100 protein-coding genes and 2 tRNA genes (1 of these 102 cut by a window edge) are annotated in these 114,303 nt (G+C 59.7%); 43 read left to right on the forward strand and 59 right to left on the reverse strand.

Annotated features, from left to right (window positions below):
- Positions 1-91: 91 nt before the first annotated feature.
- Positions 92-1,534 carry an NADP-dependent succinate-semialdehyde dehydrogenase gene (gene gabD, locus ACP7A2_RS05965; protein ID WP_375070439.1) on the forward strand — a complete coding sequence of 481 codons (1,443 nt, stop codon included), beginning with the start codon at positions 92-94 and terminating at the stop codon, positions 1,532-1,534.
- Positions 1,535-1,732: 198 nt separating this feature from the next.
- Positions 1,733-3,010, forward strand: a complete 1,278-nt coding sequence (gabT, locus tag ACP7A2_RS05970) for a 4-aminobutyrate--2-oxoglutarate transaminase (protein WP_110622919.1) — start codon at positions 1,733-1,735, stop codon at positions 3,008-3,010.
- Positions 3,011-3,407: 397 nt separating this feature from the next.
- On the opposite strand, the gene ACP7A2_RS05975 is transcribed toward gabT, so the two are convergent.
- Together ACP7A2_RS05975 and desA are read right to left on the reverse strand one after the other, a co-directional pair.
- On the reverse strand, positions 3,408-4,409 hold the full coding sequence (locus tag ACP7A2_RS05975) for a sensor domain-containing diguanylate cyclase (RefSeq protein ID WP_426133477.1): 1,002 nt from the start codon (positions 4,407-4,409) through the stop codon (positions 3,408-3,410).
- 312 nt (positions 4,410-4,721) lie between these two features.
- Positions 4,722-5,906 (reverse strand): delta-9 fatty acid desaturase DesA, encoded by a 1,185-nt coding sequence (gene desA, locus ACP7A2_RS05980; protein ID WP_426133478.1) that lies wholly within the window; start codon positions 5,904-5,906, stop codon positions 4,722-4,724.
- Positions 5,907-6,072: 166 nt separating this feature from the next.
- Here desA and dibA point away from each other — a divergent pair, with 166 nt between their 5' ends.
- The 6 genes from dibA (at position 6,073) to ACP7A2_RS06010 (ending at position 12,445) form a co-directional block, all read left to right on the forward strand.
- Complete coding sequence (dibA, locus tag ACP7A2_RS05985; protein ID WP_426133479.1) at positions 6,073-7,986, forward strand: phosphodiesterase DibA; 1,914 nt, start codon at positions 6,073-6,075, stop codon at positions 7,984-7,986.
- 302 nt (positions 7,987-8,288) lie between these two features.
- Positions 8,289-8,471, forward strand: a complete 183-nt coding sequence (oscA, locus tag ACP7A2_RS05990; protein WP_010565387.1) for a sulfur starvation response protein OscA — start codon at positions 8,289-8,291, stop codon at positions 8,469-8,471.
- Positions 8,472-8,547: 76 nt separating this feature from the next.
- Positions 8,548-9,558 carry a sulfate ABC transporter substrate-binding protein gene (locus tag ACP7A2_RS05995; protein WP_426133480.1) on the forward strand — a complete coding sequence of 337 codons (1,011 nt, stop codon included), beginning with the start codon at positions 8,548-8,550 and terminating at the stop codon, positions 9,556-9,558.
- A 198-nt stretch (positions 9,559-9,756) separates the two neighbouring features.
- On the forward strand, positions 9,757-10,575 hold the full coding sequence (gene cysT / locus ACP7A2_RS06000; protein ID WP_426133481.1) for a sulfate ABC transporter permease subunit CysT: 819 nt from the start codon (positions 9,757-9,759) through the stop codon (positions 10,573-10,575).
- A 13-nt stretch (positions 10,576-10,588) separates the two neighbouring features.
- Positions 10,589-11,461, forward strand: a complete 873-nt coding sequence (cysW, locus tag ACP7A2_RS06005; RefSeq protein ID WP_426133482.1) for a sulfate ABC transporter permease subunit CysW — start codon at positions 10,589-10,591, stop codon at positions 11,459-11,461.
- Between the two features lie 3 nt (positions 11,462-11,464).
- Positions 11,465-12,445: a sulfate/molybdate ABC transporter ATP-binding protein gene (locus ACP7A2_RS06010; RefSeq protein ID WP_426133483.1), complete on the forward strand. Its 981-nt coding sequence runs from the start codon at positions 11,465-11,467 to the stop codon at positions 12,443-12,445.
- 121 nt (positions 12,446-12,566) lie between these two features.
- Here ACP7A2_RS06010 and ACP7A2_RS06015 read toward each other — a convergent pair whose 3' ends face one another.
- The gene (locus ACP7A2_RS06015; RefSeq protein WP_426133484.1) at positions 12,567-13,094 is read right to left on the reverse strand and encodes a DUF962 domain-containing protein; all 528 of its coding nucleotides are present in this window, start codon (positions 13,092-13,094) and stop codon (positions 12,567-12,569) included.
- 83 nt (positions 13,095-13,177) lie between these two features.
- Here ACP7A2_RS06015 and ACP7A2_RS06020 point away from each other — a divergent pair, with 83 nt between their 5' ends.
- From ACP7A2_RS06020 to ACP7A2_RS06040, 5 genes are all read left to right on the forward strand, one after another.
- Positions 13,178-13,864 carry a Crp/Fnr family transcriptional regulator gene (locus ACP7A2_RS06020; protein ID WP_426133485.1) on the forward strand — a complete coding sequence of 229 codons (687 nt, stop codon included), beginning with the start codon at positions 13,178-13,180 and terminating at the stop codon, positions 13,862-13,864.
- 38 nt (positions 13,865-13,902) lie between these two features.
- A complete protein-coding gene (locus ACP7A2_RS06025) occupies positions 13,903-14,268 on the forward strand; it encodes a response regulator (protein WP_375070423.1) in 366 nt (121 codons plus the stop codon).
- A 157-nt stretch (positions 14,269-14,425) separates the two neighbouring features.
- Positions 14,426-15,007 (forward strand): alpha/beta hydrolase, encoded by a 582-nt coding sequence (locus ACP7A2_RS06030; protein ID WP_348056281.1) that lies wholly within the window; start codon positions 14,426-14,428, stop codon positions 15,005-15,007.
- Positions 15,008-15,057: 50 nt separating this feature from the next.
- Positions 15,058-15,984 (forward strand): sigma 54-interacting transcriptional regulator, encoded by a 927-nt coding sequence (locus tag ACP7A2_RS06035; protein WP_426133486.1) that lies wholly within the window; start codon positions 15,058-15,060, stop codon positions 15,982-15,984.
- A 126-nt stretch (positions 15,985-16,110) separates the two neighbouring features.
- Positions 16,111-16,893, forward strand: coding sequence for a MetQ/NlpA family ABC transporter substrate-binding protein (locus ACP7A2_RS06040; protein WP_426133487.1), 783 nt, complete (start codon positions 16,111-16,113; stop codon positions 16,891-16,893).
- Positions 16,894-17,033: 140 nt separating this feature from the next.
- Here the strand turns inward: ACP7A2_RS06040 and ACP7A2_RS06045 are convergent, their stop codons facing one another.
- Positions 17,034-17,159: a hypothetical protein gene (locus tag ACP7A2_RS06045; protein WP_426133488.1), complete on the reverse strand. Its 126-nt coding sequence runs from the start codon at positions 17,157-17,159 to the stop codon at positions 17,034-17,036.
- A 209-nt stretch (positions 17,160-17,368) separates the two neighbouring features.
- Here ACP7A2_RS06045 and ACP7A2_RS06050 point away from each other — a divergent pair, with 209 nt between their 5' ends.
- The 4 genes from ACP7A2_RS06050 to ACP7A2_RS06065 are packed head-to-tail and all read left to right on the forward strand — an operon-like array spanning position 17,369 to position 20,298.
- Positions 17,369-18,034 (forward strand): amino acid ABC transporter permease, encoded by a 666-nt coding sequence (locus ACP7A2_RS06050; RefSeq protein WP_426133489.1) that lies wholly within the window; start codon positions 17,369-17,371, stop codon positions 18,032-18,034.
- Entirely contained in the window at positions 18,015-18,674 is a 660-nt protein-coding gene (locus tag ACP7A2_RS06055) for an amino acid ABC transporter permease (RefSeq protein WP_426133490.1), read from the forward strand. Before ACP7A2_RS06050 ends, ACP7A2_RS06055 begins: the two co-directional genes overlap by 20 nt.
- Complete coding sequence (locus tag ACP7A2_RS06060; protein ID WP_348056271.1) at positions 18,671-19,447, forward strand: amino acid ABC transporter ATP-binding protein; 777 nt, start codon at positions 18,671-18,673, stop codon at positions 19,445-19,447. Before ACP7A2_RS06055 ends, ACP7A2_RS06060 begins: the two co-directional genes overlap by 4 nt.
- Positions 19,444-20,298: a transporter substrate-binding domain-containing protein gene (locus ACP7A2_RS06065; protein ID WP_426133491.1), complete on the forward strand. Its 855-nt coding sequence runs from the start codon at positions 19,444-19,446 to the stop codon at positions 20,296-20,298. Before ACP7A2_RS06060 ends, ACP7A2_RS06065 begins: the two co-directional genes overlap by 4 nt.
- A gap of 99 nt (positions 20,299-20,397) precedes the next feature.
- On the opposite strand, the gene ACP7A2_RS06070 is transcribed toward ACP7A2_RS06065, so the two are convergent.
- Positions 20,398-21,558 (reverse strand): AAA family ATPase, encoded by a 1,161-nt coding sequence (locus tag ACP7A2_RS06070; RefSeq protein ID WP_426133492.1) that lies wholly within the window; start codon positions 21,556-21,558, stop codon positions 20,398-20,400.
- A gap of 119 nt (positions 21,559-21,677) precedes the next feature.
- Between ACP7A2_RS06070 and ACP7A2_RS06075 the strand changes: the two genes are divergently transcribed.
- The 4 genes from ACP7A2_RS06075 to ACP7A2_RS06090 all read left to right on the forward strand — a co-directional run bounded on the left by ACP7A2_RS06075 (position 21,678) and on the right by ACP7A2_RS06090 (position 29,285).
- On the forward strand, positions 21,678-22,760 hold the full coding sequence (locus ACP7A2_RS06075) for an efflux RND transporter periplasmic adaptor subunit (protein ID WP_426133493.1): 1,083 nt from the start codon (positions 21,678-21,680) through the stop codon (positions 22,758-22,760).
- On the forward strand, positions 22,757-23,827 hold the full coding sequence (locus ACP7A2_RS06080; protein WP_426133494.1) for an efflux RND transporter periplasmic adaptor subunit: 1,071 nt from the start codon (positions 22,757-22,759) through the stop codon (positions 23,825-23,827). Before ACP7A2_RS06075 ends, ACP7A2_RS06080 begins: the two co-directional genes overlap by 4 nt.
- Positions 23,824-26,889 (forward strand): efflux RND transporter permease subunit, encoded by a 3,066-nt coding sequence (locus ACP7A2_RS06085; RefSeq protein ID WP_426133495.1) that lies wholly within the window; start codon positions 23,824-23,826, stop codon positions 26,887-26,889. The genes ACP7A2_RS06080 and ACP7A2_RS06085 overlap by 4 nt, the downstream gene beginning before the upstream one ends.
- 209 nt (positions 26,890-27,098) lie before the next feature.
- On the forward strand, positions 27,099-29,285 hold the full coding sequence (locus ACP7A2_RS06090; RefSeq protein WP_426133496.1) for a glycoside hydrolase: 2,187 nt from the start codon (positions 27,099-27,101) through the stop codon (positions 29,283-29,285).
- Between the two features lie 91 nt (positions 29,286-29,376).
- On the opposite strand, the gene ACP7A2_RS06095 is transcribed toward ACP7A2_RS06090, so the two are convergent.
- The 13 genes from ACP7A2_RS06095 to ACP7A2_RS06155 form a co-directional block, all read right to left on the reverse strand.
- On the reverse strand, positions 29,377-30,003 hold the full coding sequence (locus ACP7A2_RS06095) for a class I SAM-dependent methyltransferase (protein ID WP_426133497.1): 627 nt from the start codon (positions 30,001-30,003) through the stop codon (positions 29,377-29,379).
- A 203-nt stretch (positions 30,004-30,206) separates the two neighbouring features.
- Complete coding sequence (locus ACP7A2_RS06100; RefSeq protein WP_426133498.1) at positions 30,207-34,118, reverse strand: Ig-like domain-containing protein; 3,912 nt, start codon at positions 34,116-34,118, stop codon at positions 30,207-30,209.
- Between the two features lie 145 nt (positions 34,119-34,263).
- Entirely contained in the window at positions 34,264-34,908 is a 645-nt protein-coding gene (locus ACP7A2_RS06105; protein WP_348056256.1) for a methionine ABC transporter permease, read from the reverse strand.
- Entirely contained in the window at positions 34,898-36,013 is a 1,116-nt protein-coding gene (locus tag ACP7A2_RS06110) for a methionine ABC transporter ATP-binding protein (RefSeq protein ID WP_426133499.1), read from the reverse strand. Before ACP7A2_RS06110 ends, ACP7A2_RS06105 begins: the two co-directional genes overlap by 11 nt.
- Positions 36,010-36,825: a MetQ/NlpA family ABC transporter substrate-binding protein gene (locus tag ACP7A2_RS06115; RefSeq protein WP_426133500.1), complete on the reverse strand. Its 816-nt coding sequence runs from the start codon at positions 36,823-36,825 to the stop codon at positions 36,010-36,012. Before ACP7A2_RS06115 ends, ACP7A2_RS06110 begins: the two co-directional genes overlap by 4 nt.
- 141 nt (positions 36,826-36,966) lie before the next feature.
- Positions 36,967-38,319: an LLM class flavin-dependent oxidoreductase gene (locus ACP7A2_RS06120; protein WP_426133501.1), complete on the reverse strand. Its 1,353-nt coding sequence runs from the start codon at positions 38,317-38,319 to the stop codon at positions 36,967-36,969.
- On the reverse strand, positions 38,319-39,512 hold the full coding sequence (locus tag ACP7A2_RS06125; protein WP_426133502.1) for an SfnB family sulfur acquisition oxidoreductase: 1,194 nt from the start codon (positions 39,510-39,512) through the stop codon (positions 38,319-38,321). Before ACP7A2_RS06125 ends, ACP7A2_RS06120 begins: the two co-directional genes overlap by 1 nt.
- A 39-nt stretch (positions 39,513-39,551) precedes the next feature.
- A complete protein-coding gene (locus ACP7A2_RS06130; protein WP_426133503.1) occupies positions 39,552-40,793 on the reverse strand; it encodes an SfnB family sulfur acquisition oxidoreductase in 1,242 nt (413 codons plus the stop codon).
- 186 nt (positions 40,794-40,979) lie between these two features.
- Entirely contained in the window at positions 40,980-41,750 is a 771-nt protein-coding gene (locus tag ACP7A2_RS06135) for a hypothetical protein (protein WP_426133504.1), read from the reverse strand.
- A 392-nt stretch (positions 41,751-42,142) separates the two neighbouring features.
- Positions 42,143-42,889, reverse strand: a complete 747-nt coding sequence (gene tcyN, locus ACP7A2_RS06140; protein WP_426133505.1) for an L-cystine ABC transporter ATP-binding protein TcyN — start codon at positions 42,887-42,889, stop codon at positions 42,143-42,145.
- A gap of 3 nt (positions 42,890-42,892) precedes the next feature.
- A complete protein-coding gene (gene tcyL, locus ACP7A2_RS06145; protein WP_016972173.1) occupies positions 42,893-43,558 on the reverse strand; it encodes a cystine ABC transporter permease in 666 nt (221 codons plus the stop codon).
- On the reverse strand, positions 43,558-44,352 hold the full coding sequence (tcyJ, locus tag ACP7A2_RS06150; RefSeq protein WP_426133506.1) for a cystine ABC transporter substrate-binding protein: 795 nt from the start codon (positions 44,350-44,352) through the stop codon (positions 43,558-43,560). The genes tcyL and tcyJ overlap by 1 nt, the downstream gene beginning before the upstream one ends.
- Positions 44,353-44,632: 280 nt before the next feature.
- Entirely contained in the window at positions 44,633-45,628 is a 996-nt protein-coding gene (locus ACP7A2_RS06155) for a D-cysteine desulfhydrase (protein WP_426133507.1), read from the reverse strand.
- A gap of 166 nt (positions 45,629-45,794) precedes the next feature.
- Here ACP7A2_RS06155 and epsC point away from each other — a divergent pair, with 166 nt between their 5' ends.
- From epsC to mgrA, 4 genes are all read left to right on the forward strand, one after another.
- Positions 45,795-46,721, forward strand: coding sequence for a serine O-acetyltransferase EpsC (epsC, locus tag ACP7A2_RS06160; protein WP_426133508.1), 927 nt, complete (start codon positions 45,795-45,797; stop codon positions 46,719-46,721).
- A 392-nt stretch (positions 46,722-47,113) separates the two neighbouring features.
- Complete coding sequence (betT, locus tag ACP7A2_RS06165; protein ID WP_375070559.1) at positions 47,114-49,075, forward strand: choline transporter BetT; 1,962 nt, start codon at positions 47,114-47,116, stop codon at positions 49,073-49,075.
- A gap of 254 nt (positions 49,076-49,329) precedes the next feature.
- On the forward strand, positions 49,330-50,658 hold the full coding sequence (locus tag ACP7A2_RS06170) for an OprD family outer membrane porin (RefSeq protein ID WP_426133563.1): 1,329 nt from the start codon (positions 49,330-49,332) through the stop codon (positions 50,656-50,658).
- A 108-nt stretch (positions 50,659-50,766) separates the two neighbouring features.
- Positions 50,767-51,804, forward strand: coding sequence for an L-glyceraldehyde 3-phosphate reductase (mgrA, locus tag ACP7A2_RS06175; RefSeq protein WP_426133509.1), 1,038 nt, complete (start codon positions 50,767-50,769; stop codon positions 51,802-51,804).
- Between the two features lie 284 nt (positions 51,805-52,088).
- Here mgrA and tauD read toward each other — a convergent pair whose 3' ends face one another.
- The 7 genes from tauD to ACP7A2_RS06210 form a co-directional block, all read right to left on the reverse strand.
- Positions 52,089-52,925 (reverse strand): taurine dioxygenase, encoded by an 837-nt coding sequence (tauD, locus tag ACP7A2_RS06180; protein WP_426133510.1) that lies wholly within the window; start codon positions 52,923-52,925, stop codon positions 52,089-52,091.
- Between the two features lie 11 nt (positions 52,926-52,936).
- Positions 52,937-53,773, reverse strand: a complete 837-nt coding sequence (gene tauC / locus ACP7A2_RS06185; RefSeq protein WP_426133511.1) for a taurine ABC transporter permease TauC — start codon at positions 53,771-53,773, stop codon at positions 52,937-52,939.
- Positions 53,770-54,549: a taurine ABC transporter ATP-binding subunit gene (tauB, locus tag ACP7A2_RS06190; RefSeq protein WP_426133512.1), complete on the reverse strand. Its 780-nt coding sequence runs from the start codon at positions 54,547-54,549 to the stop codon at positions 53,770-53,772. The genes tauC and tauB overlap by 4 nt, the downstream gene beginning before the upstream one ends.
- Before the next feature lie 17 nt (positions 54,550-54,566).
- Entirely contained in the window at positions 54,567-55,544 is a 978-nt protein-coding gene (tauA, locus tag ACP7A2_RS06195; protein WP_426133513.1) for a taurine ABC transporter substrate-binding protein, read from the reverse strand.
- Positions 55,545-55,800: 256 nt separating this feature from the next.
- Positions 55,801-57,384 (reverse strand): glutamate--cysteine ligase, encoded by a 1,584-nt coding sequence (gene gshA / locus ACP7A2_RS06200; RefSeq protein ID WP_426133514.1) that lies wholly within the window; start codon positions 57,382-57,384, stop codon positions 55,801-55,803.
- Positions 57,385-57,599: 215 nt separating this feature from the next.
- Positions 57,600-57,983: a PaaI family thioesterase gene (locus ACP7A2_RS06205; RefSeq protein ID WP_426133515.1), complete on the reverse strand. Its 384-nt coding sequence runs from the start codon at positions 57,981-57,983 to the stop codon at positions 57,600-57,602.
- Positions 57,983-60,307, reverse strand: coding sequence for a Tex family protein (locus tag ACP7A2_RS06210; RefSeq protein ID WP_426133516.1), 2,325 nt, complete (start codon positions 60,305-60,307; stop codon positions 57,983-57,985). Before ACP7A2_RS06210 ends, ACP7A2_RS06205 begins: the two co-directional genes overlap by 1 nt.
- Positions 60,308-60,661: 354 nt before the next feature.
- Here ACP7A2_RS06210 and ompR point away from each other — a divergent pair, with 354 nt between their 5' ends.
- The gene (gene ompR / locus ACP7A2_RS06215; RefSeq protein ID WP_053255745.1) at positions 60,662-61,402 is read left to right on the forward strand and encodes a two-component system response regulator OmpR; all 741 of its coding nucleotides are present in this window, start codon (positions 60,662-60,664) and stop codon (positions 61,400-61,402) included.
- A 117-nt stretch (positions 61,403-61,519) separates the two neighbouring features.
- A complete protein-coding gene (locus ACP7A2_RS06220) occupies positions 61,520-62,833 on the forward strand; it encodes an ATP-binding protein (protein WP_348054915.1) in 1,314 nt (437 codons plus the stop codon).
- Between the two features lie 170 nt (positions 62,834-63,003).
- Here the strand turns inward: ACP7A2_RS06220 and rimK are convergent, their stop codons facing one another.
- From rimK to ACP7A2_RS06235, 3 genes are read right to left on the reverse strand one after another with little or no spacing between them, the layout of a single operon-like run.
- Positions 63,004-63,909: a 30S ribosomal protein S6--L-glutamate ligase gene (rimK, locus tag ACP7A2_RS06225; RefSeq protein ID WP_426133517.1), complete on the reverse strand. Its 906-nt coding sequence runs from the start codon at positions 63,907-63,909 to the stop codon at positions 63,004-63,006.
- Entirely contained in the window at positions 63,906-64,355 is a 450-nt protein-coding gene (locus ACP7A2_RS06230) for an ATP-dependent zinc protease (RefSeq protein WP_426133564.1), read from the reverse strand. Before ACP7A2_RS06230 ends, rimK begins: the two co-directional genes overlap by 4 nt.
- Positions 64,356-64,401: 46 nt before the next feature.
- Positions 64,402-65,181 (reverse strand): EAL domain-containing protein, encoded by a 780-nt coding sequence (locus tag ACP7A2_RS06235; protein WP_426133518.1) that lies wholly within the window; start codon positions 65,179-65,181, stop codon positions 64,402-64,404.
- Between the two features lie 116 nt (positions 65,182-65,297).
- Between ACP7A2_RS06235 and ACP7A2_RS06240 the strand changes: the two genes are divergently transcribed.
- Entirely contained in the window at positions 65,298-65,705 is a 408-nt protein-coding gene (locus ACP7A2_RS06240; RefSeq protein ID WP_426133519.1) for an RNA-binding S4 domain-containing protein, read from the forward strand.
- A gap of 141 nt (positions 65,706-65,846) precedes the next feature.
- Here the strand turns inward: ACP7A2_RS06240 and ACP7A2_RS06245 are convergent, their stop codons facing one another.
- Positions 65,847-66,650, reverse strand: coding sequence for a phosphatase PAP2 family protein (locus ACP7A2_RS06245; protein ID WP_426133520.1), 804 nt, complete (start codon positions 66,648-66,650; stop codon positions 65,847-65,849).
- Between the two features lie 104 nt (positions 66,651-66,754).
- Between ACP7A2_RS06245 and hslO the strand changes: the two genes are divergently transcribed.
- Together hslO and ACP7A2_RS06255 are read left to right on the forward strand one after the other, a co-directional pair.
- The gene (gene hslO, locus ACP7A2_RS06250; protein WP_426133521.1) at positions 66,755-67,657 is read left to right on the forward strand and encodes an Hsp33 family molecular chaperone HslO; all 903 of its coding nucleotides are present in this window, start codon (positions 66,755-66,757) and stop codon (positions 67,655-67,657) included.
- A gap of 179 nt (positions 67,658-67,836) precedes the next feature.
- A complete protein-coding gene (locus tag ACP7A2_RS06255; RefSeq protein WP_426133522.1) occupies positions 67,837-69,378 on the forward strand; it encodes a phosphoenolpyruvate carboxykinase in 1,542 nt (513 codons plus the stop codon).
- Between the two features lie 57 nt (positions 69,379-69,435).
- Here the strand turns inward: ACP7A2_RS06255 and ACP7A2_RS06260 are convergent, their stop codons facing one another.
- The 5 genes from ACP7A2_RS06260 to ACP7A2_RS06280 form a co-directional block, all read right to left on the reverse strand.
- Complete coding sequence (locus ACP7A2_RS06260) at positions 69,436-70,023, reverse strand: SLATT domain-containing protein (protein WP_426133523.1); 588 nt, start codon at positions 70,021-70,023, stop codon at positions 69,436-69,438.
- Positions 70,024-70,162: 139 nt separating this feature from the next.
- Entirely contained in the window at positions 70,163-71,533 is a 1,371-nt protein-coding gene (locus tag ACP7A2_RS06265) for a reverse transcriptase domain-containing protein (protein ID WP_426133524.1), read from the reverse strand.
- Positions 71,534-71,647: 114 nt separating this feature from the next.
- Entirely contained in the window at positions 71,648-72,505 is an 858-nt protein-coding gene (locus tag ACP7A2_RS06270; RefSeq protein WP_426133525.1) for an EamA family transporter, read from the reverse strand.
- A gap of 162 nt (positions 72,506-72,667) precedes the next feature.
- Positions 72,668-73,024 carry a DUF1493 family protein gene (locus ACP7A2_RS06275; protein ID WP_375070563.1) on the reverse strand — a complete coding sequence of 119 codons (357 nt, stop codon included), beginning with the start codon at positions 73,022-73,024 and terminating at the stop codon, positions 72,668-72,670.
- Between the two features lie 552 nt (positions 73,025-73,576).
- The gene (locus ACP7A2_RS06280) at positions 73,577-73,900 is read right to left on the reverse strand and encodes a hypothetical protein (RefSeq protein ID WP_426133526.1); all 324 of its coding nucleotides are present in this window, start codon (positions 73,898-73,900) and stop codon (positions 73,577-73,579) included.
- 401 nt (positions 73,901-74,301) lie between these two features.
- Between ACP7A2_RS06280 and ACP7A2_RS06285 the strand changes: the two genes are divergently transcribed.
- Together ACP7A2_RS06285 and ACP7A2_RS06290 are read left to right on the forward strand one after the other, a co-directional pair.
- Positions 74,302-76,239: a RecQ family ATP-dependent DNA helicase gene (locus ACP7A2_RS06285; protein ID WP_426133527.1), complete on the forward strand. Its 1,938-nt coding sequence runs from the start codon at positions 74,302-74,304 to the stop codon at positions 76,237-76,239.
- 23 nt (positions 76,240-76,262) lie between these two features.
- On the forward strand, positions 76,263-76,694 hold the full coding sequence (locus tag ACP7A2_RS06290) for an acyl-CoA thioesterase (RefSeq protein ID WP_426133528.1): 432 nt from the start codon (positions 76,263-76,265) through the stop codon (positions 76,692-76,694).
- Between the two features lie 147 nt (positions 76,695-76,841).
- Here the strand turns inward: ACP7A2_RS06290 and ACP7A2_RS06295 are convergent, their stop codons facing one another.
- The 4 genes from ACP7A2_RS06295 to ACP7A2_RS06310 form a co-directional block, all read right to left on the reverse strand.
- Positions 76,842-77,321, reverse strand: a complete 480-nt coding sequence (locus ACP7A2_RS06295; protein WP_348054903.1) for a YMGG-like glycine zipper-containing protein — start codon at positions 77,319-77,321, stop codon at positions 76,842-76,844.
- A 474-nt stretch (positions 77,322-77,795) separates the two neighbouring features.
- Positions 77,796-80,144 (reverse strand): FdhF/YdeP family oxidoreductase, encoded by a 2,349-nt coding sequence (locus ACP7A2_RS06300; protein WP_348054902.1) that lies wholly within the window; start codon positions 80,142-80,144, stop codon positions 77,796-77,798.
- Positions 80,141-80,980 carry a formate dehydrogenase accessory sulfurtransferase FdhD gene (fdhD, locus tag ACP7A2_RS06305; RefSeq protein ID WP_426133529.1) on the reverse strand — a complete coding sequence of 280 codons (840 nt, stop codon included), beginning with the start codon at positions 80,978-80,980 and terminating at the stop codon, positions 80,141-80,143. Before fdhD ends, ACP7A2_RS06300 begins: the two co-directional genes overlap by 4 nt.
- Positions 80,981-81,077: 97 nt before the next feature.
- Positions 81,078-81,965: a LysR family transcriptional regulator gene (locus ACP7A2_RS06310; RefSeq protein WP_348054900.1), complete on the reverse strand. Its 888-nt coding sequence runs from the start codon at positions 81,963-81,965 to the stop codon at positions 81,078-81,080.
- Between the two features lie 130 nt (positions 81,966-82,095).
- Here ACP7A2_RS06310 and lysM point away from each other — a divergent pair, with 130 nt between their 5' ends.
- On the forward strand, positions 82,096-82,536 hold the full coding sequence (lysM, locus tag ACP7A2_RS06315; RefSeq protein ID WP_426133530.1) for a peptidoglycan-binding protein LysM: 441 nt from the start codon (positions 82,096-82,098) through the stop codon (positions 82,534-82,536).
- A gap of 139 nt (positions 82,537-82,675) precedes the next feature.
- Here the strand turns inward: lysM and yrfG are convergent, their stop codons facing one another.
- A complete protein-coding gene (yrfG, locus tag ACP7A2_RS06320; protein WP_426133531.1) occupies positions 82,676-83,338 on the reverse strand; it encodes a GMP/IMP nucleotidase in 663 nt (220 codons plus the stop codon).
- 87 nt (positions 83,339-83,425) lie between these two features.
- On the opposite strand from yrfG, the gene nudE reads away from it, so the two are divergent.
- Positions 83,426-83,992 carry an ADP compounds hydrolase NudE gene (nudE, locus tag ACP7A2_RS06325; protein ID WP_426133532.1) on the forward strand — a complete coding sequence of 189 codons (567 nt, stop codon included), beginning with the start codon at positions 83,426-83,428 and terminating at the stop codon, positions 83,990-83,992.
- The gene (gene cysQ, locus ACP7A2_RS06330; protein WP_348054896.1) at positions 83,989-84,825 is read left to right on the forward strand and encodes a 3'(2'),5'-bisphosphate nucleotidase CysQ; all 837 of its coding nucleotides are present in this window, start codon (positions 83,989-83,991) and stop codon (positions 84,823-84,825) included. Before nudE ends, cysQ begins: the two co-directional genes overlap by 4 nt.
- Before the next feature lie 65 nt (positions 84,826-84,890).
- Here the strand turns inward: cysQ and ACP7A2_RS06335 are convergent, their stop codons facing one another.
- From ACP7A2_RS06335 to rfbB, 4 genes are all read right to left on the reverse strand, one after another.
- Positions 84,891-85,346, reverse strand: a complete 456-nt coding sequence (locus ACP7A2_RS06335) for a YiiD C-terminal domain-containing protein (RefSeq protein ID WP_426133533.1) — start codon at positions 85,344-85,346, stop codon at positions 84,891-84,893.
- A gap of 26 nt (positions 85,347-85,372) precedes the next feature.
- Positions 85,373-86,758 (reverse strand): sigma-54-dependent transcriptional regulator, encoded by a 1,386-nt coding sequence (locus tag ACP7A2_RS06340; protein WP_348054894.1) that lies wholly within the window; start codon positions 86,756-86,758, stop codon positions 85,373-85,375.
- Entirely contained in the window at positions 86,755-88,563 is a 1,809-nt protein-coding gene (locus ACP7A2_RS06345; RefSeq protein ID WP_348054893.1) for a sensor histidine kinase, read from the reverse strand. Before ACP7A2_RS06345 ends, ACP7A2_RS06340 begins: the two co-directional genes overlap by 4 nt.
- Positions 88,564-88,624: 61 nt before the next feature.
- A complete protein-coding gene (gene rfbB / locus ACP7A2_RS06350; protein ID WP_348054892.1) occupies positions 88,625-89,707 on the reverse strand; it encodes a dTDP-glucose 4,6-dehydratase in 1,083 nt (360 codons plus the stop codon).
- A gap of 152 nt (positions 89,708-89,859) precedes the next feature.
- On the opposite strand from rfbB, the gene ACP7A2_RS06355 reads away from it, so the two are divergent.
- The 3 genes from ACP7A2_RS06355 to ACP7A2_RS06365 all read left to right on the forward strand — a co-directional run bounded on the left by ACP7A2_RS06355 (position 89,860) and on the right by ACP7A2_RS06365 (position 94,439).
- Complete coding sequence (locus tag ACP7A2_RS06355) at positions 89,860-92,763, forward strand: aminotransferase (RefSeq protein WP_426133534.1); 2,904 nt, start codon at positions 89,860-89,862, stop codon at positions 92,761-92,763.
- Between the two features lie 121 nt (positions 92,764-92,884).
- Positions 92,885-93,991, forward strand: a complete 1,107-nt coding sequence (aguA, locus tag ACP7A2_RS06360) for an agmatine deiminase (RefSeq protein WP_426133535.1) — start codon at positions 92,885-92,887, stop codon at positions 93,989-93,991.
- 235 nt (positions 93,992-94,226) lie between these two features.
- Positions 94,227-94,439 (forward strand): hypothetical protein, encoded by a 213-nt coding sequence (locus ACP7A2_RS06365; RefSeq protein ID WP_426133536.1) that lies wholly within the window; start codon positions 94,227-94,229, stop codon positions 94,437-94,439.
- Between the two features lie 127 nt (positions 94,440-94,566).
- Here the strand turns inward: ACP7A2_RS06365 and ACP7A2_RS06370 are convergent, their stop codons facing one another.
- Positions 94,567-96,654: a TonB-dependent receptor gene (locus ACP7A2_RS06370; protein WP_426133537.1), complete on the reverse strand. Its 2,088-nt coding sequence runs from the start codon at positions 96,652-96,654 to the stop codon at positions 94,567-94,569.
- Positions 96,655-97,065: 411 nt separating this feature from the next.
- Between ACP7A2_RS06370 and ACP7A2_RS06375 the strand changes: the two genes are divergently transcribed.
- Entirely contained in the window at positions 97,066-98,352 is a 1,287-nt protein-coding gene (locus ACP7A2_RS06375; RefSeq protein ID WP_426133538.1) for an OprD family porin, read from the forward strand.
- A 100-nt stretch (positions 98,353-98,452) separates the two neighbouring features.
- Here the strand turns inward: ACP7A2_RS06375 and ACP7A2_RS06380 are convergent, their stop codons facing one another.
- From ACP7A2_RS06380 to ACP7A2_RS06390, 3 genes are all read right to left on the reverse strand, one after another.
- Positions 98,453-98,734: a DUF3077 domain-containing protein gene (locus ACP7A2_RS06380; RefSeq protein WP_426133539.1), complete on the reverse strand. Its 282-nt coding sequence runs from the start codon at positions 98,732-98,734 to the stop codon at positions 98,453-98,455.
- Between the two features lie 388 nt (positions 98,735-99,122).
- Positions 99,123-99,198, reverse strand: a tRNA-Thr gene (locus ACP7A2_RS06385).
- A gap of 138 nt (positions 99,199-99,336) precedes the next feature.
- Complete coding sequence (locus tag ACP7A2_RS06390; RefSeq protein ID WP_426133540.1) at positions 99,337-99,489, reverse strand: hypothetical protein; 153 nt, start codon at positions 99,487-99,489, stop codon at positions 99,337-99,339.
- A gap of 374 nt (positions 99,490-99,863) precedes the next feature.
- Between ACP7A2_RS06390 and bcsQ the strand changes: the two genes are divergently transcribed.
- The gene (bcsQ, locus tag ACP7A2_RS06395) at positions 99,864-100,745 is read left to right on the forward strand and encodes a cellulose biosynthesis protein BcsQ (protein WP_426133541.1); all 882 of its coding nucleotides are present in this window, start codon (positions 99,864-99,866) and stop codon (positions 100,743-100,745) included.
- Positions 100,746-101,214: 469 nt separating this feature from the next.
- Here bcsQ and ACP7A2_RS06400 read toward each other — a convergent pair whose 3' ends face one another.
- From ACP7A2_RS06400 to ACP7A2_RS06420, 5 genes are all read right to left on the reverse strand, one after another.
- Positions 101,215-102,402: a methyltransferase gene (locus tag ACP7A2_RS06400; protein ID WP_426133542.1), complete on the reverse strand. Its 1,188-nt coding sequence runs from the start codon at positions 102,400-102,402 to the stop codon at positions 101,215-101,217.
- Positions 102,383-103,072 (reverse strand): ABC transporter permease, encoded by a 690-nt coding sequence (locus ACP7A2_RS06405; RefSeq protein WP_348054919.1) that lies wholly within the window; start codon positions 103,070-103,072, stop codon positions 102,383-102,385. Before ACP7A2_RS06405 ends, ACP7A2_RS06400 begins: the two co-directional genes overlap by 20 nt.
- A gap of 38 nt (positions 103,073-103,110) precedes the next feature.
- Positions 103,111-103,806 (reverse strand): ABC transporter permease, encoded by a 696-nt coding sequence (locus ACP7A2_RS06410; RefSeq protein ID WP_426133543.1) that lies wholly within the window; start codon positions 103,804-103,806, stop codon positions 103,111-103,113.
- Between the two features lie 74 nt (positions 103,807-103,880).
- The gene (locus ACP7A2_RS06415) at positions 103,881-104,633 is read right to left on the reverse strand and encodes an ABC transporter substrate-binding protein (RefSeq protein WP_375066819.1); all 753 of its coding nucleotides are present in this window, start codon (positions 104,631-104,633) and stop codon (positions 103,881-103,883) included.
- Positions 104,634-104,646: 13 nt separating this feature from the next.
- Entirely contained in the window at positions 104,647-105,420 is a 774-nt protein-coding gene (locus tag ACP7A2_RS06420) for an ABC transporter ATP-binding protein (protein ID WP_058413126.1), read from the reverse strand.
- A 554-nt stretch (positions 105,421-105,974) separates the two neighbouring features.
- Between ACP7A2_RS06420 and gabP the strand changes: the two genes are divergently transcribed.
- Positions 105,975-107,366, forward strand: coding sequence for a GABA permease (gene gabP, locus ACP7A2_RS06425; RefSeq protein ID WP_426133544.1), 1,392 nt, complete (start codon positions 105,975-105,977; stop codon positions 107,364-107,366).
- 117 nt (positions 107,367-107,483) lie between these two features.
- Here gabP and ACP7A2_RS06430 read toward each other — a convergent pair whose 3' ends face one another.
- Positions 107,484-107,897, reverse strand: a complete 414-nt coding sequence (locus ACP7A2_RS06430; protein ID WP_426133545.1) for a hypothetical protein — start codon at positions 107,895-107,897, stop codon at positions 107,484-107,486.
- Positions 107,898-108,132: 235 nt separating this feature from the next.
- Between ACP7A2_RS06430 and ACP7A2_RS06435 the strand changes: the two genes are divergently transcribed.
- A complete protein-coding gene (locus ACP7A2_RS06435) occupies positions 108,133-109,098 on the forward strand; it encodes an arsenic resistance protein (protein ID WP_426133546.1) in 966 nt (321 codons plus the stop codon).
- An 88-nt stretch (positions 109,099-109,186) separates the two neighbouring features.
- On the forward strand, positions 109,187-110,794 hold the full coding sequence (locus tag ACP7A2_RS06440) for an ArnT family glycosyltransferase (RefSeq protein ID WP_426133547.1): 1,608 nt from the start codon (positions 109,187-109,189) through the stop codon (positions 110,792-110,794).
- A gap of 230 nt (positions 110,795-111,024) precedes the next feature.
- On the opposite strand, the gene ACP7A2_RS06445 is transcribed toward ACP7A2_RS06440, so the two are convergent.
- The 6 genes from ACP7A2_RS06445 to ACP7A2_RS06470 all read right to left on the reverse strand — a co-directional run.
- Complete coding sequence (locus ACP7A2_RS06445; RefSeq protein WP_348054868.1) at positions 111,025-111,324, reverse strand: hypothetical protein; 300 nt, start codon at positions 111,322-111,324, stop codon at positions 111,025-111,027.
- Between the two features lie 53 nt (positions 111,325-111,377).
- Entirely contained in the window at positions 111,378-111,839 is a 462-nt protein-coding gene (locus ACP7A2_RS06450) for a hypothetical protein (protein WP_375066826.1), read from the reverse strand.
- Positions 111,840-112,165: 326 nt separating this feature from the next.
- Positions 112,166-112,241 (reverse strand) — tRNA-Phe (locus ACP7A2_RS06455).
- A gap of 103 nt (positions 112,242-112,344) precedes the next feature.
- Positions 112,345-112,617, reverse strand: coding sequence for an oxidative damage protection protein (locus ACP7A2_RS06460; RefSeq protein WP_426133548.1), 273 nt, complete (start codon positions 112,615-112,617; stop codon positions 112,345-112,347).
- Complete coding sequence (gene mutY / locus ACP7A2_RS06465) at positions 112,614-113,681, reverse strand: A/G-specific adenine glycosylase (protein WP_426133549.1); 1,068 nt, start codon at positions 113,679-113,681, stop codon at positions 112,614-112,616. Before mutY ends, ACP7A2_RS06460 begins: the two co-directional genes overlap by 4 nt.
- Positions 113,678-114,303 carry the 3' portion of an AsmA family protein gene (locus ACP7A2_RS06470; RefSeq protein ID WP_426133550.1) on the reverse strand. The gene runs 1,591 nt beyond the window's last position, so only the last 626 of its 2,217 coding nucleotides appear in the window; the start codon falls outside the window, past its right edge; its stop codon occupies positions 113,678-113,680. Before ACP7A2_RS06470 ends, mutY begins: the two co-directional genes overlap by 4 nt.

Here is a 114,303-nt window from a genome sequence, read left to right on the forward strand (position 1 = left end):
GAGGCTGATTTCCCTGACGGCAGCCCACAAGGCGCCTTTCAACAACTCTAATTCGCTCCGCGTGCGCGCGGTGCTGTTAAGGAAAGCCGACATGCAGCTTAAAGATGCCCAGTTGTTCCGCCAGCAAGCCTTTATCGATGGCGCTTGGGTGGATGCGGACAACGGTCAAACCATCAAGGTCAACAACCCTGCCACGGGCGAAATTCTCGGCACCGTGCCGAAGATGGGCGCCGCTGAAACTCGCCGCGCCATTGAAGCCGCCGACAAAGCCCTGCCGGCCTGGCGTGCACTGACCGCCAAGGACCGCGCGAACAAGCTGCGTCGCTGGTTCGAACTGATCATCGAGAACCAGGATGACCTGGCCCGCCTGATGACCCTGGAGCAAGGCAAGCCTCTGGCTGAAGCCAAGGGCGAAATCGTCTACGCGGCTTCGTTTATCGAGTGGTTCGCCGAAGAAGCCAAGCGTGTTTACGGTGATGTGATTCCTGGCCACCAGCCGGACAAGCGCCTGATCGTGATCAAGCAACCGATTGGCGTGACCGCAGCGATCACCCCGTGGAACTTCCCAGCCGCGATGATCACCCGTAAAGCCGGCCCTGCGTTGGCCGCCGGTTGCACCATGGTCTTGAAGCCTGCGTCGCAAACGCCGTTTTCCGCTTTCGCCCTGGCTGAGCTGGCGCAGCGTGCCGGTATTCCAAACGGTGTGTTCAGCGTGGTGTCCGGCAGTGCCGGCGACATCGGCAGCGAGCTGACAGGCAACCCGATCGTGCGCAAATTGTCCTTCACCGGTTCGACCGAAATCGGTCGCCAGTTGATGGCCGAATGCGCCAAGGACATCAAGAAAGTCTCCCTGGAGCTGGGCGGCAACGCGCCGTTTATCGTGTTTGACGACGCCGACCTGGATAAGGCCGTCGAAGGCGCCATCATTTCCAAGTACCGCAACAACGGCCAGACCTGCGTTTGCGCCAACCGTCTGTACATTCAGGATTCGGTGTACGACGCGTTTGCCGAAAAACTTAAGGTGGCCGTGGCCAAACTCAAGATCGGCAACGGTCTGGAGGACGGCACCACCACCGGCCCGCTGATCGACGAAAAAGCCGTGGCCAAGGTTCAGGAGCACATTGCTGATGCCTTGAGCAAAGGCGCCAAGCTGTTGGCCGGCGGCAAGGTCATTGACGGTAACTTCTTCGAGCCGACCATCCTGGTCGACGTGCCGAAAGACGCTGCAGTCGCCAAGGAAGAAACCTTCGGCCCGTTGGCGCCGTTGTTCCGCTTCAAAGACGAAGCCGAAGTGATCGCGATGTCCAACGACACCGAGTTCGGCCTGGCTTCCTACTTCTACGCCCGCGACCTGGGCCGTGTGTTCCGTGTGGCTGAAGCGCTGGAATACGGCATGGTTGGCGTGAACACCGGGTTGATCTCCAACGAAGTGGCGCCGTTCGGCGGCATCAAGGCCTCGGGCCTGGGCCGTGAAGGCTCCAAGTACGGGATCGAGGATTACCTGGAAATCAAATACCTCTGCCTGGGCATCTAAGCTCTGTAAGGGGTAAGTCCGGGAAGAGATTGCAGCAGACGCAGAGGGCACGAGAGCGCTGACCCTTTGCGTGTTTCAAGACGTTATTCGTAGTGGCCGGGAAAGCTGTGGCAGTCGATCATCGCATGCTGCCGCAGTTTCCTCCCCGCCACGTATTCCTTGGACCCCGCCACCCGATGAGTGGCGAATGAGGACTTTATGAGCAAAACCAACGCTTCCCTGATGAAACGCCGCGAAGCCGCTGTACCGCGCGGTGTTGGCCAGATTCACCCAATCTTCGCCGAATCCGCGAAGAACGCCACCGTGACCGACGTTGAAGGTCGCGAGTTCATCGACTTCGCCGGCGGTATCGCCGTGCTGAACACCGGCCACGTGCACCCGAAGATCATCGCGGCCGTGACCGAGCAGCTGAACAAGTTGACCCACACTTGCTTCCAGGTGCTGGCGTACGAGCCTTACGTGGAACTGTGCGAAAAAGTTAACGCCAAGGTCCCGGGTGATTTCGCCAAGAAAACCCTGCTGGTCACCACCGGTTCCGAAGCTGTCGAAAACGCCGTGAAAATCGCCCGCGCCGCCACTGGCCGTGCTGGCGTGATCGCGTTCACCGGCGCCTACCACGGCCGCACCATGATGACCCTGGGCCTGACCGGTAAAGTCGTGCCTTATTCGGCCGGCATGGGCCTGATGCCAGGCGGCGTGTTCCGTGCATTGTTCCCGAACGAACTGCACGGTGTGAGCGATGACGATTCCATCGCCAGCATCGAACGCATTTTCAAGAATGATGCCGAGCCGCGTGACATCGCTGCCATCATCATCGAGCCGGTGCAGGGCGAGGGCGGTTTCTACGTCGCGCCTAAATCCTTCATGAAGCGCCTGCGCGAACTGTGCGACAAGCACGGCATCCTGCTGATCGCCGACGAAGTGCAAACCGGCGCCGGCCGTACCGGTACCTTCTTCGCCATGGAACAGATGGGCGTTGCCGCCGACCTGACCACCTTCGCCAAATCCATCGCAGGCGGCTTCCCGCTGGCCGGTGTGTGCGGCAAGGCCGAATACATGGACGCCATCGCCCCAGGCGGCCTAGGCGGCACTTACGCCGGTAGCCCGATCGCCTGCGCCGCGGCGTTGGCCGTGATGGAAGTGTTTGAAGAAGAGCACCTGCTGGATCGCTGCAAAGCGGTTGGCGAGCGTCTGGTGACCGGCCTCAAGGCTATCCAGGCCAAGTACCCGGTGATCGGCGAAGTGCGTGCCCTGGGCGCGATGATCGCGGTCGAGCTGTTCGAAGGTGGCGACAAGCACAAGCCTAACGCTGCTGCCGTCGCTTCCGTGGTGGCCAAGGCGCGTGACAAGGGCCTGATCCTCTTGAGCTGCGGCACCTACGGCAACGTGTTGCGCGTACTGGTCCCGCTGACCTCGCCGGACGAGCAGTTGGACAAAGGCTTGGCGATCATCGAAGAGTGCTTCTCCGAGCTGTAAGCGGCGCTGAACCTATCGAGAGAAAAAAACCCGCTTCGGCGGGTTTTTTTGTGCCCGATGCAACACATTCAGTCTCCTGGTGTGCAACGAGAATTGAATGTGGGAGCTGGCTTTGAGTGCTTAAAGTTCGCCCTCTCAAGGTCTTTAGGCAGAACAGGCGATAAGTACTCTGTGGCGAGCGGGCTCGTCCCGCGTTGGGTTGCGAAGCAGCCCCAAAAACAGCAGCCGAAGAGTGCCTGGCTCACCGCATTCCTCCTTTTAGGGTCGCTTCGCAACCCAACGCGGGACAAGCCCGCTCGCCACAGGGATAGTGTTTGGCCTCATCGGGCGGGTATCGGCCAGGAATGGCCGGTTTCCAAAGACCTTGAAAGGGCTGGTGCTTAAAAGGGGGTTGGCTTCAGGCTGCTATCACGCGGTTCTTGCCCAGGCGTTTGGCCTCATACATGGCCGCATCGGCCCGTGCGAAGAGGCTGTCCAGGGTCGAGTCTTCTTCGCGCAGGCTGGCCAGACCCTGGCTGACGGTCACGGTGAACTCCCGGCCTTCGTAGCTGAAATTCAGCGCCTGGATTTCCTTGCCGAGGCGTTCGGCCACTTGCAATGCCATCTCCGGCGCGCAACCGGGCAGTACGGCGGCGAACTCTTCGCCGCCAATGCGCCCGAACAGGTCGCCACGGCGCAGTACGCTGCGGCCGCTCTCGGCGATACGCCGTAACACCTGATCGCCCTCCAGGTGGCCGTAGGTGTCGTTGACTTCCTTGAAGTCATCGATGTCCAGCAACAGGAACGCCAGCGGCCCGCCTTGCACGCATGCGCTGTCGAACGCCTGGTTGGCGCATTCGAAAAAGTGTCGGCGGTTGCTGCTTTGGGTCAGCACGTCGGTGGTCGCCAATCGATGCAGTTCAAGCTCCATCTGCTTCTTGTCGGTGATGTCTTCGGCCATGCCGACCACGATCACCGGCTCACCGGGTTCAACTTGCTGGCTGATGTAGCACTTGTCGCTCAGCCAGCGTATCTGCCCATCGGCGGTGATAATGCGGTATTCACGGTCTTCCACGGCGCCTTTTTCCAGCACGCGGGCCAGGCTGTGCTCGGCGTAGTCGAGGTCTTCGGGGTGAATGCTGTTGCGCCATTCACGGTGGTCGGCCAGCAATAAACCCGCCGAACGGCCAAACACACGTTCATAGGCAGGGCTGACGTACAGCACGCGACGCGTTTCCCAATCGATGGCCCACATCACGGCATTCACGCTGATCAGCAACGAACTCAGCAGTTGCTCGCGCTCACTCAGCCGCTCGACTTCACCCTGGGCGTGCATCAGCGCCAGCAGGGTCGCCGCCGCTGCCGGGCGGGGATGCTCGGCAGTGGGAACGTCGGATAAGCAGGGCTTTTCGTGAACCATCGGCACAACTCTCTCTGGGCGCGCCGCAGGATGGAACAGCGGTCACTACAAGGGCCACCATGATGGCGAAGTGTTCATTGAGAGAGGGGAATTGCGGTGAAGTTCCGTGATTGGGCTGACTAAGAAATGACGTCAGAAACCAGTGGCGCGCCAAATACTGTGGTGAGCGGGCTTGCCCCGCGTTGGGCTGCGAAGCCGCCCCAAACGTCTCACCCTGGGTGGTCAGACAGCTCTGGGGCGCAGGTATTGGGGCTGCTCCGCAGCCCTACGCGGGCCAAGCCCGCTCACCACATGAGGGCTGTAATCAGCCGCTCAAACCGTCGCAGGACGCAGCGAATAGGTCTTCAATTGATGGGCAAAATCGCGCAGTGACTGAATGCCGCTGGCCTCTGCCTCGTGTACCCACTCCTTGATCGCAGCCAGCATGTCGTGACCATTGGAGCTGGTCTTGAGCCAGATTTGTTGCAAGGCCAGGCGCTTCTCGTAAATCACCTTCAGAGCGTGGCTGTGCTCCAGCATGCTCTGGATGCGCACGTGGTGGCGGTCATCCAGCAGGCTGGTTTCACGCGACAGCAGGCGCTTGGCGCGGTGGAACTGGTGGCGCACCGAATGATCGACCTTTTCCAGCTCTTGCTTGACCAGTGGGCCGATGACCAACTTGCGGTACTGGGCCATGATCTGGAAGCGGTTGTTGAGGATCGCCATCGCAGTGTCCATGTCCAGATGGCCCTTGCCTTCAACGCGATGCGCGATGGGAGCGACGCGCTGCACCTTGGCCAGGCGCAAGAAGCTGAACACTTTGATCCATGCCCACCCGAGGTCGAATTCCCATTTCTTCACCGACAATTTGGCGGAGTTGGGGTAGGTGTGGTGGTTGTTGTGCAGCTCTTCGCCGCCAACAATGATGCCCCACGGCACCAGGTTGGTCGCCGCGTCACGGCATTCGAAGTTGCGATAGCCGACCGCGTGGCCCAGGCCGTTGATCACGCCCGCGGCCCAGAACGGAATCCACATCATCTGGATCGCCCAGATGGTGATGCCGATGGTGCCGAACAGCATCAGGTCGATGACGCCCATGATCGCCACGCCCAGCAACGGGTAGGGCGTGTAGATGTTGCGTTCGATCCAGTCGTCCGGGCAGTTTTTGCCGTAGATGCGCAGGGTCTCGGGGTTTTCGGCTTCGGCGCGGTACAGCTCGGCGCCTTTGCGCAGCACGGTGGAAAGGCCTTTGACGACCGGGCTGTGCGGGTCATCGACGGTTTCGCACTTGGCGTGATGCTTGCGGTGGATGGCAGTCCACTCGCGGGTGTTCTGCGCCGTGGTCAGCCACAGCCAGAAGCGGAAGAAGTGTTTCAGGCCGGCATTGAGCTCCAGGGAGCGATGGGCTGAATAACGGTGCAGATAGACGGTGACCCCAACAATGGTCACGTGGGTCATCAACAGCGTGACTGCAACCAGTTGCCAGGCTGACAGGTCAAGAAAACCGTTGTACCACATAGGCTGTATGGCCCTCAGATAAAGAAAAAGACAGCTCACGCATTATCACTAAGCCAACAGAGAAAACCAGCCGCTCTTTCAGATAGGAGTGACTGGATGTTTCTTATTCTATAATCCGCAGCCTTTGTAGGGCGATTTTGTTTTTTGGGTAAGGATTACTGACCATATGCTGTTTTCGTACCGAGGTGCCCTGCGTGCAGGGCTGGTCTACCTGCTGGTGTCCATTGTGTGGCTTCAACTCAGCCACCATTTATTAATCAACTTTCTTGATGACCCGAAGGAGTTGAGCCGCTGGCTGCAGGTGCGCGGCTATGTGTGGGTCACCTTGAGCGCGTTGGCGATTTACCTGATCTGCGCCCGTTTTGCCCGTGCTCACCCATTGCAACAACCTCTGAAAGAAAACCGCGAGCGCCTGCAGCAGGCGGCCGCCGTGTTCGACAGCACCCGCGAAGGCGTGCTCGTCACCGACGCCCAGGGGCTGATCGTGCACGTTAACCGTGCGTTCATGGCCATCACGGGCTACAGCTGCGAAGACGTCATGGGCGAGCGCCCCAGCCTGTTCAAATCAGGGCGCCATTCGTCGAGTTTCTATCAACAGATGTTCCAGACGCTGGATAAAACCGGCGAATGGAGCGGCGAAATCTGGAACCGGCGTAAAAGCGGCGAAATTTATCCACAGTGGCAAACCCTGCGCGTGATCCACGACGAGGCGGGCACCATCAGCCATTACGTCGCCGTGTTCTCTGACATCAGCGCCATCAAGGATTCCGAGCACGAACTGGCGCACCTCGCCCATCACGACCCGCTGACCGACCTGCCCAATCGCCTGTTGTTCACCGACCGCGCCAAGCAGGCGCTGGCCTCGGCGCAAGTGCACAAGCGCGGCTGTGCCTTGCTGTTACTCGACCTGGACCACTTCAAAATCATCAACGACAGCCTGGGCCACAACGTTGGCGACCAGTTGCTCAAGGTGGTGGGCGAGCGTTTGAAAGGCCTGTTTGGCCCCGGCGTCACCCTGGCGCGCCTGGGCGGTGACGAATTCGCGGTGCTGGCAGAAAGTTGTCCACAGGTGGTGCAGGCCGCCGCCCTGGCGCAACGTGTACTCGAGGCAATGAAATTGCCGTTTATCTTTGAAGGCCACCAACTGTTTATCAGCGCCAGCATCGGCATCAGCCTGTTTCCCAGTGATGCACTGAGCGCCGAACAGCTGCTGCGTAACGCCGACTCAGCGTTGTTCAAGGCCAAGAGTGTTGGCCGCGAAGGCTACGCGCTGTACACCGAAGAGCTGACCGCCCACGCCCAGCACCGTGTGGAAATCGCCGGTGAATTGCGCCGCGCCCTCGACCAGAGAGAGCTGCGCGTTTACTACCAGCCGGTGCACGACCTCAAAGGCAGCCGGCTGATCGGCGTCGAAGCGCTGGTGCGCTGGCAGCACCCGGAGCGCGGGCTGGTGCCACCGGGGGAATTTATTCCCATCGCCGAACGCACCGGGCTGATCGCCGACATCGACGCCTGGGTGATGGACCAGGCCTGTCGCCAGATGTGCCAATGGCTGGCCGACGGCGCGCCGCTAAGTTTTATTGCGGTGAATGTGTCCAGCCGCCTGTTTGCTCGTCGCGAGCTGTATGAGCAAGTCGCCCAAGTGTTGCACGCCAGCGGCCTTGACCCGGCATTCCTTGAGCTGGAAGTCACCGAAAGCGCAGTGATGGAGGACCCGGAAGTCGCCCTGGAGCAACTGTATCGTTTGCGTGAGCTGGGCTTGCGCCTGGCCATCGACGACTTTGGCACCGGCTATTCCTCGCTGCTGCGCCTCAAGCGTTTGCCGGTGCAGAAGCTCAAGATCGATCAGGGTTTTGTCGCCGGGCTGCCGTGGGATGAAGATGACGCGGCGATTGTGCGCGTGGTCATCGCCCTGGCGAAAAGCATGGGCATGCAGGTACACGCCGAGGGGATCGAGCAAGTGGAGCAGGCGCAGTTCTTGTCTGATCAGGAATGCGACATGGGGCAGGGGTATTGGTTTGGCAGGCCGGTGCCGGCCACGGAGATCGACTGGGAACGAGCCCCTCTAATCCAGAATTGAAATGCACTCAAAATGTGGGAGCTGGCTTGCCTGCGATAGCGGTAGCTCAGTGATGGATGTACTAGCTGACACACTGCTATCGCAGGCAAGCCAGCTCCCACATTTGGATGTTCTCAAGGCTTTATTTCGGTGTTAGCACACAACATCCCGCTCGCAACCCCACGCCCTGCCAGAAAATTCTTTCTGGTTATATAAACATTCTTAAATAGTATTTTTAAGAATATCCGCGCTTATCTACTATCGCCCTCACGCCGCAAGCAGTGCCGCCACTGCGAGGCACTATTCATTTCAGGAGCGAGACCATGAGCGCATCTCTACGGAGCGTCGACGGCCAGGACGAAGCAGCCATTTTGCGTGAGATCCAGAGCGCCCTGCGCGATCTGCGGTTTGGCGCGGTGGAAATTACTGTGCACAACGCCCAAGTGGTACAGATCGAACGCAAAGAAAAATTTCGTTTGCAGAACCCCGGCAACAAACCGGCTTAAGCACCACCGGCGATTCGCATGCTGGACCCGCAACTATAAGAAAAAGCCAACACCCCAGAATTCTCAGGAGCCTTCTATGTCGTCGATTCGCCGTTACGCCCTGGCCGCACTGGCCAGTGCCGTGTTTGCCGGTTCCGCCGTTGCCAAGGACTACGAGTTGCTCAACGTCTCGTACGACCCTACCCGTGAGCTGTACCAGGACTACAACGCTGAGTTCACCAGCTTCTGGAAACAGTCCCACCCGGGCGACAACGTCAAGATCCAGCAATCCCACGGTGGTTCGGGCAAGCAAGGTCGTGCGGTCATCGACGGCCTGCGCGCCGACGTGGTGACCCTGGCCCTGGCCGGCGACATCGACGAAATTGCCAAATTGGGCAAGACCCTGCCGGAAAACTGGCAAGCCCGCCTGCCGGATGCCAGCACTCCATACACCTCGACCATCGTGTTCCTGGTGCGCAAGGGCAACCCCAAAGGCATCAAGGATTGGGGCGACCTGATCAAGAAAGACGTGTCCGTGATCACCCCGAACCCGAAAACCTCCGGCGGTGCGCGCTGGAATTTCCTCGCCGCCTGGGCCTACGGCCTCAAAGCCGGTGGCAGCGAAGCCAAGGCTCAGGAATACGTAAAAGAGTTGTTCAAGCACGTGCCGATCCTCGACACCGGCGCGCGTGGTTCGACCATTACCTTCGTCAACAACGGTCAGGGTGACGTGTTGCTGGCCTGGGAAAACGAAGCCTTCCTGGCCGTGAAAGAAGACGGCGGTGCCGACAAGTTCGACATCGTCGTGCCTTCCCTGTCGATCCTCGCGGAGCCGCCGGTGGCCGTGGTCGACAAAAACGCCGAGAAAAAGGGCAACACCGAAATCGCCACCGAATACCTGAAACACCTGTACAGCCCGGCTGGCCAGGAGATTGCGGCGAAAAACTTCTACCGCCCACGCGATGCAGCGGTCGCCGCCAAATACGCCCAACAGTTCCCGAAACTGGACCTGGTGACTATCGACAAAGACTTCGGCGGCTGGAAAACTGCCCAACCGAAATTCTTTAACGACGGCGGCGTGTTCGACCAGATTTACACCGCGCAGTAAGCCAAAGTACCTGTAGGAGCCTGATTTTCTGCAGGCGCCGGGCATGTGTGGGAGCTGGCTTGCCTGCGATAGCATCACCTCGGTATGACTGACACACCGAGGTGTCTGCATCGCAGGCAAGCCAGCTCCCACAGAAAAGCCAGGTCCCACAGAAAGCGCGCTTCTACAGTGGTTTCTACCCTTTAACCAAGGACTCTTATGTCGCGTCGTATCTCCCCCGTCATACCCGGCTTCGGGCTGACGCTGGGCTACACCGTGGTGTACCTCAGCCTGATCGTACTCATCCCGCTGGCGGCGATGTTTGTACACGCCGCTCAACTCACCTGGGATCAGTTCTGGGCCATCATCTCCGCACCGCGTGTGCTGGCGGCGTTGAAACTGAGCTTCAGCACCGCGCTGTACGCCGCCTTGATCAACGGCGTGATCGGTACGCTGTTGGCCTGGGTGCTGGTGCGCTACACCTTCCCCGGCCGCAAGATCATCGACGCGATGATCGACCTGCCGTTTGCCCTGCCCACCGCCGTTGCCGGTATCGCGCTGACCGCGCTGTACACGCCTAACGGGCTGGTCGGCCAGTTCGCCGCAGACCTGGGCTTCAAAATCGCCTACACCCCGTTGGGCATCACTCTGGCGCTGACCTTCGTCACGCTGCCATTCGTGGTGCGCACGGTGCAGCCGGTGCTGGCCGACATCCCTCGGGAAGTTGAAGAAGCCGCCGCATGCCTGGGCGCCAAGCCGTTGCAGGTGTTCCGCTACATCCTCGTGCCCGCATTGCTGCCCGCCTGGTTGACCGGTTTCGCCCTGGCGTTTGCCCGTGGCGTCGGTGAGTACGGCTCGGTGATTTTCATCGCCGGCAACATGCCGATGAAAACCGAGATCCTGCCGCTGCTGATCATGGTCAAGCTCGACCAATACGACTACCGCGGCGCCACGTCCATCGGCGTGCTGATGCTGGTGGTTTCCTTTGTTTTGCTGCTGCTGATCAACTTGTTGCAGCGGCGCATCGAACGTCCATAAGGAGGCGCGGAACATGTCCCAATCGTCTATTTCCGCCGCGTCCTCGGCCAACGCTGCCCGTCGTGGCAGCGCAGTGTCGCGACGCATCCTGATCGGCCTTGGCTGGCTGGTGTTCGCGCTGTTCCTGTTGCTGCCGCTGTTTATCGTGGTGTCTCAGGGCTTGAAGAACGGCCTCGGCGCATTCTTCACCGCGATCCTCGAGCCGGACGCGCTGTCGGCGCTGAAACTCACGGTGATCGCCGTGGCGATTTCGGTGCCGCTCAACGTGGTGTTCGGCGTCAGCGCCGCCTGGTGCGTGAGCAAGTACTCGTTCCGTGGCAAAAGCATTTTGGTCACGCTGATCGACCTGCCATTCTCGGTATCGCCGGTGATCGCAGGTTTGGTCTATGTGCTGATGTTCGGCGCCCAGGGCTTCTTCGGCCCGTGGTTGCAGGAACATGACATCCAGATCGTGTTTGCCTTGCCCGGCATCGTGCTGGCGACCATCTTCGTGACGGTGCCCTTTGTCGCCCGTGAACTGATCCCGCTGATGCAGGAGCAGGGCACCCAGGAAGAGGAGGCCGCGCGCCTGCTCGGCGCCAATGGCTGGCAGATGTTCTGGTACGTGACCGTGCCGAATATCAAATGGGGCCTGATCTACGGCGTGGTGCTGTGTACTGCGCGGGCCATGGGTGAGTTCGGTGCGGTGTCGGTGGTGTCTGGCCACATTCGCGGCGTCACCAACACGCTGCCGCTGCACGTCGAGATTCTCTACAACGAATACAACCACGTTGCCGCGTTTGCGGTGGCGAGCCTGTTGCTGATCCTGGCGCTCTTCATCCTGCTGCTCAAGCAGTGGAGCGAGAACCGTATCAACCGCCTGCGCAAAAGTGCCGGTGAGGAATAAGTCATGTCGATTGAAGTCCGTAATGTCAGCAAGAATTTCAACGCCTTCAAGGCCCTGAACAGCATCAATCTGGACATCCAGAGTGGCGAGCTGGTGGCGTTGCTCGGCCCGTCCGGCTGCGGCAAGACCACCTTGCTGCGCATTATTGCCGGCCTGGAAACCCCGGATGACGGCAGCATCGTGTTCCACGGTGAAGACGTCTCCGGGCACGATGTACGGGATCGCAACGTCGGTTTTGTGTTCCAGCACTACGCTCTGTTTCGCCACATGACGGTGTTCGATAACGTCGCTTTTGGCCTGCGCATGAAGCCGAAAAACCAGCGCCCGACTGAAACCCAGATCGCGGGCAAGGTTCACGAACTGCTGAACATGGTGCAACTCGATTGGCTATCGGATCGCTACCCGGAACAACTCTCCGGTGGCCAGCGCCAACGCATTGCCCTGGCCCGCGCATTGGCGGTCGAGCCCAAAGTGCTGTTGCTCGATGAGCCGTTCGGCGCCCTCGACGCCAAGGTGCGTAAAGAACTGCGCCGCTGGCTGGCGCGCCTGCACGAAGACATCAACCTGACCTCGGTGTTCGTGACCCACGACCAGGAAGAAGCCATGGAAGTCGCCGACCGGATCGTGGTGATGAACAAGGGCGTGATCGAGCAGATCGGTTCACCGGGCGACGTCTACGAAAACCCGGCGAGCGATTTTGTTTACCACTTCCTTGGTGATTCAAACCGCCTGCACTTGGGGGAGGACAAGCACCTGCTGTTCCGGCCTCATGAAGTGTCGTTGTCGCGCCATGAACTGGAAGACCACCACGCGGCAGAAGTGCGCGATATTCGCCCGCTGGGCGCTACTACCCGCGTGACCCTGAAAGTGGAAGGCCAAAGCGAGCTGATCGAAGCTGAAGTGGTAAAAGACCACGACAGCCTGACCGGCCTGGCCCGTGGCGAGACCCTGTTTTTCAAACCCAAGGTCTGGCAAAAAGCCTAAACCCACCGCAATACCCTGTGAGAGCCAGGCTTGTGTGGGAGCTGGCTTGCCTGCGATGCAAACACCTCGGTATGTCAGTCACACCGCAGTGAGGCTATCGCAGGCAAGCCCGCTCCCACATTCAGACCTTTCTCGGCTGCAGATCACGGCGCATTACAGGCCCAGACCGTTCCTCGATCTGCTGCTTGAGGTCACCCCGCAACCCCACCAGAAACGCCAACTCGGCCACTACAAACAACGGCCCCACGATCAGCCCCGACACGTCATCCACGAACGCCGGCTTTTTACCTTCGTAGTAATGCCCGACAAACTGAATCACCCAGCCCACCACAAACATTCCAATGCCGCCGCTGAGCCACACCATAGTGCTCTGCGCCGCCAGCACGTGCCCCGCCCACACCGACAAACCCATCAGCACCGTCATCAGCACGCCCAACGCCCGTTCCAGGCGCAGGTAAAACCACACGGCAAACAGCGCGACAATCACCGCCGGTGAAATCCACAGGCCGCCCACCGCCCATTCAGGGCGCGAGAGCAGTACGGCCACGGCAACCACGATCAAGGGGATCCCGATAAAATGGCTGGCGATGTTGCGCGGGTCGCGGTGGTAGGCAGCGTATTGGCTGAGGTGATCGACGAGGCTTTTCATTGTTGTTCCTCCTGTAGGATGGGAGATCATGCCCTGTCAGCCTGCGCCTGACTGTCAGCTGGGCGACAATCTTCGGAGTTCTCATGGATGCAGAGCAATGGCGATCGCGGCTCGCCACCGGTCACTGGTTCAGCCATTTGCCAGGTCCGTTTCAGCATAGCTTGCTGGCCCACGCCCGGCCGCGGCAGCTGACGGCGGGGCAGTACCTGTTCAGGCGCGGCGACCCGCCGTGCGGCCTGTATGCGGTGCTCGACGGCACGCTGCGCATCAGCGCGGTGAATGAGCACGGCAAGGAAGCCGTGCTGAGCCTGGTGGAATTGCCGTATTGGTTCGGCGAAATCTGCCTGTTCGATGGCCTGCCACGCACCCACGACGCCTGCGCCGTGGGGCCGTGCACGGTGTTGCAGGTGCCGCAGCAGGCGCTGCTGAACATCCTCGATCAAACCCCGCAATACTGGCGCGACCTGGCTTTGTTGATGAGCCACAAGCTGCGCTTGAGCTTTATCAACCTCGAACAACTGAGCCTGATGCCCGCCTCGGTTCGGTTGGCCCATCGTTTGTTGATGATGGTGGAAGGTTACGGCGACACCGAACACGCAAAAAGCATCCTGCAACTGCCCCAGGAAGACCTGGCGGCGATGCTGAGCCTGTCGCGCCAGACCACCAACGCGCTGCTCAAAGACCTGCAAGCCCAAGGCGTCGTGCGCCTGGGCTATGGCGAGATCGAGATTCTCGACGTTCAGCGTCTGCGTGAGGCGACGCACACCTGAGGGTGGTAGCCTGCGCGTCTGATTAATCGAGGTGTGTTATGCGCGTCCTGTTAGTGGAACATGAATCCGACGAGGCACAGCGGATGGCCCGTGGCTTGAACGAGGCCAGCTACACCGTGGAAGTCGCGGCCAATGGCATGGCGGCGCTGCGTTTTGTGGAGAGCACCGAGTACGACCTGGTGATTCTCGATGTGATGCTGCCGGGCCTGAATGCCTGGAAGTTGCAGCAAGCAATCCGGCTGAAAGGCAAGACGCCGATGCTGTTCCTGACCACGCCGGGCGGGATTGAAGACCGGTTGCGCGGGCTGGAGCTGCATGAAGATGACTATTTGCTCAAGCCGTTTGAGGCCAAGGCATTGGTGGCGCGGGTGAAGAAATTGCTGCGGCGTGATCGTGGGCGTTGACTGCTCTGGCGCCATCGCAGGCAAGCCAGCTCCCACCTTTTGATCTTTACCGGGCTTGAGTTTTTGGTTATTAATAAATAGCTTCTTATTCCTTAACGAATATACAACCCCTCCCTATACTGGTCAGCAACGTTAAACGCTGCAGGAGGGCACACCCATGCACAGCGAGTCGATTCGTTATCTGATCGTGCCGGGCTGGCAAGGATCGCCAGAAGATCATTGGCAAAGCCACTGGCAGAACAGCCTGCCCAACAGTGCGCGCGTGGAGCAGGCCGACTGGCTCACCCCGCGTCGCGAAGACTGGGTGGCGGCGCTGGCCGAGGCCATTGCGGCCGACAGTACGCCGGTCATTCTCATCGCCCACAGCCTGGGCTGCATCACCGTCGCCCATTGGGCCGCGACGGCGCCGCTGCACTTTTTGCGTCAGGTACGCGGTGCGTTGCTGGTGGCCCCGGCCGATGTCGAACGCCCTGCGTGCTCACCTGCCTTGCGTAATTTCGCGCCTATTCCGACCGACCTGCTGCCGTTTCCAAGCCAGGTGGTCAGTTCCGACAACGACAGCGCCGTCAGTGCCCCTCGGGCGCTGGAGCTGGCGCGCAACTGGGGCGCCGAAGCGGGCATTTTGTCGGGTGCAGGCCATATCAATGTGAAGTCCGGCCACCAGCGCTGGGAGCAGGGTTTTGCCTACCTCTATCGCCTGCAACACCGCCTTGAGCACCACGCCCGGCGTAGTGCCTGATATTTTTTCAACGCCCCGTCCCTTGAGTGGATTGGGGGCGGGAGCCTGACATGAGCCTGCATGAAACCTACGGCCAGCCGCTGCTGACCTTTCCCGACGCCGACAAAAGCCCGCTGAGCATCCGCGCCAAGGCCCTGGTGTTCGTCGACCCACGCTCGCGCCAATTGCGCGAAGAGCTGGAAAGCCTTGCGCCGCGTGCCTTGCCTGTGTTGATTCGCGGCGAGACCGGCAGCGGTAAAGAGCTGCTGGCGCGCCACATTCACCGTGGCAGCGACCGCACCGGCTTGTTTGTGTCGGTCAATTGCGGCGCCATCAGCCCAACCTACGCCGACGCAGAATTGTTCGGCTACGCCTCCGGTGCCCACAGTGGCGCGGCGAGCAGCCGGGCCGGATGGTTTGGGTCGGCCAATGGCGGCACCTTGTACCTGGACGAGATTGGCGACTTGCCGTTGCCGATCCAGGTCAAATTGCTCGCCGCGCTTGAGAATCACGAAGTCACCCGCGTTGGCGCCCATCAGCCAAGCCCGGTGGACGTGCGCCTCGTGGCAGCCACCAGCATTGACCTGGCGCAGGCCGTGGCGGCGGGCAAATTCAACGAGCGTCTGTTCCATTACCTGAGCGAAGGCCGACTGGACCTGCCGGCGCTGCGCGAGCGCATCGGCGACATCCTGTCCCTGGCCGAATACTTCCTCGGCATCTACAGCCAGCGCCTGGATTTACCGGTGCCGCTGATCAGCGATGCCGCCCAGCGCGTGCTGGAAGACTACAGCTGGCCGGGCAATACCCGGGAGTTGGAAAACGTCATTCACTTTGCTTTGCTGGTGAGCAATGGCGATGAGATTTTGCCCGAGCATCTGAATTTGCCGGCGCAGGGCTCGCCGCTTGAGCAGGTGCGCCGGATCTTCGAGAGTGCCAGCCCGGCTGAGCAGGAAACCTTGCGCAAATTCCTGCATGAACAAAATGGAATATCAACGTGAATAAAAGATATTGTTCGGGAATAAAAAATCTAGGTATCTTCCCTACCACGCCGCGATAGCACTTCGCTGGCACACCATAAAAAATCGGCCGTCAGAGACGACCCGGAATTTCGATAAGGACACTGCATGAAAAAGGTTCTGTTGTTTACCGCGCTGGCAGCTGCCCTGACTGCAAGCTTCGCCCAGGCCAATGAGAAACTGGTGGTGGCCGCCACGCCGATCCCGCACGCCGAGATCCTTGAGCTGGTCAAACCGACCCTGGCCAAAGAAGGCGTGGACCTGGAAATCAAAGTGTTCACCGACTACGTGCAGCCGAACACGCAGGTTGCCGAGAAGCGCCTGGATGCCAACTACTTCCAGACCCTGCCGTACCTGGAAAACTTCAACAAGGGCAAGGGCACCAACCTGGTCACCGTGATCGGTGTGCACGTTGAACCCATCGGTGGTTACTCGAAAAAGATCAAAAATATTTCCGAGCTTAAAGCTGGCGCCACCGTGGCGATCCCGAACGAAGGCTCCAACGGCGGCCGTGCATTGTTGCTGCTGCAGAAGAACGGCCTGATCACGCTGAAAGACCCGACCAACCCGTTGTCCACGCTAAAAGACATCGCCAGCAACCCGAAAAACCTGAAATTCAAAGAGCTGGAATCCGCGCTGCTGCCACGGGTTCTGGACCAGGTTGACCTGGACGTGATCAACACCAACTACGCGCTGGAAGCTGGCCTCAACCCGGCCAAAGACGCGCTGATCATCGAAGACTCGAAGTCGCCGTACGTGAACTTCCTGGTCGCCCGCCCAGACAACAAGGACAGCGACGCTATCCAGAAACTGGCCAAGGCGCTGACCAGCCCGGAAGTCAAAGCCTTCATCGAGAAGAAGTACAACGGCGCAGTCGTGCCGGCGTTCTGATGTAACCCAAAACCCCCTTCAAGGTTTGAACGCCGACGGCTACTACAGCGTCGGCGTTTTTTTATGCCCGCTTGGAACACAATCGAAAACCTGTGGGAGCTGGCTTGCCTGCGATAGCGGACTGTCAGCCAGCCCATCTGTCACTGAAAGACCGCAATCGCAGGCAAGCCAGCTCCCACATTGGAAGGTGGCGTATTGATAGCCCGGCTCAACGCCACCAACCACTTCACCAGCTCTTGCGGATCAATCGGTTTCGCTTCGTTCATCATTCGTTCCCTCGAATCATAAACCCCCAACCATAGCCGCCACCTGTCAAACCCGCGAATCTGGAGGTTATCTTTTTGGGTGATATCAATATGCTTTTTGGGTATTTAAATTTTGCTTTTTATACCTTTAAAGTTCGCGCTACCCGGCGTTACCCACGTCGGATTGAACTGCGCTCGCCGCATTACCCTTGCGGCGCCATGGACTGCAAATGACCTTCGATTTCGCGTTTATCCTCAGCACCCTGCCGGCGTTTTTGAAGGCCGTGGGGGTGACGCTGCAAGTGGGCTTGATCGCCATTGCTACCTCGCTGTTGGTGGCGCTGATCAACGCCGCGCTGCTGGTGTTTCGAACGCCCTACCTGTCGCGCCTGGTAGCGGTGTATGTGGAGCTGGCGCGGAACACGCCGCTGCTGATCCAGCTGTTTTTCGTCTACTTTGCCTTACCGGCCCTGGGTTTCAATATCTCCGGGTTCTGGGCGGCGATTATCACCATGACCTTCCTTGGCGGGGCCTACCTCACCGAAGTGCTGCGCGCCGGTGTGGAAGCGGTGCCGCTGGCGCAAATCGAGTCGGGCAAGTCTATCGGCCTGTCCAACTGGCAACTGCTGCGCCACGTGATCCTGCCCCAGGCGGGCATCCTCAGCCTGCCGGCGCTGTTCGCCAATTTCATCTTCCTGCTCAAGGAGACCACCGTGGTCTCTGCTGTGGCCGTGCCCGAGATTCTCTACACCACCAAGAGCTACATCGCGCTCTACTACAAAACTTACGAAATGCTCGCCGTGCTGACGCTGATTTGCGTGCTGCTGTTTTTGCCACTGTCGCTGCTGCTCAGCCGCCTGGAAAGGAGGCTCCAGCATGGCCAGTTCGGGTCTTGAATTGTTGTGGGTGTCGTTGCCGCAACTGGGCAAGGGCGCTGCGCAAACTTTGTCGATTTCGTTTTTGAGCATTGCGTTCAGCACCGTTGGCGGTGTGTTGTACGGCGTACTGCGGACTTTGAACAACAGGCTGATCAACGGCGTGCTGCGGATTTATCTGGAGCTGTTCCGGGCCATCCCGGTGCTGGTGTGGCTATACCTGCTGTTTTTCGGCCTGCCGATTTTCTTTGGCCTGAGCATTCCGAGCTTCTGGTGCGCGGTGCTGGTGCTGTCGCTTTGGGGCGCCAGTGAAGTGGGCGAGGTGGTGCGCGGCGCATTGCATTCACTGCCGCGCGGCCAGCGCGAGGCGGGGTTGTCGATTGGCCTGTCGGCGCCGCAACTCTACGGCTACGTGCTGCTGCCCCAGGCGCTGAAACGCATGACGCCGCCATCCATCAACGTCTACACGCGCATCATCAAGACCAGCTCACTCGCGGTGCTGATCGGCGTGGTGGACGTGATCAAGGTCGGCCAGCAAATCATCGAGCGCACCTACGAGTCGGTATTGATCTACGGCGCGCTGTTCTTGTTTTTCTTCTTTATTTGCTACCCGTTGTCGGCCGCCTCCAAGGTGCTGGAACGGCGCTGGGCCCAAGCATGAGCGCATTGATCGAGTTTCAGGGTTTCAACAAATTCTTCGGCGAGGCGCAGGTACTCAAGGGCATCGACCTGAGTGTGCAACGCGGCGAAGTGGTGGTGATCCTCGGCCCCAGCGGCTGCGGCAAAAGCACCTTGCTGCGTTGCCTCAACGGGCTGGAAGTCGCCCACAGCGGCAGCCTGCGTTTTGCCGGCAAGGAGCTGCTGGATAACACCACCGACTGGCGCCAGGTGCGTCAGGACGTCGGCATGGTGTTCCAGAGCTACCACCTGTTCCCGCACATGAGCGTGCTCGACAACATTCTGCTCGGCCCGCTGAAAGTGCAAAAACGCGAGCCGCGCGAAGCCCGCGCCCAGGCCGAGAAACTGCTGGAGCGCGTGGGCCTGGCCGACAAGCGCGATGCCTTCCCGCGCCAGCTGTCCGGCGGCCAACAGCAACGCATCGCCATCGTTCGCTCGCTGTGCATGAACCCGCAAGTAATGCTGTTTGATGAAGTCACTGCCGCCCTCGACCCGGAAATGGTCAAAGAGGTGCTGGAGGTGATTCAGGGCCTGGCCCGCGACGGCATGACCTTGCTGATCGTCACCCACGAAATGGCCTTCGCCCGCGCCGTCGCCGACCGCGTGGTGTTTATGGAGGCCGGACGCATCCTCGAACAAAACACCCCCGAGGCATTCTTTACGAACCCGCAAACCGCACGCGCGCAGCAGTTTCTGGAGAAGTTCTCCTTTGTTTCAACACTGCCCAAAAAGACCAAGGAATTGGAGCTGCCATGAAAAAATTACTGCTGCCACTGCTTGCCGTCGCACTGCTCGCCGGTTGCGATAAAAAGGCCGAAGAACCTGCAAAACCTGCTGCCGCTGCCGTGAGCGCCATCGACAAAATCAAGGCACGCGACAAGCTGATCGTCGGCGTGTTCACCGACAAACCGCCGTTCGGCTTTGTGGACGAAGCCGGTCGCTACGTCGGCTTTGATACCGACATTGGCCGCCAATTCGCCAAGGACTTGCTGGGCGATGAAAACAAAGTCGAGTTCGTCGCGGTTGAACCGGCCAGCCGCATTCCGTTCCTGCAAAGCGACAAGGTTGACCTGATCCTGGCCAACATGACCGTGACGCCCGAGCGCAAGGAAGCGGTGGATTTCACCAACCCCAACCTGAAAGTCGCGGTGCAGGCGCTGGTGCCGCAGGGCAGCTCGGTGAAAACCCTGGATGACCTGGCCACCCGCACCACCATCGTGACTACCGGCACCACTGCCGATATCTGGCTGACCAAAAACCACCCGGACTGGAAACTGCTCAAGTTCGAGAAAAACTCCGAGTCGCTGCAAGCGTTGTCGGCAGGCCGTGGTGATGCCTACGCCCAGGATAATCTGGTGCTGTTCAGCTGGGCCAAGCAGAACCCTGGCTACCGCGTGCTGGAAGAGAAGCTCGGTGAAGAAGCGCCGATTGCGCCTGCGGTGAAGAAGGGCAACATTGAACTGCGCGACTGGGTGAATGCCGAGTTGGCGAAGTTGGGTGAAGAGAAATTCCTGCTCAAGTTGTATGACCAGTACGTGCGTAAAGAGCTGAGCGATGACACCAAGCCCGAGAGTGTGATTGCTGAAGGCGGCAAGTGGCAGGGCTGAAATAGCTATCGCGGGCAAGCCAGCTCCCACATGTTGATTTGTGAATACCTTCAACTGTGGGAGCGGGCTTGCCCGCGATGAGGCCGGCTCAGGCACCGCCTATTCCGGCCAATGCCACGCCGGCGCATCCAGAATCCCTTGCCCGACGATTCGGGTCTCCCCCAACACTTTCTCCAGCACAATCGAATTACACCCCTCATCCTGCTCCAGCGCCGCAATCAACCGGCTCGCATGCGACACCACCCACACCTGGCACTGCATGGACGCCTGAATAATCAACCGTGCCAACGCCGGTAACAGGTCCGGGTGCAAGCTGGTTTCCGGCTCGTTCAGCACCATCATGGTCGGCGGTCTCGGCGTCAGGAGCGCCGCGACCAACAACAAATAGCGCAACGTCCCGTCCGACAGCTCCGCCGCCGACAACGGCCGCAGCAACCCTTCCTGATAAAACTCAATGGCGAAGCGCCCGCCCTGCAATGGCTGGATGTTCAGGCGTGCGCCGGGAAATGCATCGCTTATCGCGCGCTGCAACGCCTCCGGGTCGCCGATTTCGCGAATGGTCTGCAACGCCGCCGCCAGGTCTCGCCCATCGTGGTGCAGCACCGGCGTGCGTGTGCCCAACTGCGGTTGGCGTACCGGCGCGTCCACATCGCTGCGAAAGTGATCATAAAAGCGCCAGCCACGAATGCTTTCGCGCAGCAACAGCACCTCCGGCGAGCCGCGCAGGCTGCCGACCTGATCGAACAGGCTGTGGTAGTTCGGCGTGTGCTGGGCGAGTACATCCCAGGCGCGGCCTTCGCGGGCGCGCACCATCGGCCCGGAGCGCTGCACCAGCAGGCTGGCCGGGCGATAGATAGGCCCGGCCCAGATGCATTCCTTTTTTACTTCCGGGTCCAGGGAGAAAAACGACAGGCTGGGTTCGGGCAGCCCCAGCGAAATGGCATAGCTGAAATCTTCCCCGGCAAAGCCCAGGCGCAAACGCTTTACGCCCTGGCGCACGGTGGACTCAATCGGCACCTCGCCCGAACGCATGCGCCGGGTGATGGTTTCCGGCCCGGCCCAGAACGTCGAATCCAGCCCACCTTCGCGGGCCAGCGCGTTGATCACCCCGCCCTGGGCGGTTTCTGCGAGCAAACGCAGGGCGCGGTACAAGTTGGATTTGCCGCTGCCGTTGGGGCCGGTGATCAGGTTCAACCGGTCAAGCGGCACCACCAATTTGTTGATGGAGCGGTAATTGGCGACCGCGAGAGTTTTCAGCATGTGTATTCAGTCGGTGTGGGAACCCTCGGAGTATGGGATCCTCCCTGCAGATAAGGAACCCTGAACTAAGCTCAGAGTCGCATACACACTGGCACATCGCGTCACGCAAAGGAGCCTGCATGGGCGGTCGAACTATCACATTTATCGTCGGACTTGGCCTGGTGACGCTATTGAGCGGCTGTGGCGAGAAAAAGGCCGAACCCAAGGAACATTCACGGGTGTTTGTGCAGACCGTGAAGTCGGCTGATTTTGCCGCAGCGGTCACGCTGACAGGCGATATCCAGGCCCGTGTGCAAACCGATTTATCGTTCCGCGTCGGCGGCAAGATCATCCAGCGCATGGTCGACGTGGGCGACCGCGTCAGCGCCAGGCAAGTGCTGGCCAAGCTCGACCCCAAGGATTTGCAAACCAACGTCGATTCCGCCCAGGCCCAGGTCGTGGCCGAACAGGCGCGGGTCAAACAGACCGCCGCCGCCTTCGTGCGCCAGGAAAAGCTCTTGCCCAAGGGCTACACCAGCCGCAGCGAATACGATTCCGCCCAGGCCGCGCTGCGCAGTAGCCAAAGTGCGCTGGCCGCCGCCCAGGCGCAATTGGCCAACGCCCGTGAGCAACTGGGCTACACCGCGCTGATTGCCGATGCGCCGGGGATTATTACCGCGCGTCAGGCCGAAGTGGGCCAGGTGGTGCAGGCCACGGTGCCGATTTTCAGCCTGGCCCGCGATGGCGAGCGCGATGCGGTGTTCAACGTGTACGAATCGTTGCTGGTCGAGCCGCCACCGGATGCGCCGATCACCGTGAGCCTGTTGGATAACCCGAGCATCAAGGCAGTGGGCAAGGTGCGCGAAGTCACGCCCGCCGTGGCCGCCAATACCGGCACCGTCCAAGTCAAAATTGCCCTGCAAAGCCTGCCTAAAGGCATGGAGCTGGGCTCGGTGGTGAGCGCCACCGCCAATGGCCCGGCCAAGGCCAGTATCGAGCTGCCGTGGGCGGCGTTGACCAAAGACCTCAACGAACCCGCCGTGTGGCTGATCGACGGCGACGGCAAGGCGCAGCTGCACAAGGTCACCGTGGCGCGCTACCTCACCGGCAAAGTGATCATTGGCGACGGCCTCAAGGGCGGCGAAAAAGTCGTGGTGGCCGGGGGGCAATTGTTGCATCCGGGGATGATCGTCGAGATCGCCGACCAGGGAGTTCAGCCATGAAGCGCCTGACGGTATTACTCGCCGCCAGCCTGTTGCTCGCGGCGTGCTCCAAGGAAGAACCGCCACCGGAGCCGGTGCGCCCGGTGCTGTCGATGGAGGTGAAAGCCGAAGACCAGGAAAACCTTGGCCGTTTCGCCGGTACGATTCAGGCCCGCTATGAAAGCAACCTGGGTTTCCGCGTGCCCGGCCGCATTGCGCGCCGCGCGGTGGACGTGGGCGCGGAAGTGGAGAAGGGCGCATTGCTCGCGGTCCTCGACCCCACCGACCAACAAAACCAGCTGCGCTCGGCTCAGGGTGACCTCGCCCGCGTGCAGGCGCAGTTCATCAATGCCCAAGCCAACGCCCGCCGTCAGCAAGAGCTGTTCAACCGTGGCGTCGGCGCCCAGGCTCAATTGGATATTGCCCAGACCGACCTGAAAACCACCCAGGCCACCCTTGACCAAGCCAAAGCGTCGGTCAACCAGGCGAAAGACCAACTCAACTACGCCGAATTGCGCACCGACCACGCTGGCATCGTCACCGCCTGGAATGCCGAGGCGGGCCAGGTGGTCAGCGCCGGCCAGCAAGTCGTGACCCTGGCGCGCCCGGACATCAAGGAAGCGGTGATCGACCTGCCCGCCGGCCTCGCCGAGCGCCTGCCAACGGACGTGGTGTTTGTGGTGGCCGGGCAACTCGACCCGAGCGTTAACACCACCGCCATCGTGCGCGAGATCGAGCCCCAGGCCCAAAGTGCCACGCGCACCCGTCGCGCCCGACTGACTCTTACCGAGACGCCTGCTGCATTTCGCCTCGGCACGGCGATCAGCGTGACCTTGAGCACCGCTATCGCGCCGCGCATCGAAGTGCCGGTCAGCGCCTTGCAGGAGGTCGATGGCAAAACCCGCATCTGGCTCCTCGACACTCACAACCAGACCGTGCAACCGCGTGACGTCAGCGTCATCAGCCGTGACGCCAACAGCGCACTGCTCAATGGCGGCGTCAAATCCGGCGAACGCATCGTGACCGCTGGCGTGAACAGCCTGAAACCCGGACAAAAAGTCAAAATCGACGAGGACAGCCCGCGATGAAAGGGAGCTTCAACTTATCCGACTGGGCCCTCAAGCATCAGTCCTTCGTCTGGTACCTGATGTTCGTCGCGCTGCTGATGGGCGTGTTCTCGTACATGAACCTGGGCCGCGAGGAAGACCCTTCGTTCACCATCAAAACCATGGTGATCCAAACCCGCTGGCCGGGTGCGACCCAGGAAGAAACCCTCAAGCAGGTCACCGACCGCATCGAGAAAAAACTCGAAGAGCTCGACGCCCTCGACTATGTAAAAAGCTACACGCGGCCGGGTGAGTCCACGGTGTTTGTGTTCCTCAAGGACACCACCAGCGCCAAAGACATTCCGGGGATCTGGTACCAGGTCCGCAAGAAAATCGACGACATTCGCGGCACCTTCCCCCAAGGGCTGCAGGGGCCGTCGTTCAACGATGAGTTCGGTGACGTGTTCGGTTCGGTGTACGCGTTTACCGGCGACGGCCTGTCGATGCGCCAGCTGCGCGACTACGTGGAACAGGTGCGCGCCGAGATCCGTTCGGTGCCGGGCCTGGGCAAGGTCGAGATGATCGGCCAGCAGGATGAAGTGATTTACCTGAATTTCTCCACGCGCAAACTGGCGGCGTTGGGGATTGATCAACGGCAGGTCGTGCAAAGCCTGCAATCGCAAAACGCTGTGACCCCCGCGGGTGTGATCGAGGCCGGGCCGGAGCGGATTTCAGTGCGCACCTCGGGGCAGTTCGCCTCCGAGAAGGACCTGGCCAACGTCAACCTGCGGCTCAATGACCGCTTCTATCGCCTGGCCGATATTGCCGACATCAGCCGTGGCTACGTCGACCCGGCGCGGCCCATGTTCCGCTTCGACGGCAAACCGGCGATTGGTTTGGCGATTGCCATGCAGAAGGGCGGCAATATCCAGTCGTTCGGCAAGGCCTTGCACACACGCATGGACGAGCTGACCGCCGACCTGCCGGTGGGCGTTGGCGTGCACAAGGTGTCCGATCAGGCGGAAGTGGTGGAAGAGGCCGTCGGCGGCTTTACCAGCGCGCTGTTTGAGGCGGTGATTATCGTGCTGGTGGTGAGCTTTATCAGCCTCGGCATGCGCGCCGGGCTGGTGGTGGCGTGCTCGATTCCGTTGGTGCTGGCGCTGGTGTTTGTGTTCATGGAATACAGCGGCATTACCATGCAGCGGGTGTCGCTGGGCGCGTTGATCATCGCCCTCGGGTTGTTGGTGGACGACGCGATGATCACCGTGGAGATGATGATCACGCGCCTGGAAAAAGGCGAAACCAAGGAGCAGGCGGCCACCTACGCCTACACCTCAACGGCCTTTCCGATGCTCACCGGTACGCTGGTGACCGTGGCCGGCTTTGTGCCGATTGGCCTCAACGCCAGCTCGGCGGGCGAGTACACCTTCACCCTGTTTGCGGTGATTGCCGTGGCGATGCTGGTGTCGTGGGTGGTGGCCGTGCTGTTTGCGCCGGTGATTGGCGTGCATATCCTCAGTGCCAACGTGAAGCCGCATAACGACGAACCGGGGCGCGTAGGGCGTGCGTTCAACGGCGGCATGCTGTGGGCCATGCGTAACCGCTGGTGGGCGATCGGCATCACCGTCGGGCTGTTTGTGGCGTCGGTGTTCTCGATGCAGTTTGTGCAGAACCAGTTCTTCCCGTCGTCGGACCGCCCGGAAATTCTGGTGGACCTGAACCTGCCGCAAAACGCCTCGATCAACGAGACCCGCAAAGCCGTCGACCGCCTCGAGGCGATCATCAAGGATGACCCGGACATCGCGCGCTGGAGCACCTATATCGGCCAGGGCGCGATTCGTTTCTACCTGCCCCTCGACCAGCAATTGGAAAACCCCTACTACGCACAGTTGGTTATTGTGAGTAAGGGCCTGGAAGAGCGGGGCGCCTTGATCGCGCGCTTGCAAAAGCGCCTGCGCGATGACTTTGTGGGCATCGGCAGCTATGTGCAGCCGCTGGAAATGGGCCCGCCGGTGGGCCGTCCGATTCAGTATCGGGTGTCCGGCAAAGACACCGACCAGGTGCGAAAACACGCCATCGAACTGGCCACCTTGCTCGATCAAAACACCCACTTGGGCGAGATCATCTACGACTGGAACGAGCCAGGCAAAGTGCTGCGCGTGGACATCGCCCAGGACAAGGCGCGGCAGTTGGGGCTGTCGTCGGAAGACGTGGCGCAGTTGATGAACAGCGTGGTCAGCGGTGCGTCGGTGACCCAGGTGCACGACGATATCTACCTGATCAACGTGGTCGGTCGCGCCGAAGACGCCGAGCGTGGTACGCCGGAAACCCTGCAAAACCTGCAGATCGTCACGCCCAACGGCACCTCGATTCCGCTGCTGGCTTTCGCCACCGTGCGCTATGAACTGGAACAGCCGCTGGTGTGGCGTCGCGACCGCAAGCCGACGATCACCGTCAAGGCCTCGGTGCGCGATGAGATGCAGCCTACGGATTTGGTGAAACAGCTGGCGCCGACCATCGACAAATTCAACGCCGAGCTGCCGGTGGGTTACAAGGTGGCCACCGGCGGCACCGTCGAAGAAAGCGGCAAGGCTCAAGGCCCGATCGCCAGTGTGGTGCCGTTGATGCTGTTCCTGATGGCGACCTTCCTGATGATCCAGCTGCACAGCGTGCAGAAGATGTTCCTGGTGGCGAGTGTGGCGCCGCTGGGCTTGATTGGCGTGGTGCTGGCGCTGATACCCACGGGCACGCCCATGGGCTTTGTGGCGATCCTCGGCATCCTGGCGCTGATCGGCATTATCATCCGCAACTCGGTGATCCTGGTGACACAGATCGACGCCTACGAACGCGACGGCTACACGCCGTGGGATGCGGTGGTTGAAGCCACTGAGCATCGGCGCCGGCCCATTCTGCTGACGGCGGCGGCGGCCAGTTTGGGCATGATCCCGATTGCCCGCGAAGTGTTCTGGGGGCCGATGGCCTACGCGATGATTGGCGGGATTATCATTGCGACCTTGCTGACGTTGCTGTTCCTGCCAGCGCTGTACGTGGCCTGGTACAAAATTCGCGAGCCCAAGCAGGAACATCCGGAAAAACGCGGTTAAACCTGTGGGAGCGGGCTTGCCCGCGATAGCGGTGTATCAGTGATAAATGTATTCGCTGACATACCGCTATCGCGGGCAAGCCCGCTCCCACATGTGGATCTCCACCCAGCCTCGGGGTATGTACGAAACGTCCTGAAATAGCTTGTGCCCCTCCGGCACGCCATCGAATGTTTTACCCTCGACCTCTTTTGCACACAGGTCTACCCCCAATGAACTGCCTGCGTCACGTTGTACTGGTCTGCGGTTTATTCCTTTCTCCGATCACTTCAGCAGCCGTGCTGGAAAACCCCCAATGGCGCGTCGAACTCGACCCCGCCACGCTTGCCCTGCGCGTCACGCCTGCCGGTAAAACCCCGGTGCAAGCCTCCAGCGGCGTTGCCGCGCACGCCGTCAGCGAGCTGCAAACCGGCGCTGAACAGGCCGCCTGGCAATGGGACAACGGCGCCTACCACCTGACCGCTCGCCTTGAGCGCCGCGACCTTTCCCTGACCATCAGCGCGCGCGAGCCGGGCCAGTTGCCGCTGCTGCGCCAACCCGCCGAGGCCATGGGCAAAGGCTTGATCTGGCCTTTGGCCGAGGGCCATTACGTGCCCGCCGGCAACCCGATCTGGAAGGCGTTTTTACTGGAGCAGGGCGAACTCAACACCACGCAAGACCTCAGCCTGCCGCTGTGGGGCATGGACCACGGCAGCTTCACACTGAACTGGTTGCTGACCAACCCCTACAACAACCACGTGCGATGGCAGGCCGACGGCCAGGGCCTGGCCCTGTCGGTGGCTCACGAATTTACCCGTCTTGACCCCACGGCGCCGATGACCTTGCGCCTGCACTTGGGCGACGCCGACCCATTGGCCGGCGCCAAGCGTTATCGCCAATGGCTGGTGGAGCAAGGCCGCTATGAGCCGCTGGCCGACAAGCTGCGGCAAACGTCGGAGGCCGAAAAACTGCTTGGCGCCAGCCATATCTACCTATGGGGCAACAGCCTGCTGGCACCCACCGACGTGCGTGACTGGCCGCTGCTGGTTAAACGCTTGCGCGATCATCCACTCAAGGGGCTGTTGGACAAAGAGGCGACTCAGGTTTTGGCGCAGGCCAGGGTCTTGAACCGTTATGAGCAAGGCGTGTTGTTGCGCGGCCTCAATGCGGCGATCAATCAGCAAGCGCGGCAGGCCTGGCAAGTCGAAGAGCCGGACATGGCCCGACTCGCCGCCCGCTATGGTGAGCTGCGCAGCGAGCTGGCCAGGGAGTTTGCCGGGGCCTTGACCGACACCCCTGAGACCTGGGGCAACCAGACGATTCAATCCCTGCGCGCCGCCGGGCTGCCGCGTCTGTTGCTGACCCTGGGCGAAGGCTGGGAAGGTGGCTTGTGGCACCCTGAAGCGATACGCGCCGGTGTCGAGGCGGGTTACCTGATGGCGCCCTACGACTCCTATGAAACCGCCTTGTCCGCCACTGAAAACCCGGACTGGACCACTGCGCACCTGGGCGCCAGGGCCTACCGCGACTGCGCGATTGTGCTCAGGGACGGCAAGCTGAAAACCGGCTTTCAGCAATCGGGCCACTACATCGACCCGCGCTGTATACGACCTTTGCTGGAAGCGCGGGTGAGGGCAGTGCAGGCTAAAGCCGGTTTCAACGCCTGGTTCCTTGATGCCTACGCCACCGGCATGGTTTTCGACAGCTACCGTGAAAGTGCGCCCATGACGCAGGCGCAGAACGCTGAAGGCAATATCGACGCCTCCCGCTGGATCAACACGGTACTCAAGCTGCCGGCGGGCTCTGAGGATGGCAATGCCACCACTGCCCAGGGCGCCCTGTTCGCCCACGGCATGCAGACGCCGGTGATCGGCTGGGGTGACCGGCAGATGACCCAGGACAAGCAGTCGCCCTATTACGTCGGCAACTGGTACCCGCCGGAACAGCCGGCGGTGTTCTTCAAGCCCGTGCCGTTGAAAGAGCCGTTTCGCACACTGTACTTCGACCCGACGATGCGCCTGCCGCTGTACCAGGCGGTGTTTCACGGCTCGGTGATTACCACCCATCATTGGTTATTCGACAGCCTGAAGCTGAGCAATGTGCGGGCTGAGAACGAGCTGACCCAACTGCTCTACAACGTGCCGCCGCTGTATCACCTCACGGATGCGACCCTTGAGCAGCGGTTGCCGATGATTCAGCGTCAGGATCGGTTTTTCAGGCCGTTGCATCAGCGTTTGGCGGCCCAGACGATGACCGATTTTCGTTGGCTGACGGCGGACAAACAGGTGCAGGAGACCACGTTCGCCGATGGCACGCGGTTGGTGGCAAATTTCTCAGCCGGGGAAAAAGAAGGGTATGCCGGGCACAGTGTGACGGCGCTGATGGTGGGTGAGAAACCTGAGGTGTATCAGGTGAAATAGCTATCGCAGGCAAGCCAGCTCCCACAAGGGAATGCATTCCAAATGTGGGAGCTGGCTTGCCTGCGATGAGGCCGGTTTAGGCGATGAAGCTCTACAGTTTGCGCCACACACTCGCCAACCAAGGCTGCTGCTCGATTGGCAACCCGGCCGGTCGGTAGTAATGCTCCAACTCCACAAACCCCGCCTCGGTCAGCAACGCCTGCCACGCCTCCAGGTCGTGATACGACCCATACCGTGGCCCATTCCAGCCTTCGCTATTTTCACCCCGCGGGTTGGAACTGAACAACACGCCTCCAGGCTTCAGCGCCCCGTGCAACTGCTTCAGCACACGCGGTAATTCCTGTTTGGGAATATGAAACAGCACCGCATTGGCAAATACCCCATCAAAGCGTGCGGCGGGTAAATCCAGCTTCAGGAAGTCCTGCTGCAACACCTCACAACCGCTGTCCTCGCGCGCCATCTGCGCGAAACGCTCCGAGCCATCCAGCCCGACCGCGACGTGCCCCATGCGCGTAAACGTTCGCAAATCCCGCCCAGGCCCGCAGCCGAAATCCAGCACGGTAAACGGCGCCGGGCCGTGGATATGCCGTAGCAACGCGTCGATATTCTGGCTCACGTCGTGGTCGCGGGTGCCTTCGCGGAAGTCTTCGGCAACTGTGTTGTAGTGGCCGAGGGTGGCGGTGGTGATCTGGTTGAGGTCGTCGGGGGCGAGTTTCATGGCGCAGGCTTCGAGCGGTTTGAAGGGAGGTTGACTATACGCGATGACGTGTCGCGCGAGTGTGCGCAGAAAGGGCGGGGAATGCGGATGCGTACGCCAGACGATGAGCAGGAGGTCGAGTCATCGACAGATTTAATAGAAGTTGGAAAGTGGCAGCCTACGGTTGAGTAGAGCTGCCACTTTTTTATGTTTTACTGCGGTTATTAAACTGCCTTCAAACACATTACACGGTGCTTTTCACTATGAGGCCTGCAATAAATTCCGTACACATCATCGTAGTAAGTTACAAAATAAGGCTGGCATCCCGCTGACGCGTAAGCCCATCGCCCCACTAGATGCTTTTGCGCATCGGAATAGTTCAGACCGAGATCATAGATGGCCGCGTCAAATATATGCGTCCCCCCGACTGAGGCAGCCCAAGCCCACGCGTCTGTATAGTTCAACTCCCTATCATCAAACACGAAGCGAAACACGTTGCTTACATACACAGTGTATGAGATTTTTGTTAAGTTTTTGTCCGAAATGGTTATCTCAGCAGAGCCATTTGCATTTCCGGTCACCTTACCGTACTTATCTACTGATGCGACCCTTGGGTTAGTGGAGCTGTATGTGTAGTCACCTGCCCCACCGGTGGCCACGCGGGTCTCCACATTGCGATAGGAATCGGCGTTCTTTTTGGTTGCGGGAAAATCTTTAATAGAGACCCCGTTCAAAATCATCGCCTGTTGATTAACTTTTAGTTGTCCCTTGATTGAATATAAGGTGACCCCGAACGCAACAGCATTTTCTATATCGATGCTGCCGTCCAGCGTGCCCACAGTCTGTACACTAAATTCGTGGGTCAAGCGTTCGATCCAGGGCCTCGATACCGGAATATTTACCAGCCCCTTGTCTAAGTCGGCGGGGGTTACCTCATAGGCTGTCAGTACATAAAGTTGCGCTGCTCCAACACTTCTGCATGTAATCCAGATTTTTTGGCCTGCGGATATAAAAGGCCATTTGGCCAGCGTTAACGTGGCATTGTTGGCAAACGTCGCAAGGTCGTGTTGGCCGTTGTGCGCAACGCCATTGATCCGTGCCATCGGTAATTGGTCTGCGGGGATAGTGCCGACAATCAGTATTTGGGGGCTTGACCAGACATGCTTGGTATCGGTTCTCACGGTGCCGGTCGTCACCTTGTATCGTAATGTGACGGTTTTTCTCACCATCTTGGCAATGACTTGCGAGTTGATCGGCACGTCCACACGTCCGGCGGCTACCACTGTGTGCGGAGCAAAGTCGGTGACAGTCCCGTCCGGGTACAGCAATTGGCAAGTTATAATTTGGTCCTTGGCCATGCCAGGGTAATTCACGCTTATGACGGACCCTCCCAGGTAGTTCAACGGCGAAACAAAGAGCGTGGTCCCAGGTTTATTGTCGAAAGCCGGAGCAGGATTGCTCGCCTGCACGGCCTGCACGCGGTACGCACGCGTGACGAACGGCACGGCGGTGTTCTTTTCGTTGCGTTGCGCAAAGCTTACGCCACACTTAACGTACAGAGGCGAGTTCTCCTTGAGTGTGTGAAACTTATCTGCCGGCATGGTGAACGCGACCCCGTGTTCAACTTCTTGGTCGGTGACGTTGTCAGCGGTATAGATGGTTTCCAGGAACTCAGTGCCATCAGCTTGGGTACCCTCGATGGTCAAAAACTTGCGTTGGTTTCTCTGAATCATGATCCACGGATCAACCGTGATCTTCACCTCGTCACCCAAGGCTAGCAAATAGAACAGCGAGTCCTTGATACCGTTGATCGTCGGCGCGGGCAGTTCCGTCACGAGCTTGAGGCGGAAGGCCAGAGGTTCGGACGTTTGAGTGGTGCCCCCCCGACTGAAACTATACTGCACGGTGATGTTGTTGCCGTGCTCCCGGATACCCAAGGCGATGATATGAGGCGGGATGCGCACATCAACGCTATTGGTCTTAGAGTTGCCCCTTGCTTCAACTTTTGTGACGCTGATACCAAATTCACCTGCCCAACTGACAAAAATGATATCGGTGTCGCGCATTGGGGTGTAGTTAACCCGCACTGTGGCCCCGCTCAAGACGTCTTTGGGATGAACTTCATCCTGCAAGAGCTTATCGGCCTCAACGACAATGGGTGTTTGCATCACTACTTTGGCGCCGACGGTGAGTTTGAGCACTTCAGAGCGCGAATAGATTTTAGGCTTGTTGGCTGTGCCGGGCCGCTGCACGCTGTAGCTGAACGAGATTTCGCCATTGATATTCTCGAGTAGTACTTGAGGTTTCAACTCAACCAACAGCTCTGGTAAAAGGTGACCTTCGGTCGATGGATCGATGAGAATGCTGCCGCTGTCGGAGCTATCGTGGTCGTCCCCGACTGCATTCCAAACCAGTTCGTAGCCAGGGACCGCGCCGACAAAGGGAAACCACATCAGCAAAATGGAGCGTTTCACATTTTTAGGATCGATGTTGCCGTCTTCGGCATATTTAACCACCGGCGCAGGTAGTTCGACGGGGCGAACCCCCAGCTCAGCTTGCCGCTTTTCTGAATGGCGGATGGAAGATGGAAGATTCCTCCCATTGTTGGCGATGTAGTGAACGTGGAAAGGACCTTTGTTTTCAAATATCTTCAGATTTTCCTTGAGCACGTCACGTATGCCGCCCTGCTCTCCCGCTTGCCGGGTGTCGGTATAGAGCAAGCCACCTTCACCGAGCTTTCCCTGTGAGAACACCACCGTTTCCCTTCCTGTTTTATAGAAGGGGTAATACTCGGGAATCTTGACGATAGCATCCGTGTCGAGGGGTAAGAGCGTACCTTCGATCGGGCTAAGTTCAGGCGCTGGCATTTGTGTTGCTGTACCCACAACTCTGACTGGGGTGATGGCCGATGTCTTAGTCCCGGCGGCGTTGGAAACTGTATAAAATGCCAATAAAAGACGTCCCGCAGCTTTCGCAACGTGCTCATAGGAAAGAGTGAACGTTTCAAGCTGCCCGTTCGTATCAGGAAGTTCCCCCACGTTAATGATCTCAATTAATACACCGTCTTCACTGAGAATTTTTAAGTAGGCCTTGACCTTGTTGGGTGGCACGGGTTTTTTTCCGATCCGGGGTGGGAAGGTCCGCAACTGAAACAGCGGCTTTTCCGATTGATCAAGATCGGCTACAGGCTCATCCACGTCGTTCACTCTGAAACTCGGAGCGTCAAGCAGTTTGGAGTTCAAATTCGACTGCAACGCATAGCCCTTGGAATAGTGATGCTTGCTCCCAGACGTGTTCCCTACTACATCCATGACCATGAAACTGACTACGAACTGCCCAGACTGCGGACCTTTGTTGATTACATTTGGTATGTTTGGGTCGGGCTTACCTTTTTCGTCTTTGCCATCTGGCACCCTGATTCTTATCGCTGCAGTCCCGCTCGCTTCTTTAGCGCTCAAAATATAGGTGAAGGTTTCGCCGCCCCAATCTATGGTGATGACATCGTTCCGGCGACGGTTTTCATAGTGTTCGATCAGGCAATAAATACCCCCACTAACAGTATCGGCGGTAATGATCGAGTACTCGTCCAAGTCTTCTACCGACATTTTCAACTCGCTGTGCCACGGATCCCCGCCTTCTCGGTCCTCACCGCCCGGCCGTGTTTTCTTGACCAATACCCACTGTATTTTAGAGCTACTCTCATTCAAGCTGGCACGCACGACATGCCAAAACATCGGAGAGAAGCCGGCCGGCACTTTCGTTTCGTCGATCAACAGTTCGTAGCGGGCTTTAAGCTCTCTGACGTAGTCTGAGGCTACAGGAACTTTCGGATCAAGCCAGCGACAGCTGTAGTAGTCGCCAACTTCAAGCTTAGTCCAAGCCTCTATCGCTATGGCAATATTGGTTAGTCTGTCGATGCCCAAACCCCACTTGGCACTAGGATCATTGGGAGGGGCGACCGGAGGGGCGACGGGAGGGGCGCCGGGATAGGGGGGAGGAGGGGGAGTGGGGATGATAAAGTCGATAGTTTCGTCGACAAACTCTATGTACTTGTGTGTCTTCAGGTCAAGCAGGTTGACCGCGGGATAATACGGATAGGGTAAATCCTGCAGTTCATCGAGGGGAATAGTAGACATGGCCATCACCTTGCTGGGTTAGGGGCGCGCTCACATTACGCGTCGGGCAAGGTAAATAAGGCACCTGGAACTACAGGCATTTCTACTGTGAGAATTGACAGTCCCGATGAGCGGTACTCACTCATACCTGCCGCTACGAAGCGCCTCAACGCTTGTTCAAACCCCGCGCCAATCGATCCCCGCCCAGCTGAATCACCGCCACCAGCACCACCAGCAGCACAATCACCGTGAGCATGATCTGCGTATCAAACCGCTGGTAGCCATAGCGGTACGCGATATCCCCCAACCCGCCTGCGCCTATCGCGCCGGCCATGGCCGATGAGTTGATCATGGTCACCAGGGTGATAGTGAACCCGCCGACAATCCCCGGCAGCGCTTCTGGCAACAACACATGCCAGATAATGTGCCAGCGACGGCAGCCCATAGCCTGGGCGGCTTCGATCAAACCGTGATCGACTTCGCGCAAGCTCACTTCGGCGATGCGCGCAAAAAACGGCGTGGCGGCGATGGTCAGCGGTACAACGGCGGCCCACACGCCATAGGTGGTGCCGACGATCAGCCGCGTGAACGGAATCAGCGCCACCATCAGAATCAAAAACGGAATCGAGCGAAACAGATTAACAAACGCCCCCAGCGCGCGGTTCAGCACCGGTGCCTGGTAGATGCCGCCCTTGTCGCTGGTGACCAAAAAAACGGCCAGCGGAATGCCCACCAGCAACGCGATCAACGACGACACGCCGACCATCAACAAGGTGTCGATGGCGCCCTGCAATAAACGATCAAACCACATAGCCCAGCACCTGTGCCTGTTGTGCCCAATTTCCAGCGCGGTTGCGCAGTTCTTCGGCGCTGTGGGGCGAGCCATTCACGGCCAGCAGTAACTGCCCCAGCGCATGCCCCTGGATGCGTTCCACGCCGCCTTGCAGCAAACGCACGCGCCCGCCGAGGGCGCTGAACAGTGCGGCCAGGTCCGGCTCGTCAGTGTCGCTGCCGGTGAATTGCAAACGCAGCACCACTGCCGTTTCTGTCGAGGCCGGGCGGGCCAGCAAACGGCTTTGCAATTCTTCCGGCAAGCCGTGTTGCAACGGCGCCAGCAGAGTTTTGCTGACGTCATGCTGCGGGTTGCCGAACACTTGCCACACCGGGCCTTGCTCAACGGTGCGCCCGTGTTCCAGCACCACCACGCGGTCGCAGATGTCGCGAATCACCGCCATCTCATGGGTGATCAATACAATGGTCAGGCCCAGGCGCTTGTTGATCTCGCGCAGCAGGCCGAGGATCGATTGCGTGGTTTCCGGGTCGAGGGCCGAGGTGGCCTCGTCGCACAGCAAAATCTCGGGGTCGTGCACCAGCGAACGGGCGATACCCACCCGCTGTTTTTGCCCACCGGAGAGCTGCGCCGGATAGGCGTTGTGCTTGTCCTTGAGGCCGACCAGCTCCAGCAACTCGCGCACCTTTTGCTCGCGTTGCGGCTTGGGCACGCCGGCGACTTTCAGCGGCAATTCGACGTTCTGCCACACGGTCTTGGCCGACATCAAATTGAAGTGCTGGAAGATCATGCCGATGCGCCGACGCAGCGCCACCAGGCGGTCTTCGTCGAAGTCGCCGATGTCCACCTGATCAATCAGCACGCGCCCGCTGCTCGGTTGCTCCAGGCGGTTGATGGTGCGGATCAGCGAGGACTTACCGGCGCCGCTGCGCCCGATGATGCCGAACACTTCACCGCGCTGGATCGCCAGGTCAATGCCTTGCAAGGCGTGCACGTTGCCGTCGTAGGTCTTGCCCACGTTGATAAAACGCACATGGGCTCGGTTCAAGTCAGGGTGCAGTTGGGTCTGTTCGGCGTCCCTGGGCGGCAGGCCCAGGTCGCGTCGTTTGGCATTGGCGGCGGTCATTTTTTATCTTCCCAGCCGACTTGGTAGAGCGTGCCCAGGGATTTATCCAGGGCCGCACGTACCACCGGCGAGTGCTGATAGATGTCGACGAACTTGATCACGCGCGGGTCGGTTTTGCTCTTCGGTTGAATCACAAACTGGATCACGTATTCCGGGTGATCGAGGCCGTCAAACAACAGCGCCGATTCTGCATCGAAGGTCTTGGACAGGCGGATATACGCCGGGTAGCCCTGCACCAGGTCGGCGTCGTCATAGGCGCGTACCAGCTGCACGGCTTCAACCTGAAGGATCTTGAGCTTCTTCGGGTTGCTGACGATGTCTTCTTCGGTGGCCTTGTAGCCCACGCCCGGCTTGAGGGTGATCAAACCCGCCTTGGCCAGCAATTGCAGGCCGCGACCGCTGTTGATCGGGTCGTTGGCAATGGCCACGCTGGCGCCTTGGGGCAGGTCGTTGAGGCTTTTGTATTTCTTCGAATACAGGCCGACGTTATTGATGATGCCCGGCGCGTAAGGCACCAAATCAAAACCGGCGGCAGCCTTGGCGTTTTCCAAGAACGGGATGTGCTGGAAGTAGTTCACATCGATGTCGCCGGCGGCCAGGCTGACGTTGGGCGCGATCCAGTCGGTGAACTCCACCAGCTCGACCTTGAGGCCTTGCTTGCCGGCTTCGGCAACGGCGGCTTCCAGGGGAATGGCAAACGCGGCGGTGGTGCCGACTTTCAGCGGCGCCTCGGCGGCAAATACCGCTGAGCTGAATAAACCAAACGCCAGGGCCAGTGCTTTGACTGGGTGGGTGAGCAGAGTCTTTTTCATAATCGATTTCCAGTCATAAGGTGTTAGTAAGAACAATGCAGTCAACTGTGGGAGCTGGCTTGCCTGCGATAGCGGTCGGTCAGCTACCCATTTTTTGCTGACCCACCGCTATCGCAGGCAAGCCAGCTCCCACATTTTTGATTAGTGTCGGTAGGTCGATCCGGTGTGTTGTTCGGGTAGGCGGGCGCCAGCCTGGAAGACTTTTTCGCGCAGTGTTCCCTGCTCATAAGCCGTCTTGTACGACCCGCGCTTCTGCAACTCCGGCACCACCAGATCGATAAAATCCACATAGCTTTCCGGCGTAACAATGCGCGTCAAATTGAAACCATCCAGCCCCGTCTCGCTGATCCACGACTCCAACTCGTCCGCCACTTGCTCGGGCGAGCCGACCAAGGTGATGTAGCGCCCGCCCAACGCGTGCTGTTCGAGCAACTTGCGCCGGGTCCAGTCGTTGTTTTGCAGGTTCTTGGTGGCCGACTGAATCGCGTTGCTCTTCACGTACTGGATGGGCTCATCCAGCGCGTACTGTGAAAAATCAATCGCGGTGGAGGCCGAGAAGTGCGCCACACCGGCTTCCGCGCTGGCGTAGCTCAAGTACTCGGCATGCTTGGCCCAGGCCAGCGCTTCGGTGGCGCCGACGATCACGTTGAGGCCCATGAACACCTTGATGTCATCCTGGTCTCGCCCGGCGGCGACGGCGCTGGCGCGCACCTTGTCCACCTGCACTTTGGTCGCCGCCTTGTTCTGCCCGCTGATAAACACGCACTCGGCGTGGCGCCCGGCGAACAGCAAGCCCCGGTCCGAACTGCCGGCCTGGAACAGCACGGGCGTGCGCTGCGGCGACGGCTCGCAGAGGTGATAACCCTCCACCTGATAAAACTCGCCGCGGTGTTCAACCTTGTGCACCTTGCCCGGCTGCGCATAGATCCGCGCTTGCGGATCGTTAAGCACGGCGCCGTCTTCCCAGCTGCCTTCCCAGAGTTTGTACAACACCTCCAGGTACTCATCGGCCTGGTCGTAGCGCCGGTCATGCTCGACCTGTTCGGTCAGGCCCATGGCCTTGGCGGCGCTGTCGAGGTAGCCGGTGACAATGTTCCAGCCCACGCGGCCACGGCTCAGGTGGTCGAGGGTGGACATGCGCCGGGCGAACAGATACGGCGGCTCATAGGTGAGGTTGGCGGTGAGGCCGAAGCCCAGGTTTTTGGTCACGGCCGCCATCGCCGACACCAGCAACAGCGGGTCGTTGACCGGCAACTGGATCGACTCTTTGAGCGGTACGTCGATGGCGTTCTGGTAGACGTCGTACACGCCGACGATGTCGGCGATGAACAGTCCATCGAACAGCCCGCGCTCGAGGGTTTGCGCCAGCTCGGTCCAGTATTCGATGGTTTTGTACTGGGTCGAGGTATCCCGTGGGTGCGTCCACAGGCCGTGGTTGATATGCCCGATGCAGTTCATGTTGAAGGCATTGAGCAGGATTTTTTTCCTGGACATCAGATGGTCCCCCGCAGTGGCGGGTTTTCATCGTTGAGGTAGTAATTGCCCACGGCGTGGTACTTCCAGCGCACCGGGTCGTGCAACGTGTGCACGCGGGCGTTGCGCCAGTGGCGGTCCAGGCCGTGCTCGGCGAGCGTCGCCTGGCTGCCAGCGAGTTCGAACAGTGTGCTGCCGGCCGCCAGCGAGATTTCGGTGCTCAAGGCGCGTACTTCGGCGACTGCGATTGACGCGGCAGCGACGGCTTCGGCAGTGCTGTCGGCCTGAGCGCGGTCAAGGAAAACACCTGCGCGTTCCAGCAATGCTTCGGCGGCGTGCAGGCGGGTGCTCAGGTGGCCGAAGCTTTTCAGGGTCAGCGGGTCTTCAGTGGCCTTGTCGTTGCCGGAGTCGATCCATGGGCGGGTTTTGGTGCGCACAAAGTGCAGCGCATCTTCAAAGGCGGCGCGGGCGATGCCGGTGTCGATGGCGGCGTGAAGGATCTGCGCCAGCGGGCCAACAGTGGTCGGGCGCTCGAAGGCGCTCTGGAACGGGATCACGTCTTGCGCCGCAACCCACACGTTGTCGAACACCACTGAGCCGCTGCCGGTGGTGCGCTGGCCGAAGCCACTCCAGTCGTCAATGACCGTCAGGCCTTCGCTGTCGCGCGGGACGAAGGCGAGTTGCTGCACGCCGTGTTCATCCACCACCGAGGTGGGGATACGCTGGGCGTAAATCGCACCGGTTGAATAAAATTTGCGGCCGTTGATGCGCAAACCATCGCCGTCGCGGGTGATGGAGGTCACGCGGTCGTGGGCGGTTTTGGTGCCCAGTTCCGCCAGTGCATTGCCGAAGCGCTGCCCGGCGAGGGCTTCGGCGTACAGGCGTTTTTGCTGAGCCGGGCTGCCATTCACGCGCAGCACTTCCAGGGCATAGAAATGGTTTTGCGGGATCTGGCCCAGCGAAGCATCTGCCTGGGCGATCAAGGCGATCACCTTGGCCAGGGTGACGTTGGATACGCCGGCGCCGCCGTATTCTTTCGGCACGCTGATGCCCCACAGGCCGGAGCGCGAGAACACGTCCAGTTCGGGCAAGGGCAGGCGGCGTTCGCGGTCGCGCTGGGCGCTGTCGCGGCGAAAGTCTTCAGCCAGGTCGCTGGCCACAATAAGGGCGTGTTCGTCACTGGTGATAACCGCGACGTTTGCAGAGAAAGTCATAGGTGCTCCAGAAGCTCGTAGAGAAAGTGTTCTGGTCGGTTAAATCCAGGAGTGACGAGCCGGCAACGTGCCGTTCAGTCGATAGGCGCCGATGGCGTGATATTTCCAGCGCACCGGGTCGTGCAGCGTGTGCACCCGGGCGTTGCGCCAGTGACGGTCGAGGTTGAATTCGGCGAGGGTGGCGCGGCTGCCAGCCAGCTCGAAGAGTTTCTCGCTGACCAGCAACGACACTTCAGTGGTCAGCACTTTTGCCTCGGCCACCGCAATCGATGCACGGGCCGCAGATTGCGCGGTAATCGGCGCGGCGTTGACCTGATCCAGTACCTGGCCAGCCTTGCGCAACAAGGCTTCGGCGGCGTGCAGTTCGATCTTCAATTTGCCGATGTCGGCGATCACGTACAGGTCATCGCTGGCGCGTTCGACCTTGGCGTCGATCCACGGGCGCGAGCGTTCGCGGACGAAGGCGATGGTGTCGTCCAAAGCGCCGCGCGCGATACCCGCGTCGATGGCGGCCTGGATCAACTGCGAGACAGCGCCCTGGATATTCGGGTTTTCACCGATGCGCCAGTTTTCGACCACCAGTTCTGCGTCCACCGGCACCTGATTGAGCAGCACAGTGCCGCTGGCGGTGGTGCGTTGGCCAAAGCCCGACCAATCGTCAACGATGCGCAGCCCTTCGGTGCCACGGCGCACAAACGCCAGCACCTGTTTGCCGTCATCGTTCAGGGCTTTTATGGCGACCCAATGCGCAAACAGCGCGCCGGTGGAGTAGAACTTCTGGCCGCTGATCGCGTATCCATCGCCTTCAGCGGTGATGCGCGCCTTGAGTTCCAGGGTGTTTTTGGTGCCGCGTTCCGGGCCGCCATTGCCGATGCGCCAGCCGTCGAGGACGCTCTGGAACAGCTGCTTTTTCTGGCGCTCGGTGGCGGTAAGCTGCAACAGGTGCAGGATGCCAAAGTGGTTTTGCGGGATTTGGCCAAGAGCCGGGTCCGCTGCGCTGATGATCGCGAACACCTCGGCCAGGGTTACGAACGAAACCTCTGGGCCGCCGAATTCGCGGGGAATGGAAATACTGCCCAGCCCGCTGCGGGTGAACTGTTCGATCTGCGCCCATGGCAACTTGCGTTGCTGATCGCGCCTGGCGGCTTGCGGGCGCGCAGCCCTGGCAAGCTCATGGGCCGCGCTCAACGCCTCGGCGTCGTCGCGCAGCACCGCGGCCGGCAACAACAGAGGGGCTATATCCAGATCACTCTGGGGGGGTGTTTGAGCCAAATTAGACATCAGCGCCGCTCCTTGGCTGCACGTAATGCCCTGGCGTTATGCACCGGGGTAATCCTGACCATACCGACCTCGCATTCAATGAAATAGAAACAAAAAATCAGAGATGTCCGGTGGTCCGGTGCATATACCCTAAACGTGTTAAATATTTAAATAAACTAACTTATGGGAATAAGCATAGAAGGGCTGTTACCCCGGTTCGCAGGGCGAGCCGAGGTGGCGGGGTTGATAGGCCGATGCGGCCGTGGCCGGACGGGCTGGCGCCGGTGGCGAACAGGCGGCGATGTTCAAGGTGCGAGCCGGTGCCCAGCGTGAATTATTGCCGACGCGATCCAGAATGCAGTACGTCACGTCCAGCCGACTGTCTTCGCCGGCTTCGATAATCACCGCCGAGGGAACCCATACCTGCACCGCCAGCCCGACGCATTTGGCCTGGATTTTCGGCAGGTCCAGACGCACGTCCCCCCAACGCAGGGTAATTGCGTCGCCCGTGGCCATGTTCAGGTAGGGCTCGATGCACAGCGGAATTCCGCGTCGCACCTGGCAGCTGTTGACGCCGTAGCGGCGGATGGTTTCAGGCAAGCCCACGGGGGCGAGGTTCTGGTTTTCGTCGCTGCACAGGTTCGAAGGCCGGCCGCCGGGAAAGTTGGTCTTCACGCTTACCGTGGTGACCGCCGAGCGTGCCGGGCCGTGGCCGATCTGCATGACCTGGTAGTGAACCCTTGCCAGGCCGTCCTGCACAAAACTTTCGGGGATTCGCAAATGGATGGGCGTGCCGACCTTGCAGGCCGTCACCCTGCGCGAGGCAGCAAAGCAGTTGTTCCAGAACAGCTCGATCAGGTCGCCCTCATCCATGCCGGTATAGGGTGCGATGTCGACCTGCAGGTGTTCGGCGGCCAAGGCATTGATGCCCTTTCTAACGGCCTGGGGCAAAGTCGGGGCGGTGAGCATGCGCGTCATAAGTAATCTCCTTGATGCAGCCAGCAGGAATCGTTCCGGTCCTTTGGCGCGGGTGCGCAAGGGGGCCGAAATGAACGATTCAGTGAGTAGCCGGGATAGGATCCAATCCTCTGGGCGCTAGATAAGAGGGTTGGGCAACAGGCGTCAATGGAGGCAAAGGGCTAAACGGCGGGTTGGAGCAGATTCAGAAGGGTCTGACTGGCGGGGGTATTTTTAGAGGGGCGTGAGGGGACGTTTTACCGATTGGCGTGAGGAAATCGTGTCAGAGCGGTTTTCTGTGGCGAGGGAGCTTGCTCCCGCTGGGCTGCGCAGCGGCCCCAGCTTTTTGGGAGCGCTTCGCACTCCAGCGGGAGCAAGCTCCCTCGCCACAAGAGCCCGCTCCCACACAACGCTCAATGGGCGAGGAATTTGCTCAGGAACTGCTTGGTGCGTTCTTCCCTGGGGTTGGCGAACAGGGCCTTGGCTTCGCCCTGTTCCACGAGCACGCCCTTGTCGAAGAAGATCACCCGGTTGGCCACATCCCGCGCAAAACTCATCTCGTGGGTGACGATGACCATGGTGCGGTTTTCTTCGGCGAGGCTGCGGATGGTCGCCAGTACTTCGCCGACCAGTTCCGGGTCCAGCGCCGAGGTGGGTTCGTCGAACAGGATCACTTCCGGCTCCATGGCCAACGCGCGGGCAATCGCCACGCGCTGCTGTTGACCACCGGACAGGCGCCTTGGATACGACGCTTCCTTGCCCGCCAAGCCCACACGGGCCAACAGCTTGAGGCCCAGTGCAGTGGCCGCTTCGCGTGGCATGTTCTTGACCACGATCGGGCCTTCGATGACGTTTTCCAGCGCGGTGCGGTGGGGGAACAGGTTGAAGTTCTGGAACACAAAACCCACGTGCTGGCGCAAGCGCCGCACCAGGCCTTGTTGCTGGTTAAGCGGCTTGCTGCCGTCGATCTCGATGTCACCGACCTTGATGCGGCCACTGGTGGGTTCTTCGAGGAAATTCAGGCAACGCAGAAAGGTGGTCTTGCCCGAACCGCTGGGGCCAATGATGGCGACGACTTCGCCTGCCTTGACCTCAAGGTCGATGCCGTTAAGCACCACCTGACCGTTGAATTGTTTGGTCAGTTTTTCAACCACGATCATGCTTCAAGACTCCAGGTCATGCCGGTTGACCCGGTCTTCCAGGCGATTTTGAAAATGCGCCAGGATGCTCGCCAAAATCCAGTAGATCAGGGCGGCGGAGAGATACATGGTGAAGATTTCGAAGGTTCGCGCAGACACCAGTTGGGCCTGACGGAACAGCTCGGGCACCTGAATGGTGGCGGCCAGTGCTGTGTCTTTTACCAGCGAAATAAAGCTGTTGCCCAACGGCGGCAATGCCGTGCGCATGGCCTGCGGCAGGATGGCCCGGCGCAGGGTCTGCGCGCGGGTCATGCCGATACTGGCGGCTGCTTCCCACTGGCCGCGCTCGATGGAGCTGATCGCGGCGCGCAGGATTTCACAGGCGTAGGCGGCCATGTTCAGCGAAAAGCCGATCAAGGCCGCCGGGATCGGATCCAGCTCGATGCCCACTTGCGGTAAGCCGTAGTAGATCAAAAACAGCTGCACCAGCAAGGGCGTGCCGCGAAAAAAAGACACGTAGACCCTGGCGGTCCAGCTTGCCAGCTTGAAGCGCGAGAGGCGCATCAAGGCCAGGCCGAAGCCCAGCAGCAAGCCGAAAAACATCCCGCCCAGGCTAAGAATCACCGTGTAGTACGCGCCCTTGAGCAGAAAGGGCGCGGAGTCCAGCGCGAGTTGGAAACCTGCTTCCATTATTGAGTGACGTCAGCGTTGAAGTATTTCTCGGACAGCTTCTTCAAAGTGCCGTCTGCGCGCAGTTTGTCGAGGGCCTTGTTCACAGCAGCCAGCAATTCAGGCTCGCCTTTGCGCAGGGCAATACCGGATTCCTGACGGGAGAAGGCTTCACCGGCAGCAGCGGTGTCCGGGGCTTTCTTGGCATATTCCAAAGCGGCCAGGCGGTCGATCAGGATGGCGTCGATACGGCCGATGCGCAGGTCCTGGAACTTGGTTGGGTCATCGTTGTAGGTTTTGATGATGGCTTTGGGCTGATTGTCTTTGAGCCATTGCTCGTAGTTGGTGCCCAGGCCTACACCGACTTTCTTGCCGGCCAGGTCGTCGGCCGTCTTGATGCTGTCGACGTTCTTCTTCAGCACCAGCGCCTGAATCCCGGAAACGGTGTAAGGCGTGGAGAAGTCATACTTCTTTTTGCGTTCTTCAGAGATGGTTACCTGGTTGACTACAGCGTCCAAGCGCTTGGACTCCAGGGCCGCGAGGATGCCGTCCCAAGGAGTGGCTTGCAGCTTGACCTTGACGCCCAGTTCTTTAGCCAGCGCTTCGGACAACTCCACTTCGAAGCCGCTGAGCTTGCCGCTTTCATCAACAAAGCTGAACGGCGGGTAAGTGCCTTCCAGGCCGATTTTGATCTCGCCGGCTTTTTTGATGTTGTCCAATTGCTCGCCGGCAATTGCCTGGCCCATCAGGCTGGCGCCGAGCGCCAGGCCCAAAGTGCCGACCAACAACGTGCGACGGAATACAGAAATAGTCATGAAGAGCCCCTGTGTTTTTATGTTGAGCGAAGCAGGTGACGCAGTAGTCGTATCCTGCCTTAAAGCGCGTAGCGCGTCTTCGCCTACGGCGCGACTATAAAGCCAGTTTTTAAGACTTGAAAATAATATAAATTCAATTTGATATTCGAATTTAGAATATTTGAAGTATTCCATGTGGGAGCTGGCTTGCCTGCGATAGCGGTGTATCAGCCAATGGATGTTTAGCTGACCCACCGCTGTCGCAGGCAAGCCAGCTCCCACATTTTTAGTCCGTGTTCACTCAGGTGAATGCAGCGCCATAGGCAAACAACGCCGGGGCGCCGCCGGTGTGCAGGAAAATAATCGGCCCCTCCCCAAATCGCTGACGCCCAATGCCGTCCAGCAAGCCGGCCATGGCCTTGCCAGTGTAGACCGGGTCCAGCAGCAACCCTTCCTGGCTCGCCAACAACTTGACCGCGGCGAGGGTGCCGGCGTTCGGTTCGCCGTAGCGCGGGCCGAAATATTCGTCCCACAGGATGACCTTGAAGGCTTCAGGAATATCCACACCGAGCAACTCGGCCGTGCGTTCGGCCAGGCCTTGCACTTTCGGGCGCTGGGCTTCTTCGGTGCGCGACACGGTGATGCCGATCACTGGCAAGTCCGGCAGCACTTCACTCAGGGCCAGCGCCAGGCCGCTGTGCGTCCCCGCGCTGCCGGAAGCCAACACCACGGAGGCAAACTCGATACCGCTGTCTTCGATCTGCCCGGCCAGTTCCAGCCCGGCACGCACATAACCCAGCGCGCCAAGTGCGTTCGAGCCGCCGATCGGCACCAGATACGGCTTCTTGCCGTTGCTGCGCAGCCGGTCGGCAACTGCGTTGAGCTGGTCATCAACGTTGTCGAGGTTCTCGACCAATTCCACTTTGGCGTCGAACAGCTCAAGCAGCAGGCGGTTACCGTTGCCAAGGTAGTCGGGGTCTTCGGTGCCGGTGGGGTTTTCGAGCAGGGCGACGCAACCCAGGCCGAGCCTGGCGGCCAGCGCCGCAGTCTGGCGCACATGGTTGGACTGGATGGCACCGGCGGTCACCAGCGTGTCGGCGCCTTGGGCGATGGCATCCGCCGCCAGGTATTCGAGTTTGCGCAGCTTGTTGCCGCCCATGGCCAGCGGCGTGGTGTCGTCGCGCTTGACGTAGATGTCACGGCCCAGCCAGGCCGATAGCCGCTCGAGTTTTTCCAGGGCTGTGGCGCCACCCAGCAGGTCCAGGCGGTTGAAACGGTCGAGCTGTCTTTTGATCATGGCAACGCACAGTGGCTGAGTGATGGGGCGACTATAGGCAGGCACTTTTCATCGGGCAACCCGCAATCGCTTATGTCGCAAAGTTCTTGGTATCACACCATTGGTTCTTAAGGGCGGCCAGGGTGCATACCGTAAAGTGATGGCCATTACGTCAGGAGTGAATACCGTGAGTGAGCGTTCCAGTCATTGGCAATTGCAGACCATCGTAGGCCAGCTGCGCAGCGCCCGGGACCAGTGGCGCACGCGCAATGGCCGCTTGAGCGGCGAGCACGGCGGCCGCGAGTTGCCGTCCCGTGAAGCGATGGCGCAGATTCTTGAGTCGCTGTGTGGCGCGCTGTTCCCGATGCGCCTGGGGCCGGTGGACCTGCGTGAAGAAAGTGAAGATTTCTACGTCGGCCACACCCTCGATGTCGCCTTGAATGCCTTGCTCGGCCAGGCGCGTCTGGAGCTGCGTTATGCCGCGCGGCAAGGCGCCAGGGACGACAGCGAGGTTGATGCGCAGGCGATCCGCCTGATTCAGGATTTCGCCCTGGCGTTGCCGGCACTGCGGGGTTTGCTCGACACCGACGTGTTGGCCGCCTACCACGGCGACCCGGCAGCGCGCAGCGTGGACGAGGTGCTGCTGTGCTATCCAGGGATTCTGGCGGTGATCCACCATCGGCTGGCGCACCACTTGTATCGCGCCGGTTTGCCGCTGTTGGCGCGGATCAGCGCGGAGATTGCGCACTCGGCCACCGGCATTGATATTCACCCGGGCGCGCAGATCGGGCCGAGCTTTTTTATCGACCACGGCACGGGTGTGGTGATTGGCGAAACCGCGATCATCGGTGAACGGGTGCGCATCTACCAGGCCGTGACGTTGGGCGCCAAGCGCTTTCCGGCGGATGAGGATGGGCAGTTGCAGAAGGGCCATCCACGGCACCCGATCGTTGAGGATGATGTGGTGATCTACGCCGGGGCCACGATCCTGGGGCGCATTACCATCGGCAAGGGTTCGACCATCGGCGGCAACGTGTGGCTGACCCGCAGCGTGCCGGCGGGGGTGAATATTACGCAGGCGAACTTGCAGCATGAGGACGGTGCGCAAAAGTAAGCCCCGCCCTTGTCCATGTGGGAGCTGGCTTGCCTGCGATGACGGTGTACAAGCCAACAGAAGTGTTGCTGACCCACCGCCATCGCAGGCAAGCCAGCTCCCACATTTATGCGCATTTGAACGTCAAGTCGCTGAACGATTTCCCATCCCCGCCCGTCATACCGTTCCTTGAGCTAGCGTAGAGATTACCTACCACTCAGCCCTGCGATTAGTCCAAAACCGCCTATCCATGTTTAAATTGAATGTTCGTTCAAGTTAAATCCGGTGGTTCGCTGCCCGCTCACAACAGGAGGCTTACCTTTGCTGAGTCCGTTATTTACAGCCACATCCCACACCTCAGGGGTGCATCGTTCATGAGTGCATCGTCCACCCCAGTCAGCGGCCAAGTGCGCATGAATGCGCCGGTTTTTTACTTCGCCGCGACCTTCATCTTGCTGTTTGGCATCACTGTCATCGTTATCCCGGAGCAGGCCGGTGCCTGGCTGCTGGCCGCGCAAAACTGGGCGGCCAACACGGTCGGCTGGTACTACATGCTGGCGATGACCCTGTATCTGGTCTTCGTGGTGGTCACCGCGCTATCGGGCTACGGCAAGATAAAACTCGGTGCCGACCACGACGAGCCCGAATTCAGTTACCTGTCCTGGGCCGGCATGCTGTTCGCCGCCGGGATCAGCATCACGCTGTTTTTCTTCTGTGTATCCGAGCCGCTGACGCACCTCGTGCAACCGCCGCAAGGCGCGCCGATGAACGCCGATGCTGCGCGCCAGGCCATGCAGATTCTGTTTCTGCACTGGGGCCTGCACGGCTGGGGCGTGTTCGCCTTTGTCGGCATGGCCCTGGCGTACTTCGCCTATCGGCATAACCTGCCGCTGGCGTTGCGTTCGGCGCTGTACCCGCTGATTGGCAAACGTATCAACGGCCCCATCGGTTACGCAGTGGATGGCTTCGGCATTATCGCCACGGTATTTGGCCTCGGTGCCGACATGGGTTTTGGTGTGTTGCACCTCAACTCCGGGTTGGATTACCTGTTCGGCGTGGCCCACACCCAGTGGATCCAGGTTGGCCTGATCACCCTGATGATGGGCGCCGCGATCCTGGTCGCCGTGGCCGGCGTGGACAAAGGCGTGCGAGTGATGTCCGACATCAACATGCTGCTGGCCTGCGCGCTGCTGCTGTTCGTGTTGTTCGCCGGGCCTACTCAGCATTTGCTCAATACCCTGATCCAGAACATCGGTGACTACCTGGGCGCCTTGCCGACCAAGAGTTTCGATGTGTACGCCTACGACAAACCGAGCGACTGGCTCGGCGGTTGGACGGTGTTTTACTGGGCCTGGTGGATTGCATGGTCGCCGTTCGTGGGCCTGTTCATCGCGCGTATTTCCCGTGGCCGCACCATCCGCGAATTCGTGTTTGGCGTGCTGCTGATCCCGCTGGGTTTCACCCTGGCGTGGATGTCGATTTTCGGCAACAGCGCCATCGACCAAGTGCTTAACCACGGCATGACCGCACTCGGCCAGTCGGCCATTGACGACCCGTCAATGAGCCTCTATCTGCTGCTGGAAACCTACCCGTGGAGCAAAACCGTGATTGCGGTCACGGTGTTTATCAGCTTCGTGTTTTTCGTCACGTCGGCCGACTCCGGCACCGTGGTGCTCTCGACCTTGTCGTCCAAAGGCGGCAATGCCGACGAAGACGGCCCGAAATGGCTGCGGGTGTTCTGGGGCGCAATGACCGCGCTGGTCACCAGTGCGTTGCTGTTTGCCGGCAGTATCGACTCGCTGAAATCAGCGGTGGTGCTGACCTCGTTGCCGTTCTCGCTGATCCTGCTGTTGATGATGTGGGGGCTGCACAAGGCGTTCCATCTTGAGTCGCAAAAGCAGATCGCCCAACTGCATTCGTTGGCACCGGTTTCGGCGGCGCGCAAGGGCCGGGGCGGCTGGCGTCAGCGCTTGACCCAGGCAGTGCACTTCCCGTCACGCGATGAGGTGTACCGCTTCCTCGAAGCCACGGTGCGCCCGGCGATCGAAGAAGTGACGGCGGTGTTCGTCGAGAAAGGCCTGAATGTGGTCACCCAGCCCGACCCGGCCAACGACAGCGTCAGCCTGGAAATTGGCCATGGCGAGGAGCATCCGTTTGTCTACCAGGTGCAGATGCGCGGTTACTTCACGCCATCCTTCGCCCGTGGCGGCATGGGCTCCAAGGAGCTCAACAACCGCCGCTACTACCGGGCCGAGGTGCACTTGAGCGAGGGCAGTCAGGACTACGATTTGGTCGGCTACACCAAAGAGCAAATCATCAACGACATCCTCGACCAGTACGAACGCCACCTGCAGTTCCTGCACCTGGTGCGTTAAGGCTCAGCCGGCCAGACACCTCCTGTGACCGTTCCCACGCTGAGCGTGGGAACGGTCACTGACCTGTCGCAAACTTCGAAAAATGCCCGCTAACCCCCGTCCTTGACGGCTTGCTTAAATTTAATTTCATCCGTGAACTCACCGTTTTGACTCCGAACTGTCATCTGGCCACTGCGTAATTGTGTGAAGCGTTTGACGCTTTCATTTCAGAACAGTGACGGAGACCGGTAACAATGAAGACGTTATTAAGCCCTATGGTGGGTGCCGCCATGGCGAGCTTTATGCTGTCCGCCCACGCCGATTTTATCGATGACAGCCACGCCGATGTGACCCTGCTCAATCGCTACCTCAACCAGCAGGGGCGTGATGTGGTCAACAGCAACGCCAAGGCTCACAGCGTGCGTGATTGGGGCCAGGGTTTCGAGTTCAACTTCAAGTCTGGCTACACCGAAGGGCCGGTGGGTTTCGGCCTGGATCTGCAGGCGTTCTACGGCTTGAAACTGGATTCCGGTGGCGACCTCAACGACAAGGATCATCAGGGCCGCTACCCCGGCAGCATGTTCCCGCTGGACAACGGCAAGTCCGCCGACCAGTTCGGCGTGCTGAGCCCGACCTTCAAGATGCGCTTTGCCAAGGATGAACTGCGCGTCGGCACGCTCTTTGGCAATAACCCGGTACTCGCCAACACCGACGGCCGTCTGTACCAACAGACCAATACCGGCGTGCAACTGGTGTCCAAGGACCTCACCGACTTCACCTTCACCGGCGGCGATATCTTCAAGACCAAGATTCGTAACGAAACCGGCGACCAGGGCATGATCACGGCCGGCGGCACCAAAGAGAGCGATCGCTTCCTGTTTGGTGGTGCAGATTACACCGGCATCCAGAACACCACGGTCAGCCTGTGGTACTCCAACCTAGAAGATTACTACCAGCAGTTCTTCCTCGGTGCCAAGCGCCATGACGCGCTGTCGGTGGGTGCGATCGACACCGATGTGCGCGTATTCCGCAGCCTGGGTGTCGGCGCCAATGCCGATGGCGAAGCGGATTTTGCGGGCGCCGGTCTCTACGGTGACGGCACCGGCAAGGGCCGCATCAACCAAACCACCGCCAGCTTGCTGGAGAGCTACAGCCTGGACGGCCACACCGTTGGCCTGGGCATTCAGAAAAACAGCGGCGACAGCGACTTTCCCTACCTCGACTCCGGCCTGAACAGCGGCGACAACCGCCAGGGGCCGGGTTCGGGCGCCGATACTCCGGCGCTGACCAACATGCAGTTGAATAAATTTCAACACGCCGGTGAGCGCACATGGCTTGCGCAGTACAAGTATGACTTCGGTAAGCTCGGCCTTACCGGTGTGACGTTCTCCGCTGCCTATGCCCACGGTGATGACATCCGCACCGCACAGGGCACCACCAGCGAATGGGAACGTAACATTGCGGTGGCCTATCAGGTACCGACCGGCACCCTCAAAGGCCTGGGCGTGACCTGGAAAAATGCGCACGCCAGCCCGGACATCACCGGTGCCACCGTGCAGGATGAAAACCGCTTCTATGTGAGTTATGTCGTTCCACTCTGGTAGGCAATTGCTGTAGAACGGAACGGCAGACTTAAGCGATTCAGCGGGTTAACAGGCCTGGGAACAAGCTTATTCCCAGGCCTTGTTTGCCTACGTCCAAGAGAGGATTCGATGACTTACATTGCTGCCGAAAACCGCTATGAATCTATCCCGTATCGCCGCGTAGGCCGCAGTGGACTGGTGCTGCCTGCACTGTCCCTGGGGCTGTGGCACAACTTTGGCGACAGCACCCCCATCGACACCCAGCGCGCCTTGCTGCGCACCGCGTTCGACCTGGGGATCAACCACTTCGACCTGGCCAACAACTACGGCCCGCCTTACGGCAGCGCCGAGATCAACTTTGGCCGTTTGCTGCGCGAAGACTTCAAGCACTACCGCGATGAACTGATCATCTCCAGCAAGGCTGGCTGGGACATGTGGCCAGGCCCTTATGGCCAGGGCGGCGGTTCGCGCAAATACATCCTGGCGAGCCTGGACCAGAGCCTGCAACGCCTGGGCGTCGACTACGTGGATATTTTCTATTCCCACCGTTTTGACGCCGACACCCCGCTGGAAGAAACCGCCAGCGCCCTCGCCACTGCCGTGCAGCAAGGCAAGGCGTTGTACATCGGTATCTCGTCTTATTCGGGCGTGAAAACCCGTGAGATGGCGGCGTTGCTCAAAGAGTGGAAAGTGCCGCTGTTGATCCACCAACCGGCTTACAACCTGCTTAACCGCTGGGTGGAAAAAGACCTGCTGGACACCACCGAAGAACTCGGTGCCGGGGTGATTGCGTTCACGCCGCTGGCTCAGGGTTTGCTGACCGACAAATACCTCAATGGCGTGCCGGCCGACGCGCGGGTAAACCGCCCGGGCGGTGGTTCGTTGCAGGCCAAGCACTTGTCCGAGGCGAACATCGCCCACGTGCGTGCGTTGAATGAAATTGCTCAGCGTCGCGGTCAGAGCCTCGCGCAATTGGCATTGGCCTGGACCCTGCGTGATCCTCGCGTGACCAGTGCGTTGATCGGCGCCAGCCGCCCGGAGCAGATCATCGAAAACGTCGGCGCACTGAAGAACCTGAGCTTCAGCGCTGAGGAGTTGGGTGAGATTGATCGGTTTGCGCAGGAAGGCGGGATTAACCTGTGGGAAAAACCATCCACCGCTGAATAAGCCGACATCACTCGGTCAAAAAAACTGTGGGAGCTGGCTTGCCTGCGATAGCGGTGTATCAGTCAAACATGTACCGACTGACACTCCGCTTTCGCGAGCAAGCCCGCTCCCACATTGGCTCTCCAGCGTTGCGAATAAAGCTGTCGCAACTCGATCAGTGTGGGAGCCGGGCTTGCCCGCGATGGCGGCGGGTCAGTCGATGAATGTGTTGGCTGGTCTACCGCCATCGCAGGCAAGCCAGCTCCCACACAAGCCAGCTCCCACCTTTGGGTTGTGTCAGGCCGTTAGAAGGGGACATCACCCAAAATCGTCGCCCGGTGCATCACTCGGCGCTGTGGGCGGTAGTCATCCACCGCGTAGTGCTGGGTCACGCGGTTATCCCAGAACGCCACGTCGTTTTCCTGCCAGCGCCAGCGAATGGTGAATTCAGGGCGGGTGGCGTGGGCGAACAGCAGCTTGAGAATCGCCTCGCTTTCGGCCGGTTCGAGCTCGTTGATTTTTGTAGTAAACCCATCACTGACAAACAGCGATTTACGCCCGCTCACTGGATGCGTGCGCACCACCGGGTGCGACAGCGGTGGGTTCTTCCTGCGGGTTTCTTCCCAGCGGGCCAGGTCTTCAGCGGTGTTGCCAAAGCGCTCCAGCGGAAAGGATTTGGTGAAGTCGTGGGTAGCCGTCAGGCCGTCGAGCAGGCGCTTCAGCGGCTCGGACAGCGCCTCATACGCCGCAATGCCGCTGGCCCACAAGGTATCACCGCCAAACGCTGGCAACAGCTTGGCGCTGAGCACTGCGCCCAACGCCGGCGTGGGCAGGAAGGTCACGTCGGTGTGCCATACGGCGTTGTCACGCACGTCGGTCACGGCGGTGTCGAGGATCAGCACTTCTGGTTGTTCCGGCACGTTGGGGTAGATCGGGTGAATGTGCAGGTCACCGAAATTCGCCGCGAAGCGTGCTTGTTGCTGCGGGCTGATCGGCTGATCGCGCAAGAACAGCACTGAGTGCCTGAGCAACGCCTGTTCAATGGCGTCGCGCGCTTCGGTGTTCAACGGCTGGGTGATATCCACGCCGCTGATCAGGGCGCCGAGGGCGGTGCTTATGGGGGTAACGATCAAGCTGCTCATGCGGTTCTCACTCAGTGTGCCTGGCCATGCCACGGCACCAGTTTTCGCTGCAGGGCACGCAGGCCCATTTCCATGGCGAAGGCGATCAGGGCAATCACCAGAATCCCCAGCACCACTACGTCGGTGACCAGAAATTGCGCCGCTGACTGCACCATAAAGCCCAGGCCGCTGGTGGCGGCGATCAATTCGGCGGCCACCAAGGTGGACCAGCCCACACCCAAACCGATGCGTACACCGGTGAGAATGTCGGGCAGCGCGCTCGGTACGATCACATGGCGAATCAGCTGGGCGCGGGTTGCTCCCAGCGACTGCGCCGCACGCAATTTGGCCGGGTCGACGGTGCGCACGCCGGTGGCGGTAGCAATCGCGATCGGCGCGAAGATCGCCAGGTAGATCAGCAGCACCTTGGACAGCTCACCAATGCCGCACCAGATCACGATCAATGGCAAATAAGCCAACGGCGGAATCGGCCGGTAGAACTCGATCAGCGGGTCGAGAATGCCGCGCGCGATGCGGTTGGAACCGATGGCAATCCCCACCGGCACGGCGGTCAGCACGGCAAAGCCCAAGCCCAGGCCTATACGGCTGAGGCTCGCGCCCAAGTGTTGCCAGAGGGTGGAGTCCATGTAGCCCGTGGTCGCCAGCAACCAGCCTTTTTGCAGCACGGCGGACGGGGGCGGCAGGAACAGCGGCTCGATCAAACCGGTGGCGGTCACGGCCCACCAGATGGACAGCAGCGTCACCAGCGTCAGCACACTGATCCAGCGTGTGCTCAGGCTGCGGCGCACCGTGATCACCGCGTGTGCCTCCGGCGTGGCGGCGGTGGCGGGGAGTTCGTAGCTGCTCATGCGGATACCTGCCGTTGCGAGAACACTTTGCCGAGCACGTGTTCGCGGGTTTCGATAAAGCGCGGGTCGGACTTGATCGCCCGCGCCGATTCACCGGCGGCGTAGCGCTGGCCGAAGTCCAGGCTCAAGCGCTCGACGATCTGGCCGGGGTTGGGTGCCAGCAGAATCAAATCGGTGGCGAGGAACACCGCTTCTTCGATGTCGTGGGTAATCAGAAATACCGGCTTGGCCGTGCGCCGCCACACTTGCAGCAGCAGCTCCTGCATCTGTTCGCGGGTGAAGGCATCGAGGGCGCCGAAGGGTTCATCCATCAGCAACACACGCGGGTCGGCCGCTAAAGCGCGCGCCAGGCCGACACGCTGTTTCTGGCCACCCGAGAGTTGCCAGATACGGCGGCTGTCGAAACCGGCGAGGTCCACCAGTGCAAGCATTTCCCGGGCGCGCACTTCACGTTGCGCCTTCGCAACACCGGCCAGTTCAAGGCCGAAGCCAACGTTGGCCAGCACGTCCTGCCAGGGCAGCAGGGCGTCGTCCTGGAACACCACGCCGCGTTCTGCGCTGGGGCCTTTGACCGGCACGCCATCGAGGGTGATGCGCCCGGCGCAAGGTTCGACAAAACCGGCAATCAGGTTCAACAGCGACGTCTTGCCACTGCCGGAAGGGCCAAGGGCTACCAGCAATTGCTGAGGCCCGAGGTCCAGTGAAATGTCAGACAGTACCGGTGTTGTGGCGCCTGGGTACTGTGCGCTGATGCGCTCCAGCTGTAGCAAGGCCATCGCAATGAACTCCCGAATCAGTGGGTGATGAACTTGGCGGTCACAAACGGGGCGTAGTCCGGCAGCACGGCGTCAACCTTGCCTTGCTCCTTCAGGAACGCGGCGGTGTCGGTGACAGCCTTGGTGGTCGGTGCGCCCAGCAGGGTCACTTGCTCAGCCGCCAGCGGGTAGACGTTGCCTTGCAGCAGCAGCGGGATGTCACTGGCCTTGGCGCCGGAGAGTTTCACCAGCTTGTCGATGTTGGTGTTGTCGGCGATCCAGGCTTGGGGGTCCTTGCGATAGGCGGCGTAGGCATCCAGGGTCACTTTGGCGAAAGCAGTGACGATTTCCGGGTGCTTCTCGGCGAAATCCTTGCGCACGATCCATGCGTCGAACGTCGGCGCGCCGACTTTGGCCAGTTCGCCGGAGGTGATCAGCACCTTGCCGTTTTCCTTGGCAACGCCCAGCGCTGGGTCCCATACGTAGGTGGCGTCGATATCACCGCGCTTCCAGGCAGCGATGATTGCCGGAGGCGCGAGGTTGAGGATGGTCACTTTCGACGGGTCGATGTTCCAGTGCTTCAGCGCGGCCAGCAGGCTGTAGTGGCCGGTGGACACGAAGGGCACGGCGACTTTCTTGCCGATCAAGTCTTGAGGGCTGTTGATCCCCGAGCCGTTACGCGCCACCAGCGCTTCGGCACCGCCGATCTGGGTGGCGACGAGGAAGGTTTCCACCGGCACTTTGCGGGTGATGGCGGCGGTCAGCGGGCTCGAACCGAGGTAGCCGATCTGCACGTCTCCGGACGCGATGGCGGCGATGATGTCGGCGCCGTTGTCGAATTTGCGCCAGTCGATGCTGGCGTGGGTGGCCGTTTCATACGCGCCGTCGGCCTGGGCGACTTTGGCCGGGTCCACGGTGGTCTGGTAAGCGATGGTTACATCCGCCGCCTGGGCAAACAGGCTGGCACCGGCCAGGGACAATGCGGCCAGCAGGCGCAGAGGGGTAAGCAGTTTCAAAGGGAAAGCTCCTCAATCAGGCGGCCGAGGGTCGGCGTGTGAGGAGACTAAATGATATAAGAATCCGAAAATAAATAACTTTTTCGCATTAGCTTATGAGGAGAAGCGTGCACGCAGATGTTCGAATCGATGGGGGCAATGTGGGAGCTGGCTTGCCTGCGATGGCATCACCCGGGTATCACTGATACACCGAGGTGTCTGCATCGCAGGCAAGCCAGCTCCCACACAAACCAGGCCCCACAGGGGTGTTAGGCTTTTAGTTACTGATCGCCAAAATGCTCGCTTGGTATGAGCCGACAAACACATCAAAGTCGCCCACTTCGTTCTGCTCCAGCTCCGACTGTTGCGCCAGCGATTTACGCGCCAGTTCCTCAAAACGTGCCTGTTCCTCGGCAGCCAGCGGCTCACGACGGAAGTACTCGGCGTGCACTTCGCTCTGATGCAGTGAGAACTGCGCAAAACTTTCTTTGCGCTCGGCCATTGCCGCCAACACCTGCGCGGACGGGGTCAGGGACGAATCCTTGATCTTCGCCAACTGAGCGTCCAGCGCCTGGCTGTGCTCGTTGATGCCGTGGCTTTCATCAAGCATGGCGGCCAATGGTGCGATCTGCTCCAGCAACTCGGTCGCCCATTCCTTCATGTCCACCGCCTGCCCCTGACGCTGCAATTGCAGGCCCGGACGGCGACCTTCCTTGACCACGCTGAGGAAGTTGGACGTGGCGTTGCCGCACTCGTTGTTGGCGAACAGCGGGCTGTCGTTCAGCGCGCAATACAGCAGGAAGGCGTCGAGGAAGCGCGACTCCGGCAGGTCGATGCCCATCGGCAGGAACGGGTTGATGTCCAGGCAGCGCACTTCGATGTACTGGATGCCACGGGCCATCAGCGCCTGGATCGGCCGCTCGCCGGTGTAGGTCACGCGCTTGGGGCGGATGTTGGAGTAGTACTCGTTTTCGATCTGCAGGATGTTGGTGTTGAGCTGAACCCACTCACCGTCCTTGTGGGTGCCGACTTCGACGTACGGCGCGTAGGGCGTTGCCACCGCTTCGCGCAGGCTGTCGGTGTAGCTGTCCAGATCGTTGTAGCAGGGCGTAAGGCCGGCCTGGGCATTACTTTGGTAACCCAGGTCACTCATGCGCAGGCTGGTGGCGTAGGGCAAGTACAGGGTGTCGGCGTCCAGCGATTCCAGCTGGTGCGAGCGACCCCGCAGGAAGCCCGCGTCCAGGGCCGGCGAGGCACCGAACAGGTACATCAGCAGCCAGCTGTAACGGCGGAAGTTACGGATTAGCGCGATGTAGGCGGTGGACTGGTAGTCGCGGTCAGTGCCGACAAACCCGTCAGTCTCCTTAAGCAACGGCCACAGCGCTTCCGGCAACGAGAAGTTGTAGTGAATGCCGGCGATGCACTGCATGGTTTTACCGTACCGCAGGGCCAGGCCCTTGCGATACACGTACTTGAGCTGTCCGATATTGGAGGTGCCGTAGTAGGCAATCGGAATATCTTCCTCGGCCGGCAACGGGCACGGCATCGAGGGGCTCCACAGGTATTCGCTGCCGAGCTTGGTGTAGGCAAAACGGTGGATCTTGTCCAGGCTGCTCAGGGTGTCTGCCGGGTTGGGCAGGGCAGGAGTGATGAACTCCAGCAGCGACTCCGAGTAGTCGGTGGTGATCAATTCGTTGGTCAGCGCGGCGCCCAGGGCTTCCGGGTGCGGCGTTTGCGCCAGGCGACCTTCACCGGTAACGCGTAGGCATTCACGCTCGATGCCGTGCAAGCATTGCTCTAGCAGGGAGAGGTGTTCGCGCTTGCCGAGCAGGGCCAGGCGGCGGTTGAGAAGTTCGCTCAAGTTGGATTCCTTCACGCGTCAGTCGCCCCAATATGGGGGTGGGCAGGACGGTCTACAAGGGTGAAGTTAAAACTGGCGTGATCGCCTGGTTTTGAGTCAATTTGACTCGCTCTGGAAAAAGCCGACTTCACTCCTTGAATATGGCTATGGCGCGGCAAGAAAATTCCGACGCTGTTGTGTCAGCGCCGAAATTAACTCAAATCGAGGGCGGGGAGCTAGAGGACAGCGAAGGTGCCTTGTGCTTTTGCGACCAGTTTTTCGTCCTGGTACACGTCGGCTTCGACCACCAATGTGCGTCTTCCGGCGTGAATCACCCGGCTGGTGCACAGCACGTCACCGTTTTCTACGGCGCGGATGTAATTGATTTTGCACTCGATGGTCGCGCTCTGATGGTCGAAACCATGGGCGCTGGAACAGGCCAGCCCCATCGTAATGTCCACCAGGCTGAAAATCGCCCCGCCATGGAGCTTGCCCGCGCGGTTGCGCAGGTGCGGCTCCAGGGTCAGGGCCACCTCGGCAACGCCTTCTTCAAGGCGCTGGAGGCGGCAGCCGATCAGTTCGCTGAACGCGCTCTGGGTCAAGCCGGCCGGAATTTCCATCAGCGTTTCTTCAACTGCTTGGCGTTGGCGAACAGCGAGGCCATGGCGTTGTTGCTCGGCGCGGCGGTTGCAGTCTCTTTGCGCGGCGCGTTGTTCTGCGATTGGCGCGGTGCCGAACCTGGGCGGGCGCCACGGGCACCGTCGATTTTCTCGCCCGGGGTGTCGCTCATGCGCATCGACAGGCCCACGCGTTTACGCGGAATGTCGATTTCCATGACCTTGACCTTGACCACGTCACCGGCTTTCACCGCTTCGCGCGGGTCTTTGATGAACTTCTCCGAAAGCGCAGAGATGTGCACCAAACCGTCCTGATGCACGCCGATATCCACAAAGGCGCCGAAGTTGGTCACGTTGGTCACCACGCCTTCGAGGATCATGCCCAGCTGCAGGTCCTTGAGCTCTTCGACGCCTTCCTGGAACTCGGCGGTCTTGAACTCAGGACGCGGGTCGCGGCCAGGTTTTTCCAGCTCTTGCAGGATGTCGGTGATGGTTGGTACGCCGAAGGTTTCGTCGGTGTACTTCTTCGGGTCCAGGCGCTTGAGGAACGCGGCGTCGCCGATCAGCGAACGGATGTCGCGGTCGGTTTCGGCGGCAATTCGCTGCACCAGCGGATAGGCTTCCGGGTGGACGGCAGACGCATCCAGCGGGTTGTCGCCATTCATGACGCGCAGGAAACCGGCGGCCTGTTCGAAGGTTTTTTCGCCCAGGCGTGCGACTTTTTTCAGCGCGGCGCGGGTTTTGAACGCGCCGTTCTCATCGCGGTGGGTAACGATGTTCTGCGCCAGGGTGGTGTTGAGGCCGGAAATACGCGCCAGCAGCGCCACGGAAGCGGTGTTCACGTCCACGCCCACGGCGTTTACGCAGTCTTCCACCACCGCATCCAGGCCGCGCGCCAGTTTCAGTTGCGACACGTCGTGCTGGTACTGGCCGACGCCGATGGATTTAGGGTCGATTTTCACCAGCTCGGCCAGCGGGTCCTGCAAGCGGCGGGCGATGGACACCGCGCCACGGATCGACACGTCGAGGTCCGGGAATTCCTTGGAGGCCAGCTCCGACGCCGAGTACACCGACGCGCCAGCCTCGGAGACCATGACTTTGGTCATCTTCATGGCAGGGTATTTTTTGATCAGTTCGGCGGCCAGCTTGTCGGTTTCACGGCTGGCGGTGCCGTTGCCGATGGCGATCAGGTCTACCGAGTGCTTGGCGCACAGGGCGGCCAGGATGGCGAGGGTCTGGTCCCATTTGTTGTGCGGCACGTGCGGGTACACGGTGGAGTGGTCCAGCAGCTTGCCGGTGGCGTCAACCACGGCAACCTTGCAGCCAGTGCGCAGGCCGGGGTCGAGGCCCAGAGTGGCGCGCGGGCCGGCCGGAGCCGACAGCAGCAGGTCGTGCAGGTTGTGGGCGAACACGTTGATCGCCTCGGTTTCGGCGCCGTCACGCAACTCGCCGAGCAGGTCGGTTTCCAGGTGCGTGTAGAGCTTGACCTTCCAGGTCCAGCGCACGACCTCACCGAGCCATTTGTCCGCAGGACGGTTCTGATTCTGGATGCCGAATTGTTGCCCGATCATGCCTTCGCACGGGTGCATGGTGCCCGGCAGCTCGTCGCCGACCTTCAGCGCAGAGCTGAGAATGCCTTCGTTACGGCCACGGAAAATGGCGAGTGCACGGTGGGACGGCATGCTTTTGAGCGGTTCGTCGTGTTCGAAATAGTCGCGGAACTTGGCGCCTTCTTCCTCTTTGCCGGCGATCACGCGGGCACTGAGGATGGCTTCCTGCTTCAGATAAGTCCGCAGTTTTTCCAGCAGGCTGGCGTTCTCGGCGAAACGCTCCATGAGGATGTACTTGGCGCCTTCGAGGGCGGCCTTGACGTCGGCGACGCCTTTTTCAGCGTTGATGAAACGTGCGGCTTCGGTGTCCGGGGTCAGCGACGGGTCGTTGAACAGACCGTCTGCCAGCTCGCCCAGGCCGGCTTCCAGGGCGATCTGGCCCTTGGTGCGGCGTTTCTGTTTGTACGGCAGGTAAAGGTCTTCGAGACGGGTCTTGGTGTCGGCGAGCTTGATGTCGCGTTCCAGTTGCGGGGTCAGCTTGCCCTGTTCCTCGATGCTGGCGAGGATGCTGATGCGCCGTTCGTCGAGTTCTCGCAGGTAACGCAGACGCTCTTCCAGGTGACGTAACTGAATGTCGTCCAGGCTGCCGGTGACTTCTTTTCGGTAACGGGCGATGAAGGGCACTGTGGAGCCTTCATCCAGTAGAGCGACGGCCGCTTCGACCTGTTGCGGGCGTACACCGAGTTCCTCGGCGATGCGGCTGTTGATGCTGTCCATAAAACCACCTGAAATTCTGAAAGCAGCTCGCAGGCCCGGAAAACAAGGCCTTGCGAGGCTGGTTGAGCGGCCCGACTGGCGCCGCTGCCTGGGTCAAGAGGCAGCCTGTTGACCCTCGAAATCGTAAAAATGACGGAGAACGGATTAAAAAAAGCTACGCAGTGAACGGAATTATCCGATGTCGTCCCCCACAAAGGCGCCGCATTATAACCAGCGTTCTGCCCTTCGGGGGACCTCGCCGATGGTGGTAGGGCGCGGGTTGACTGGCACTGGAGGAAAAATCTGCTAACAATGCACACGGTGCGTATAACGGCAGCTACGCCATAATGCGCGCCGAGATAAGAGGAGCATCTAATGAGCAGCACTGCACAAACTGCTGAAGGCGAAAAAATTCTCATCGTTGACGACGATCCGGGGCTGAGCAGCCTGCTGGAGCGTTTCTTCAACTCCAAGGGCTATCGTGCCCGCGCGGTGCCAAACACCGAGCAGATGGACCGCCTGTTGGGGCGCGAAGTGTTCAACCTGGTCGTACTTGACCTGATGTTGCCCGGCGAAGACGGCCTCACAGCCTGTAAACGTCTGCGCGGCGCGAACAACCAGATTCCAATCATCATGCTGACCGCCAAGGGCGATGAGCTGAGCCGCATCAAGGGCCTCGAACTGGGCGCTGATGACTACCTGGCAAAACCGTTCAACCCTGACGAGTTGATGGCCCGGGTCAAAGCCGTATTGCGTCGCCAGGCAGCACCGGTACCGGGCGCGCCAGGCAGCGAAGACGAAAGTGTCACCTTTGGCGACTACGAACTGTCGCTGGCCACCCGTGAGCTTAAGCGCGGCGAAGAAGTGCACATGCTGACCACTGGCGAATTCGCCGTGCTCAAGGCGCTGGTGATGAATGCCCGCCAACCGCTGACCCGCGACAAGCTGATGAACCTGGCCCGTGGCCGGGAGTGGGACGCACTGGAGCGCTCTATCGACGTGCAGATCTCCCGTCTGCGCCGCATGATCGAGCCAGACCCGTCCAAGCCGCGTTATATCCAGACGGTATGGGGCGTGGGTTATGTGTTTGTGCCGGATGGCACTGCAACCAAGTGACCGATGATTTGCGGCGGCGGGCATCCTGGCGTTTGACTCGGTGAGAGTCGACGGGATGCCCGGCGTCTGCAATTCTGCGAGCGCCGCTCGTTTCTGTAAGGTGTCCAGCTGTCTCCTATGAAAACCCCGCTGTGGTTCCCCCAGAGTTTTTTCTCTCGCACCCTTTGGCTGGTGCTGATCGTCGTTCTGTTTTCCAAGGCGCTGACACTGGTTTATCTGTTGATGAACGAAGACGTGCTGGTGGATCGACAATACAGCCACGGTGTCGCCCTGACACTGCGCGCCTACTGGGCCGCCGACCCCGAGAACCGCGAGAAAATCGCCAAGGCCGCTACCCTGGTGCGTGTGGCGGGCTCGGGCGTGCCGGAGGGCGAGCAGCATTGGCCCTACAGTGAGATTTACCAGCGCCAGATGCAGGCCGAACTGGGCGAAGACACCGAGGTGCGGCTGCGCATGCATGTGTCACCGGCGTTGTGGGTGCGTGCGCCGAGCCTGGGCCAGGATTGGTTGAAAGTGCCGCTGTACCCGCACCCGCTGCGGGGGCAGAAAATCTGGAACGTGCTCGGCTGGTTCCTGGCCATCGGTTTGCTTTCCACCGCCTCCGCGTGGATTTTCGTCCGCCAACTCAACCAGCCGCTTAAACGCCTGGTGTTTGCGGCCCGTCAGTTGGGGCAGGGGCGCAGTGTGCGTTTGCCCGTCAGCGATACGCCCAGTGAGATGACCGAGGTGTATGGCGCGTTCAACCAGATGGCAGAGGACGTTGAACAGGCCGGCCGCGAGCGCGAGCTGATGCTTGCGGGTGTGTCCCATGACTTGCGCACGCCGCTGACGCGTTTGCGCCTGTCCCTGGAGCTGATGGGCAACCATTCCGACCTGACGGACGACATGGTGCGCGACATTGAGGACATGGACGCCATTCTCGACCAGTTCCTTGCGTTTATCCGCGATGGCCGCGACGAAGTGGTAGAGGTCGTCGATCTGACGGATTTGGTACGCGAGGTCGTCGCACCCTACAACCAGAATGGCGAGCAGGTGCGCATGCGCCTGGAGCCGATCCAGCCGTTTGCGTTGCGTCGTGTATCGATGAAGCGTCTGTTGAACAACCTCATTGGCAATGCATTGCACCATGCCGGTTCGGATGTGGAAGTGGCGGCCTACGTTTCCGGCGACAGCGCTGCGCCTTATGTGGTGCTGAGCGTGATGGACCGGGGGACGGGTATCGACCCGGCTGAACTGGAAGGCATCTTCAACCCCTTCACCCGTGGTGATCGTGCGCGAGGCGGCAAAGGCACTGGCCTGGGGCTGGCGATTGTGCGGCGAATTGCGTCGATGCACGGCGGCAATGTTGAGTTGCGCAACCGGGAAGAGGGTGGCCTGGAAGCGCGAGTGCGGTTGCCACTTGGCCTGATGCTACCGAGAGACGCAGTCTAATCATCTGTAGAAATCCAAATGTGGGGGCTGGCTTGTGTGGGAGCTGGCTTGCCTGCGATGCAGGCACCTCGGTGTATCAGTGATACTGAGGTGATGCTATCGCAGGCAAGCCAGCTCTCACACAAGCCAGCCCCCACATTTTTTTGTGTTGCGCCAAAGCTGGCTGTATATCAGCCCTTGCCCTTGGTCCTGGTCATATTCGGCCCACCACTTTTCTCCAGATGCTGAATGATGATCCCCGCCACATCCTTGCCGGTCGTGGTTTCGATCCCTTCCAGTCCAGGTGAGGAGTTCACCTCCATCACCAGCGGCCCGTGGTTGGAGCGCAAAATATCCACACCCGCCACGGCCAACCCCATCACCTTGGCTGCCCGCAGCGCGGTCATACGTTCTTCCGGGGTGATCTTGATCAGGCTGGCGCTGCCGCCACGGTGCAGGTTGGAGCGGAACTCGCCCGGCTTGGCCTGGCGTTTCATCGCCGCAATCACCTTGTCACCCACTACGAAGCAGCGAATATCCGCACCGCCGGCTTCCTTGATGTATTCCTGAACCATGATGTTCTGCTTGAGGCCCATGAAGGCCTCAATCACCGACTCGGCTGCAGTCGCGGTTTCACACAACACCACACCGATGCCCTGGGTGCCTTCCAGCACCTTGATCACCAGCGGCGCGCCGTTGACCATCTCGATCAGGTCGGGAATGTCATCCGGGGAGTGAGCAAAACCTGTGACCGGCAGGCCGATGCCCCGGCGTGACAGCAGTTGCAGCGAGCGCAGCTTGTCCCGTGAACGCGCGATGGCCACGGACTCATTGAGCGGAAACACGCCCATCATTTCAAACTGACGCAACACCGCGCAGCCGTAAAACGTCACCGAAGCGCCGATGCGCGGGATTACCGCGTCGAAGCCTTCCAGCGGCTTGCCCCGGTAGTGAATCTGCGGCTTGTGACTGGCGATGTTCATATAGGCACGCAACGTGTCGATCACCACCATTTCATGGCCACGTTCGGTGCCGGCCTCGACCAGGCGGCGGGTGGAATACAGACGCGGGTTTCGCGACAGCACAGCAATCTTCATGCAGCACCTGGGGCAGAAATAGTAGAGACCGGGAACACCGGCTTGTCTTGAACGTACTTGACGCCGGGACTGACCACCAGATGGCCGTCAATCAACGCCTTTGAACCCAGCAGCAGCCGGTATCGCATAGCCTTGCGGCAGGCGAGTGTGAACTCCACCCGCCACACCCGATCGCCCAGCGCCAGGGTGGTGCTGATCACGTAGCGCACCTGCGCGTGGCCGTTGGAGCTCTTGATGGTTTTCATCGTCACCAGGGGCGCTTCGCAGCGGCGATGACGCAGCTGCACCACGCTGCCCAGGTGGGCGGTGAAGCGCACCCAACTCTCACCGTCGCGCTCAAACGGCTCGATGTCGGTGGCATGCAGGCTGGAGGTGCTGGCACCGGTGTCGATCTTCGCGCGCAGGCCAGCCACTCCCAAGTCGGGAAGTGCCACCCACTCACGCAGACCCACAACGGTCAAATGGTCAAATGTCTTCAATATGGATAACCGGTTAATTCGCCCAGGCCTGAGGCGTGACCTCGGCGAGGGCTTTGAATGCGGGCTTGGCGAACCAGTAGCCCTGCATCAGGAATATTCCGCAGTCGGACAGGAAGTCGCGCTCCCCGGCACTTTCAATGCCTTCGGCGATGACAGTAACCCCCAACTGCTCACAGATTGTGACAATCCCCTGGACGATTACCTGGCGGACACGGTCCTGATCGACATCGCGAATCAACGCCATGTCGAGCTTAATCAAGTCAGGTTGGAAATCGGCCAGCAGATTAAGCCCCGAATAGCCCGCGCCGAAATCATCGATCGCGGTCTTGAAACCGAATTCGCGGTATTCACGCAGAATATTCATCAAATGGCGATGGTTATCTACACGCTCACTTTCGAGGGTCTCGAAAATCAGCCGATCCAGCGGAAAATTATGCGCGCGGGCTGCCTCCAGCGTACTGCGAATGCAGAGTTCTGGCCGGTACACGGCATTGGGCATGAAGTTGATCGAAAGGTGGGACTGCATGCCCAATGCAGCGGCCCCGGCAATTGCCTGCGTGCGGCAGCGCTGATCGAAACGGTAGCGATTGCTTTCATTCACCTGGCCCAGTACCGACAGCGCACCTTCGCCGTGAGTACCCCGTACCAGCGCTTCATGGGCAAAAATCGACTGATCGCGCAGGTCAACAATAGGTTGATAGGCGAAGGCAAAATCGAAACCCAGGGGCTCGCTTTGCTGGCAGCCCACGCAACGCTGGTCCGGCTCGGTGAGTGAAGTGGGAAAGTCGGTCACAGCGTATCCTCGCGAAATCAGGGTGCTACCTGGCGTATCTTAGGTGAGCTCAAGGGTTTATGCGTCGAAGGGTTTCAACGTTAAAGTTGCGACATTTTTCAGAGCGAGGAATTCAAGTGGCTCAAAAGCAGGAAGAGGAAGAAAAGGTCCGTTTGGACAAGTGGTTGTGGGCGGCGCGTTTCTATAAAACCCGTGCCCTGGCCAAGGCAGCCATCGAGAGCGGCAAGGTGCACCATCGCGGCGAGCGCTGCAAGCCAGGCAAGGAACCGCGCGTCGGCGATGAGTTTCAGATTCGGATCGGTTTTGATGAAAAAACCATTGTGGTGCAGGCGCTGTCCATCGTGCGCCGTGGCGCGCCTGAAGCCCAGGCGTTGTACGCCGAGACCGAAGCCAGCATCGCCAAGCGCGAAAATGCGGCGGCGATGCGCAAGGCGGGTGCCACCGGCATGACCACCGATGGCAAGCCGAGCAAGAAGCAGCGCCGCGATTTGTTCAAGTTTCGCGGCAGTGGCAATGACGACTGACTTGAGCGAGCACAAACCTTCCACCCATAGCGGACCAAATGTGGGAGCTGGCTTGCCTGCGATAGCGGTGGGTCAGTGACCAAGATGCCGGCTGACCTGGCGCTATCGCAGGCAAGCCAGCTCCCACATGAGCCCGCGGTGTCAGGCGGCTGTGCGCATGACGCTCAATCGCCCCAGCACAGGCAGCTTGCCCATAAACTCAAACACCGGCGCCGTCACCCGCAACAAAGCTCCCGCCACCATCGCCGCAAACGGCGTGTAATACCCCCATCCCAACGCCAACAGCGCCAGCAATACCCCGCCGATGTAGTCGTCCTGGCCCCAATGCGCACCGGCCACCAACCTCGGCATCATGAACAACAGCGCCAGCCCCCAGATCACCAGCACCTGCCCGATGCGCTTGGCAAACACCGTCATAAACATCCCCCAGATCAACAACACCGACGCATGGTCTCCGGGGAAACTCTGGCTCGAACGGTCCTTCAACTCCCAGGTTTTTTCCAGGCCGGGGAAATACTCACTCATATGAACCGCACCGCTAATCATCATCGACGGGCTGCTGTGCTGCCAGCCCATCAGCACCGCGAGCTTGGAAAACAGCATGCGGGTAAACAGCAGCAACAACAAAATGCCGAAGAATCCGAAAAACGCCTCCCGCACCTGCACGGCCTTGAACACCCAGCCACCGCGCAGCAACAGCGTCAGCAAAATCACCCCGACCACCGCATCAAATGGCCGCAAACTGGCCACAGCCCACACATGCAGCCAGGCAGAACTGCTCGCCAGCGGGTCATTAAGCAGATGAAACAGCCACTCGTCGAAAACCACACACAGCCTCTGACCCGTGGGCCACAGCCAAAAACACAGCAGCGCGATTGCGAGTAGATTGCAAAAGGCCCACCCCCCGAGGTTCCACCTGGCTTGGAACAAACCCGGATTATTCATAAACTGTCCCCCATCACTTTAGAAAGCTGCACCAAAATGGTGCTAAAGCGTTTAATTCTATAAAGCTTGTCATCAATTTGTCATCAATTCAGATACCCAGACCTATGACTGATCTACCGGATACCGACTTCACCCAACGCTTCATCTTCGACGAGAACGACGCCCGCGGCGAACTGGTCTCGTTGGAGCGCAGCTACGCCGAAGTCCTCGCCAAGCACCCCTATCCGGAGCCGGTCGCGCAATTGCTCGGCGAGTTGATGGCGGCAGCGGCGCTGCTGGTGGGCACCATGAAGTTCGACGGTTTGCTGATATTGCAGGCCCGTTCCGACGGCCCGATTCCGATGCTGATGATCGAGTGCTCCAGCGAGCGCGAAATCCGCGGCCTGGCACGTTACGACGCCGACCTGATCGCGCCGGACGCGACCTTGTCCGACTTGATGGCCAACGGCGTGCTGGCGATCACCGTCGACCCGACGGAAGGCCAGCGTTACCAGGGCATCGTCGACCTCGACGGCGAAACCCTGTCGGACTGCTTCACCAATTATTTCGTGATGTCCCAGCAAGTCGGCACCAGGTTCTGGCTCAACGCCGACGGCAAGCGCGCCCGTGGCCTGCTGTTGCAGCAGTTGCCGGCGGACCGCATCAAGGACGACGACGAGCGCACCGATAGCTGGCGCAAGCTGACCGCACTGGCCGGCACCTTGACCGCTGAAGAGCTGTTGGGCCTGGACAACGAAACCATCCTGCACCGCCTCTACCACGAAGAAGCCGTGCGCCTGTTCGACGAACAGGGCCTGCGCTTCCGTTGCAGCTGCTCACGTGAGCGTTCCGCCAATGCCCTGGTCAGCCTGGGCCTGGAAGATGCGCAGAATTTGGTAGTGGAGCACGGCGGCAATATCGAAATCGACTGCCAGTTCTGCAACCAGCGCTACCTGTTCGATGCCGCTGATGTAGCCCAATTGTTTGCCGGGGCAGGCATAGACACCCCTTCCGACACCCGCCACTAAAACGTTTAAGCACAGGTAAATCACCTGACGAACGCCGGATTAGCGCAGTTCTGACGGGAGGGCCCTACTCTTTTTGGGCTTTTCTGGCATAATCCGGCCCACTTTTTTCGCGGTAGTAGTGCGCAACTTTCTACTACAAAACGTTTGGAGCACTCGGCCATAGGCCGACGGGGAACCTCATGACGCAAGCCAACAACGCCGTATACACCGATCTGAGTGTTGACGATCTGGTTAAAGAAGCCCTGCAGCGCGGTGAAGGCGTGCTTGCCGATACTGGCGCGCTGGTCGTCGAGACCGGTCACCGCACTGGCCGTTCGCCGGTTGACCGCTTCATTGTTGAAGAGCCGTCCACCCAGGATGCAATCGCCTGGGGCCCGATCAACCGCAAGTTCCCGGCCGACAAGTTTGACGCCCTGTGGAACCGCGTAGAAGCATTCAACAACGCGCAAGAGCACTTCGTTTCCCACGTTCACGTAGGGGCTGCCGAAGACCACTACCTGGCCGTCAAAATGACTACCCAGACGGCCTGGCAGAACCTGTTCGGTCGTTGCCTGTTCATCAACCCGGCCCAGTACAACCCGGCCGGTCGTGATGAGTGGCAAGTGCTCAACGTGGCCAACTTCGAGTGCGTGCCAGAGCGTGACGGCACCAACTCCGACGGTTGCGTGATCCTTAACTTTGCACAGAAAAAAGTGCTGATCGCTGGCATGCGCTACGCCGGTGAGATGAAAAAAGCCATGTTCTCGGTGCAGAACTTCCTGCTGCCGGCGTCCGACGTACTGCCAATGCACTGCGCCGCCAACATCGGCGAAGCAGGCGACGTGACCCTGTTCTTCGGTCTGTCGGGCACCGGTAAAACCACCCTGTCGGCCGACGAAAGCCGTTACCTGATCGGTGACGACGAACACGGCTGGGGCGAAGGCGTAGTGTTCAACATCGAAGGCGGTTGCTATGCCAAGTGCATCGACCTGTCCGAGAAGAACGAGCCGGTCATCTGGAAAGCCATCAAGCACGGCACCGTGCTCGAAAACGTGGTGATCGACGATGCCGGGCACGCCGACTACACCAACGTCAGCCTGACCCAGAACAGCCGCGCCGCCTACCCGCTGGAGCACGTTGCCAAGCGCTCCGAGCACAACCTCGGTGGCGAGCCGAACGCTGTGATCTTCCTGACCTGCGACCTGACCGGCGTACTGCCGCCCGTCTCGATCCTCAGCGAAGAACAAGCCGCCTACCACTTCCTGTCCGGCTACACCGCTTTGGTGGGCTCGACTGAAATGGGTTCGGGCAGCGGCATCAAGTCGACCTTCTCCACTTGCTTCGGCGCGCCATTCTTCCCACGCCCGGCCGGTGAATACGCCGAACTGCTGATCAAGCGCGTGCGCGGCTTCGGCTCCAAGGTCTACCTGGTCAACACCGGCTGGACCGGCGGCGGCTACGGCGTCGGCAAACGTTTCAACATCCCGACTACTCGCGGCGTCATCGCAGCGATCCAGAGCGGCGCGTTGATCGGTGCTGAAACCGAACACCTCGACACCATCAACCTCGACGTGCCATTGGCCGTACCGGGCGTGGATACCGGCCTGTTGAACCCACGTAATACCTGGGCTGACAAGGCTGCTTACGATGAAGCAGCGAAGGCGCTGGCCGGTTTGTTCGTTGAGAACTTCAAGAAGTTTGAAGTGAGCGATGCGATCAAGGCTGCCGGTCCCAAGTTGTAAGACTCGGTTGTTGTGAAGAAGCCGCCCTCAGGGGCGGCTTTTTATTGGACGTGATATTTAAAGAGACTTTGATTGTTCAATTGCGTACAAAATGGAAAATACAATTGGAGGAGTCGCAATCATGAGAATACAAATTGTTTGAAAGCGATAGTATGCAAACTCGATCTTAATTGCTGTTAAGAACGAAACTCTGAAATCTTTATGTTCTGTTCTGAATAAGTCATAATCAATAAGTTCATGATTTTCGGGGGATCGTTCGATTATGCGAGCATATTCGTCTATTAGCTCTTCAGCTTTGTTTGAAGTGCCTAATTGAATTTGTAATGAGACTTTATCGTACAGCGCTGTGAGGTCTCTTGCGCAAACATGGTGCCTCTCTGCTTTTTGCTCCGCATTTAACGAGCCTTCATGTAAGCTAAAAACAAGAATTAACAGAGAGCCTATAATTGATGAGAGATTTAAAATAGTGCTGGTATGAGTCTCTGTTAAAGAGAAAATGCCAATCGCCAATATATATATGGAGAATGCCGATACTAGATATCCTCCCCATACTTTTCTTGCTTGCAGCCTCCTGCTTGAATTGAATCTTGCTCCTTTGGTTTTCCAAATTTTTGTTCTGAGTTCATCTAGTGATGAAGTAGTCAAAGAGGTGCCCCCTTAAAGTTAACTGATTAATTTCCCCGGGCGAGCCCGAAGCCTTACAGGCCCACTGTTACGCAAGCATAGTAACCAATACCCAAGATTTCTCTTGAATCTATGGCTCAGTAATACGCCATAAAGGGGGCTAGTACATGGTGCCAATATCTCTCTCAAGTTGCAACAGCTGATTTGATTTTAGTCTTTCGAATAATGCGTCTATATGTTCTGGTGCGTAGGCCGTAGATGCGTTCGGATCTAAGTATCCGAAACGTCTCAGCGCGCTAATTTTTTCCTGCGTCGTTTTGTAAATGTCATAGTTGTGAATGTAGCCGCCTTCAGGATTATGCTTTGCCTCATGATAGGCCCTTGAAAGGCGCTTCACACGAGAAATTTCAGAAGGGGTCAAGTGTGCCTTTTTTAATTCTCTTTTCACGATTGAGTCTAAATCATATAAGATTTTTAGATCCGTGATTTCAATGAAATAAAAGATCCAACCAAATCTTTTTTTCTCACTAATAGCGCCAGTTATTCTCTCATTTAGGTGTTCAATTAATATGTTTTTACGAGTCTCTATCGTTAGCCAAGTTGTACCGATTGATTTGTCTTGGCCTTTTTTGTAACGAGTAATAGGGGCAATTAGCGAGGCAGTAAATTTATCTCGTGAGGAGTCTCTGACCGATAATTTGTTGTTACCAAGAAAATTGTATCCCAAATACTCAAGACCTTGACTAATTTGCCCCTCTTCGGTTTTTTCGTTGGTTTCCAATTTTATTTTATTTAATAGAGTTTTAATTTTATTTGTGGTTTTTGATGTCTCGTTTTTAGAGATTATTAATATGTCATCTACGTATCTTCTATAATTTATCGAACCAAAAGTCTTATCAATTTTATGTAAGTATATGTCAGAAAGGATGTTGGAAATGGGAAGGCCTTGAGGAACACCTAAAGAATTTTCCTTCGGGTAAAATTTTCTTTTAGTATTTGCGCTAACTGTAATGTTTTTGATGGCATTAGATATAAGCCACAGCGTTTTTTTATCTACGGTTCTGCCTAGAATTTTTAATAAAATGTCATGATCTATGTGGTCGTAAAAGCTTTTTATGTCAATTTTGCAAAAAAATAAATCTTCGTTGCTGATTTTAAGGCTTTCTTTAATCTCCCTGATTATTTCATTTGGAAGTTTTTTGTTCACGGCGTCGGGAAAATAAGATTGAAGGCATTTATTGGCTGAAGATAATAAGGTCTTATCACGAATCGTTGGTTTTGATATGACTCGGGGGATCTTATTTTTCCCTTTGCTTTTAACTTCTTCAAGATATGGAGAAAATTTGAATTTGTAGGTTTTTACTTTTTTGCTGCAGGTCGCGGTTTCGGATTGAATCGAGGACTCAAATGCGGATGCACTAGTGCCATCAATTCCGATGCTGGGTTTAGACTTGATCTTATCAATAAAAATATTTCGGAGTGCTTCCGGACTGAAGTACTCCTGAAAGGCTTTTCTTTTTTCCTGAGCCATGGCTGTCCCTTGCTGGCGTCATTTTGGGCTGGATGGTATTTTGCCACTACTCGGAATTCTTCGTATATGCTTTATTTTTCGTGTAGCGCTGCTTCTTGCCTTCAAATCATTTTTCTACAAGTTCAAGATAATCGCTCCGATCAGTACCAGCACTACGCCTAGCATCTGAACAGCTGACAACCGCTCCTTGAAAAACACAAAGCCTAGAATTGCCGCAATCCCGCCCGACAACGTACTGATCACCGTCACCACCGACACAGACCCCGCCATCGCCCCCCACGAAAATGCCGAGAAGCCGCCCAGGTTCATCACGCTCGCGCCGGTCAACGTTGCGCAATTTTTCAGCGGCGGTATTTTCAAACCGTCCCTTATCTTCAGCACCATCACCACCAACCCGCAAAGGCCCACCAGATAACCCAGCCACAGCATGGTGATCGGCCCTAACGCCGGCAATGTGTAGCGGCCTTGCAGCCAGAAACTGGTGCCGTACAGCAACGCGGCGAGCATGGCGTAGGCAATGGACAGGCGCGGGTTGTTGTGGGGAACGCCGTTGTCCTTGTGGAGGCTGGAGAGGGTTACGCCGATGACGCACACGCCGATACAGCCGAGTTGAAGCAAGCTGATGTGTTCACCGCTGGCCCACGACAGCAAGGTGGTTACCGCGCCGTAGGACGTCACCAGCGGCGCGACGATGGCAGCTTTGCCCAACGCGAAGGCCTTGGACAGCGCGAGGGCGCCGGAAACGGTGAGCAGGGCGGCGGCGATGCCCAGGAGCCACACGCTCAACGGGGCATTGAGGGATTTGAGCAGGAAGGTCGGGAAGATGACCAGCAGCAAGGTCATGATCAAAAAGCCGAGGGCTTGGCCGAAATACACCGCGCGTTTCACGCCGACGGCGCGGGCGTTGAGGCCCACGAGAAAGTCCGTGCCACCCCAGAGCAGGGCGGCCAGCAGGCCCATTGTTACGTCCATGTAAGGTCCTTGATGTTTTGTGGGCAGGTCACCAGGTTAACGCGAATTCAATGTGGGAGCCGGGCTTGCCCGCGATGCAGGCGCCTCGGTGAATCAGTCCTGGCAGGGTGATGCTATCGCAGGCAAGCCAGCTCCCACATTTGTATCTCAGTGTTCTTGGGGTCAGCTGAGGTTTTCCAATGTCTGCGTATCCCAACTGTGGGTTTTGATCGCCAGATACAGCATGCCAATCGTCAACGGCACTTTATCGCCACGGCCCCTGGCGCGCCGCTTCAGGAATACATCGAACACCGGCGGCTTGAAGTAACGGTAAGCATCGTAATCGCCCAGGTCGATCACAAACTCCTGCTCCAGCGCATCCATGAACTGCTTGGCCTCGGCACCGTCGCAGCCCAGGTTGAAGTTGAGCGAAGTGTCGAGTCGAATGGTTTTGTGTTTCGGCAGGCCGATTTCTTCGTGCAGCAATTGCAGAAGCTGCTGCATCACGGGGTCATCAGGGAAATCAGGGGCCAGGTTCATGGTCGGGGCACGCAGGAGTGGGTGAGGGTTGCGTTGTCGGCGGTATTGGTTGCGGGTGATCAAGAGTGCCAAGCCTATCAAGAATACGAAGACAGGCAAGAAAGGCATTTTGAGGAGTACTGCCACGTTGGGCAGCAGCCAATTCATCGTGAGCCCTGCCGCGAGACAGGCAATTGCGATGCGCTGTCTGACCAGGGGAGCTTTGATTTGATAATGCAGCATCAAATACATCAGGAGAAAAACGGCGGGTTGAAGGTACAGGGCCATATGACTAAGTCTCGTCCGTGTAGACATGCATTGAGAGAACACTAGTTTCAGTCAGGCGAAGGTTAAATATGTAGGGGGTAGAGCAGGTGTTTTAAGCAGTTTGGGAAGGGTATGACGCTGCTTTGGACGGTTTCCTACAGGGGCTTCTCGCAATTTAAGGTCGACGGGAATTTGTTGAAGAAAACCGGACAAATGTGGGAGCGGGCTTGCCCGCGATGGCAGTCGTTCATGTAAAGAAATACAGCCTGAAAGGACGCCATCGCAGGCAAGCCAGCTCCCACAGTTTTAGCTATGTGGCTGGTTTGGATGTATCGGGTTATCGACTGCCGGTTGCAGCTGCACGTGCTGCGCAGCTTCCAGCAAATCGCAGCCATCCTGCGCGAGCAAGTACAGGGCATTGATGATGTGGGAGATGTCTTTGAGGTCGGCGTGTTCGTAGGTCAGGCAGGTGAAGGTTTCCAGTAGGTCGGTGGCGGCGCGGATGCGCTGGTGTGCGGCGCACTGGATGTCTTCTGCTGTGGCTTCGGTGTCGATGACGAGCGGGTGGGTGTCGGTAAAGTTGGTGCGCAGTTGGCGATAGCGATTGCCAGGAACATTAAGCTTTGTCATTGCGGGTATTCCGATACAGATTCAAAGAAATACGCCAAGCGAATTGGCACGTTTATCTCTGCTGTTTTTCGAGTGGCCAAACCCGGTCGCTGAGTTGGCAGCGACGGGGCAAACCTTAGAAGTGAGCGTAATTCGGAGCAATAGACAGATCGTTTACCGAGTGGCCGGTTCTATCAAGCGGTCGCTCTATCGACTGACACTCCGCCATCGCAGGCAAGCCAGCTCCCACAGTTTTATTGTATTCATCTCACGAAATCGTCGGAACAATCCCACATCGGCCCAAGGCCATCTCCCAGGCTGTGTATCATCCTGTCTCTTATTTCCTTGCGACCTTTCTCGATTCGCTGAGTGTTCCGGGCTATGTTTTTGAGCCAACTCAGCGGTCAATGGAGTGACAGCTCATGCACGACACGCTCCAGCAGGTCTTTGGTTATCCACAGTTTCGATTGGGCCAGGAAGACGTGGTCAGCGCAGTGCTGGCCGGTCGTTCGGCGGCTGCTATTTTTCCCACCGGGTCGGGCAAGTCCCTGTGTTACCAGCTGTCGGCGGTGTTGCTGCCGCACCTGACGCTGGTGGTGTCGCCGTTGTTGGCGTTGATGCAGGACCAGCTCGGTTTTTTGAAACGCCACGGCATTTCGGCGGGCAGTATTGATTCGGCGCAGAGCCGCGAAGACGCCAATGACGTGATGGCGCGCGCTCGTTCGGGCGAGCTGAAAATCCTGATGATTTCCGTTGAGCGTTTGAAGAACGAGCGCTTTCGTAACTTCCTGCAAAGCGTGCGCATCTCGCTGCTGGTAGTGGACGAGGCGCACTGTATTTCCGAGTGGGGCCATAACTTCCGTCCGGACTATTTGAAGCTGCCGGACTACCAGCGTCAGTTCGATATCCCACAAGCGCTGCTGCTGACGGCTACGGCGACGCCAGCGGTGATTGCCGACATGCAGGCCAAGTTCGCCATTGCGCCCGATGATGTGGTCACCACGGGCTTCTACCGCGCCAATCTCAATTTGTTGGTGGAGCCGGTGGCCGGTGCGGATAAGCGTCGGCGTCTGGTCGAGTGGATGAAAGAACGGGCGAATCAGCCGAGCATCGTCTACGTCACGCTGCAAAAAACGGCTGAGCAGATTGCCGAGCACCTGAACCGTAACGGCATCCAGGCCGAGGCGTATCACGCCGGGTTGCCACACGATAAGCGTGAGGGTATTCAGCAGCGCTTTATGGGCGGGCGTTCCAATTGCATCGTCGCCACCATCGCGTTTGGCATGGGCATCGACAAGAGTGACATCCGTAATGTGGTGCACTTTGACCTGCCCAAATCCATCGAGAACTACAGCCAGGAAATCGGCCGCGCCGGGCGTGATGGGCAGCCGTCCGACTGCCTGGTATTGGCCAACCGCGACAGCTTGAATGTGCTGGAAAACTTTGTGTACGGCGACACGCCCGAGCAAGAGGGCATTCGCCGTGTGCTGGTGGAGTTGCAAGCGGCGCAGGGCGAGGGGCAATGGGAGTTCTTGTTGAGGTCGCTGTCGGACCACAGCAACATCCGCGAACTACCGCTCAAAACGTTGCTGGTGCAATTGGAACTCAAAGGCGTGATCGCGCCGCGCTACGCGTTTTATGCCGAATACCGCTTTAAATACCTGATTGAGCCTGATGTATTGCTGGCGCGGTTTTCCGGCGAGCGCCAGCAGTTTGTTGCGGCGATTATCCAGGTCTGCACGCGCGCCAGAACCTGGGCGACGGTGGATTTCGACGCGCTGTATCAGCAGCACAATGCAGAACGCAGCCGAGTGGTGAAGGCGCTGGATTACTTCCAGGAACAAGGCCTGATCGAGCTGGAAAGCAAGCAGATGACAGAGGTCTACAGCCTGCTGGATACCGACTTTGACCCAAAGGTGTTGAGCGCCGAGTTATACACAGGCTTCAAAAGGCACGAGGTGACGGAGGTGGCGCGGATTCACGCCATGCTCGACCTTTTCGCCACCGAGCGTTGCCTGGGGCAGCGTTTGGCCCAGTACTTCGGCGATGAAAATGCCCCCGAGCGGTGCGGGCATTGCTCGGTGTGTCACGGCCACATCGCGCATCTGCCGCCGCCGCCGAGTTTGCCGCCGCTTGTGGATAAAAACTTCATGGGGTTGTGCGGTGATTTTATCCACAGCCATCATGAGCTCACCGGCGATTTGCCCGGCGCCGAGCGGCTGGCGTGTTTCCTTGGAGGCATCAGTGTGCCGCTGTTTACCAAGCTGAAGGCGCGGAGCATTGCCGGTTTTTCAGCGCTGGAAGACTACCCGTACGCCGAGGTACGCGAGTGGGTCGAGGCCCATTTGAATGATCTCTAAACTCACTTTCACGAGACCTGCCCATGCCTGACTCAATGCCCTTGCGCGCCGATTACCGCCACTTCCAGCCGATCATCACGCGCTGGCACGACAACGATGTGTATGGCCATGTGAACAACGTGACGTACTACAGCTTTTTCGACACGGCAGTGAATACCTACCTGATTGAAGAAGGTGGGTTGGATATTCATGACGGTGAAGTGGTGGGGTTTGTGGTGAGTTCAGCGTGTGATTACTTTGCGTCGATCGCTTTTCCGGATCGTATAGAAATCGGCCTGCGGGTTGGCAAGTTGGGTAACAGCTCGGTGCAGTATGAGTTGGCGGTGTTCAAGGCGGGCGAGGAAGACGCCTGCGCGGCGGGGAGGTTTGTGCATGTGTTTGTGGATCGGGCGTCGAACCAGCCGGTGACGATTCCTGAAAGGCTGCGCGAAGCGTTGCAGCGGTTGGTGGTCTGACAAAGACCGCTGGACCCATAGAAATCAAATGTGGGAGCTGGCTTGCCTGCGATAGCAGTGGGTCAGGTTTAACAATGTTGCCTGACACTCCGCTATCGCAGGCAAGCCAGCTCCCACAGGGATTTGCGGCTGGCTTAGACCTGCAGCTTACCGGTGACGGTAGTGATGCTTGTTCTTGCGGTGCCCATAAGCATGCCCGCGCCCACGATGGTCGTCACGGTCATAACGGCGGTTGTCTCGCCCGCGATAGCGACGGTCGTCGTCATCGCTCTTGTTGCCCATGTAGTTGCCCAGTGCGCCACCCGCGCCACCGCCGGCGGCTGCGCCGATCAGGCTGCCGGTAGTGCCGCCCATGCTGCGGCCCACTACGTTGCCACCTGCCGCGCCCAATGCGCCGCCGATAGCCGCTTCGCCACGGCTGCGTTTGTCGGCGCCGACTGCGCTACCGCCCGCGCCGCCCAAGGCTGCGCCGATGGCCGAACCGGTGTTGCCGCCGATCTGCTGGCCCACAACCGAACCAAGTACCCCGCCCAATGCGCCGCCCACACCGGCTTCGGTGGTGCCACCGGCCATGGCTGCGCCACTGACCAGGCCAAGGGACAACAAGAGAATCGAGGAGAACTTCATAGAGAGACCTCAAGAGGATGACGGCGCGATCCTGAGGTTGTATCGAGACGCTGACAATCGAAATCCGACCGGTGGCAGCAGTTGTATACAATTTGCTAAGTTGCTGTTTTGTATGGGGAACTTAAGTTGTTTTTGCGAGTCTTTAACCACTTCGGGAAGGCCGCTTTTATGCAAAAGCGGCCTTTTTTTGTGCCTGCTTTTCTGTGGAGAGCGGGGTTCTTGTGGCTGGCGGGCCTGGCGTGGCAAGCGTGCTTGTTGTGGCGAGCGGGCTTGCCCCGCGTTGGGGCGCGAAGCGGCCCTTGGTCCGGGCACTGCATACTGACTGAAAGAATGGGGTGACTTTATTGGGGCGGCTTCGCCACCCAACGCGGGGCAAGCCCGCTCGCCACAACAAGCCCACTCGCCACAACAGGTACGCTCAGCATGCCAAGCCCGCTTGCCACAAAAGGCCCAGCTCGCCACGAGCATTTTCGCTTAGGCGGAGCGCGCCATGATCAGCCCATTGTCACTTGCCGCTTCCAGGCGAATCGCCACGAACTTCGACGTCGGCGTATGGCTGCCATCCCCGGTGCTTTCCAGTGGTACCAATGGGTTCACTTCCGGGTAGTAAGCTGCGGCCTGGCCCGCCGGAATATCGAACGCCAGCAGGGTAAAGCCCTTCACGCGGCGTTCGCGGCCGTCTTCCCACAACGACACGATGTCGGCCTTTTGCCCCGGCTTGAAGCCCAGGCGGATGATGTCGGCTTCGTTGACGAACAGTACGTCACGCTGGCCTTTCACGCCGCGATAGCGATCGTCGAGGCCATAAATGGTGGTGTTGTACTGATCGTGGGAGCGCATCGACTGCATGATCAGGTCCGGCACACGGCCCGTGGCGTGGGTGCGTTCGTGGATCAAGTCTTTGGGCAGGATGTTTGGGCGGAAGTTGGCGCGGCCTGACGGGGTGTTCCAGCGGCGTGCACCGGCCGAGTTGCCCAGGTAGAAACCGCCTGGGTGTTTGATCTTCTCGTTGAAGTCCTTGAAGCCCGGAATGGTGTCGGCGATCAGGTCGCGGATGCGCCCGTAGTCGGCCACCAGCCAGTTCCAGTCCACTGGCTTGCTGCCCAGGGTGGCGGCGGCAATGCCAGCCAGAATCGCCGGTTCGGACTTCATCAGTTTGGACAGCGGCTGCAGTTGGCCGTTGGAGCCGTGGACCATGCTGAACGAGTCTTCCACCGTCACCGCTTGCGGGCCGTCGGCCTGGATGTCGATGTCGGTGCGGCCCAGGCACGGCAGGATCAACGCGTCTTTACCGTGCATCAGGTGGCTGCGGTTGAGCTTGGTGCTGATCTGCACGGTCAGGTCGCAGTTGCGCAGGGCTTCGAAGGTGCGCGGGCTGTCTGGCGTGGCTTGGGCGAAGTTGCCGCCCAGGCCGATAAACACTTTGGAGCGGCCTTCGAGCATGGCGTGAATCGCTTCGACCACGTTGTGGCCGTTTTCGCGCGGTACCTGGAACTGAAAGCGACGCTCCAGAGAGTCGAGGAACGCAACCGGTGGGCGTTCGTTGATGCCCATGGTGCGGTCGCCCTGCACGTTACTGTGGCCACGCACCGGGCACAGGCCGGCGCCGGGCCGGCCGATGTTGCCGCGCAGCAGCATCAGGTTGGCGATTTCCTGAATGGTCGGCACCGAGTGGCGGTGCTGGGTGATGCCCATCGCCCAGCACATGATCACGTTCTTGCTTTTGGCGTACATGCGCGCCGCTTGCTCTATCTCAACCAGGGTCAGGCCGGACTGCGCGACGATTTCATCCCATGAGGTGTCATCGATCTTGCCCAGGTAATCCAGCACGTTGGCCGTGTGTTCGTTGAGGAAGTCGTGGTCGAACACGGCTTCTGTGCCTTCGGCCTGGGCCTGGCGTTCCCACAACAGCAGGAACTTGGCCATGCCGCGCAGGATGGCCATGTCGCCACCCAGCGCCGGGCGGAAGTAGGCAGTGTTGGTTGGCTTGTCGCCGTTGGTGAGCATTTCCAGCGGGTGTTGCGGGTGCTGGAAGCGTTCCAGGCCACGCTCTTTCAGCGGGTTGATGCACACCACTTGAGCACCGCGTTTCACCGCTTCGCGCAGCGGTTCAAGCATGCGCGGGTGGTTGGTGCCGGGGTTTTGGCCCCACACGAAAATTGCGTCTGCATGTTCGAAGTCATCGAAGGTCACAGTGCCTTTGCCGACGCCCACGCTTTGCGCCAGGGCCACGCCGCTGGCTTCGTGGCACATGTTCGAACAGTCGGGGAAGTTGTTGGTACCGTAGGCGCGCACGAACAGCTGGTACAAATAGGCCGCTTCGTTGCTGGCGCGGCCCGAGGTGTAGAACTCGGCCATGTCCGGGCTTGGCAATGCGTTGAGGTGTTTGCCGACCAGGTCGAACGCCGCTTCCCAGCTGACGGGTTTGTAGCGGTCAGTCTCGGCGTCGTAGCGCATCGGCTCGGTCAGGCGGCCTTGGTATTCCAGCCAATAGTCGCTCTGCTCCAGCAACGCGGTGACGCTGTGTTTGGCGAAAAAGGCGGCGTCCACGCGGCGCTTGGTGGCTTCCCAGTTCACCGCCTTGGCGCCGTTTTCGCAGAACTTGACCATGCCGCTTTCCGGCGAATCACCCCAGGCGCAACCCGGGCAGTCGAAACCGCCGTTCTGGTTGGTCTTGAGCATCATGCGCAGGTTCTTCAGCGCGTTGTCGCTGGTCAGCCATGCTTGCGCCACGCTGATCAGCGCGCCCCAGCCGCCAGCCGGGCCTTTGTAAGGCTTATAGCGCGGGGTTGGGGTTTGGTCGGCTTGGTGGTGCTGGCTCATGGCTGGTTCTCCATCGCAGGGCTGTAGACCCGCGGCGCACTTTTCTGCGGCAGGTGGATGAGATTGAGGTTATGCCGGCGGGCCCATTGCAGGGCGAGGCCGGTGGGCGACGACAGGCTGACCAGGGTCTGGATGCCTGCGCGCAAAACTTTTTGAATCAATTCGAGGCTGCAGCGGCTGGTAACAATCGCCAGCCCGCCGTCGGTCGGAATCTTTTGGCGGATCAGCGCGCCGATCAATTTATCCAGGGCGTTGTGCCGGCCGATGTCTTCGCGGCCCATCAGCAATTCGCCCTGACCGTTCATAAACACCGCCGCATGCACGGCGCCGCTGTACTGGCCCAGAGGCTGAAACGCGCTGATACGTTGACGCAGGCCTTCCAGCCATTCGGCGGGCGGCAAGGGCGCGCCGGGCAGCACTTGAAGGTCTGGCAATGCTTGTTCTACGGCTTCTACGCCGCACAAACCGCAACCGCTGGTGCCTGCAAGTTGGCGGCGTTGCTGCTTGAGGTTCCAGAACGCGCGGCTGGAGATCTGCACCTGAGCGTATCTGGTAGAGCCAGAACCGCTGAGTTTGAGGTCATAAATATCGCTAACGTCGGCGATAATGCCGCTGCCGATGCTGAAACCGACGATAAAGTCTTCAAGGTCCGTCGGCGTCACCAGCATCACCGCCTGGCTGATGTCGTTGTAGGCAATCGCCAACGCCACTTCTTCCGCCAACGCAGTGCTGGCGACTTCGGTGTGTTCGAGGTTGCAAAACTGGTAGGTCTGGCTGGCGGCGGGCGCTGCCATTTCAGAGGCGGGCGCCGCGCAGGCTGGGCGCTTGGCGTTCATGGGGCAATACCACCGACGGATTGATCAATGCTTAGACTAGGCGCGACAAAGGGTCGCGTCTAATTGCCAGTACTGATCCCTCGATAGAGGGCGTCGATCAAGTCGCCTGCTGCGATTTTTGAAACAGTGCGAAACACGCCTCGGCCAACGCTGAGCGCGGTGCGCTGCGGCGCATGATCAGCCCCAGGCGCGCCAGCGTATGGGCGTCTTCGATGGGCTGCAGGCGCAAATGCTCGGTCAGGGCGTCGAGGCCGCCGTCCAGCGGCATCACCGCGCAGCACAGGCCGCCATGCACCGCTTGTAACAATTGATGGACCGCATCGGTTTGCAGCAGCGGTTGCGGGTTTAGGCCCCGGCTGTGGAAGTTGTGGTCGATGGATTGGCGAAAGTGCATGCCGCCGGTGAGCATGCCCAGCGGCAGTTCGATCAGCGCCTCCCAACTCAGCGGCGTGTCACCGAAGCTGAAAAACCGCTGGTCGTAGAGCAGGCCCATGCGGGTTTCGCCCAGCGCCAGCGAGTCGAAGCGCTCGTTGTCCAAGCGCTCAAGGTAAGAAACGCCCAGGTCCAGGCGGTTGCTGGCCAGTTGTTCGAGGATTTGCTCGGAGCTGAGTGCCGACAGCTCAAAGCGCAGGCTTGGGTGCTCTTTATGCAGCTGCTGCATCAACGCCAGGGGATCGAAGCTCGACAACGGCACCACGCCCAAGCGCAAGGTACCCACCAAGTTGCCGCGACACGCGGCTGCTTCGGCCAGCAAGCCGTCATAGGCCGCCAGCACGGTGCGGGCCCACGCCAAAACGCGTTCGCCCGGTGCGGTAAACCCCTCAAAACGTTGGCCGCGATTGACCAGTGGAAGATCAAGCTCTTCTTCCAGGTTGCGCAGGCGCATCGACAGCGTCGGTTGGGTGATGTGGCAACGCGTCGCCGCCTGGCCGAAGTGACGGGTTTCGTCGAGGGCGATGAGGAATTTCAGCTGCTTGATGTCCATCTTCGCTCCAGGCTTATTCCAATGACGCAGGATTCTAGCGCGTTTGCGTCTTTGGTCGGGTCGGAACCCGGTTGTGTGGGACTGGTCTAGTCTCTGGTGTCTGGAAATTAAATCCCAAGGAGAGCGAACCATGAGTCTTTTTAGTTTTGTGAAGGAAGCTGGCGAAAAGCTGATCGATCTGTTGACGCCGGGCAATGCGAATGCCAGCGAGGATTTGAAAAAACACATCGAAACCGTAGGGCTGGGTAACCCGAACGTTAAAGCCACCGTGGACGGTGACAAGGTGACGATCACCGGTGAAGTGGCCAGCCAGGAAGAGAAGGAAAAAATCATTCTGGCTGCGGGCAATATTGCCGGTGTTGCCAGCGTGGATGACCAGATTACCGTGTCCGGCCCAGTGGTCGTGGCCTCGCGGTTTGTCGTGGTGAAAAAAGGCGACACCCTGAGTGCGATTTCCCTGGCGGTATATGGCAACGCCAACCAGTACAACAAGATCTTTGAGGCCAACAAGCCGCTGCTCAAGGATGTGAATAAAATTTACCCAGGGCAGACGCTGCGTATTCCTGAGTAATACACCTTAAAGCATGTGTGAGTTGGCTTGTGTGGGAGCTGGCTTGCCTGCGATAGCATCACCTCGGTGTATTTGATAAATCGAGGTGTCTGCATCGCGGGCAAGCCCGGCTCCCACATGAGCCTGTGTTTACATAAGTTCAGAGTCCAGCAATGAGGTCGCGGTAATCGTCTACCGCTGCAAACTCCGCCGTGTCTTTTGCCCCCTTCTTGCTGTCCGGCTGTTTCACCGCCAGCAAATGCCCCACACCAAAATCCCGAGCACTGCGCAGGATCGGTAACGTGTCGTCGATGAATAGGCTGCGGGCCGGGTCGAAGTGGATGTCGGCTTGCAAGGCGTCCCAGAACTGTGGGTTTTCCTTGGCGAAGCCGTAATCGTGGGAGCTGATCAGCCTTTCGAAATACGGCGCCAGCTCGATGCGTTCCAGCTTCAACGACAGCGAATCGCGATGCGCGTTGGTGATCAGAATCACACGCTTGCCGGCCTTTTTGATCGCCGCCAGAAAGGTATCGGCGTCCGGGCGCAGGGCGATCAAGTGAGCGGTTTCCAGCTTGAGTTCGCGCACCGGGATGTTCAATTCCTTGCTCCAGAAATCCAGGCAATACCATTGCAACTGGCCGGCATTACGCTCGAACAGCGGCTGCAACTCCATCTCGGCCATGGCCCGGCTGACGTTATGCAGTTCGGCGTAGCGCTGTGGCAAGTGCTCCATCCAGAAGTGGTTGTCGTAATGCAGGTCGAGCAAGGTGCCGTCCATGTCCAGCAGGACAGTGTCGATGGCGTGCCAGGGCAAAGAGGGCATGGGGCGTTCTCATGTAAGTAAAGATATCCGACACAGACAATCGGAAAAGCCACGGTATAGTAACCCGATCACGCCAAGGAGCCGCTTATGCGCCAGAAACCCACCGTCCTCGCCCGCGAAATTGTCGCCAGTAGCCGTTTGTTCCGCGTGGAGGAAGTGCAACTGCGCTTTTCCAATGGCGTTGAACGAACCTACGAGCGCCTGGTGGGAAGCGGTGCCGGTCACGGCGCGGTGATGATCGTGGCGATGATCGACGAAGATCACGCGTTGCTGGTGGAAGAGTATTGCGGCGGCACCGACGAATATGAGCTGTCGTTGCCCAAGGGCCTGATCGAACCCGGCGAAGACGTGCTGGCCGCCGCAGACCGCGAGCTCAAGGAAGAAGCCGGTTATGGCGCGCGGCAGTTGGAACACATCACCGAGCTGTCGTTGTCGCCGGGCTACATGAGCCAGAAAATTCAAGTGGTGCTGGCCACCGATCTGTATGAAGAACGCCTCGAAGGTGATGAACCCGAGCCGATGCGTGTAGAGCGGGTCAACCTGCGCGAGCTGTCGCAACTGGCGCAACACGAGCAGTTCAGCGAGGGCCGTGCGCTGGCCGCGCTGTACCTGGTAAGAGACTTGCTGACCCAACGAGGAGCGTTTAGCGCATGAGCGAGCTGTTTTTAGGTCACCCGTTTATTGCCCCTGTGATTGAACTGGCTCGCCAGGCCGGTGAAGTGATCCTGCCGTACTGGCGCGCCGACGTGGCGGTGACTTCAAAGGCTGATGATTCGCCGGTAACGGCGGCCGATCTGGCAGCTCACCATTTGATTCTCGCCGGCCTCACGGCGCTGGACCCAAGCATTCCTGTGCTGTCCGAAGAAGACGCTGATATCGACCAGAGCGTACGCGCCGGCTGGCAGCGCTGGTGGCTGGTGGACCCGCTGGACGGCACCAAGGAATTTATCTGTGGCAGTGAAGAATTTACCGTCAACATCGCGCTGATCGAGCAGGGCCGTGTGGTGTTTGGCGTGGTGTCGATACCGACCAGCGGCCGTTGCTACTTCGGTGGCGCGGGCCTGGGCGCATGGCGCTCCGATGTGAACGAGGCGCCCAAGCAGATTCAGGTGCGCCAAACGCCAGCGGCCGGTGAAGCGTTTACGGTGGTTGCCAGCCGTCGGCACACCAGCCCGGAGCAAGAGCGTTTGCTGGATGGTTTGAGCGAGGGCTTGGGTGAGTTGAAGCTGGCAAATATCGGCAGCTCGCTGAAATTCTGCCTGTTGGCCGAAGGCAGCGCCGATTGCTATCCGCGTCTGGCACCGACCTCGCAATGGGACACGGCGGCGGCTCAGGGCGTGCTGGAAGGGGCGGGCGGCGAAGTGTTGGAGTTGAGCGGCGAGCCGTTCAGCTACCCGGCGCGGGCGTCGTTGTTGAACCCGTTTTTTTTGGCGCTGCCGGCGAAGGCCGCTTGGCGCGAGCGATTGCTGAGCCTGGCCAGGTCCTGAGGTCACAGCAAATTCAATGTGGGAGCTGGCAAGCCAGCTCCCACAGTTGTTTTGGGGTGTGGCATTTAGCGGTGCAGGACGTACTGGCCGGTAAAGGTCACGGCCTTGTCCTCACCACCCTCATTCACAATCCACGTGTCCAGCGTCAACCGCGCACGCCCATAGCGCTTATACGTCGCCAAAAATCGCTTCCACACCTTTTCCTCCGGTGCCTGGCAAATCACCGTCGCGTCCCGAGTGACAGGCAACGGATAACTGATCTGCCCTTCCTGAATCACGATATGCCCGTCTTCAATCCCTTCCTCGCGTAACTGCAAATGCAGCCAGCCCCAGCCGGCCAGCACCGCGCCGCAGTAGAGGCTGCCGCCAAACATAGTGCTTTTGTGGTTGATGTTGGCTTGCAAAGGCAGGTGCAGTTGCAGTTTCCCGTGTTGCCAGTCGAGCACCTTGAGGCCCATTTCCCGGGTGAGGGGGATGTCGTGGTGAAGGATGGATTCCAGGTAACGGCTGTCGCGGCTCATGGCGGCCTCTTGGCGGTTGGGGTGGGTCATTCGTCGTCTGCGCCGTGGTTGCCGCTGTCGGCGAAGTTCAGGCCGTGCTTGCGCAGCTTGTCGTGCAGGGTTTTGCGCGGTATGCCGAGGGCTTCGGCGAGGCTGCGCACAGAGCTGTGGGGGCGAGTCAGTTCGGCGGCGATCAGGCTTTTTTCGAACTGTTCAACTTGCTCGCTCAGCCCCCCCGGCGTGGAGGTCAGAACGCCAGCGGCGGGATTGTCCGGTGTGTTGTCCAGTGCCAGTTCCAGGCCCAGGGCAAAGCGCTCGGCGGCGTTCTGCAACTCGCGCACATTGCCCGGCCAGCTGTGGCGCAACAGCAACGCGCGCTGGCCGGGTTGCAGCTCATGCAGCGGCAGGCCGTGACGGCTGCTGGCTTCGTCGGCGAAGTGCTGGAACAGCATCAACGCGTCTTCACCGCGCTCGCGCAGCGGCGGAATGCGCAGCGGCGCGACGTTGAGGCGGTAATACAAGTCGGCACGAAACCGCCCCTGGTCAGCGGACTGACGCAGGTCTTCCTTGGTGGCCGCGATGATGCGGATGTCCAGCGGGATGAGCTGATTACCGCCCAGGCGTTCCACCACTCGCTCCTGCAACAGGCGCAGCAGCTTGACCTGCACGTCCAGGCTCATGCTTTCGATTTCATCCAGGAACAGCGTGCCGCCGTTGGCGAATTCGAACTTGCCGATGCGACGTTTCTGCGCGCCGGTAAACGCGCCGGGTTCATGGCCGAACAGCTCGCTTTCCACCACCGATTCGGCCAAAGCGCCTGCGTTGATCGCCACAAATGGCCCACTGCGGCGGCTCGACAGGTCGTGCAGCGCGCGGGCGACAACCTCTTTGCCCGCGCCGGTTTCACCCAGAATCAGCACATCGGCGCGGGTCGCGGCCAGGGCGCCGATCTGCTCGCGCAGGCGCAGCATTTGCGGTGAATGGCCGACCAAACGGGTGCTTAATTGCTGGCGATCGCTGAGGGCCAGGCGCAGGCTGCGGTTGTCCAGCACCAGGCGGCGCAGGGCGAGGGCGCGGCGCACGCTGTCGAGCAGGGCGTCGCTGGCGAAGGGTTTTTCGAGGAAATCGTAGGCGCCGGCGCGCATGGCCTGCACCGCCAGTGGCACGTCGCCGTGGCCGGTAATCAGCAGCACCGGCAGCTCCGGGTCTTGGCCGTGCAGCTCGGCAAGCAGCTCCAGGCCGTCCATGCCGGGCATGCGAATGTCGCTGACCACCACACCCGGCCAGTCCCGCGACAGGCGCGCGGTGAGGCCAGTGGCTTCGCCCAGGGTCAGAACTTTCAGCCCGGCCAGGTCCAGGGTCTGGCACAGGGCCTGACGCAGGTGCGGATCGTCGTCGATCAACACCACCTGAATCCCGTTATCGATACTCATACACTGCGGTCCTCGGACGGTTGCAAACTGACGCCCGGCGAGCCGGCACGCAATTTCAAGGTTAACAGCGCACCACCTTCCTTGCTGTTGGCGAACAGCAGCTCGCCGCCAAAGGCGCGCATCAAGGTGTCACAGATTGCCAGGCCCAGCCCAAGGCCCTGGGTGCGCGTTTTGGTGGTGTAAAACGGCTCGCTGGCGCGGCCCAGGGCTTCCATGCAAAAGCCCGGGCCGTTGTCGCGAATGTAGAGGTTCACGCCCTGTTCGGTGGTTTGGGCACTCAGCCAGAGTTTGCGCGGCGGGCCTTTTTCGGTGAGGGCGTCGAGGGCATTGGCCAGCAGGTTGCCGAGCACCTGGCGCAGGCGGGTTTCGCCGGCCTGTACCCACAGCGTTGCTTCCGGCAGGTCGCGGATCAACTCGACTTCCATCGAGCGGCGCCGCTTGGCCAGCAACGCCAATGCATCGTCCAGCGCCGGTTGCAGCGCCACGCTTTCCGGTGCATGGCGATCGCGGCGGGCGAAGGCGCGCAGGTGCGCAATGATCGAAGCCATGCGCCCGGTCAGCTCGCTGATCAGCTTGAGGTTGCCGCGAGCGTCGTTGGTGCGCTCATGGTCGAGCAAAATTTCCGCGTTTTCCGCGTAGCTGCGAATCGCCGCCAACGGTTGATTCAGCTCGTGGCTGATACTCGCCGACATGGTGCCCAGCGCCGACAATTTACCCGCCTGCACCAAATCATCCTGGGCGCGCACCAGCTCCTGCTGGGCATGTTCGCGCTCCAGCACTTCCTGCTTCAGGCGCCGGTTAAGCCCCTCGAGGTCGCTGGTCCGCTCGATCACGCGCGCTTCCAGTTCCCGACGCGCCCTGGCTTCAAAGGCGATGCGTTCCAGGTAATGCCGGCGGCGCTGCATTATCAGGCCCAGCAACAGCATCACCACCAGCAACGTGGCGCCACCCACGGCGACCACAGTGCGTACCGGCCGGTTGATCAGCGAGCGCGGCGCAAGAATCTCGACGTTCCAGCCGGTTTCGGCAATGGCGGTGGACTGGCGCAGCCAGGCGCTGGAACTCAGCGCCAGTGGCTGCGGGTCGCGGGTCGGGTAGGGCTGGATCGCAATGATCGCCTGGCGTTCTTCGGCCGTCAGCGGCCGGGTGGCGCGAAATCGCCATTGCGGGCGCGAGGTGAGGATCACCACGCCATTGTGGTCGGTCACCAGCAGTTGTTCGGGTGTGTTGCCCCACAGGCTTTCGGTGTGGTCCAGGTCGACCTTGACCACCAGCACGCCGATGACTTTGTCGCCATCGCGCACGGCGGCGGCGAAGAAGTAGCCGCGCTTGGCTGAGGTGGTGCCCAGGCCGAAAAACCGCCCCAGGCGCCCGGCCATGGCTTCACTGAAATACGGGCGGAATGAGAAATTGCGGCCCACAAAGCTGTCTTGTTTGTCCCAATTCGAGGCCGCGAGGGTTTTGCCCGTGGTGTCCATCAGGTACATCACTTCCACCCCGGCCTGGGCGGCGACGTCTTTGAGCAGCAGGTTGGCGTCTGTCAGATGGGTGCTGACGTGCGGCGCGTCCAGCGCGATGCGCAGGGCGGGCAAATCGCCGAGGATCTGCGGCAGCACTTCATAGCGGTGCAAGGTGCCCAACAGGTTGGCGACGTACAGGTCGAGGGTCTGGCGGTTTTGCCCGGCCAGCTCGCTGCGGTAATAGCGCTCGGCCAAGTGCTCCAGCGGCCACAGCAGCGGCGCCAGGCACAACGCCAGGAGGGCGAGGCTGCGCCAGCGGGGTCTTCGCGGGAGGGATGGAGTCATGGGAATCATGCGCCTGTGGGTACAAGCGCATTATGCCTAGCTGTGCTGCCCGTTGCCTTGGTTATGCAATCAGGTCTTTTGGATCGCTGTTGCCCAGGCGCTCACCCTGATAGCTGCCGTCTTGAACGCGGCGGCACCATTCCAGGTTGTCGAGGTACCACTGCACGGTTTTGCGCAGGCCGGTTTCGAAGGTTTCTTGCGGAACCCAACCCAGCTCGCGTTCGATCTTGCTGGCATCGATCGCGTAGCGCAGGTCGTGACCCGGGCGATCCTTGACGAAGGTGATCAGGTCGGTGAATTTCTCCACGCCGGCCGGGCGTTGCGGCGCCAGCTCTTCCAGCAGGCCGCAAATGCCACGTACCACGTCGATGTTCTTCTGCTCGTTGTGGCCGCCGATGTTGTAGGTCTCGCCCACCACACCTTCGGTCACCACTTTGAGCAGCGCGCGGGCGTGGTCTTCGACGTACAGCCAGTCACGCACTTGCAGGCCATCACCGTAAACCGGCAGCGCCTTGCCCGCGAGGGCGTTGAGAATAACCAGCGGGATCAATTTTTCCGGGAAGTGGAACGGCCCGTAGTTGTTCGAGCAGTTGGTCAGCAGCACTGGCAGGCCATAGGTGCGCTGCCAGGCGCGGACCAGGTGGTCGGAGGCGGCTTTGCTGGCCGAATACGGCGAGCTTGGCGCGTAAGGGGTGGTTTCGGTGAACAAGTCGTCCACGCCGTGCAGGTCGCCGTACACCTCATCCGTGGAAATGTGGTGGAAGCGGAATGCGCTCTTGGCCGGCTCGGCCAGCGTCTGCCAGTAAGCGCGGGTGGCTTCGAGCAGGCTGTAGGTGCCGACGATGTTGGTCTGGATAAAATCCGACGGGCCGTCAATGGAGCGGTCCACGTGCGACTCGGCGGCCAGGTGCATGATGGCCTGTGGCTCGAAGCGCGTCAGCAGGGCGCTGACGGTGGCCTGGTCGATGATATCGGCCTGGACGAACTCGTAGCGGCTGTTTGACGCCACACTGGCCAGCGACTCGAGGTTGCCGGCGTAGGTGAGTTTGTCGAGGTTGAGCACTTCGTGCTCGGTGTTTTGAATCAGGTGGCGGATCAGGGCGGAGCCGATGAAACCGGCACCACCGGTGATAAGAATACGCATGTCGAGGGCCTCTTCCTTAGACGGACATTGGGCAAAAGACGTGTAGCTTGATTCGTGCGTCGGCGCGGTGCAAGCGCGCTTTGCACGAGGGGTTGATTAACGCCCCCGAACAGTGGCGATATAGACGCCTGAAAAGAACCGAGGTTGCCCCAATGTTGCTCGCCACGTTGATCCATCGTGCCAGTCTGCCTTGCCCGCAAGTGGGCCCTGACACGGCAGCGCACCTGCTGGAGCAACATTACGGCCTCACCGGCACCATGCAGTCGCTGGGCAGCCAGCAAGACCTCAATTACCGGGTCGACAGCGACCGTGGCCGGTTTGTCTTGAAAATCTGCCGGGGTGATTACGCCGCCTTGGAGTTGCAGGCCCAGCACGCCGCCCTCAATGAGCTGCAAGCGCACCTGCGCGTGCCCCGGGTTATCCGCGCCCGCACCGGTGAAGAACTGCTGACCGTGACGGTCGACGGGCAAACCTTGCACGTGCGGCTGCTCGACTACATCGAAGGCCAGCCCCTGACTCATCTGCCGCACCTGGGCCGCGAGGTAATCGCAGGTTTTGGCCAGTTGTGCGGGCGCATGAGCCTTGCGCTCGCGCATTTCCAACACCCGGGCCTTGAGCGCACGCTGCAATGGGACCCGCGCCACGCCCTGGCGTTGATCAAGCACCTGCTGGCCACCCTGGAAAACCTGCCCCATCGCGCCGCGCTGGAGCAGATGGCCGAGCAGGTAGACGCGTGCATTCAGCCGCTGGCGCAGCAGTTGCCGTGGCAGGCCGTGCACATGGACATCACTGACGACAACGTGGTGTGGCAGCGCGATGCCGGGCGGCGCTGGCAAATCCAGGGCGTGATCGATTTCGGCGATCTGGTGCACACCTGGCGCATTGCCGACCTGTCCGTGACCTGCGCCGCGCTGCTGCACCATGCCGACGGCGACCCGTTTGCGATTTTGCCGGCGATCCAGGCGTGTCATGCCGTCACGCCGTTGCAGCGCGAAGAGTTGCAGGCGCTGTGGCCGCTGATCGTCGCCCGTGCCGCGGTGCTGGTGCTGAGCAGCGAGCAACAGCAACGGCTGGACCCGGATAACGCTTATCTGTTGAAAAACGCCGAGCACGAGTGGGAAATTTTCCACGTGGCAACGTCGGTGCCGTTTGAGTTGATGGAGGCAGCGATCCTGCGGTGTGTGGGTGAAACGCTGTCGCCCCTGGCGGGCCTGGATTTCGCGCCGTTACTGCCGGGGTTGGTGGGCCGTGAGTTCGCGCTGATCGACCTGGGTGTGCTCAGCCCGCATTTCGATGCGGGCAATTGGGAAGCGCCCGGCATCGACCGGCGGCTGTTGGATGAAGCGGCGACGGTGCACGGGCTGGCGGCCAGCCGATATGGGCAATATCGCTTGTCGCGCACACGCCCCGACACTGCCGTCGAGCCGGACACATTCGCGCTGCATGTGGAATTGCACCTGCCTCATGGCACCGTGTTGGAAGCGCCCTTCGCCGGGACGCTGCACCAGGGCGCGCAGGGCATGCTGCGCTTGCAGGGTGATCAGCTAAGTGTGCGTCTGTGGGGCGTAACAACCTTATTGAAGCCCGATTCGGTACTGGTGAAAGGGCAGATCCTCGGTGAGGTCCACGCGCCGCTGACCGTGCAATTGTGCCGCGCCGACCTTGAGCCGCCGCTGTTCTGCACACCGTCCAGGGCGCTGGCGTGGCAGGCGCTGTGCCCCTCGCCGGCGATGTTGCTGGGGCTGGCGTGTGATGCCGCACCCGAGTTGGACCCCAAGGCCTTGCTGGCACGCCGTGATGCGAGTTTCGCCCGTTCGCAGAAGCACTATTACGAGGACCCGCCGCGCATCGAGCGGGGCTGGCGCAACCACCTGATCGACATGCAGGGGCGTTCCTACCTGGACATGCTCAACAACGTCGCGGTGCTGGGCCATGGGCACCCGCGCATGGCGGTGGTGGCGGCGCGGCAATGGTCGCTGCTCAATACCAACTCGCGCTTTCATTATGCGGCGATTGCCGAGTTTTCCGAACGCTTGCTGGCGCTGGCGCCGGAAGGCATGGACCGGGTGTTTCTGGTCAACAGCGGCACCGAGGCCAATGATTTGGCGATTCGCCTGGCGTGGGCCTACAGCGGCGGGCGCGACATGCTCAGCGTGCTGGAGGCTTACCACGGTTGGTCGGTGGCGGCGGATGCGGTGTCCACCTCGATTGCCGACAACCCGCAAGCATTGAGCAGTCGCCCGGACTGGGTGCACCCGGTGACGGCGCCGAATACCTATCGCGGGGAGTTTCGCGGGCAGGACAGTGCACCGGACTATGTACGAAGCGTGGAGCACAACCTGGCGAAAATCGCCGCGAGCAAACGCCAACTGGCCGGGTTTATCTGTGAGCCGGTATACGGTAACGCCGGGGGCATTTCACTGCCGCCGGGCTATTTACAGCAGGTGTACGCGCTGGTACGCGCTCGGGGCGGCGTGTGCATCGCCGATGAAGTGCAGGTGGGCTACGGCCGCATGGGCCACTTCTTTTGGGGCTTTGAAGAGCAGGGCGTGGTGCCGGACATCATCACCATGGCCAAGGGCATGGGCAACGGCCAGCCGCTGGGCGCGGTGATTACCCGGCGCGAAATTGCCGAAGCGCTGGAGGCCGAGGGCTATTTTTTCTCGTCGTCGGGGGGCAGCCCGGTCAGTTGCCGGATCGGCATGGCCGTGCTGGATGTAATGGAGGAAGAAAAGCTGTGGGAAAACGCCCAAGTGGTGGGCGCGCATTTCAAGGCGCGCCTGGAAGCACTCATCGAGCGCCACCCGCTGGTTGGCGCGGTTCACGGTTCGGGGTTCTATTTGGGCCTGGAGTTGGTGCGTGATCGGCATACCCTTGAGCCAGCATCGCAAGAAACCGCAGTGCTGTGTGATCGCCTGCGCGAACTGGGGATTTTCATGCAGCCGACCGGCGATTACCTCAACATCCTCAAGATCAAGCCACCGATGGTCACCTCTAAACGCAGTGTGGATTTCTTTGTCGACATGCTGTCGAAGGTGCTGGATGAGCAGCTGTAATTTACCGATTGTTATCGGCTATTAACTCTCATGTCACTCGCCTATGATCTTTTATCGCTTTTAAAGCCGATTTTTATCCGTTATAAAGTCGGCTTTCACCCCATTCGGAGTCTTGAACGCCATGACCACCCTGCACAGCACACCCCGCGCCGATGGCTTTCATATGCCTGCCGAATGGGCGCCACAGACCCAAACCTGGATGATCTGGCCCGAGCGCCCGGATAACTGGCGCCTCGGCGGCAAGCCTGCGCAGGCCGCTCACGTGGCCGTGGCCAAAGCCATTGCGCGGTTTGAACCGGTGACGGTGGGGGTGTCGGCCGGTCAGTACGAAAACGCCCGTGCGCGTTTGGACGTGCCCAATATCCGCGTGGTGGAAATGTCCAGCGACGACGCCTGGGTTCGCGACACAGGCCCGACGTTTGTGATCAACGACAGCGGCGAAGTGCGCGGTGTGAACTGGGATTTCAACGCCTGGGGCGGCTTTGACGGCGGCCTTTATGCGCCGTGGAACCGCGACTGTCAGGTAGGCGGCAAGATCCTCGAAATCGAGCGCGCGTCGCGTTACCGCACCGAGGGTTTTGTGCTGGAAGGCGGTTCGATTCATGTGGACGGCGAAGGCACGGTGATCACCACCGAAGAATGCCTGCTGAACCGCAACCGCAACCCACACCTCGATCGCGCGGCAATCGAAGCCGTGCTCAGTGACAATCTGGCTGTGGATAAAATCATCTGGCTGCCGGACGGCCTGTTCAACGACGAAACCGACGGCCATGTGGATAACTTCTGCTGCTACGTGCGCCCAGGCGAAGTGTTGCTGGCCTGGACCGATGACCCGCAAGACCCGAACTACGCGCGCTGCCACGCCGCCATGGACGTGCTGCAAAGCAGCACTGACGCCAAGGGCCGCGCGTTCACGGTGCATAAAATGCCGATTCCGGGCCCGCTGTACGCCACCGAAGACGAATGCGCCGGTGTCGACCCGGTGGATGGCTCGCAAGAGCGCAATCCGACCGTGCGGCTGGCCGGTTCCTACGTCAACTTCCTGATCGTCAACGGCGGCATCATCGCGCCGAGCTTCAATGACCCGCTGGACAACCAGGCCAAAGAGATTCTGCAGGACCTGTTCCCGCAGCACGAAGTGGTGATGGTGCCGGGCCGCGAACTGTTACTGGGCGGCGGCAATATTCATTGCCTGACCCAACAACAGCCCGCCCCGCACAAAAACTGAGTGCAGTTGTAACAGCACGCGCAGTAGTGGCGTAAAGCCAGCTTTTTGCGGCGCTCAAAGCAAGCCCGCGGCCCAGCAAGGTCGCGGGCTTTTTTGTGTCCGAACGCCTATAAACACGGGACATTGGCATAGCTCTTGTATCGGTGTTGCCATAGTGGCTCACGGTGATGGCTGCGCAGTTCTGTCATAAACCTTGAGTAAGTTAGCCGCTCACGCAGTAGGGGAGAGCGCTGAAATGAATGCCGATATCAACCTGAATCACACGCACCCGTTCCACCCGATGCGGGTCAACGGTGATGCGATCCATGCGTTGGGTCTGTGGTTGAAAGCAAACGGCTCGCGACAGGTGAGGCAAATCGACCTGCGCAGCTTGATGAGTGAACGCTATCCGGCGGGATTGTTCACTGAGGATGAAGTGTTGGCGTTGTGTGAGTTGACGAAAGACTGAAAAACACCGGGATCTAAAAATGTGGGAGCGGGCTTGCGCGCGAATTCGGTGTGTCAGATACACATTCAGCGACTGGCACACTGCATTCGCAAGCAAGCCCGCTCCCACATTTGGTTTTGTGATCAGCCTAGAAACTGTAGGTGCCTGTAACGACGAGGCTGCGCGGCTCCCCCGGTTGAATCTGCGCCACGCTGGTGGCGGAGTCGTAATAGTGTTTATCGGCGATGTTGTTCAGCGCCGCCCGTACATCCCATTCCTTTTGACGAAACCCGGCCAGTGCATCCCAACGCCCGTAACCCGGTAACACCACGGTGTTGAGGTTGTCGGCATAACGGTCGCCCACCAGCGTCAAACCGGTTTCTGCATACCAGCCCATCTCAGGTTTCCAGGTGATGAACAGGCTGCCGTTGCGCTTGGCCACGTCGCTGACGCGCTTGCCTTCAAAACCGTTGTTGTCTTTCTCAACCTTGGCATCCTGCAGGCCCACGCCACCGCGCACGTACCAGTTGCCAGCGATCTTGCCGGTGGCCGTCAGCTCGACGCCGCGTGAGCGTTGCAGGCCGGTGAGCAGGGTGACGGTGCGGTCCAGCGGGTCGCTGGTGCGGCGGTTGTAGAGTTCAAGCTCGTACACGGCCAGCGTGGTGCTGAGGCGGTCGTCGAGCCAGTCACTTTTTACGCCGATTTCCTTTTGTTTGGTCAGCTCCGGGCTCAGGTCGTTGACGCTGCCTGCGGCATTCGGGGTGATGCCGATCAAGCCGCCGCCAGCGGGGGAGAAGGTTTTGCTCCACGACGCATAAAACGAGTGATGGGCAAGCGGCGTCCACACCAGGCCCACGCGCGGGCTGGTGCTGTGGCTTTCGACGTCTTGGCGCACGTTGAGCACCTTGCTGGTGGTGTCCACTTCAAAGTGGTCGTAGCGCAGGCCGGCCAGCACTTGCCATTGATCGTTGAGGCGCAGTTGGTCCTGCACGTACACGGCGCGGCTCTCGACTTCGGTGTGGTTGTAGCTTGAAAGGCTCATCCGCCCGGTGTGGCTCAAGTGACGGTTGGGCCTGTTGAGGTCGAGGCTCGGCACGGCCTGGCCGCCACGGTTTACGGCGGTGGCGGTGTATAGCTTGGGGTCGCGGCGCTGGCTGCCCAGTTCAAGGCCGGTGAGCACGCGATGCTCCAGGCCGAAGGTGTCGAAACCGCCTTCCAGCTCAAGGTTGTTGAACACGTTGCGGGTGGTCAGGTCCTGCTGCCAGTGTTGGCGGGTGACCTTGTTGGTTTTTGGGTCGTAGCCGGTCTGGTAGGTGTTGTCGAAATCGCTGTCGAGCTTGAACACACCGAGGGTGTGGCGCAGTTGCCAGTCGGCGTTGAGTTCATAGGCCAGCCTGGAGCGCACGGACTGGGATTTGTCGTCGATATAATCGCGGCTGTCGAAGTAGGTGGTGCTGCGGCTTACGTCCGCCGGGCGCCCGTTGACCCCGGGAATGCCGCGGTCCGGCGTGCGGTTGTAGCGGCTGTATTCGTATTGCACCAGCCAGTTCAGGTCCGGCGTGAGTTGCCAGCTCATCGACGGCGCGAACAGTTGGCGGTTGCCACTCACGCCATCGCGGAAGCTGTTGTTGTCTGCGTTCCCCATGTTCAGGCGCAGGCTGATGGTGTCGGTCGGGTCGGTGCTGAGGTCGGCGTACAGGCTGCGCATGTCCTCGCTGCCGCCCTGGGCTTCGATGCTCGACTTTTGGCCCGCCTGGGGCAATTTGCTCACGCGGTTGACGATGCCGCCCTGGCCGCCTCGGCCATAGAGCACAGCGGCCGGGCCTTTGAGCACTTCAATGCGCTCGATGTTATGCAGGTCGCGCACGTATTGGCTGTCGTCGCGGATGCCGTCGAGGTAGAAGTCGTTGCTCGCGTCGAAGCCGCGGATGCGCAGGCTGTCGAAGCGCGTGTCGGCACCGCTGCTGACGTTCGGAATGCCGCTCAATGCCTTGCCCAAATCGTTGGTGCCATAGGCGCGCAGGCTCTCGGTTTTTATCGAGTCGATGGCCTGCGGCACATAACGCACGGCCGTCGCAGTGCGCGTGGCGGTGCTGGTCTCTTTGACGCGTGGGTCATCTTCATCCGCTTCGGCGCTCACCGAGGTTTCCGGCAGCACCGTGGCGGCGCAGGCAAAACCGGCAGTCAGCAGAACAGAGAGCCCAAGAGTGATGGGCGTCAGGCGAGGGGCAGGCATGGGAAATGTATCCGAAAAGGTTGAGGATAAAATTGCGCGCGAATGGTAATGCTTTGCATTTGCGCGCGTTATCTACTCCCAGGCTTGCCTGTCGCTGAAAGTGTTACACGATGTGTTTTCTTGACGAAACGGACGGTTTTTGAGGCGCGCCTGGACGCCCTGGAACGCCTTGCTTAGACTTTTTTCGCCTAAATTCAGACGATTCACGAAATTGACACATAGTTCAACCCGCGCATAGGATTGCGCCCAACGCCTGTGGCAAACCGCCATGACTCATCCAATAAAAAAAGGCCTGCGGCAGTTCAGTCGTCCGCGGGCCTGTTTTTTTCTGGAGAAAAGTCGACACCAAAAAAGCGACACGGAGCTTGGTGTCACAGCGCGTACTCAACCAGTAATAAGGAATATAAAAACATGTTGAAGCAACGGATGAGTCTGATCGCTCTGGGGATTTTGAGCGCATCGACAGCCATGGCCAACGACCAGGAGCAATCCAAGGGTTTTGTTGAAGACAGCCACCTGAACATCGCAGCACGTAATGCCTACATCAGCCGCGACTACAAAAACGGCAAGCAAGACAAAGCTGAATGGGGCCAGGGCTTCATCGGCAAATTCGAATCCGGCTTCACTCAAGGCACCGTTGGTGTGGGTGTGGACGTGATCGGCCAGTACGCTATTCGCCTGGACGGTGGTAAAGGCCGCAGCGGCGCAGGCGGTATCGACTTCTTCAAGCAAGGCGACAGCGGCGCAGCCGCCGATGACCTGTCCAAAGGCGGCGCAGCCGTCAAGGCGCGCATCTCCAACACCGTGATCAAGTACGGTCAGCAGATGCCAGCCGTACCGGTGCTGCAGTACGACAACTCCCGCCTGCTGTCGGAAACCTTCGAGGGTACGTCGATCGTTTCCAAAGAGATCGCCGGCCTGCAGCTCGACGCCGGTCACTTCACCAAGGAAGCGCGCAAGAGCGCCGAAGGCAGCGACAGCGGCCGTTTGAAGAGCATCGACTACATCGGTGGCAGCTACAAATTCACCGAAAGCCTGTCGGCCGCGCTGTACGCCTCCGACATGCAAGACGTGCTGAAGAAGCAATACGTGAACGTCAACTACGTGTTGGCCCTGCCAGAAAAGCAATCGCTGACCTTTGACTTCAACGGCTACAAAACCAAGCTGGACAAGAGCTTCGCCCTGGAAAACCAAGGTGACGCCGACGCCCGCGACAACAAAATCTGGAGCCTGGGCGCTACCTGGGCCGTCGGCCCGCACAGCTTCACCCTCGCTCACCAGCGCAGCACCGGCGACACCGGCTACCTCTACGGCGGCTACCGCAATGCTGGCGGTATCGGCGACGGCGGCAACACCATCCTGCTGGCCAACTCCTACTGGTCCGACTTCAACGGCAAGGACGAGCGCTCCTGGCAAGCCGGTTACGGCATCGACTTCGCCTCCTTCGGCGTGCCGGGCCTGACCTACAACGTTGCCTACGTGCGTGGCACTAACATCGACGACGGCAGCGGCCGTGGCGATGGCACCGAGCGTGAAATCTGGAACCAGTTCAAGTACGTAGTACAGAGCGGCCCAGCCAAAGACCTGAGCCTGCGTGCGCGTGCGTCCTGGTTGCGCGTGTCTAACAACGCCAGCAACTACAACGTAGGCGGCAACGAACTGCGCCTGTTCGCCGACTATCCGATCAATGTTTTCTAATTGATCCGGCGTCGCGCCTGATTTCAGGCGATAAAAAACCCCGACCTGTTCGGGGTTTTTTTATGTGCGCCAATCAGCTCTGACTGGCGCACTTCACTTGTTACTCGTTAGTGCAGGGTGACTCCAACACCTTCACCACATCATCAATCACCGCCTTGCTCATCTCCTGCAAATAATGCGACGCCCAGGCATAACGGTCCGTTTCCTTCGTCATCGCCGCGTCTTCTGTGAGCAGCTTGGCGACGTGGAGCAAGTCGCAAACATGGCGCAGGGCTTCATGCAGGGAAACACCGCTGTTGACGCGGAACAGGGGCTGGTCGGAGTGAAAGGAGAACGGGGTGACGCCGAGGGTGGTTAGTGCGGACGGTTTTGTAGCGGTCATTGGTGAAACTCCCATATCGAGTGAGAGCTACCACGTTCGTGATTCAAACGAATGCGTGGCGCTTTAGCGCCTGCATCAAATCGGGTTCTCAGGCCCGGCCGCTGCGGTGGCAGTGACGGTCGGGAGAGTAGCTGGGTGGAGGATGGGGAGCAAACGGGAAAATAGATGGGTTGGTTTTGAGTCAGCTTGGTCGGTGTCGAGGACCATTGGTGAAATTATTTATTTTATGGATTGGCCATAATTATTGGCCAGCCATAATTTTGCATAAAGACGGGGACACTGGTGAAAGCGCCTACTGTGAGGCAGCACATCAGATTCACCACGTGATGAAAATTCAGACTTCAGAAACAACAAAGCCCTCACATTTCTGTGAGGGCTTCGTTTTGTATGGTGCCGGCACCAGGAGTCGAACCCGGGACCTACTGATTACAAGTCAGTTGCTCTACCAACTGAGCTATACCGGCGTGTTAGGGCGACGATTATAGCGATTGCCAAGCATCTGTAAACCCCTGAATTCCTACTATTTTTGCAGAAGCAGAGGTTTCTTTGCGAACGTTGCTTTTTCCCTGCCTCGAAGGTGCTTCACAGGGCCTCTCGACGGGTCAATTTCCGTCTCCACAGGCGTCGGTGAATTTCATGTATTCCAACACGTGCTGCTGGCCTTTGGCGTCGAGGTAGGTCAGGTCGGCGGTGAAGCTGGCGGCGATGGGGGTTTTGCAGTGTTGGGGTTCAGTGAGTGTGGGCTTTAAGGTCAATGGTGGGTAAGGCCATTAAATGCCTGGGAGTGATTTTTTAGGGGATGAGGACATAAATACGCGTCGATACGAGAGCAAGGGTGAGCTAGCTAAAATTAGAAGACTTCGATCAAAAATCGCACAAAAATACGGTATCAGCTTGATTTAAAAGCAAATACATAAACCTCAGCATAGAGCCATAAAAATGACGTCAAGCCGCTCATCTGAAAGCATTTCCTTACAAACATCAAAATACTGACACCATCACTCTGATATCACACAATGCGCGCCTTAGTTACCTGTGGATAGAACGGGAGGAGCAGTCAGTGGGGCGTGCAGATCACATTTCAAAACTTTACACCTCACTGGGTGCGAATTCGTTTATCGAGCCGGCCGTGACGCCCGAATCGGCGTCGGCGCCTTTGCAGCGTTTGCTGGATCAGTTGAATCAAGGCGCAGCGGGCGCTCTGCGCCCGGCTGAGTTGGTGGAAGGCCCGCGTGGCGAGGTGTATTCGGACCCGCTGGCGCCGAAGGTCGTGGTGGTGGTTTCTGCGACGGGCGGTGTGGGGCGCAGCACGTTGGTGGCGGCGCTTGCCAGTGGGTTGCAGCGTCACGGGCATCCGGCGCTGGCGTTGGATCTGGACCCGCAAAACGCGTTGCGTCATCACCTGTGCCTGGGGGGCGATCTTGCGGGCATCGGCGCGACCAGTTTGCTTAATCAAACCTGGGAGGCGTTGCCCGAGCGCGGTTTTGCCGGGTGCCGCCTGGTGGCTTTTGGTGAAACGGACCTGGTGCAGCAACAAAGCCTGACTCGCTGGTTGGGCCAGGACCTCGAGTTTCTCGGCAAGCGCTTGGCCGGGCTGGGGCTGAATGGCCAGGACACGGTGGTCATTGATGTGCCGGCGGGGAATACGGTGTACCTGAACCAGGCCATGTCGGTGGCCGACGTGGTGTTGGTGGTGGTCAAGCCCGACGCCGCGTCGTTCCGCCGCTTGGCCAATATGGACGCGGTGCTCGCGCCTTACCTTGAAGGTGAGTCGGCTCCACAGCGCTTCTATGTGATCAATCAAGTCGATGCCTCTCACGCTTTCAGCCAGGACATGGCTGAGGTATTCAAGCTGCGCCTTGGCGATGCCGTATTGGGTGAGGTCCGCCGTGACCCGGCGTTTTGTGAGGCGCTGGCCTATGGGCTGGATCCGCTCGACCCTGCGCTCAACAGTGTGGGCTGCCAGGATGTCAATGCGCTTTGCCGTGCCTTGAAGGCGCGCCTCAGCTGAGCAGCTGCCGGCCATTAATTTGACCATTTACCGCTTGTCTAAAAAACAACATCAAAATAACGACACTCCGTCATTGCCGTCACAGAGTGCGTTGCCAACGTAGTGCTGGTGGTTGTGCAGGCCGATGCCGCGTGCCTTGGCACGCTGGACAACGTCGCGAGGCGACTGGTCAGTGATGATTTCAATCAAATTTGCCAGTTGTTGAAGGCGCCAAAAAGGCAGGCTTAAAGCGCGGTTTATACGGTTATTGCCAGACGCTTATGCACAATCGGTTGGTGACTGCTGTCACGAAAGGGCCATTTTGTGGAGCCGTTCTCAACACGCTGCAACTGCCTGTTTTGTGTGCACTTTATTCTGTGAACAAAAAATGACCAGCGTGGCTTTTGGCCTCTGGCACCTATGGCTACGGCGTCTGTAAAGAATCCATCAACAGACTTATCCACAGGGCGCGCGCAGTAGATTTTGCCCCCTAATCGCGCTCGGCCAACAGCATCAAGTTGCGTGGGGTAAGCGTAGGCTCGCAGAAGCTGCCTATCTCGACCTTGTAGCCTTGTTCCGACAAGAAAAGCGCTCGGTCCAGTACCAGCCACATTTCCAGCGGACGCCGGAATACGCCGCGAACCAACTCCAGGTTGCGCACTTCGGCCAGGCGGCGCCAGCCGTAAGCCTCCAGCGCTGACCAGTCTTGCTCACCCGTGGATAGACCCTTGAGGCTCGCCAGCTGCCGGCAGTAGTCGGCGAAGGGTTTGTCCAGCCAACTCGCCGGCAGGGACGGTGTGGGCAGGTAGTCGTCGCAGCCGCGCACCTGTCGTTGCAGCCGATCAAAACCCAGACGCCGGGCCATGGAAGTGTCCCGTTGCAGGCGCACGCGAGTGCCGGCGGTGACGGTTTCGCTCAGCGGCAGGCCCAGGTCTTCGATCGACAACTGCAGGTGCGACGCGCGGCCAGCCTGGGACAGGGCTTGATAGCTGTCGGCATTGATACGGTTGTAGCAGCAGGGCGCCAGTGCCAGTCGCTTGCAGCCGGCAGCGCTGGCGAGTTGCAGCAGGCGCACGTGCAGGTCGCCGCAGGCATGCAGGGCAACGGGCGTATGGCCGGGGTCGATCAACATGTCCGCCATTACGTCTTGCAACTGATGGGTAACGGCTAACCCGTGGTGATCACTCAAGGCTTGGCCCGAGGCAATCAGTGCCGGGTCGTATTCCAGGCATGTCAGTTGTTGGCCGGGTTGCAACAAGCGGCGGCCAAGATGGCCTTTGCCGGCGCACCAGTCCAGCCAGTGCGTGGGCGTTTGCACACACTGCAGGGCAGCGCCGAAGGCTTCGATCTGTTGCCATTTGCGACCAGGCACATCGACATTCAGGCGATGGTGCGCAGGCTTCAATTTGTGGCCAGGTAACTTATCCACAGCGCTCAAACGCAGCGCTTGCTCCGCCAGCTGTGGAAAAGGCGCAGGCGCCAACAGTTCATGGGGCCTGTTATGGCTGGTTTCGGCATCAGCCAGTGAGCGGTGGCGCAACCACTGGGCAAGCGTGGGGTGCGCGCTTTCCCAGGGTAGATGCAGATGGGTAAAGGGCCGTGGTTTCCACAGCCCCTGGTGCTCAATTAGAAACGCATCCAGCGCCTGGAAGCGGGCCTCAACGTCCTTGGCAAGCATCAACGCGCAGCCAGCGTTCCAACAGTTTGAAACCACGCACCAGGATGTACGCCATCAACAGGTAGAACAGCCCGGCGGCGAAGAAGATCTCCACCGGCAAGTAGGTGCGCGCGATGATCGTGCGCGCCATGCCGGTCAATTCCAGCAAGGTCACCGTGCTGGCCAGGGCGCTGGCCTTGAGCATCAGGATCACTTCGTTGCTGTACGCCGGCAGGCCGATGCGCGAGGCGCGCGGCAGGATGATGTAGAACAGCGTTTTGGGTTTGGACATGCCCAAGGCTCGCGCCGCTTCGATTTCGCCCGGCGGAATGGCCTGGATCGCGCCGCGCAGGATCTCGGCGATATAGGCGGCGGTGTGCAGAGTCATGGTCGCGGTGGCGCACCAGAACGGATCGCGCAGGTACGGCCACATGAAGCTCGCGCGCACCGCATCGAATTGCGCCAGGCCGTAGTAGACCAGAAACAGCTGCACCAGCAGCGGCGTGCCACGGAAGAAGAAAATGTAGGCGTAGGGCAGGGCACTCACGTACCAGCGGCGCGAAGAGCGGGCGATGCCCAGCGGAATGGCCAGCAGCAAACCGGCGATCACGGCAATGGCCACCAGCTCAAGCGTCAGGGTCGCACCCTGCGCCAGCCGGGGCAGCCACTTGATGATCACCGCCCAGTTCAGGCCCAGGTCGAAATGCGAGAGCCAGCTGTAGTCACCGCTCATTGGGTGCTCCTTGCGAAGCCGCGGGCGGCGCGTTTTTCCAGAAAATGCATGCTGATCATCGCCAGCACGGTAAGGCCCAGGTACATGAAGGCTGCGACCATAAAGAAGGTGAACGGTTGCTTGGTCACGGTCACGCCGATCTGCGCATGGCGCATGATTTCTTCCAGGCCGATCACCGACACCAGCGCGGTGTCTTTCATCAGGATCATGAACAGGTTGCCCAGGCCCGGCAGGGCGATGCGCCACATCTGCGGCATGATCAACCGGGTGAAAATCCGAAACTTCGACAGGCCCAACGCCACACCGGCTTCGCGGTGGCCCTTGGGAATGGCGAGGATCGCACCACGAAACACTTCCGTGGCGTAGGCGCCAAAGCACAGGCCCAGGGCGATGACCCCGGCGGCAAAGGCACTCAAGGAAAAGTCGGGGTTACCAAAAAACTCCCCCAGGGCACGCATCAAGTTGACCGTGCCGAAGTAAATCAACAGCACCCACAGCAGCTCGGGAATGCCGCGAACGAGGGTCGAGTAAGCGCCGCCAAGCCATTGCAACGGCTTGTATGGGGATGTTTTGGCAAGGGCGCCGGCGAGGCCGAGCACCAGCCCCAGGCACAAGGCCGTGAGCGCCAGTTTGACGGTCATCAGCGCGCCAGCGGCAAGCGCCGGGCCGAATCCGTAGAGATCGAAATTCATGGTGTTTTCATATCGCGGCAGGCATTGCTAAAAGCCGACGCGCTCAGGTGAGCGCGTCGGGCAAGTCGCTCAGATCATTCGATGCTGAACGGGAAGTACTTGTCGTTGATCTTCTTGTAGGTGCCGTCTGCCTTGATCTCTGCCAGGGCTTTGTTCAGGCGCTCGCGCAGCGGGTCGCCCTTGCGCACGGCGATACCGATCTTGTCGCTTTCTACAACCGGGTCGCCCTTGAATTCATAGGCCGAACCGTCTTTGCTCTTAAGCCATTCGTACTGCACGTACTTGTCGGCGAGGATGCCGTCCAGGCGCCCGGACGTCAGGTCGAGGTAGGCATTTTCCTGGGTGTCATAGAGCTTGGCGGTGGTGTCCGGCAGCTTGTCTTCCAGGTAGGTGCCGGCCAGCGTCGCGCGTTGTGCACCGATGATCTTGCCCTTCAGGTAGGCCGCGTCGGGTTTGAAGTCGGCGGTGGCTTTGGGCGCGATGAATTGCAGCTTGTTGGAATAGTACGGGTCGGTGAAGTCGACGGCTTGCTTGCGCTCATCGGTGATCGACAACGAGGACACCAGGAAGTCGAACTTCTTGGCGTTCAGAGCCGGGATGATGCCGTCCCAGTCGGAGGTGACCACTTCGCACTTGTCGACTTTCATCTTGGCGCACAGGGCGTCGCCGATGTCTTTGTCGAAGCCGACCACGTTGCCGCTGGCGTCTTTATTGTTGAAGGGCGGGTAGGCCGCTTCGATCCCCATTTTCAGGGTTTCTGCCATGGCCGTGGCGCTGAACGCCATTGAGACGGCCGCAGCCAGAAGGAATTTTTTATAGGTCTGCATGCATGTTGCTCCGTTAGCGGTTGCTCGACATGAATTGTTTGCAGCGCGCCGAAAGCGGGTTATCAAACACCTGCTGTGGCGATCCTTGCTCTTCGACCAGGCCCTGGTGCAGGAACACCACTTCACTGGAGACCTGACGGGCGAAGCCCATTTCATGGGTGACCAGCAGCATGGTGCGGCCCTCTTCGGCCAGCGCGCGGATCACACTAAGTACTTCCTGAACCATTTCCGGGTCAAGGGCCGAGGTCGGCTCGTCGAACAGGATGACTTTGGGCTGCATCGCCAGCGTGCGTGCGATGGCCGCCCGTTGTTGCTGGCCGCCGGACAATTGCGCCGGGTAGGCGTGGCGCTTGTCGCTGATGCCGACCTTGGCCAGCAAGGCTTCGGCCACTTCTATGGCTTCGGCCTTGCTCTGGCCGAGCACACGGCGCGGCGCCTCGATGATGTTGTCGAGGATGCTCATGTGCGGCCACAGGTTAAAGTTTTGAAACACAAAACCGATTTCGCTGCGCAGGCGGTTGATCTGTTTGCCGTCGGCAGCCATCAGCTCGCCGTTTTTCGCGGCCTTGAGCTTGAGCTCTTCGCCGGCCACCAGAATCTGGCCCTGATGCGGGTTTTCCAGCAGGTTGATACAGCGCAAAAAGGTGGACTTGCCGGAACCGGAGGAACCCAGGATCGAGATCACGTCGCCGTCGCGAGCGGTCAGCGAGATACCTTTAAGTACCTCCAGCTCACCGTAGCGTTTATGCAAGTTGCGAATTTCAAGCGCGGGCGCGGCCTCGGCCATGTGCGGTCCTCATTGTGTTCGTTGCGTTCGGCGCTGTTGGGCGGCCTTCCCTGCGAGGCGCCAACCTAGCATAGCGTTTGGATGACAGCCAACAGCCCTGCAGACGGTTAACCGGGGCGCGCGGCAGGGTGTCGCATCAGCGCAGCAGTGTGTCGCGCCATGAACAACCGAACAGCCGTTTGAACCCGGAAAACCGCAGGCTTCGCGTAAAAAAGGGCGCGATGGTGCCAGCTTTGGCCGGGTGTTGGAAGGGTTAACCGGGCAAATGGCGCATATCAGCCCTTTAATGGTGCGTCACGTACTTTTTGTGTGTGTTTGTGGTGCGTTTATTCGTCTTGAAAGTGAGTCAGTCGGTAACGCTATAGCGGAATGCCATTGTTCTCAATGACTTGCGACGGCTGTTGAATTGTCCTACAGCCCGCGTCAATCGCGGCGCTGTAACATTTTGGCGCAAATCTTGCGTAAAAAATAAAGAACGCCCCGTTGGTTTCTTTTCACGAGAAAGATCGCAGCCCGGGCTGACCGTTTTCGCAATTCCTCGTAAAGGTGTGTCAATGAGTAGTACGCAAAGCTCCAATGACCTCGAACAGGGGCTCAAACCGCGTCACGTCACCATGCTGTCGATTGCCGGCGTTATCGGTGCCGGTTTGTTCGTCGGCTCCGGCCACGCGATTGCTGCCGCTGGCCCGGCCGTACTGCTGGCGTATGCCGCTGCGGGCACGTTGGTGGTGTTGGTGATGCGCATGCTCGCCGAAATGGCCGTGGCCTCGCCGGACACAGGTTCGTTCTCCACCTACGCCGACCGCGCAATTGGCCACTGGGCCGGTTTCACCATCGGCTGGCTGTATTGGTGGTTCTGGGTGCTGGTGATTCCGTTGGAAGCCAACGCCGCTGCGACCATTCTCCACGCCTGGTTCCCCGGCGTGGCGATTTGGGCATTTACCCTGATCATTACGTTGCTGCTGACCGCGACCAACCTGTTCAGCGTGAAGAACTACGGTGAATTCGAGTTCTGGTTTGCGCTGATCAAAGTGGTCGCGATCGTTGGGTTTGTGATCCTCGGCCTGGCCGCGATTTTCGGCTTCCTGCCGACCAGCCAAGTCAGTGGCGTGTCGCACTTGTTCGACACCCAGGGCTTTATGCCAAATGGCATGGGCGCAGTCATGGCGGCGATCCTGACCACCATGTTCTCGTTCATGGGCACCGAGATCGTCACCATTGCGGCGGCTGAATCGAAGAACCCTGGCCAGCAAATCACCAAGGCCACCAACTCGGTGATCTGGCGGATTGGCTTGTTCTACCTGCTGTCGATCTTCATCGTCGTGTCCCTGGTGCCATGGAACGATCCTACCCTCGCAGCGGTAGGTTCCTACCAAACCGTGCTGGAGCGTATGGGCATCCCGAATGCCAAGCTGATCGTCGACCTGGTGGTGTTGGTTGCCGTGACCAGTTGCCTGAACTCGGCGCTGTACACCGCGTCGCGCATGCTGTTTTCGCTGGGCCGTCGCGGTGACGCACCGGCGGTGGCCAAGCGCACCAACAAAAGCGGCACGCCTTACTGGGCCGTATTGTTGTCCACAGGCGCAGCGTTCCTGGCAGTATTCGCCAACTACGTGGCTCCGGCGGCGGTGTTCGAATTCCTGCTCGCCAGCTCCGGCGCCATCGCCTTGCTGGTGTACCTGGTAATCGCGGTGTCGCAACTGCGCATGCGCCAGAAGCGCACGGCTGCTGGCGAGAAGATTGTGTTCAAGATGTGGCTTTTCCCAGGCCTGACCTACGCGGTGATGGTGTTCATCGTCGGTACGTTGACCATCATGCTGTTCCAGGAAGCGCACCGGGTCGAGATCATCGCGACCGGGATTTTGAGTGTGCTGGTGGTGGCGGCGGGGCTGTATGTGTCGAGTCGTCGCAAAGCGCAGAAGACAGGCGCTGCGGTGTTGAATTGATGACGTAAGTCAATGTGGGAGCCGGGCTTGCCCGCGATGGCGGTGTATCAGTCGACATATTCTTTGACTGATACACCGCCATCGCGGGCAAGCCCGGCTCCCACATTTGGTTGTGTATCAGTCCTGGGAGTTGGCCAGCGCCTGCGACGCTGCCACGTAATCCGCCTGAAACTCCGGCGACTCAATCCACGCCAGCGCAGCTGCTTCATCATCGCTGTCCGTCGCCCACTGCCGATATTCAATCAGCGCGGTCAGGATAAAATCGGTGGCTTCTTCCTCACCTTCCTGCTCCAGCACCACCGCCAGCAGCGGGTGCGCCAGGAAAGCCGCACACAATGCCTGCTGGCTGGTCTCGCCGGCGGTGCGCATTTCCACAAACAACTCGGTCAAATCCACTGACTCAAGGTCAATGCGGCTGTCATCACCGGCGAATGCATCCGGCTTGGCCGCGACGGCACGTTGGGTGCGGTTTTGCTTGGCCTTGGCCTTTGCCCGGTGGGCACGTTTTTGCTGCTTGTTCGGCGAGGCCATGGGCTCAACGTCCTTGGGGTATGGATCTGGGTGGGGTATTGAAGCGCAGGTTGGGGGAAATCCCAAGGGAATCCAGCTGCGATCCGTCACGCGGCGCCCCGGTATGTAGTGCACCAGCGCGCCTTGTTGCAGCCATGCCAATGCAATCGGCCACATTGCTTGCCCGAGTTTAGCGCTCGACCGTGCGCCAGTAGCTGCATAGGCTGGCACCCTTACGACCCAGCAGAGCGTTTCCATGACCCGCGACACCCTCGAGCACAACCAGATCCCGATCTACTTCGTCGCCATCCTCCTGGCGGTTACGTTCGGCGTGCTCGCACCCTTGTCAGCCCAAGGCCTCGGCGTATTGGTCACGCCTGCCATTGCCGTGCTGATGTACGCAATGTTCCTGCAAATACCCTTTCTTGACCTGCGCGAAGGCCTGGGCAACAGGCGCTTTATTTACGCCTTGCTGCTGGCCAATTTTATTTTGGTGCCGTTGCTGGTCTGGGCATTGACCCGCGGCCTGGTGGAGCGCCCGGCGCTGCTGGTGGGGGCGTTGTTGGTATTGCTGACGCCGTGCATCGACTATGTGGTGGTGTTCACCCATATCGGCAAAGGCGATTCGCGGCTGATGCTCGCTGCCACACCCATTCTGTTGCTGCTGCAACTGGTGCTGCTGCCGGTGTACCTGAGCGTCATGTTGGGCGCGCCATCGGAAGGGGTGGTGGCGGTGGGGCCGTTTGTCGAAGCGTTCCTGTTGTTGATCGTGCTGCCGATGGTGCTGGCGGTGCTGACTGCGTCGCTGGCACGACGCTCAAGGGTCGCCTGCGCCTGGAGCAACGCCTGGGCCTGGCTGCCGGTACCGGCAATGGCGCTGGTGTTGTTTGTGGTGATCGGCTCGCAGATCAACTCGGTGGTGCGAGATATCGGGTTGTTGCTGCCCGTGATCCCGGTCTACGCGGGCTTTTTGTTGCTGGCGCCGCTGACGGGCGTGCTGGCGGCGCGGCTGTTCGCGTTGCCTGCTGCGACGGCGCGGGCAGTCACGTTCAGTGCGTCGACCCGCAATTCGCTGGTGGTGCTGCCCCTGGCATTGGCGTTGCCTGAAGATGTGCGCGGGCTGGCCGCGACGGCGGTGATATTGCAAACCCTGGTGGAGCTGGTCGGCGAGCTGGTCTACATCCGGCTGATCCCGGCGCTGGTGTGGCGCGCCCGTCGATAAACCCGGAAATCTTCGGGTTTGTTCAGGCGTTATTCAGGAGGTGAGTCGGCACCATGGCGGCGGCGTACCCTACCTCGAAGGAATACTGATGGACCATCGCAGTCGTTTTCGCCTGGAGTCCCTGGGCATTTTCCTGATCGCTTTGCTGCTGTTTACCCTGGGTATCTGGGATCAGGTGCCCCAAGGGTTTGACGGCCGCTGGGCGCTGTTCATGCAGGAAATGTTTCGCCACGGTGCAAGCCTTTTTCCGACGACTTACGGTCAGCCGTACGCGGACTATCCCGGTACCGCGACCTTCTTCAGCTACGTATTTGCGCGATTGTTTGGTGCGCCGAACCACTTGGCGAACGTGCTGCCGACGGCGCTGGCGTCGGCAGGCGTCATTGCGCTGATCTATCGCTTGCTGGCGCCGTCCGGTCGGCCCTGGGCGCTGCTGACCGTGTTGCTGACGCTGCTCACCACTCAGTTGCTCGATAAGTCGCGTTCGGTATGCCTGGACCAGATGGTCGCGCTGTTGTGCGTAGGCAGTTTTTACCTGCTGCACAGCGGTGAGCAATTGGGCTCGCGCGCCAGGCAGTTGGCCGTGTTCCCGCTGTTTGTGCTGGCGTTCGCGATTCGCGGGCCGCTGGGGCTGATCGAGGTGTGTGGCGTGGTGTGCGTGTACTGGGCGCTGGGTCGGCCAGGTGCGCGGGTCAAGCAGGTGCTGATTCACGGCATCGTCGGGTTAGTGTTGCTCGCCGCCTGCTGGTGGGTGCTGATGAAGCTGGCGCGGTTCAGCGGTGGCGACACGTTTGCCGATGAAGTGTTCAGGATGCAGGTGGGCGGGCGGCTCGACGAGTCGGGCGAGCCGTTCTACTTCTACTTCAAATTGAGTTTGTACCGGTATTTCCCGGTGGTGCCCTTGGCGCTGCTGACCTTGATCGCGCTGCGCCATCGCTGGTCCGAGCGCTGGGTGAATGACGATGTGCAACTGGTGGTTCGGCTCGCGGCCTGCGGCTTGATGATTTTGCTCGGGCTCTCAGTGCCGCACTTCAAGCGCGCTTATTATATTTTGCCGATGGTGCCGATGTTTGCCGCTGTCGCCGCCTATGGGCTGCTGCAAGCGCAAAACTGGCTGGTGGGCGTGCGCCGCTGCTATGAATGGCTTGTCGCTGCGCTACCGGCGTTATGCGTGGTGGTGCTGTTTGTGTGTCGGCATGCCTGGCAGAAACACGGCTACTGGCCTGACGTGTCGCTGCCGCTACTGATTGGCGTGATGGCGGTTCTGCAAGTGGCGGCATTGATCGCCTGGCGCCGTGCGTTGCGCCTTGTATCGCTCAGCGTAATCGCCCTGGCCGCGCAATGGCTGCTGCTGGTGGTAGTGATTGATCCGGCCAAAGACTTGCAATTCGATACCCGCACGTTCGTCAGCCACGTGGAGGCACTGCGCGATGCGCAACCGGGGCCGTTGGTGTTTGTCGACCTGGGCCGCGACACCTGGGCGGTGCGCTACATGATGAACCTGGATCACGATGAGCAGCCGCTGTTTGTGAGTGGTAAAGAGCCTGAGCAATTGGCCATGTTGCCTCGGCCATCCTGGGTGATCGTGGCGCGCAAGGAAGTGGAGTTGCTCAAAGGCACGCCGTTGGAGCAACAGGCGCCAGACTTTGAAGGCCGGCTGAATGACAATCCGCTGATGGTGTTTTTGCTTCAGTAGGCGGGTGGCCTGGAGAGGTGTTGCCCTTCACGGTTTAAAATTTCAGTTAACAAAAAGCCTCCGAGATAAGGAGGCTTTTTGTTAATGCGTGCAGCTGTGTATCAAGCCGCTTCGAGCATAGGGTTCTGTATGCCGATTTTTGCCGAGGCAAACTCCGTATGCCCAAATGAGTAAGCGGTACGTTGGGCTACCTAACGCTGGCCAGGCAAGGAAGGGTGGAGATGTATACGTCAGTCGGCGATTTCCCAGATCAAATTGTCTTCGTCGACCATGACATCCACGCTCAAGGTTTCGTGACCGTCCGGGCCATCGACCTCAACCAAACCGCGATATTTGTTTTTGCCCCTGCTGATCAAGGTCAGGTCTTTGATCGTGTTTTCGCCGGGAGACGTGTCCTTGTCCCAGGTCTCCTGCATGCTTTCCTTCACCTCTTGGGCCAGCTCTTCATTGGCTGCGTGAGCAGTGCCAAGGCAAAGCAGGGACGCGAGCAGTGTCAGTGCCACTTTGTGGCGAGTACGTGTGCACTTCATCTCGTGCTCCTTGAGACGGCGATACAGGGCGCAGACCTGCGCCCTGTGAAGTCTTAGGCCTGTTGGGTGTGACCGCGCAGAATATTTTGCTTTCGCTGTTCTTCCGGCAGGTCGTTGACGCAGTAGTTGATGTAGAAAATATTCAGGAAGAAGGTGTAGAACGCGTTCATCCGCAGATCGATTTTATGTTCGCTGAGGGCGTATTCAGACAGTGCGCTTTTAGCCTTGAAGGCCCACACGATGTACATGACGTTGGAGGCGATGAGCAGAATCATCGCAATGGTATTTTGCAACACGTTATCCGTCCCGGAGAGCGCGCCACCCAGGCCAAGACACACCGCGAGCCAGATGATGTAGGTGTTGTCTACCACCTGTTTTTTTGTGGTTTCGCTGAGGATCAGGTTGCTTCTGTACACCCAGAGAAAGAGGTACAGGCCCGCCGTGGCGGCTGCCAGCAACACCATGTTGAGGGTCTTGGTGTCGATTTTGTCTTTTAATTCGTTGATGGTGGACATAACTCTTCCGTGTGTATGGCGTCGACAGGCTTCAGGGTTGGTTCGCGAAGGGCTGCAGCTTTTTGAAGGGGGAAGCACGGGGAGGTCTAAGTCCGTCGTTTTGCCTTCGCGAATGGATATGCAATGGCTGACGGTTACAGGAGGGGATGCATCCGCATCGTGTGACTCGCCGGCCTTGGCATATTCTGGATCATATCACGATGCCATCACTCGGCGGCATAGGCGGTGGTATTCAACGAGCAACAAATCGCAGGCAACAAAAAACCCGCACTTGGCGGGTTTCTTGTGTGTTTCAGATGATGCTTGCACCACCTGAAACTAATGAGTGGTGCCCAGAGACGGAATCGAACCGCCGACACGGGGATTTTCAATCCCCTGCTCTACCGACTGAGCTATCTGGGCAACGGGGCGCATTAAACTGGTTTTTCAGGGGGTCGTCAAGCAAGTTTTCAAAAAATATTTAATTATTACCGTCGCTTACGTGCCGACCCCGGTTTTTGATCACTTATTGAGCAGGTGGCACGTAACCGTCAGCTTTGTCGTAATCCCCGCCGGAAAAGAACTTGTCCATCTCGCCCGCCAGGTATTTGCGATCTTCGGCGTTCATCATGTTCAGGCGTTTTTCGTTGATCAGCAGGGTCTGGTGTTTCATCCAGTCAGCCCAGGCCTGGGCCGAGACGTTATCAAACACATCCTGACCTTTGGCGCCCGGGTACGGAGGGCGTTCCAGGCCCGGTAATTCTTCTTTGTACTTGCGGCACATGATGGTGCGGGTCATGACAACTCTCCTGCGTTCAATACGTCGGCCGCGCGCTTCAGCAGCTTCTTGACCGGGGCGGCAAGGCCCAGGCGCGGCGGGGTGGCGAGGTTATACCAGAGCCAGTCGGCCTCGGCCACGTGATGGGCGGATTCCTCGACCTGCACCAGCCACGGCTCGATGGCCAGCTGGAAGTGGCTGAAAGTGTGAATCAGCCCCGGCAGTTCGTGGTGTTTGCCCAGTTCCAGCGCGTGCTGGTGGGCGAGGTGTTCGAGGTCTTGCAGGTCGTCCAGCTCCGGCAAACTCCACAGGCCGCCCCACAGGCCCGTTGAGGGGCGCCGATAAAGCAGAATCGCGCCTTCGGCATTTGCCAGCATCGGCATCAGCGTGCGCTTTTGCGGAATGGTCTTGCGCGGCTTGGGGATCGGGTAGCGCGTCTCCAGGCCGAGCATGTGGGCTTCGCAGCCTTTTTTCAGCGGGCAGAGCAGGCAGCTGGGCTTGCTGCGCGTGCAGAGTGTGGCGCCCATGTCCATCATCGCTTGGGTGTAGGCGTTGACGCGGGTCTGCGGCGTGAAGCGCTCTGCGGTGGCCCACAGCTGCTTGGCCACTTTCGGCTCGCCAGGGTAGCCCTCTTGCGCAGTAAAACGCGCCAGCACGCGCTTGACGTTGCCGTCGAGGATCGGCGCGCGCAGGCCCATGCTCAGGCTGGCGATCGCACCGGCGGTGGACAGGCCGATGCCCGGCAGCTCAGTGAGCTTTTCCACATCCTTGGGAAACTCGCCGCCGTAGTCGGCGACCACAATTTTTGCGGTCTTCTGCAGGTTGCGCGCGCGGGTGTAGTAACCCAGGCCGGTCCACAGGTGCAGCACTTCATCTTCCGGCGCGGCGGCCAGGGCTTCGACCGTCGGCAGAGACGCCATGAAACGGTCGAAATAGTTCAGCACGGTGCTGACCTGGGTTTGTTGCAGCATGATCTCCGAGACCCACACCCGGTAAGGCGTGATGCCCTGTTGCCAGGGCAGGTCATGGCGACCGTGGCGGTCGTACCAGTCCAGCACCGCCTGCGAAAACTGCTCGTCTCTCATCGTTTGAACAGGCCTTTCAAAGCATCTTTGAGCTGTGGGTTGACCTTGTCGAGCTTCTCTTCCAGCTTCTCGCTGAACTTGTTGCCGGCCGCTTTGACGGCCACCTGGGTCAAGCCGTCCTTGTCCAGGCGGCAGGCCTTGGCGCCCAGCTCCAGCGGGCCACGGCAACGCAGCGGCACTTCGATGCCCTGGAAGTTGGCGCCTACCTGACAGGCCGGGTCCGGCACGTCGCGCTGGTCACCTTCGACGATGATGCCCACGCGGTAGTCCATGCCCAGCACGCGCAGGTCAATGTCACCGTCGCCGTTTACCGTCAGGCCAGGAATTCGCACTTTCAGGTCCGGGTTGCTCGCCACGCCGTTACGGAAGGTCAGGTTGCCGCGCAGTTCCTGGAACGGCGTGTCCTTGCCCTGTGGCGTACTGCTCAGGGTTTTGCGGTTGAGCAACGCGATGCCGGTGCACAGTTGCTGTTCCAGGTTGGCATTGAGCAGCACGCCGTTGTTGATCACAACGCTGGCGGTGCCGTTGAGGCTGTCGATCAGCGCTTTTTGGCTGTTGCCACGGCCGCTGAGGTTGCTGTCCAGGGTGATCTGGCCTTTCACCGGCGGGGTTTGCCCCTGGG

This window comes from Pseudomonas sp. PWP3-1b2 (genome assembly GCF_049896045.1).
Lineage (GTDB): Bacteria > Pseudomonadota > Gammaproteobacteria > Pseudomonadales > Pseudomonadaceae > Aquipseudomonas > Aquipseudomonas antarctica_B.

Excerpts from the sequence above, each read along its gene's own strand:
- ACP7A2_RS06070 (WP_426133492.1), bottom strand. The coding sequence starts at position 21,558 with ATGCTGAAAACTCTCGCGGTCGCCAATTACCGCTCCATCAACAAATTG.
- ACP7A2_RS06245 (WP_426133520.1), bottom strand. The coding sequence starts at position 66,650 with ATGAATAATCCGGGTTTGTTCCAAGCCAGGTGGAACCTCGGGGGGTGG.
- ACP7A2_RS06355 (WP_426133534.1), top strand. The coding sequence starts at position 89,860 with ATGTTGCTCGCCACGTTGATCCATCGTGCCAGTCTGCCTTGCCCGCAA.
- tauC (WP_426133511.1), bottom strand. The coding sequence starts at position 53,773 with ATGAGCAGCTACGAACTCCCCGCCACCGCCGCCACGCCGGAGGCACAC.
- desA (WP_426133478.1), bottom strand. The coding sequence starts at position 5,906 with ATGTGGTACAACGGTTTTCTTGACCTGTCAGCCTGGCAACTGGTTGCA.
- ACP7A2_RS06100 (WP_426133498.1), bottom strand. The coding sequence starts at position 34,118 with ATGTCTACTATTCCCCTCGATGAACTGCAGGATTTACCCTATCCGTAT.
- oscA (WP_010565387.1), top strand. The coding sequence starts at position 8,289 with ATGAGCGCATCTCTACGGAGCGTCGACGGCCAGGACGAAGCAGCCATT.
- ACP7A2_RS06400 (WP_426133542.1), bottom strand. The coding sequence starts at position 102,402 with ATGCTTGCCAAGGACGTTGAGGCCCGCTTCCAGGCGCTGGATGCGTTT.
- ACP7A2_RS06115 (WP_426133500.1), bottom strand. The coding sequence starts at position 36,825 with ATGAAAAAGACTCTGCTCACCCACCCAGTCAAAGCACTGGCCCTGGCG.
- ACP7A2_RS06375 (WP_426133538.1), top strand. The coding sequence starts at position 97,066 with ATGTTGAAGCAACGGATGAGTCTGATCGCTCTGGGGATTTTGAGCGCA.
- ACP7A2_RS06435 (WP_426133546.1), top strand. The coding sequence starts at position 108,133 with ATGACCCGCGACACCCTCGAGCACAACCAGATCCCGATCTACTTCGTC.
- ACP7A2_RS06440 (WP_426133547.1), top strand. The coding sequence starts at position 109,187 with ATGGACCATCGCAGTCGTTTTCGCCTGGAGTCCCTGGGCATTTTCCTG.
- tcyL (WP_016972173.1), bottom strand. The coding sequence starts at position 43,558 with ATGGAAGCAGGTTTCCAACTCGCGCTGGACTCCGCGCCCTTTCTGCTC.
- ACP7A2_RS06410 (WP_426133543.1), bottom strand. The coding sequence starts at position 103,806 with ATGAATTTCGATCTCTACGGATTCGGCCCGGCGCTTGCCGCTGGCGCG.
- ACP7A2_RS06065 (WP_426133491.1), top strand. The coding sequence starts at position 19,444 with ATGAAAAAATTACTGCTGCCACTGCTTGCCGTCGCACTGCTCGCCGGT.
- ACP7A2_RS06290 (WP_426133528.1), top strand. The coding sequence starts at position 76,263 with ATGCCTGACTCAATGCCCTTGCGCGCCGATTACCGCCACTTCCAGCCG.
- ACP7A2_RS06090 (WP_426133496.1), top strand. The coding sequence starts at position 27,099 with ATGAACTGCCTGCGTCACGTTGTACTGGTCTGCGGTTTATTCCTTTCT.
- cysW (WP_426133482.1), top strand. The coding sequence starts at position 10,589 with ATGTCCCAATCGTCTATTTCCGCCGCGTCCTCGGCCAACGCTGCCCGT.
- ACP7A2_RS06445 (WP_348054868.1), bottom strand. The coding sequence starts at position 111,324 with ATGAAGTGCACACGTACTCGCCACAAAGTGGCACTGACACTGCTCGCG.
- ACP7A2_RS06170 (WP_426133563.1), top strand. The coding sequence starts at position 49,330 with ATGGTGGGTGCCGCCATGGCGAGCTTTATGCTGTCCGCCCACGCCGAT.
- rimK (WP_426133517.1), bottom strand. The coding sequence starts at position 63,909 with ATGAAGATTGCTGTGCTGTCGCGAAACCCGCGTCTGTATTCCACCCGC.
- ACP7A2_RS06045 (WP_426133488.1), bottom strand. The coding sequence starts at position 17,159 with ATGAACGAAGCGAAACCGATTGATCCGCAAGAGCTGGTGAAGTGGTTG.
- ACP7A2_RS06415 (WP_375066819.1), bottom strand. The coding sequence starts at position 104,633 with ATGCAGACCTATAAAAAATTCCTTCTGGCTGCGGCCGTCTCAATGGCG.
- ACP7A2_RS06020 (WP_426133485.1), top strand. The coding sequence starts at position 13,178 with ATGGATGCAGAGCAATGGCGATCGCGGCTCGCCACCGGTCACTGGTTC.
- fdhD (WP_426133529.1), bottom strand. The coding sequence starts at position 80,980 with ATGAACGCCAAGCGCCCAGCCTGCGCGGCGCCCGCCTCTGAAATGGCA.
- ACP7A2_RS06275 (WP_375070563.1), bottom strand. The coding sequence starts at position 73,024 with ATGAACCTGGCCCCTGATTTCCCTGATGACCCCGTGATGCAGCAGCTT.
- ACP7A2_RS06130 (WP_426133503.1), bottom strand. The coding sequence starts at position 40,793 with ATGTCTAATTTGGCTCAAACACCCCCCCAGAGTGATCTGGATATAGCC.
- ACP7A2_RS06420 (WP_058413126.1), bottom strand. The coding sequence starts at position 105,420 with ATGGCCGAGGCCGCGCCCGCGCTTGAAATTCGCAACTTGCATAAACGC.
- lysM (WP_426133530.1), top strand. The coding sequence starts at position 82,096 with ATGAGTCTTTTTAGTTTTGTGAAGGAAGCTGGCGAAAAGCTGATCGAT.
- ACP7A2_RS06125 (WP_426133502.1), bottom strand. The coding sequence starts at position 39,512 with ATGACTTTCTCTGCAAACGTCGCGGTTATCACCAGTGACGAACACGCC.
- ACP7A2_RS06055 (WP_426133490.1), top strand. The coding sequence starts at position 18,015 with ATGGCCAGTTCGGGTCTTGAATTGTTGTGGGTGTCGTTGCCGCAACTG.
- yrfG (WP_426133531.1), bottom strand. The coding sequence starts at position 83,338 with ATGCCCTCTTTGCCCTGGCACGCCATCGACACTGTCCTGCTGGACATG.
- ACP7A2_RS06340 (WP_348054894.1), bottom strand. The coding sequence starts at position 86,758 with ATGAGTATCGATAACGGGATTCAGGTGGTGTTGATCGACGACGATCCG.
- hslO (WP_426133521.1), top strand. The coding sequence starts at position 66,755 with ATGACTGATCTACCGGATACCGACTTCACCCAACGCTTCATCTTCGAC.
- ACP7A2_RS06345 (WP_348054893.1), bottom strand. The coding sequence starts at position 88,563 with ATGACTCCATCCCTCCCGCGAAGACCCCGCTGGCGCAGCCTCGCCCTC.
- nudE (WP_426133532.1), top strand. The coding sequence starts at position 83,426 with ATGCGCCAGAAACCCACCGTCCTCGCCCGCGAAATTGTCGCCAGTAGC.
- ACP7A2_RS06365 (WP_426133536.1), top strand. The coding sequence starts at position 94,227 with ATGAATGCCGATATCAACCTGAATCACACGCACCCGTTCCACCCGATG.
- ACP7A2_RS06335 (WP_426133533.1), bottom strand. The coding sequence starts at position 85,346 with ATGAGCCGCGACAGCCGTTACCTGGAATCCATCCTTCACCACGACATC.
- mutY (WP_426133549.1), bottom strand. The coding sequence starts at position 113,681 with ATGAGAGACGAGCAGTTTTCGCAGGCGGTGCTGGACTGGTACGACCGC.
- ACP7A2_RS06265 (WP_426133524.1), bottom strand. The coding sequence starts at position 71,533 with ATGGCTCAGGAAAAAAGAAAAGCCTTTCAGGAGTACTTCAGTCCGGAA.
- ACP7A2_RS06370 (WP_426133537.1), bottom strand. The coding sequence starts at position 96,654 with ATGCCTGCCCCTCGCCTGACGCCCATCACTCTTGGGCTCTCTGTTCTG.
- gabT (WP_110622919.1), top strand. The coding sequence starts at position 1,733 with ATGAGCAAAACCAACGCTTCCCTGATGAAACGCCGCGAAGCCGCTGTA.
- tcyN (WP_426133505.1), bottom strand. The coding sequence starts at position 42,889 with ATGATCGTGGTTGAAAAACTGACCAAACAATTCAACGGTCAGGTGGTG.
- tauB (WP_426133512.1), bottom strand. The coding sequence starts at position 54,549 with ATGGCCTTGCTACAGCTGGAGCGCATCAGCGCACAGTACCCAGGCGCC.
- ACP7A2_RS06135 (WP_426133504.1), bottom strand. The coding sequence starts at position 41,750 with ATGACGCGCATGCTCACCGCCCCGACTTTGCCCCAGGCCGTTAGAAAG.
- ACP7A2_RS06220 (WP_348054915.1), top strand. The coding sequence starts at position 61,520 with ATGAAAACCCCGCTGTGGTTCCCCCAGAGTTTTTTCTCTCGCACCCTT.
- ACP7A2_RS06120 (WP_426133501.1), bottom strand. The coding sequence starts at position 38,319 with ATGTCCAGGAAAAAAATCCTGCTCAATGCCTTCAACATGAACTGCATC.
- ompR (WP_053255745.1), top strand. The coding sequence starts at position 60,662 with ATGAGCAGCACTGCACAAACTGCTGAAGGCGAAAAAATTCTCATCGTT.
- gabD (WP_375070439.1), top strand. The coding sequence starts at position 92 with ATGCAGCTTAAAGATGCCCAGTTGTTCCGCCAGCAAGCCTTTATCGAT.
- ACP7A2_RS06270 (WP_426133525.1), bottom strand. The coding sequence starts at position 72,505 with ATGGACGTAACAATGGGCCTGCTGGCCGCCCTGCTCTGGGGTGGCACG.
- ACP7A2_RS06010 (WP_426133483.1), top strand. The coding sequence starts at position 11,465 with ATGTCGATTGAAGTCCGTAATGTCAGCAAGAATTTCAACGCCTTCAAG.
- dibA (WP_426133479.1), top strand. The coding sequence starts at position 6,073 with ATGCTGTTTTCGTACCGAGGTGCCCTGCGTGCAGGGCTGGTCTACCTG.
- ACP7A2_RS06295 (WP_348054903.1), bottom strand. The coding sequence starts at position 77,321 with ATGAAGTTCTCCTCGATTCTCTTGTTGTCCCTTGGCCTGGTCAGTGGC.
- ACP7A2_RS06105 (WP_348056256.1), bottom strand. The coding sequence starts at position 34,908 with ATGTGGTTTGATCGTTTATTGCAGGGCGCCATCGACACCTTGTTGATG.
- tcyJ (WP_426133506.1), bottom strand. The coding sequence starts at position 44,352 with ATGACTATTTCTGTATTCCGTCGCACGTTGTTGGTCGGCACTTTGGGC.
- ACP7A2_RS06050 (WP_426133489.1), top strand. The coding sequence starts at position 17,369 with ATGACCTTCGATTTCGCGTTTATCCTCAGCACCCTGCCGGCGTTTTTG.
- ACP7A2_RS06040 (WP_426133487.1), top strand. The coding sequence starts at position 16,111 with ATGAAAAAGGTTCTGTTGTTTACCGCGCTGGCAGCTGCCCTGACTGCA.
- ACP7A2_RS06285 (WP_426133527.1), top strand. The coding sequence starts at position 74,302 with ATGCACGACACGCTCCAGCAGGTCTTTGGTTATCCACAGTTTCGATTG.
- tauD (WP_426133510.1), bottom strand. The coding sequence starts at position 52,925 with ATGAGCAGCTTGATCGTTACCCCCATAAGCACCGCCCTCGGCGCCCTG.
- ACP7A2_RS06060 (WP_348056271.1), top strand. The coding sequence starts at position 18,671 with ATGAGCGCATTGATCGAGTTTCAGGGTTTCAACAAATTCTTCGGCGAG.
- ACP7A2_RS06280 (WP_426133526.1), bottom strand. The coding sequence starts at position 73,900 with ATGACAAAGCTTAATGTTCCTGGCAATCGCTATCGCCAACTGCGCACC.
- ACP7A2_RS06110 (WP_426133499.1), bottom strand. The coding sequence starts at position 36,013 with ATGACCGCCGCCAATGCCAAACGACGCGACCTGGGCCTGCCGCCCAGG.
- ACP7A2_RS06210 (WP_426133516.1), bottom strand. The coding sequence starts at position 60,307 with ATGGACAGCATCAACAGCCGCATCGCCGAGGAACTCGGTGTACGCCCG.
- ACP7A2_RS06450 (WP_375066826.1), bottom strand. The coding sequence starts at position 111,839 with ATGTCCACCATCAACGAATTAAAAGACAAAATCGACACCAAGACCCTC.
- ACP7A2_RS06155 (WP_426133507.1), bottom strand. The coding sequence starts at position 45,628 with ATGATCAAAAGACAGCTCGACCGTTTCAACCGCCTGGACCTGCTGGGT.
- cysT (WP_426133481.1), top strand. The coding sequence starts at position 9,757 with ATGTCGCGTCGTATCTCCCCCGTCATACCCGGCTTCGGGCTGACGCTG.
- ACP7A2_RS06095 (WP_426133497.1), bottom strand. The coding sequence starts at position 30,003 with ATGAAACTCGCCCCCGACGACCTCAACCAGATCACCACCGCCACCCTC.
- ACP7A2_RS05995 (WP_426133480.1), top strand. The coding sequence starts at position 8,548 with ATGTCGTCGATTCGCCGTTACGCCCTGGCCGCACTGGCCAGTGCCGTG.
- ACP7A2_RS06205 (WP_426133515.1), bottom strand. The coding sequence starts at position 57,983 with ATGGAAATTCCGGCCGGCTTGACCCAGAGCGCGTTCAGCGAACTGATC.
- aguA (WP_426133535.1), top strand. The coding sequence starts at position 92,885 with ATGACCACCCTGCACAGCACACCCCGCGCCGATGGCTTTCATATGCCT.
- ACP7A2_RS05975 (WP_426133477.1), bottom strand. The coding sequence starts at position 4,409 with ATGGTTCACGAAAAGCCCTGCTTATCCGACGTTCCCACTGCCGAGCAT.
- ACP7A2_RS06030 (WP_348056281.1), top strand. The coding sequence starts at position 14,426 with ATGCACAGCGAGTCGATTCGTTATCTGATCGTGCCGGGCTGGCAAGGA.
- ACP7A2_RS06085 (WP_426133495.1), top strand. The coding sequence starts at position 23,824 with ATGAAAGGGAGCTTCAACTTATCCGACTGGGCCCTCAAGCATCAGTCC.
- ACP7A2_RS06025 (WP_375070423.1), top strand. The coding sequence starts at position 13,903 with ATGCGCGTCCTGTTAGTGGAACATGAATCCGACGAGGCACAGCGGATG.
- cysQ (WP_348054896.1), top strand. The coding sequence starts at position 83,989 with ATGAGCGAGCTGTTTTTAGGTCACCCGTTTATTGCCCCTGTGATTGAA.
- betT (WP_375070559.1), top strand. The coding sequence starts at position 47,114 with ATGAATGCGCCGGTTTTTTACTTCGCCGCGACCTTCATCTTGCTGTTT.
- ACP7A2_RS06255 (WP_426133522.1), top strand. The coding sequence starts at position 67,837 with ATGACGCAAGCCAACAACGCCGTATACACCGATCTGAGTGTTGACGAT.
- mgrA (WP_426133509.1), top strand. The coding sequence starts at position 50,767 with ATGACTTACATTGCTGCCGAAAACCGCTATGAATCTATCCCGTATCGC.
- ACP7A2_RS06430 (WP_426133545.1), bottom strand. The coding sequence starts at position 107,897 with ATGGCCTCGCCGAACAAGCAGCAAAAACGTGCCCACCGGGCAAAGGCC.
- ACP7A2_RS06300 (WP_348054902.1), bottom strand. The coding sequence starts at position 80,144 with ATGAGCCAGCACCACCAAGCCGACCAAACCCCAACCCCGCGCTATAAG.
- ACP7A2_RS06015 (WP_426133484.1), bottom strand. The coding sequence starts at position 13,094 with ATGAAAAGCCTCGTCGATCACCTCAGCCAATACGCTGCCTACCACCGC.
- ACP7A2_RS06310 (WP_348054900.1), bottom strand. The coding sequence starts at position 81,965 with ATGGACATCAAGCAGCTGAAATTCCTCATCGCCCTCGACGAAACCCGT.
- ACP7A2_RS06035 (WP_426133486.1), top strand. The coding sequence starts at position 15,058 with ATGAGCCTGCATGAAACCTACGGCCAGCCGCTGCTGACCTTTCCCGAC.
- ACP7A2_RS06460 (WP_426133548.1), bottom strand. The coding sequence starts at position 112,617 with ATGACCCGCACCATCATGTGCCGCAAGTACAAAGAAGAATTACCGGGC.
- rfbB (WP_348054892.1), bottom strand. The coding sequence starts at position 89,707 with ATGCGTATTCTTATCACCGGTGGTGCCGGTTTCATCGGCTCCGCCCTG.
- ACP7A2_RS06380 (WP_426133539.1), bottom strand. The coding sequence starts at position 98,734 with ATGACCGCTACAAAACCGTCCGCACTAACCACCCTCGGCGTCACCCCG.
- gabP (WP_426133544.1), top strand. The coding sequence starts at position 105,975 with ATGAGTAGTACGCAAAGCTCCAATGACCTCGAACAGGGGCTCAAACCG.
- ACP7A2_RS06075 (WP_426133493.1), top strand. The coding sequence starts at position 21,678 with ATGGGCGGTCGAACTATCACATTTATCGTCGGACTTGGCCTGGTGACG.
- ACP7A2_RS06080 (WP_426133494.1), top strand. The coding sequence starts at position 22,757 with ATGAAGCGCCTGACGGTATTACTCGCCGCCAGCCTGTTGCTCGCGGCG.